The 109,902-nt window shown below is 64.1% G+C and carries 94 protein-coding genes, 4 tRNA genes, 2 pseudogenes and 1 riboswitch; of the genes and pseudogenes, 64 read left to right on the forward strand and 36 right to left on the reverse strand.

The genetic code is table 11. The features are described 5' to 3' along the window. Nucleotides 1–271 precede the first annotated feature (271 nt). The 5 genes from PPL01S_RS11355 (at nt 272) to PPL01S_RS11375 (ending at nt 4,794) form a co-directional block, all read left to right on the forward strand. Complete coding sequence (locus PPL01S_RS11355; RefSeq protein ID WP_028625989.1) at nt 272–1,330, forward strand: DUF2066 domain-containing protein; 1,059 nt, start codon at nt 272–274, stop codon at nt 1,328–1,330. A 12-nt stretch (nt 1,331–1,342) separates the two neighbouring features. Next, nucleotides 1,343–2,416: an AI-2E family transporter gene (locus PPL01S_RS11360; RefSeq protein WP_016391598.1), complete on the forward strand. Its 1,074-nt coding sequence runs from the start codon at nt 1,343–1,345 to the stop codon at nt 2,414–2,416. Nucleotides 2,417–2,653: 237 nt separating this feature from the next. Continuing rightward, nucleotides 2,654–3,361, forward strand: coding sequence for a DnaA regulatory inactivator Hda (gene hda, locus PPL01S_RS11365; RefSeq protein ID WP_008092169.1), 708 nt, complete (start codon nt 2,654–2,656; stop codon nt 3,359–3,361). A 128-nt stretch (nt 3,362–3,489) separates the two neighbouring features. Continuing rightward, entirely contained in the window at nt 3,490–4,125 is a 636-nt protein-coding gene (locus PPL01S_RS11370) for a C40 family peptidase (RefSeq protein ID WP_016391597.1), read from the forward strand. Between the two features lie 135 nt (nt 4,126–4,260). Then, a complete protein-coding gene (locus tag PPL01S_RS11375; protein ID WP_016391596.1) occupies nt 4,261–4,794 on the forward strand; it encodes a C40 family peptidase in 534 nt (177 codons plus the stop codon). A gap of 13 nt (nt 4,795–4,807) precedes the next feature. Here the strand turns inward: PPL01S_RS11375 and PPL01S_RS11380 are convergent, their stop codons facing one another. Next, on the reverse strand, nt 4,808–6,124 hold the full coding sequence (locus tag PPL01S_RS11380) for a PQQ-dependent sugar dehydrogenase (RefSeq protein WP_028625988.1): 1,317 nt from the start codon (nt 6,122–6,124) through the stop codon (nt 4,808–4,810). Between the two features lie 154 nt (nt 6,125–6,278). On the opposite strand from PPL01S_RS11380, the gene PPL01S_RS11385 reads away from it, so the two are divergent. The 16 genes from PPL01S_RS11385 to PPL01S_RS11455 all read left to right on the forward strand — a co-directional run bounded on the left by PPL01S_RS11385 (nt 6,279) and on the right by PPL01S_RS11455 (nt 21,730). Further along, nucleotides 6,279–8,837: a dermonecrotic toxin domain-containing protein gene (locus PPL01S_RS11385; protein ID WP_028625987.1), complete on the forward strand. Its 2,559-nt coding sequence runs from the start codon at nt 6,279–6,281 to the stop codon at nt 8,835–8,837. A gap of 65 nt (nt 8,838–8,902) precedes the next feature. Next, nucleotides 8,903–9,123, forward strand: a riboswitch (cobalamin riboswitch). Between the two features lie 120 nt (nt 9,124–9,243). After that, nucleotides 9,244–9,855: a cob(I)yrinic acid a,c-diamide adenosyltransferase gene (gene cobO / locus PPL01S_RS11390; protein WP_008092160.1), complete on the forward strand. Its 612-nt coding sequence runs from the start codon at nt 9,244–9,246 to the stop codon at nt 9,853–9,855. Next, complete coding sequence (locus PPL01S_RS11395; RefSeq protein ID WP_016391594.1) at nt 9,852–11,147, forward strand: cobyrinic acid a,c-diamide synthase CobB; 1,296 nt, start codon at nt 9,852–9,854, stop codon at nt 11,145–11,147. Before cobO ends, PPL01S_RS11395 begins: the two co-directional genes overlap by 4 nt. Further along, nucleotides 11,144–11,794, forward strand: a complete 651-nt coding sequence (gene bluB / locus PPL01S_RS11400; RefSeq protein WP_016391593.1) for a 5,6-dimethylbenzimidazole synthase — start codon at nt 11,144–11,146, stop codon at nt 11,792–11,794. The genes PPL01S_RS11395 and bluB overlap by 4 nt, the downstream gene beginning before the upstream one ends. Further along, on the forward strand, nt 11,791–12,699 hold the full coding sequence (cbiB, locus tag PPL01S_RS11405) for an adenosylcobinamide-phosphate synthase CbiB (protein ID WP_016391592.1): 909 nt from the start codon (nt 11,791–11,793) through the stop codon (nt 12,697–12,699). Before bluB ends, cbiB begins: the two co-directional genes overlap by 4 nt. Next, nucleotides 12,692–13,684, forward strand: a complete 993-nt coding sequence (gene cobD, locus PPL01S_RS11410) for a threonine-phosphate decarboxylase CobD (protein ID WP_016391591.1) — start codon at nt 12,692–12,694, stop codon at nt 13,682–13,684. The genes cbiB and cobD overlap by 8 nt, the downstream gene beginning before the upstream one ends. After that, nucleotides 13,681–15,135, forward strand: a complete 1,455-nt coding sequence (locus PPL01S_RS11415; RefSeq protein ID WP_016391590.1) for a cobyric acid synthase — start codon at nt 13,681–13,683, stop codon at nt 15,133–15,135. The genes cobD and PPL01S_RS11415 overlap by 4 nt, the downstream gene beginning before the upstream one ends. A gap of 1 nt (nt 15,136) precedes the next feature. Further along, complete coding sequence (gene cobU, locus PPL01S_RS11420; RefSeq protein WP_016391589.1) at nt 15,137–15,658, forward strand: bifunctional adenosylcobinamide kinase/adenosylcobinamide-phosphate guanylyltransferase; 522 nt, start codon at nt 15,137–15,139, stop codon at nt 15,656–15,658. Further along, on the forward strand, nt 15,655–16,710 hold the full coding sequence (gene cobT, locus PPL01S_RS11425; RefSeq protein ID WP_016391588.1) for a nicotinate-nucleotide--dimethylbenzimidazole phosphoribosyltransferase: 1,056 nt from the start codon (nt 15,655–15,657) through the stop codon (nt 16,708–16,710). The genes cobU and cobT overlap by 4 nt, the downstream gene beginning before the upstream one ends. Then, nucleotides 16,707–17,273: an alpha-ribazole phosphatase family protein gene (gene cobC / locus PPL01S_RS11430; protein WP_016391587.1), complete on the forward strand. Its 567-nt coding sequence runs from the start codon at nt 16,707–16,709 to the stop codon at nt 17,271–17,273. The genes cobT and cobC overlap by 4 nt, the downstream gene beginning before the upstream one ends. Nucleotide 17,274: 1 nt before the next feature. Further along, the gene (locus tag PPL01S_RS11435) at nt 17,275–18,009 is read left to right on the forward strand and encodes an adenosylcobinamide-GDP ribazoletransferase (RefSeq protein WP_028625986.1); all 735 of its coding nucleotides are present in this window, start codon (nt 17,275–17,277) and stop codon (nt 18,007–18,009) included. Nucleotides 18,010–18,121: 112 nt separating this feature from the next. After that, the gene (locus tag PPL01S_RS11440) at nt 18,122–19,300 is read left to right on the forward strand and encodes a glycoside hydrolase family 5 protein (protein WP_028625985.1); all 1,179 of its coding nucleotides are present in this window, start codon (nt 18,122–18,124) and stop codon (nt 19,298–19,300) included. Nucleotides 19,301–19,342: 42 nt separating this feature from the next. Continuing rightward, a complete protein-coding gene (locus PPL01S_RS11445; RefSeq protein WP_028625984.1) occupies nt 19,343–19,747 on the forward strand; it encodes a MarR family winged helix-turn-helix transcriptional regulator in 405 nt (134 codons plus the stop codon). A gap of 63 nt (nt 19,748–19,810) precedes the next feature. Further along, the gene (locus PPL01S_RS11450) at nt 19,811–21,013 is read left to right on the forward strand and encodes an MFS transporter (protein WP_028625983.1); all 1,203 of its coding nucleotides are present in this window, start codon (nt 19,811–19,813) and stop codon (nt 21,011–21,013) included. Further along, nucleotides 21,010–21,132 (forward strand): hypothetical protein, encoded by a 123-nt coding sequence (locus PPL01S_RS25650; RefSeq protein ID WP_016391582.1) that lies wholly within the window; start codon nt 21,010–21,012, stop codon nt 21,130–21,132. The genes PPL01S_RS11450 and PPL01S_RS25650 overlap by 4 nt, the downstream gene beginning before the upstream one ends. 46 nt (nt 21,133–21,178) lie before the next feature. Continuing rightward, nucleotides 21,179–21,730: a glutathione peroxidase gene (locus PPL01S_RS11455; protein WP_016391581.1), complete on the forward strand. Its 552-nt coding sequence runs from the start codon at nt 21,179–21,181 to the stop codon at nt 21,728–21,730. Between the two features lie 261 nt (nt 21,731–21,991). Here PPL01S_RS11455 and PPL01S_RS11460 read toward each other — a convergent pair whose 3' ends face one another. The 3 genes from PPL01S_RS11460 to PPL01S_RS11470 all read right to left on the reverse strand — a co-directional run bounded on the left by PPL01S_RS11460 (nt 21,992) and on the right by PPL01S_RS11470 (nt 24,373). Further along, nucleotides 21,992–23,272, reverse strand: a complete 1,281-nt coding sequence (locus PPL01S_RS11460) for an OmpP1/FadL family transporter (protein WP_016391580.1) — start codon at nt 23,270–23,272, stop codon at nt 21,992–21,994. A 145-nt stretch (nt 23,273–23,417) separates the two neighbouring features. After that, on the reverse strand, nt 23,418–23,900 hold the full coding sequence (locus PPL01S_RS11465) for a hypothetical protein (RefSeq protein WP_016391579.1): 483 nt from the start codon (nt 23,898–23,900) through the stop codon (nt 23,418–23,420). A gap of 248 nt (nt 23,901–24,148) precedes the next feature. Next, the gene (locus PPL01S_RS11470; RefSeq protein WP_012313162.1) at nt 24,149–24,373 is read right to left on the reverse strand and encodes a hypothetical protein; all 225 of its coding nucleotides are present in this window, start codon (nt 24,371–24,373) and stop codon (nt 24,149–24,151) included. Between the two features lie 953 nt (nt 24,374–25,326). On the opposite strand from PPL01S_RS11470, the pseudogene PPL01S_RS11475 reads away from it, so the two are divergent. After that, nucleotides 25,327–25,668: pseudogene (locus PPL01S_RS11475) on the forward strand (sel1 repeat family protein); the annotation flags it as partial. Nucleotides 25,669–25,839: 171 nt separating this feature from the next. Further along, nucleotides 25,840–27,213, forward strand: coding sequence for a DNA recombination protein RmuC (locus PPL01S_RS11480; protein WP_162176862.1), 1,374 nt, complete (start codon nt 25,840–25,842; stop codon nt 27,211–27,213). On the opposite strand, the gene PPL01S_RS11485 is transcribed toward PPL01S_RS11480, so the two are convergent. Continuing rightward, nucleotides 27,185–30,661, reverse strand: coding sequence for a hybrid sensor histidine kinase/response regulator (locus PPL01S_RS11485; protein ID WP_016391576.1), 3,477 nt, complete (start codon nt 30,659–30,661; stop codon nt 27,185–27,187). The two genes, PPL01S_RS11480 and PPL01S_RS11485, sit on opposite strands and share 29 nt — an antisense overlap. 126 nt (nt 30,662–30,787) lie before the next feature. Continuing rightward, nucleotides 30,788–31,966 carry an MFS transporter gene (locus PPL01S_RS11490; RefSeq protein ID WP_028625981.1) on the reverse strand — a complete coding sequence of 393 codons (1,179 nt, stop codon included), beginning with the start codon at nt 31,964–31,966 and terminating at the stop codon, nt 30,788–30,790. A 165-nt stretch (nt 31,967–32,131) separates the two neighbouring features. Here PPL01S_RS11490 and PPL01S_RS11495 point away from each other — a divergent pair, with 165 nt between their 5' ends. Continuing rightward, nucleotides 32,132–34,009 (forward strand): 1-acyl-sn-glycerol-3-phosphate acyltransferase, encoded by a 1,878-nt coding sequence (locus PPL01S_RS11495; RefSeq protein ID WP_016391324.1) that lies wholly within the window; start codon nt 32,132–32,134, stop codon nt 34,007–34,009. A 13-nt stretch (nt 34,010–34,022) separates the two neighbouring features. On the opposite strand, the gene sugE is transcribed toward PPL01S_RS11495, so the two are convergent. Both sugE and rdgC read right to left on the reverse strand, forming a co-directional pair. Further along, nucleotides 34,023–34,340 (reverse strand): quaternary ammonium compound efflux SMR transporter SugE, encoded by a 318-nt coding sequence (gene sugE / locus PPL01S_RS11500; protein ID WP_016391325.1) that lies wholly within the window; start codon nt 34,338–34,340, stop codon nt 34,023–34,025. 207 nt (nt 34,341–34,547) lie between these two features. Beyond that, a complete protein-coding gene (gene rdgC, locus PPL01S_RS11505; RefSeq protein WP_016391326.1) occupies nt 34,548–35,468 on the reverse strand; it encodes a recombination-associated protein RdgC in 921 nt (306 codons plus the stop codon). Between the two features lie 204 nt (nt 35,469–35,672). On the opposite strand from rdgC, the gene PPL01S_RS11510 reads away from it, so the two are divergent. The 4 genes from PPL01S_RS11510 to PPL01S_RS11525 all read left to right on the forward strand — a co-directional run bounded on the left by PPL01S_RS11510 (nt 35,673) and on the right by PPL01S_RS11525 (nt 36,172). Then, nucleotides 35,673–35,748: transfer RNA gene (locus PPL01S_RS11510), tRNA-Val, on the forward strand. Nucleotides 35,749–35,761: 13 nt separating this feature from the next. After that, nucleotides 35,762–35,838: transfer RNA gene (locus PPL01S_RS11515), tRNA-Asp, on the forward strand. Nucleotides 35,839–36,006: 168 nt separating this feature from the next. Beyond that, nucleotides 36,007–36,082: transfer RNA gene (locus PPL01S_RS11520), tRNA-Val, on the forward strand. A 13-nt stretch (nt 36,083–36,095) separates the two neighbouring features. After that, a tRNA-Asp gene (locus tag PPL01S_RS11525) sits at nt 36,096–36,172 on the forward strand. A gap of 169 nt (nt 36,173–36,341) precedes the next feature. On the opposite strand, the gene map is transcribed toward PPL01S_RS11525, so the two are convergent. Then, nucleotides 36,342–37,118, reverse strand: a complete 777-nt coding sequence (gene map, locus PPL01S_RS11530; RefSeq protein WP_016391327.1) for a type I methionyl aminopeptidase — start codon at nt 37,116–37,118, stop codon at nt 36,342–36,344. 225 nt (nt 37,119–37,343) lie between these two features. Here map and nirB point away from each other — a divergent pair. From nirB to PPL01S_RS11570, 8 genes and pseudogenes are all read left to right on the forward strand, one after another. After that, a pseudogene (gene nirB / locus PPL01S_RS11535) lies at nt 37,344–39,636 on the forward strand (nitrite reductase large subunit NirB). After that, complete coding sequence (gene nirD, locus PPL01S_RS11540; RefSeq protein ID WP_016391329.1) at nt 39,636–39,998, forward strand: nitrite reductase small subunit NirD; 363 nt, start codon at nt 39,636–39,638, stop codon at nt 39,996–39,998. The pseudogene nirB and the gene nirD overlap by 1 nt, the downstream one beginning before the upstream one ends. A gap of 449 nt (nt 39,999–40,447) precedes the next feature. Next, on the forward strand, nt 40,448–41,299 hold the full coding sequence (locus PPL01S_RS11545) for a helix-turn-helix transcriptional regulator (protein ID WP_016391330.1): 852 nt from the start codon (nt 40,448–40,450) through the stop codon (nt 41,297–41,299). Nucleotides 41,300–41,309: 10 nt separating this feature from the next. Next, nucleotides 41,310–42,242 carry a pca operon transcription factor PcaQ gene (gene pcaQ / locus PPL01S_RS11550; RefSeq protein WP_016391331.1) on the forward strand — a complete coding sequence of 311 codons (933 nt, stop codon included), beginning with the start codon at nt 41,310–41,312 and terminating at the stop codon, nt 42,240–42,242. A 231-nt stretch (nt 42,243–42,473) separates the two neighbouring features. Further along, a complete protein-coding gene (gene bamJ / locus PPL01S_RS11555; RefSeq protein WP_016391332.1) occupies nt 42,474–43,226 on the forward strand; it encodes a BamJ family beta-barrel-assembly machinery protein in 753 nt (250 codons plus the stop codon). A 269-nt stretch (nt 43,227–43,495) separates the two neighbouring features. Beyond that, nucleotides 43,496–43,936 carry a YkvA family protein gene (locus PPL01S_RS11560; RefSeq protein ID WP_016391333.1) on the forward strand — a complete coding sequence of 147 codons (441 nt, stop codon included), beginning with the start codon at nt 43,496–43,498 and terminating at the stop codon, nt 43,934–43,936. Nucleotides 43,937–44,038: 102 nt separating this feature from the next. After that, nucleotides 44,039–44,377, forward strand: a complete 339-nt coding sequence (locus PPL01S_RS11565) for a helix-turn-helix domain-containing protein (protein ID WP_016391334.1) — start codon at nt 44,039–44,041, stop codon at nt 44,375–44,377. After that, complete coding sequence (locus PPL01S_RS11570; RefSeq protein WP_008101091.1) at nt 44,374–44,742, forward strand: hypothetical protein; 369 nt, start codon at nt 44,374–44,376, stop codon at nt 44,740–44,742. The genes PPL01S_RS11565 and PPL01S_RS11570 overlap by 4 nt, the downstream gene beginning before the upstream one ends. 164 nt (nt 44,743–44,906) lie before the next feature. Here the strand turns inward: PPL01S_RS11570 and PPL01S_RS11575 are convergent, their stop codons facing one another. Further along, entirely contained in the window at nt 44,907–46,988 is a 2,082-nt protein-coding gene (locus PPL01S_RS11575) for a carboxy terminal-processing peptidase (RefSeq protein WP_016391335.1), read from the reverse strand. A gap of 140 nt (nt 46,989–47,128) precedes the next feature. Between PPL01S_RS11575 and PPL01S_RS11580 the strand changes: the two genes are divergently transcribed. Beyond that, on the forward strand, nt 47,129–48,091 hold the full coding sequence (locus PPL01S_RS11580) for an NAD(P)H-quinone oxidoreductase (protein ID WP_028626020.1): 963 nt from the start codon (nt 47,129–47,131) through the stop codon (nt 48,089–48,091). A gap of 32 nt (nt 48,092–48,123) precedes the next feature. On the opposite strand, the gene PPL01S_RS11585 is transcribed toward PPL01S_RS11580, so the two are convergent. The 6 genes from PPL01S_RS11585 to PPL01S_RS11610 form a co-directional block, all read right to left on the reverse strand. Next, on the reverse strand, nt 48,124–48,777 hold the full coding sequence (locus tag PPL01S_RS11585) for an HAD family hydrolase (protein ID WP_016391337.1): 654 nt from the start codon (nt 48,775–48,777) through the stop codon (nt 48,124–48,126). Between the two features lie 13 nt (nt 48,778–48,790). Beyond that, nucleotides 48,791–49,780: an ABC transporter ATP-binding protein gene (locus PPL01S_RS11590; protein ID WP_016391338.1), complete on the reverse strand. Its 990-nt coding sequence runs from the start codon at nt 49,778–49,780 to the stop codon at nt 48,791–48,793. A 1-nt stretch (nt 49,781) separates the two neighbouring features. After that, nucleotides 49,782–50,576, reverse strand: a complete 795-nt coding sequence (locus PPL01S_RS11595; RefSeq protein ID WP_016391339.1) for an ABC transporter permease — start codon at nt 50,574–50,576, stop codon at nt 49,782–49,784. Next, complete coding sequence (locus PPL01S_RS11600) at nt 50,566–51,408, reverse strand: ABC transporter permease (protein ID WP_415639439.1); 843 nt, start codon at nt 51,406–51,408, stop codon at nt 50,566–50,568. Before PPL01S_RS11600 ends, PPL01S_RS11595 begins: the two co-directional genes overlap by 11 nt. A 5-nt stretch (nt 51,409–51,413) precedes the next feature. Continuing rightward, nucleotides 51,414–52,220 carry an alkaline phosphatase family protein gene (locus tag PPL01S_RS11605; RefSeq protein WP_016391341.1) on the reverse strand — a complete coding sequence of 269 codons (807 nt, stop codon included), beginning with the start codon at nt 52,218–52,220 and terminating at the stop codon, nt 51,414–51,416. A 101-nt stretch (nt 52,221–52,321) separates the two neighbouring features. After that, nucleotides 52,322–53,386, reverse strand: a complete 1,065-nt coding sequence (locus PPL01S_RS11610; RefSeq protein WP_028626018.1) for an ABC transporter substrate-binding protein — start codon at nt 53,384–53,386, stop codon at nt 52,322–52,324. A 329-nt stretch (nt 53,387–53,715) separates the two neighbouring features. Here PPL01S_RS11610 and PPL01S_RS11615 point away from each other — a divergent pair, with 329 nt between their 5' ends. Next, on the forward strand, nt 53,716–54,429 hold the full coding sequence (locus tag PPL01S_RS11615) for a UTRA domain-containing protein (protein WP_016391343.1): 714 nt from the start codon (nt 53,716–53,718) through the stop codon (nt 54,427–54,429). A gap of 39 nt (nt 54,430–54,468) precedes the next feature. Here the strand turns inward: PPL01S_RS11615 and PPL01S_RS11620 are convergent, their stop codons facing one another. The 7 genes from PPL01S_RS11620 to minC all read right to left on the reverse strand — a co-directional run bounded on the left by PPL01S_RS11620 (nt 54,469) and on the right by minC (nt 61,061). Next, on the reverse strand, nt 54,469–56,622 hold the full coding sequence (locus PPL01S_RS11620; RefSeq protein WP_028626017.1) for a mechanosensitive ion channel family protein: 2,154 nt from the start codon (nt 56,620–56,622) through the stop codon (nt 54,469–54,471). Nucleotides 56,623–56,666: 44 nt separating this feature from the next. Beyond that, the gene (locus PPL01S_RS25395) at nt 56,667–56,834 is read right to left on the reverse strand and encodes a hypothetical protein (protein ID WP_016391345.1); all 168 of its coding nucleotides are present in this window, start codon (nt 56,832–56,834) and stop codon (nt 56,667–56,669) included. A 181-nt stretch (nt 56,835–57,015) separates the two neighbouring features. Further along, the gene (locus PPL01S_RS11625; RefSeq protein ID WP_016391346.1) at nt 57,016–58,305 is read right to left on the reverse strand and encodes a M18 family aminopeptidase; all 1,290 of its coding nucleotides are present in this window, start codon (nt 58,303–58,305) and stop codon (nt 57,016–57,018) included. A gap of 125 nt (nt 58,306–58,430) precedes the next feature. Beyond that, nucleotides 58,431–59,066 carry an RluA family pseudouridine synthase gene (locus PPL01S_RS11630; protein WP_016391347.1) on the reverse strand — a complete coding sequence of 212 codons (636 nt, stop codon included), beginning with the start codon at nt 59,064–59,066 and terminating at the stop codon, nt 58,431–58,433. A 59-nt stretch (nt 59,067–59,125) separates the two neighbouring features. Beyond that, nucleotides 59,126–59,380 (reverse strand): cell division topological specificity factor MinE, encoded by a 255-nt coding sequence (minE, locus tag PPL01S_RS11635; protein WP_003252572.1) that lies wholly within the window; start codon nt 59,378–59,380, stop codon nt 59,126–59,128. Between the two features lie 3 nt (nt 59,381–59,383). Then, complete coding sequence (gene minD / locus PPL01S_RS11640) at nt 59,384–60,196, reverse strand: septum site-determining protein MinD (protein ID WP_016391348.1); 813 nt, start codon at nt 60,194–60,196, stop codon at nt 59,384–59,386. Nucleotides 60,197–60,296: 100 nt separating this feature from the next. Continuing rightward, nucleotides 60,297–61,061, reverse strand: a complete 765-nt coding sequence (gene minC / locus PPL01S_RS11645) for a septum site-determining protein MinC (protein ID WP_028626016.1) — start codon at nt 61,059–61,061, stop codon at nt 60,297–60,299. A gap of 111 nt (nt 61,062–61,172) precedes the next feature. On the opposite strand from minC, the gene PPL01S_RS11650 reads away from it, so the two are divergent. Next, nucleotides 61,173–62,108, forward strand: coding sequence for a lipid A biosynthesis lauroyl acyltransferase (locus PPL01S_RS11650; RefSeq protein ID WP_028626015.1), 936 nt, complete (start codon nt 61,173–61,175; stop codon nt 62,106–62,108). Between the two features lie 120 nt (nt 62,109–62,228). Continuing rightward, on the forward strand, nt 62,229–63,371 hold the full coding sequence (locus PPL01S_RS11655; protein WP_016391351.1) for a patatin-like phospholipase family protein: 1,143 nt from the start codon (nt 62,229–62,231) through the stop codon (nt 63,369–63,371). Between the two features lie 100 nt (nt 63,372–63,471). Here PPL01S_RS11655 and PPL01S_RS11660 read toward each other — a convergent pair whose 3' ends face one another. Both PPL01S_RS11660 and PPL01S_RS11665 read right to left on the reverse strand, forming a co-directional pair. Beyond that, nucleotides 63,472–64,296, reverse strand: a complete 825-nt coding sequence (locus PPL01S_RS11660; RefSeq protein WP_016391352.1) for an MlaA family lipoprotein — start codon at nt 64,294–64,296, stop codon at nt 63,472–63,474. Further along, complete coding sequence (locus tag PPL01S_RS11665; RefSeq protein ID WP_016391353.1) at nt 64,289–65,587, reverse strand: alpha/beta fold hydrolase family protein; 1,299 nt, start codon at nt 65,585–65,587, stop codon at nt 64,289–64,291. Before PPL01S_RS11665 ends, PPL01S_RS11660 begins: the two co-directional genes overlap by 8 nt. A 189-nt stretch (nt 65,588–65,776) precedes the next feature. Between PPL01S_RS11665 and PPL01S_RS11670 the strand changes: the two genes are divergently transcribed. Continuing rightward, nucleotides 65,777–66,145: a hypothetical protein gene (locus PPL01S_RS11670; RefSeq protein ID WP_028626014.1), complete on the forward strand. Its 369-nt coding sequence runs from the start codon at nt 65,777–65,779 to the stop codon at nt 66,143–66,145. A 36-nt stretch (nt 66,146–66,181) separates the two neighbouring features. Here PPL01S_RS11670 and PPL01S_RS11675 read toward each other — a convergent pair whose 3' ends face one another. Next, entirely contained in the window at nt 66,182–67,747 is a 1,566-nt protein-coding gene (locus PPL01S_RS11675) for a glycoside hydrolase family 17 protein (RefSeq protein ID WP_028626013.1), read from the reverse strand. Between the two features lie 198 nt (nt 67,748–67,945). Here PPL01S_RS11675 and PPL01S_RS11680 point away from each other — a divergent pair, with 198 nt between their 5' ends. The 5 genes from PPL01S_RS11680 to PPL01S_RS11700 all read left to right on the forward strand — a co-directional run bounded on the left by PPL01S_RS11680 (nt 67,946) and on the right by PPL01S_RS11700 (nt 75,104). Further along, on the forward strand, nt 67,946–68,806 hold the full coding sequence (locus tag PPL01S_RS11680; protein WP_028626012.1) for a glycine betaine ABC transporter substrate-binding protein: 861 nt from the start codon (nt 67,946–67,948) through the stop codon (nt 68,804–68,806). A gap of 242 nt (nt 68,807–69,048) precedes the next feature. Beyond that, a complete protein-coding gene (locus PPL01S_RS11685; protein ID WP_008090326.1) occupies nt 69,049–69,360 on the forward strand; it encodes a DUF485 domain-containing protein in 312 nt (103 codons plus the stop codon). Then, entirely contained in the window at nt 69,357–71,021 is a 1,665-nt protein-coding gene (locus tag PPL01S_RS11690; protein ID WP_016391357.1) for a cation acetate symporter, read from the forward strand. Before PPL01S_RS11685 ends, PPL01S_RS11690 begins: the two co-directional genes overlap by 4 nt. Before the next feature lie 198 nt (nt 71,022–71,219). Beyond that, complete coding sequence (locus tag PPL01S_RS11695; RefSeq protein ID WP_028626011.1) at nt 71,220–71,846, forward strand: response regulator transcription factor; 627 nt, start codon at nt 71,220–71,222, stop codon at nt 71,844–71,846. A 3-nt stretch (nt 71,847–71,849) separates the two neighbouring features. Beyond that, the gene (locus PPL01S_RS11700; protein WP_028626010.1) at nt 71,850–75,104 is read left to right on the forward strand and encodes a response regulator; all 3,255 of its coding nucleotides are present in this window, start codon (nt 71,850–71,852) and stop codon (nt 75,102–75,104) included. Here the strand turns inward: PPL01S_RS11700 and PPL01S_RS24635 are convergent. Next, nucleotides 75,032–75,184 (reverse strand): DUF3309 family protein, encoded by a 153-nt coding sequence (locus PPL01S_RS24635; protein WP_012271016.1) that lies wholly within the window; start codon nt 75,182–75,184, stop codon nt 75,032–75,034. The genes PPL01S_RS11700 and PPL01S_RS24635 overlap by 73 nt on opposite strands. 209 nt (nt 75,185–75,393) lie before the next feature. Here PPL01S_RS24635 and PPL01S_RS11710 point away from each other — a divergent pair, with 209 nt between their 5' ends. Together PPL01S_RS11710 and PPL01S_RS11715 are read left to right on the forward strand one after the other, a co-directional pair. After that, nucleotides 75,394–76,203, forward strand: coding sequence for an SDR family oxidoreductase (locus PPL01S_RS11710; RefSeq protein WP_016391360.1), 810 nt, complete (start codon nt 75,394–75,396; stop codon nt 76,201–76,203). A gap of 126 nt (nt 76,204–76,329) precedes the next feature. Further along, complete coding sequence (locus tag PPL01S_RS11715) at nt 76,330–76,551, forward strand: carbon storage regulator (protein WP_028626009.1); 222 nt, start codon at nt 76,330–76,332, stop codon at nt 76,549–76,551. Nucleotides 76,552–76,596: 45 nt separating this feature from the next. On the opposite strand, the gene PPL01S_RS11720 is transcribed toward PPL01S_RS11715, so the two are convergent. From PPL01S_RS11720 to mnmC, 5 genes are all read right to left on the reverse strand, one after another. Continuing rightward, nucleotides 76,597–76,824, reverse strand: a complete 228-nt coding sequence (locus tag PPL01S_RS11720; RefSeq protein ID WP_016391214.1) for a YheU family protein — start codon at nt 76,822–76,824, stop codon at nt 76,597–76,599. 59 nt (nt 76,825–76,883) lie between these two features. Continuing rightward, a complete protein-coding gene (locus tag PPL01S_RS11725) occupies nt 76,884–78,068 on the reverse strand; it encodes an osmoprotectant NAGGN system M42 family peptidase (RefSeq protein WP_028626008.1) in 1,185 nt (394 codons plus the stop codon). Between the two features lie 72 nt (nt 78,069–78,140). Next, on the reverse strand, nt 78,141–79,886 hold the full coding sequence (ngg, locus tag PPL01S_RS11730) for an N-acetylglutaminylglutamine synthetase (RefSeq protein WP_028626007.1): 1,746 nt from the start codon (nt 79,884–79,886) through the stop codon (nt 78,141–78,143). 3 nt (nt 79,887–79,889) lie between these two features. Next, nucleotides 79,890–81,677, reverse strand: coding sequence for an N-acetylglutaminylglutamine amidotransferase (locus PPL01S_RS11735; protein WP_028626006.1), 1,788 nt, complete (start codon nt 81,675–81,677; stop codon nt 79,890–79,892). A gap of 176 nt (nt 81,678–81,853) precedes the next feature. Continuing rightward, on the reverse strand, nt 81,854–83,821 hold the full coding sequence (gene mnmC, locus PPL01S_RS11740; protein WP_028626005.1) for a bifunctional tRNA (5-methylaminomethyl-2-thiouridine)(34)-methyltransferase MnmC2/FAD-dependent 5-carboxymethylaminomethyl-2-thiouridine(34) oxidoreductase MnmC1: 1,968 nt from the start codon (nt 83,819–83,821) through the stop codon (nt 81,854–81,856). Nucleotides 83,822–84,019: 198 nt separating this feature from the next. Between mnmC and pap the strand changes: the two genes are divergently transcribed. Beyond that, nucleotides 84,020–85,513, forward strand: a complete 1,494-nt coding sequence (gene pap, locus PPL01S_RS11745) for a polyphosphate:AMP phosphotransferase (protein ID WP_016391209.1) — start codon at nt 84,020–84,022, stop codon at nt 85,511–85,513. 107 nt (nt 85,514–85,620) lie between these two features. Continuing rightward, on the forward strand, nt 85,621–86,577 hold the full coding sequence (locus PPL01S_RS11750) for a DMT family transporter (protein ID WP_016391208.1): 957 nt from the start codon (nt 85,621–85,623) through the stop codon (nt 86,575–86,577). A gap of 104 nt (nt 86,578–86,681) precedes the next feature. On the opposite strand, the gene PPL01S_RS11755 is transcribed toward PPL01S_RS11750, so the two are convergent. Next, nucleotides 86,682–88,076 carry a class II fumarate hydratase gene (locus PPL01S_RS11755; protein WP_016391207.1) on the reverse strand — a complete coding sequence of 465 codons (1,395 nt, stop codon included), beginning with the start codon at nt 88,074–88,076 and terminating at the stop codon, nt 86,682–86,684. A 153-nt stretch (nt 88,077–88,229) separates the two neighbouring features. Between PPL01S_RS11755 and PPL01S_RS11760 the strand changes: the two genes are divergently transcribed. The 7 genes from PPL01S_RS11760 (at nt 88,230) to PPL01S_RS11790 (ending at nt 96,179) form a co-directional block, all read left to right on the forward strand. Beyond that, on the forward strand, nt 88,230–88,751 hold the full coding sequence (locus PPL01S_RS11760) for a DUF2059 domain-containing protein (protein ID WP_016391206.1): 522 nt from the start codon (nt 88,230–88,232) through the stop codon (nt 88,749–88,751). A gap of 10 nt (nt 88,752–88,761) precedes the next feature. Next, the gene (locus PPL01S_RS11765) at nt 88,762–89,058 is read left to right on the forward strand and encodes a BolA family protein (protein WP_016391205.1); all 297 of its coding nucleotides are present in this window, start codon (nt 88,762–88,764) and stop codon (nt 89,056–89,058) included. A gap of 206 nt (nt 89,059–89,264) precedes the next feature. Beyond that, nucleotides 89,265–90,197, forward strand: a complete 933-nt coding sequence (trhO, locus tag PPL01S_RS11770) for an oxygen-dependent tRNA uridine(34) hydroxylase TrhO (RefSeq protein WP_016391204.1) — start codon at nt 89,265–89,267, stop codon at nt 90,195–90,197. A 3-nt stretch (nt 90,198–90,200) separates the two neighbouring features. After that, on the forward strand, nt 90,201–90,833 hold the full coding sequence (locus PPL01S_RS11775) for a DsbA family protein (RefSeq protein WP_016391203.1): 633 nt from the start codon (nt 90,201–90,203) through the stop codon (nt 90,831–90,833). Next, nucleotides 90,826–92,658 carry an ABC transporter ATP-binding protein gene (locus tag PPL01S_RS11780; RefSeq protein WP_028626004.1) on the forward strand — a complete coding sequence of 611 codons (1,833 nt, stop codon included), beginning with the start codon at nt 90,826–90,828 and terminating at the stop codon, nt 92,656–92,658. The genes PPL01S_RS11775 and PPL01S_RS11780 overlap by 8 nt, the downstream gene beginning before the upstream one ends. Nucleotides 92,659–92,898: 240 nt before the next feature. Further along, on the forward strand, nt 92,899–95,355 hold the full coding sequence (locus PPL01S_RS11785) for an EAL domain-containing protein (RefSeq protein WP_016391201.1): 2,457 nt from the start codon (nt 92,899–92,901) through the stop codon (nt 95,353–95,355). Between the two features lie 38 nt (nt 95,356–95,393). Further along, complete coding sequence (locus PPL01S_RS11790) at nt 95,394–96,179, forward strand: iron-containing redox enzyme family protein (RefSeq protein WP_016391200.1); 786 nt, start codon at nt 95,394–95,396, stop codon at nt 96,177–96,179. Between the two features lie 104 nt (nt 96,180–96,283). Here the strand turns inward: PPL01S_RS11790 and PPL01S_RS11795 are convergent, their stop codons facing one another. Genes PPL01S_RS11795 through ubiG form a run of 3 tightly spaced genes read right to left on the reverse strand, consistent with a single transcriptional unit; the run spans nt 96,284 to nt 98,440 of the window. Then, nucleotides 96,284–97,024, reverse strand: coding sequence for a YciK family oxidoreductase (locus tag PPL01S_RS11795; protein ID WP_016391199.1), 741 nt, complete (start codon nt 97,022–97,024; stop codon nt 96,284–96,286). 43 nt (nt 97,025–97,067) lie between these two features. Continuing rightward, nucleotides 97,068–97,739, reverse strand: coding sequence for an N-acetylmuramic acid 6-phosphate phosphatase MupP (gene mupP / locus PPL01S_RS11800; protein WP_016391198.1), 672 nt, complete (start codon nt 97,737–97,739; stop codon nt 97,068–97,070). A gap of 2 nt (nt 97,740–97,741) precedes the next feature. After that, nucleotides 97,742–98,440: a bifunctional 2-polyprenyl-6-hydroxyphenol methylase/3-demethylubiquinol 3-O-methyltransferase UbiG gene (gene ubiG / locus PPL01S_RS11805; RefSeq protein ID WP_016391197.1), complete on the reverse strand. Its 699-nt coding sequence runs from the start codon at nt 98,438–98,440 to the stop codon at nt 97,742–97,744. 110 nt (nt 98,441–98,550) lie between these two features. Here ubiG and mtnA point away from each other — a divergent pair, with 110 nt between their 5' ends. The 7 genes from mtnA (at nt 98,551) to rpsA (ending at nt 109,796) form a co-directional block, all read left to right on the forward strand. Beyond that, nucleotides 98,551–99,627 (forward strand): S-methyl-5-thioribose-1-phosphate isomerase, encoded by a 1,077-nt coding sequence (mtnA, locus tag PPL01S_RS11810; protein ID WP_016391196.1) that lies wholly within the window; start codon nt 98,551–98,553, stop codon nt 99,625–99,627. Nucleotides 99,628–99,886: 259 nt separating this feature from the next. Continuing rightward, nucleotides 99,887–102,649: a DNA gyrase subunit A gene (gene gyrA / locus PPL01S_RS11815; RefSeq protein ID WP_016391195.1), complete on the forward strand. Its 2,763-nt coding sequence runs from the start codon at nt 99,887–99,889 to the stop codon at nt 102,647–102,649. Between the two features lie 137 nt (nt 102,650–102,786). After that, the gene (gene serC, locus PPL01S_RS11820; protein WP_016391194.1) at nt 102,787–103,872 is read left to right on the forward strand and encodes a 3-phosphoserine/phosphohydroxythreonine transaminase; all 1,086 of its coding nucleotides are present in this window, start codon (nt 102,787–102,789) and stop codon (nt 103,870–103,872) included. Continuing rightward, nucleotides 103,872–104,966 carry a prephenate dehydratase gene (pheA, locus tag PPL01S_RS11825; RefSeq protein WP_016391193.1) on the forward strand — a complete coding sequence of 365 codons (1,095 nt, stop codon included), beginning with the start codon at nt 103,872–103,874 and terminating at the stop codon, nt 104,964–104,966. The genes serC and pheA overlap by 1 nt, the downstream gene beginning before the upstream one ends. A 106-nt stretch (nt 104,967–105,072) precedes the next feature. Then, nucleotides 105,073–107,313, forward strand: coding sequence for a bifunctional prephenate dehydrogenase/3-phosphoshikimate 1-carboxyvinyltransferase (locus PPL01S_RS11830; protein ID WP_028626003.1), 2,241 nt, complete (start codon nt 105,073–105,075; stop codon nt 107,311–107,313). Continuing rightward, nucleotides 107,310–107,996 (forward strand): (d)CMP kinase, encoded by a 687-nt coding sequence (cmk, locus tag PPL01S_RS11835; RefSeq protein WP_016391191.1) that lies wholly within the window; start codon nt 107,310–107,312, stop codon nt 107,994–107,996. The genes PPL01S_RS11830 and cmk overlap by 4 nt, the downstream gene beginning before the upstream one ends. A 123-nt stretch (nt 107,997–108,119) precedes the next feature. Then, on the forward strand, nt 108,120–109,796 hold the full coding sequence (rpsA, locus tag PPL01S_RS11840) for a 30S ribosomal protein S1 (protein WP_008095150.1): 1,677 nt from the start codon (nt 108,120–108,122) through the stop codon (nt 109,794–109,796). The last annotated feature ends 106 nt before the right edge of the window (nt 109,797–109,902 follow it).

The following is a 109,902-nucleotide window of genomic DNA, read 5'->3' on the forward strand; positions in this document are numbered from 1 at the left end:
TGTGACAGGCGCGCAACCGCCTGGTTTGTACGACGCGATGTCGAGCCGTGCCCAAAGGCGTTCGCGCGCCAATCCAACAGGCAGAATTGGTCCGAAACAAACGTAGGAGCGAGCGCAGCTCGCGATGCGCCGCGTGGGCGGCGCTCGGCCTAACCGGCACCGCAGGGTTTGTGACAGGCTATATAACGTAAAGGGAGCACTTTGTCTTCAGCAACGGTCCCACCCTGCGCTACGCTCACGTTGCTCCGTGTTATCTGGACAGGAATCCTGCATGCGACTTCTCAACTATCTGGCAGCGGGTTGCCTCGTCATTGCCAGCTTTGCCGCCCAGGCCGAAAACGTCTCCGGCCTCTACCAGGTGCGTGAGCCGGTGGAGGGGCAGGGCGCCGAAGCCCGCGCCGCCGCCACCGTCAAAGCCCTCGATACCCTGGTGCTGCGCCTGACCGGCGACCCCAAGGCGGCGCAGAGCCCGGCGTTGGCCGAGCTGCGCAAGGACCCGCAGCAAATCATCAACCAGGTCGGCAGCGAAGCGGGGCCGCCCGAAACGGTGATGGTCGAGTTCGACCCGGGCAGCACCGAGCGGGCCTTGCGCAAGGCCGGGCTGGCGTTATGGGGGAGCAACCGGCCGTCGATCCTTGGCTGGTGGCTGAACGACAATGCCGAGGGCAGCAGCCTGGTGGGCGATGGGCAGGCCAGCGCCCAGCCCCTGCGCCGTGCCGCCCAGCACCGTGGCCTGCCACTGCGCCTGCCGCTGGCGGACCTCCAGGAACAGCTGGTGGCCAACGCCAAGCAGCTGGAGGGCAGCGATCCTGCACCGCTGCGTCAAGCCGCCGAGCGTTACGGCGCCGACGCCCTGCTGGCCGTGCACGCCCAGGAAGCCGACGGCAAGTGGCAAGGCAAGTGGCAGCTGTGGTTGGGCAAGCAGCACGAGCAAGGCGATGCCGAGGGTGCAGACCAGGCCGCCTTGGCCGATGCCGTGATGCTGGCCGTCAGCAGCCGCCTGGCACCGCGCTACGTGACCCGCCCTGGCGCCAGCAGTCAGTTGCAGTTGCAGGTACAGGGCATGAACCTGCAGCGTTACGCCGAACTGGGCCGTGTGCTCGAGCCTTATGGCCCGCGCCTGCAGTTGGCGGATGGCAAGACCCTGACCTATGGCGTCACCGCCGACCGCGAGCAGTTGCGCGCGCAGTTGGGGCTTGCCAAGTTGCAGGAAGTCCCAGCCGATCAAGCGCCTGTCGCTCCTGTCGCTCCGGCGACGCCCGCGACGGGGCAGCCTGCCACCGCCCAACCTGTAGCCAAGCCGTTCGACGGCTTGCGCTTCCGCTGGTAAGGAGTGGCGAACATGCTCGATACCCGTCGTTGGATCTGGCTGGGCGCGGCCCTGCTGATTGCCGTGCTGCTTTATAGCCTGCACAACATTCTTTCACCGTTTCTCATAGGCATCCTGCTTGCGTACCTTGCCGACCCACTGGTCGATCGCCTGGAGCGCCTGGGGCTGTCACGCACCTGGGGCGTGGTGGTGGTATTCAGCCTGTTCACCCTGATCCTGTTGGCCTTGCTGCTGGTGTTGGTACCCATGCTGGCCAAACAGCTGATTCGCCTCTACGAGCTGGCGCCGCAGATGCTCGACTGGCTGCAGCATGAGGCGCTGCCCTGGGTGCAGCACCGCCTGGGCCTGGCTGACGGGTTCTGGAAGTTCGACAAGATCAAGGCCGCCATCGGCGAACACATGGGCCAGACCACCGACATCGTCGGTGTGGTGCTGTCCCAGGCCACCGCATCGAGTCTGGCGCTGATGGCCTGGCTGGCCAACCTGGTACTGATCCCGGTAGTGGGCTTCTACCTGCTGCGCGACTGGGATCTGATGATGGCCAAGTTGCGCAGTTTGCTCCCGCGTCAGCGTGAGTCGCAGGTGGTCGGGCTCGCCGGCGAGTGCCATGAAGTGCTGGGGGCGTTCGTGCGTGGCCAGTTGATGGTGATGGTCGGCCTTGGCGTCATCTATTCCGCGGGCCTGATGCTGGTGGGGCTGGAGCTGGGGCTGCTGATCGGCATGCTGGCGGGTCTTGCAGCCATTGTGCCTTACATGGGCTTCATCATCGGTATCGGTGCGGCGCTGGTTGCCGGGCTGTTCCAGTTTGGCGGCGACCTGTATCCGATGCTGGGTATCGTCGCCGTGTTCATGGTCGGACAGGCACTGGAAGGCATGGTCCTGACCCCGCTGCTGGTCGGCGACCGGATCGGCCTGCATCCGGTGGCGGTGATCTTTGCCATTCTCGCCGGCGGGGAACTGTTCGGGTTCACCGGTGTGTTGCTGGCATTGCCGGTGGCGGCGGTGATCATGGTGCTGTTGCGGCATGTGCATGACCTGTACAAGGAGTCGGACATGTATGCCGGCGACGTCGATCCGGAGCTGTGACGGCGGGGGCCGCGTCGCGGCCCAATCGCCGGCAAGCCGGCTGCCACAGGTACAGCGGAGAGCTCCTTGTGGGAGCCGGCTTGCCGGCGATTGGCTTGCAAACCCGCACCATCCACCGCAACCCTTTGATTTTGCTTGTGCTATTTGCCTGGGCGATTGTGCCCCCCGCGCTGCGGGTATAGACTTTGCACACCGTTCATTTAAGGCCCCCTGTGGTCCTCGCGACCGCCCGCCAGCATGAAACCACCGATCCAGTTGCCCCTGGGTGTGCGTCTGCGCGATGACGCCACCTTCATCAACTACTATCCGGGCGCCAATGCCGCGGCATTGGGCTATGTCGAGCGGCTATGCGAGGCCGACGCCGGCTGGACCGAAAGCCTCATCTACCTGTGGGGCAAGCAAGGGGTCGGCCGCAGCCACCTGTTGCAGGCCGCCACCCACCGTTTCCAGCAGCGCGGTGAACCGGCCGTGTACCTGCCGTTGGCGCAATTGCTCGACCGCGGCGTGGAGCTGCTCGACTACCTGGCGCAATACGAACTGGTGTGCATCGATGACCTGCACGTGATCGCCGGCAAGGCGGACTGGGAAGAGGCCATGTTCCACCTGTTCAATCGCCTGCGTGACAGCGGCCGGCGCCTGCTGCTGGCGGCATCGGCGTCGCCCCGCGAACTGCCGATCAAGCTGCCGGACCTCAAGTCGCGACTGACCCTGGCGCTGGTGTTCCAGATGCGCGGATTGTCCGACGAAGACAAGCTGCGTGCCCTGCAATTGCGGGCTTCACGCCGTGGCCTGCACCTCACCGATGAGGTCGGCCACTTCATCCTCACCCGCGGCACGCGCAGCATGAGCGCGCTGTTCGACCTGCTCGAGCGTCTCGATCAGGCCTCGCTGCAAGCTCAACGCAAGCTGACGATCCCGTTCCTGAAGGAAACCCTCGGCTGGTAAGCCGCGTGGTTGCTGGGCTGCGGACCGAAAACAAAAAAGTCACATGTTTGTCGATAAAATTTGCAAATGGGCCCGATAGAAGGCATAGTTTCCCCCCCTTCTAAAGGATTACAGACACGGTCGTGCCCATGCTCAAGCGCTTTGCACCCCTCGTGCCACTCGCACTCGTGACCCTGCTTTTTGGCTGCGCGGCCCAAGACCCGGTTTCCCAGCCCCAGGATCACACCCCGATCGCCAGCCAGGCTGCGATCAATGCCAAGGCTTCACCTTCGTCGGTGTTCGGTGAGGAGATCCAGGCAACCGAAGATGACCTGGAGGCCTTCTCCAGCAGCAAGCCATACCAGTTGCCGGCCCTGGCTGACAGCATCCTCGAACGCGGCATGTCGCTGATCGGTACCCGCTACCGCTTCGGTGGCACCACCGAGGCTGGCTTTGACTGCAGCGGTTTCATCGGCTACCTGTTCCGCGAAGAAGCCGGCATGAACCTCCCGCGTTCGACCCGCGAAATGATCAATGTCGATGCACCGAAGGTGGCCCGCAACAAGCTCAAGCCAGGTGACCTGCTGTTCTTCAGCACCAATGGTCGCGGCCGCGTCAGCCACGCCGGCATCTACCTGGGTGACAACCAGTTCATCCACTCCAGCAGCCGCCGCAGCGGTGGCGTGCGCATCGACAGCCTCGGTGACCGCTACTGGAGCAAGACCTTCATCGAAGCCAAGCGTGCCTTGGCCATGGCGCCGACCAGCAATATCGCGCGCAACTGATATCAAAATGCTATATCCTGCCACGGCGGCGATGCTTAAAAGCTCGCCGCCGTGTGCGGTTACAAAAAGCGTCTAATCTAAATTCTCAACTCTTTTCGGCTGCGGCCCTGCGGTCTCAGACAGGATGTTCTGGCCATGGCGATAATGGCGCGCTTCGCATTCTTTTCCCTGGTGGCATTGCTCGCTGCCTGCTCCAGCCGTACCCCGGCACCGGCTCCCGTGGCCAAGCCACAGGTCACCTACGCCCCTGCCGCCGCCTCGCCGATAGCCGATGACGTGCTCATCCGCGCCATTGGCCTGGTGGGCACCCCTTATCGCTGGGGCGGCAATACGCCCGATTCAGGTTTCGATTGCAGTGGTCTGATCGGCTATGTCTACCGCGATGCCGCTGCCATCAGCCTGCCGCGCACCACCCGCGAGATGATCGTCATGCGCGCGCCCACCGTTGCTTCCAATGCGCTGCAATCGGGCGATCTGGTGTTTTTCGCTACCGGTGGCGGTTCGCAGGTCAGCCATGCGGGCATCTACGTGGGTGAGGGGCGCTTCGTGCATGCGCCTTCCGCAGGTGGCACGGTGCGTCTGGACTACCTGTCCAACAGCTACTGGGCCAAGGCCTACCTGCAAGCCAAGCGGGTGATTCCACCGGGGCACTTGGCACAGAACCCTTGAGCGCAGCGGGTGGCTATCTCACTTTGCTCACCCGCCAGACCACATTGCCCACATCATCAGCCACCAGCACGCCACCGTGCTGATCGCTGGCCACCCCGACCGGCCGCCCCATCGCCTTGCCCTGGTCGTCGAGGAATCCGCTCAGCAGATCCTGCGGTTTGCCTGCCGGCTTCCCGGCGCTGTCGAACGGCACGAAGATCACCTTGTAGCCACTGTGCGGCTTGCGATTCCACGACCCATGCTGGCCAATGATCGCGCCTTGCGCAAAGGGCGATGGCAGCACCCCCGGCTCGATGAACATCAGCCCCAGTGACGCGGTGTGCGGACCCACGGCATAGTCCGGCGCCAGGGCCTGCGCGACCTTTTGCGGATCCTGAGGTTTTACCCGCTCGTCCACGTGCTGCCCGTAGTAGCTGTACGGCCAGCCATAGAAACCACCGTCCTTGACCGATGTGATGTAGTCAGGCACCAGGTCGCTGCCGATCTCGTCGCGTTCGTTGACTGCCGTCCACAAGGCGCCGCTGCGGGGCTCCCAGGCCAAACCATTGGGGTTGCGCAGCCCTGAGGCATAGATCCGGTGCTGGCCGCTGGCCGGGTCCACTTCCCAGATCGCTGCACGTCCTTGCTCCTGATCCATGCCGTTCTCACCGACGTTGCTGTTCGACCCGACGGTGACGTACAGCTTGGTGCCGGCAGGGTTGGCGATCACATTCTTGGTCCAGTGGTGGTTGAGCGGGCCACCCGGCAGATCGATGACCTTCAGGCCTTGCTCGCGGATCTGCATGGCGCCCGGTTCGTAGTGAAAGCGCAGCAACCGATCGGTATCGGCAACATAGAAATCCTTGCCCACCAGCGCCATGCCAAAGGGGGAATTGAGGCCTTCGATGAAGGTACTGCGCATTTCCGCGACACCGTCGTGGTCGGCATCGCGCAGCAGGGTTATGCGGTTGGGGCTGGGCACGGCCGCGCCTGCACGCTTCATCGCCTTGCCCATGACCCAGCCACGGATGCCCTTGCCGTCTTCCGGCTTGGGCGGGGCGTTGGTTTCGGCCACCAGCACGTCGCCATTGGGCAATACGTACAGCCAGCGAGGATGATCGAGCCCGTCGGCGAAAGCGGTGACCTGGGTGCCTGTTGCCGCCATGGGTTTGCGCCCCTTCGGCCAGCCGATGGCGGGGGCGATGTTGACGGTCGGGATCAGCGTCTTGTCAGGGGCGGGCAACTGCGGCGCAGGGCCTGTGCCGTCGATTACCTCCAGGTGGGCGGTGTCGCCACAACCTGTCAGGCATGCGCCCAGTATCAAAGGTAAGACAAACCTTGTGCGGCTCATGTGCGCTGACCTCCGACGATGGTGCTTGAGTATTCAGAACCCTGCGGGCGAAGGAGGTTCAGGTCAAGGCGTATCCCTATGCCTATCCTTGCACCACCAGCCAACCGATGTCTGGCCGAGCATGGCCGTTCCTTGAAAACAGTCAGGAACGACCATGAACGACTACAACGTGCTCATGCAGCGCACGCTGCAAATGCTCCAGGCCGGGCGACCGCTCGCCCGGCTGGTGGATCAGGTGCTGGACGAGTACCCAGATCCCCAAGCCTTGGCACTCGACCAGGCCCGGCAGATTCTGTTCAAGCATACTCGGCGGCGTTGGGATCCTCGGCAGGTCTGGTGGCATCAGTTCAATGACGCCTCTTCCAGCAGCCGCAGTTTCACCGGCTGGCAGCACAGTGGCCCATCGGGCAAGTCGATGCGCTTCCCTGAGCTGATGCTGAGTCGTTTCGACCTGGGCTTTCAGGACGCCAGCGATGAACTGGATGTCTACGGTGGCTTCTATCGACAGGGCCCGCAGGTAGCCTTCTATGACGAGCGCAATGAAGTGCCGATGCTGGCTCGCGACGTACAGAAGGATTTCTGGGCTTTGGATTTCGCCGAGTTGTACCGGCGCAAGGTCAGTGCTTTTTGGGATGTTCGCGGCGATGATTTTTGCGTCGTCGCCAAGGTCAACTGGCTGGGGCAATGCGCCAGGGCCCTGGAGGCCGGGCATATCACCCAGGCCGATGCTGTTGGCCTGCGCGGTATGGTCTGCGCCGAACTGCGATCACTTGAATGCCCTCCAACGCTTGAGCTGCTGCGCCAGGGCAGCGCTGCCGGCACGCTGCAAGTGGGGCGGCTAGCGTGGAGAGAGGATCAGGCACCGTTCCTGTACGTGCTCGGCGCCAGTGAGGGCCCGGTCGTGCTGTTCAGGCCCTGGGCCAGCGAGGCGATGCGTGGGTTTGCCTCGGCCGAGGCAATGGGGCTGTGGTTGCGCGATGAGATGCGTCAGCCGCAGGCATTGGCCCTTTATGTCAACGCGGCCAGTGTAGATAACCGCGACCCGGAGCACGTGCAGGAAGTGCGTGGTTTGTTCCAGAGGGTCGCAGGCAGTGCGACGGGACTGGATGCCCTGCAACGGCTTGCGCCGCTGCGCGTACGTGTTCGCGGCGATCTGTTCAGTCATTTCGGCGAAGTCGCCAAGCGCCAGATGCAGCGCGATGCCGCCCGCATGATGGACAACAAGCAGCTGCGCGAAGCCATGCTCAAAGGGTATCTGGGCGCTTTTCTCAAGGTGTTCGGCGTCATGGCGCCCCTGGGGTGGCCCCTATCGTTGCTGCTGCTCGGTGCGAGTCTGATCCGGGTTGGCCTGGACATCGACCAGGCCGTGCATGCCTCCCGCGCGAGCCAACGCAAGGCAGCCTTGCGCGAGGCAGTGATGGATACCCTGTTTGCCGCGCTGAACCTTGTGGACCTGAGTTTTCGCTCAAGTTTCGCCTTGTTGGCCTATCGCGCGCCTTTTCACGAACTGGAAGCCTCGTTGCAGCAGTGGCAGGTTGCGGGGAATGCTTCGGTCGAACTGCAGGCGGTCGAGGCCAACGCCGAGCTCGAGGGCATGCAGCCTGGGACCGGCTCGCTACAAGGCATCCGTATCGACGCCGAGGGTGCCTGCTGGGTGGAGCTGGGCGGCATGCCGTACCGCGTGCGCTACAGCACCGAGTTGTCGAGCTGGTTGATCGTGCCGCCAGACAACCCCTTCGCATTCGCACCGCTGCGCCCCATCCGCCAAAACGCCGGAGGGGACTGGGAATTGCTGTCCACGCCGGGGCTCAAAGGGGGCAATCCTCCGCAGCCCAGCCTTTCGATGAGCAGCGAGCGCTCGGCATTCTGGGACGAGTACATGTCTACGGATGCAGCACGCAAGGAGCAGACCTCGGAGCTGGCCTTGGAGCGCCAGCGTCGGTTGCTGGATGACTGGGACATTCCTGCAGTGGCGGAAGGGGAGGATCTGCTCATGGACGAGCATGACATCGGCTATGTCGATGACAACGGCAGTCGAGCCTATGTCTATCAGGAGGACGGCGGCTATGCCAGCGATGTCTTGCGGCTTTACACCGATGAAGGTACACAAGCCAACACCCTGCTGCGCGAGGGGCGTCATGTCATTCGATTCATGGACGACGACGCATACCTGGAGTTGCTCTGCGAGACCCTGGATGGCCTGCCCAGCAGCGATGAAGTGCCGCTCTATCGAGGTGGGTTTGGTGGGCGCGGCACCAGCGGCGCGCATTTTCGCAATCAGGCATTGAAGGTGGGTGACGTGCTGGTCAACACCGATATGACTTCCTTCACGGAAAACCCCTACATCATTCGTGAGTTCGCTGCCGACAAGGACCAGCTGTCAACCCTGGGCAGGGAGGGGCTGTTCGATGATACCTCGGTAGTGTTCGAGTTGCCGGCAAAGCAGTACAGCGGGGGCACGCCGATCGCTGCACTCTCGATAACCTCGGATGAAGCCGAGACGTTGTTCCAGCCCGGGCACTACTGGCGCATAAACAAGCTCGTGCAGGTCAAGGGTGATGACTTCCAGTTCGTCCATGTCACCTTGAGCGAGGTCAGCAAGCCGACCAGCGGCCCAGTCTACGACCTGCGTACCGGTGAGGTGTTCGACAGGGCGCAGTACCTGGCCCGTATAAAGAGCGAAGCGCTGGCGGGGCGGTTCTTCCCGCTCTGATTCACCCCCTGAGGAGGCCGGGCTTTTCGGCCTTCTTCATTGACGCTCCCGGTGCAACCCTCTAACCTTCGCGGCGTGTTTCAGGTGCCCTGCCAGCCCCGACTGGGCAGGGTGAAACTGGGAAGCCGGTGGGCGCCAACAAGGCGCGATTCCGGCGCTGCCCCCGCAACGGTAGGTGAGTAGCAAGCCGCGCAGGGCCACTGGATGCCAGCATCCGGGAAGGCGCGCAGGCTTGGGCCAAGGCCCGCTCACGAGCCCGGAGACCGGCCTGTCACTGCCAACGGCATCACGGAGGGTGATGCGCGGTGCACTGTGGCGTCCGGCCACGGCTCCTGCGCGTTCTCCGTCTGCCTGTCTATCGACCTGTCGCCGCCGCTTGCGTGGCGCCAGCCTGCGGAGAAACCTGATGAGCGAACCCACCGACCGCGACGAACGCCACCTGGCGCGCATGCAGCGCAAGAAGGCGATCATCGACGAGCGCATTGCCAATTCCCCTAACGAATGCGGCCTGCTGCTGGTGCTGACCGGCAACGGCAAGGGCAAGAGCAGCTCGGCTTTCGGCATGCTCGCCCGTGCCCTGGGCCATGGCATGCAGTGCGGCGTGGTGCAGTTCATCAAGGGCCGCAACAGCACCGGTGAAGAACTGTTCTTCCGGCGCTTTCCCGAGCAGGTGCGCTACCACGTGATGGGCGAAGGCTTCACCTGGGAAACCCAGGACCGCCAACGCGACATCGCCGCCGCCGAAGCGGCCTGGGCCGTCTCGCGCCAGTTGCTGCAGGACCCGTCCGTGCAATTCGTGGTGCTCGACGAACTGAACATCGCCCTCAAGCACGGCTACCTCGACCTCGACCAGGTGCTCGGCGACATCCAGGCCCGGCCACCGATGCAGCACGTGATCGTCACCGGCCGCGCCGCCAAGCCCGAGATGATCGAGCTGGCCGATACCGTCACCGAGATGGGCATGCTCAAGCACGCCTTCCAGGCCGGTATCCGTGCGCAGAAGGGCGTGGAACTGTGAGCCAAGCCCGCCATTGCCCGGCCGTATTGATCGCGGCGCCAGCCTCCGGGCAGGGCAAGACTACTGTCACCGCCGCCTTGGCGCGCCTGCACCGCAACCTTGGACGCAAGGTGCGGGTGTTCAAGTGCGGGCCGGACTTTCTCGACCCGATGATCCTCGAACGGGCCAGCGGTGCGCCGGTGTACCAGCTGGACCTGTGGATGATCGGCGCCCGGGAAAGCCGTCGCCTGCTGTGGGAGGCGGCCGGCGAGGCCGACCTGATTCTCATCGAAGGGGTGATGGGGCTGTTCGACGGAACGCCGTCGAGCGCCGACCTGGCCCGTCATTTCGGCGTGCCGGTGCTGGCCGTGATCGATGGCACGGCCATGGCCCAGACCTTTGGCGCCCTGGCCCTGGGCCTGGCGCGTTACCAGGCCGACCTGCCATTCGCCGGGGTGCTGGCCAACCGGGTCGGCAGTCTGCGCCACGCGCAGCTCCTCGAAGGCAGCCTGACCGAGGGCCTGCGCTGGTATGGCGGCCTTTCCCGCGAGCGCGGCATCGAGTTGCCCAGCCGCCACCTGGGCCTGGTTCAGGCCAGCGAACTCAACGACCTGGATGCACGCCTGGATGCCGCCGCCGAAGCCTTGGGTGCGAGCTGCGACGCCACCTTGCCACCGCCGGTGACGTTCGCCGAGCCTGAGCCGCAAGCGTGCGCTGCAGCGTTGGCCGGTGTACGCGTCGGTGTAGCCCGCGACGAGGCCTTCGCCTTTACCTATGGCGCCAACCTTGACTTGCTGCGCCAGCTTGGTGCGCAACTGACGTTCTTCTCGCCGCTGCACGACCGGGAACTGCCCGAGGTCGACAGCCTTTACCTGCCGGGTGGCTACCCTGAACTGCATCACCACGCGCTGGCTGCCAACACGCCGATGTGCGAGGCGATCCGCGCCCACCATGGCGCAGGCAAACCGCTGCTGGCCGAGTGCGGCGGCATGCTTTACCTGCTCGATGCCTTGACCGATGTGGCGGGCGAACGCGCCGAACTGCTCGGCCTGCTGGCGGGCGAAGCGACCATGCAGAAGCGCCTGGCAGCCTTGGCGTTGCAAGCGGTGGAGTTACCGGAGGGTACCCTGCGCGGGCACACCTACCATCACTCGCTGACCAGCACCGAACTGCAGCCGATCGCCCGCGGCCTGAGCCCCAATGGTGGGCGCGGCAACGAAGCGGTCTATCGCCTGGGCCGCTTGACGGCCTCTTACGTGCACTTCTATTTCCCCTCCAACCCCGAGGCGACGGCGGCGCTGCTGCAACCATGAGCGAACACGCTTTCAGCGACGCCGAGCGCGCCGCGATCTACCGGGCCATCGGCGAGCGCCGCGACATGCGTCACTTCGCTGGCGGCACGGTGGCCCCCGAGCTGCTGGGGCGCCTGCTGGCTGCCGCGCACCAGGCGCCCAGCGTCGGCCTGATGCAGCCCTGGCGCTTCATCCGCATCAGCCAGCGCGAGCTGCGCCAGCGCATCCAGGCATTGGTCGAGCAGGAGCGGGTGCGCACGGCCGAGGCCCTGGGTGAGCGTTCCGACGATTTCATGAAGCTCAAGGTCGAAGGCATCGACGACTGCGCCGAAGTGTTGGTGGCAGCCCTGATGGACAATCGCGAACCCCATGTATTCGGCCGCCGCACCCTGCCCGAGATGGACCTGGCCTCGCTGGCCTGCGCCATCCAGAACCTGTGGCTGGCAGCGCGGGCCGAGGGGCTGGGCATGGGCTGGGTATCGCTGTTCGACCCGCAGGCGCTGGCCGAGCTGCTGGGCATGCCCGCCGGGGCCAAGCCGGTCGCGGTGCTGTGCCTGGGGCCGGTGACCGCGTTCTACCCGGCCCCGATGCTGGCCCTGGAGCATTGGGCCGAGGAACGGCCCTTGAGTGAAATGCTGTACGAAAACCAATGGGGAGAGCGCCCATGAGCGTGGCCTTGCTGACCGTGGCCGGCGTGGCCCTGGATGCCTTGCTGGGCGAGCCCCGGCGACGCCACCCGCTGGTGGGCTTTGGCAACCTGGCATCGCACCTGGAGCGGCGCCTGAACGCCGGTGGCCGTGGCTGGCGCAGCCATGGCGTGAGTGCCTGGTTCCTGGCCGTGGTGCCCTTGACCCTGATCGCGCTGATTCTGTCCTGGCTGCCCTATGTCGGCTGGCTGGTGGAGGTGCTGGCGCTGTACTGCGCACTGGGCCTGCGCAGCCTCGGCGAGCACGTGCTGCCGGTGGCCAGTGCCTTGCGCCAGGGCGACCTGGAAGAGGCAAGGCGGCGTGTCGGCTACCTGGTCAGCCGCGAGACCCGCGAGCTGGATGAGCCCGCCGTGGCCCGGGCGGCTACCGAGTCGGTGCTGGAGAACGGCAGCGATGCGGTGTTCGCTGCGTTGTTCTGGTTCATCGTCGCCGGCGCACCCGGGGTCGTGCTGTATCGCCTGAGCAATACCCTGGATGCCATGTGGGGCTATCGCAACGAGCGCTTCGAGCGTTTCGGCTGGTGCGCGGCACGCATCGACGACGGGCTCAACTATATTCCCGCCAGGCTGGTGGCGCTGACCTATGCGCTGCTCGGCAAGACCCGCCTGGCGCTGGCCTGCTGGCGCAACCAGGCGCCCCTTTGGGACAGCCCCAATGCCGGCCCGGTCATGGCTGCCGGGGCCGGTGCCCTCGGGGTCGAACTCGGTGGCCCGGCGGTGTATCACGGCGAGCTGCACGAGCGCCCGCGCCTGGGCGAGGGGCCGATGGCCGATGCCGATGCCATCGAACGTGGCTGCAGTCTGGTGCAGCGCGGCGTGTGGTTGTGGCTGTTGTTGATCTGCCTTGGAGCGTACCTCGATGCTTGAACACGGTGGCCGCCTGTTGCGGGCGATACGGCAGTACGGCATTGCTCGCGAACATTGGCTCGACCTGTCCAGCGGCATTGCCCCCTGGCCATACCCGATCCCGGAGATTCCCGTGGATGCCTGGGCGCGCCTGCCGGAAACGGACGACGGCCTGGAAGCCGCAGCATGCCTTTACTACGGCGCCCGCCAAGTGATGGCGGTGGCCGGCTCCCAGGCGGCCATCCAGGCCCTGCCGCACCTGCGCGCGCGCGGTCGCGTCGGCGTGCTGTCGCCGTGTTATGCCGAGCATCCGCACGCTTGGCTACGCGCCGGACACACGCTGGTCGAGCTGCAGGAGGCCCAGGTCGAGGCGGCCCTCGACAGCCTCGATGTGCTGGTGCTGGTCAACCCCAACAACCCGACCGGCCACCGTGTGCCCCGCGAACGCCTGCTGCACTGGCATGCCCGCCTGGCCGCGCGCCGTGGCTGGTTGCTGGTCGACGAAGCGTTCATGGATAACACACCGGAGCACAGCGTGGTCGACTGCGCCGAACGCCCCGGCCTGATCGTGCTGCGCTCGTTCGGCAAGTTCTTTGGCCTGGCGGGTGTACGGCTGGGCTGCGTGGCTGCCGAATGGCCGTTGCTGCAGCGCCTGGCCGAGAACCTCGGCCCGTGGACAGTCAGTGGCCCGACCCGGGTCCTGGCCCAGGCGTGCTTCGCCGATCAAGCCGCCCATCAGGCACAGATCCGGCGCTGCACCCAGGCCAGCCAACGGTTGGCGGCGCTGCTGCAGAACAACGGCCTGCTCCCCAGCGGCGGCTGTGACCTGTTCCAGTACGTGCGCAGCGATCGCGCTGCGCTCCTTCACGATTTTCTCGCCCGCCGCGGCATCCTGGTCCGCCTGTTCGAGCAGCCCGCTGCCGTGCGCCTGGGCCTGCCTGCCTGCGAAGCGGACGAACAGCGCCTGGCCCAGGCGTTGGCGGCTTATCACAAGGAAACGGCATGACCACTCTCATGGTGCAAGGCACCACCTCCGATGCCGGCAAGAGCACGCTGGTCACTGCCCTGTGCCGTTGGGTGCTGCGCCAGGGCATCGGCGTGGTGCCGTTCAAGCCCCAGAACATGGCGCTCAACAGCGCGGTGACTGCCGACGGTGGCGAGATCGGCCGCGCCCAGGCGGTACAGGCCCAGGCCTGCCGGTTGGCGCCGCATACCGACATGAACCCGGTGCTGCTCAAGCCCAACAGCGACACTGGCGCCCAGGTGATCATCCATGGGCGCGCGGTCACCAGCATGAATGCCGTGGCTTACCACGACTACAAGGTCGTCGCCATGCAGGCGGTGCTGGCTTCGCATCGACGCCTGGAAGCGGCCTATCCGGTGGTGATGGTCGAAGGCGCGGGCTCGCCGGCCGAGATCAACCTGCGCGCGGGCGACATCGCCAACATGGGCTTCGCCGAAGCAGTCGACTGCCCGGTGATACTGGTCGCCGACATCGACCGCGGCGGCGTCTTCGCCCACCTGGTCGGTACCTTGGACTTGCTGTCGCCCAGCGAACAGGCGCGGGTCAAGGGGTTCGTCATCAACCGCTTTCGCGGTGACATAGCCCTGCTGCAGCCTGGCCTTGACTGGCTGGAAGCGCGCACGGGCAAACCGGTGCTGGGCGTGCTGCCCTATGTCATTGACCTGCACCTGGAGGCCGAGGACGGCATCGACGTGCGCCAGGGCAGCAAGCATGATCGCGTGCTCAAGGTCATCGTCCCGGTGCTGCCGCGTATCAGCAACCACACCGATTTCGACCCTCTGCGCCTGCACCCGCAGGTGGACTTGCAGTTCATCGGCCCTGGCCAGCCGATCCCGGTGGCCGACCTGATCATCCTGCCAGGCTCCAAGAGCGTGCGTGGCGACCTGGCGCAACTGCGCGAGCGCGGCTGGGACACGGCGATCTCCCGCCACCTGCGCTACGGCGGCAAGCTGATCGGCATTTGCGGCGGCCTGCAGATGCTAGGCCACGAGGTGCACGACCCACTGGGCCTGGAAGGGCCGGCAGGCTCCAGCCCGGGGCTGGGGCTGCTCGATTACGCCACGATACTCGAAGCCGACAAGCAGCTGCGCAACGTGGCCGGCACCTTGAGCCTGGAGGGTTCGCCCGTGGCGGGTTATGAAATACATGCCGGCGTGACCACTGGCGCTGCGCTGGAACGACCCGCCGTACAGCTCGCCGACGGCCGCCTCGACGGTGCCGTCAGCGCCGACGGCCAGATCCTCGCCACCTATCTGCATGGCCTGTTCGAAGGCAGCCAGTCGTGCGCTTCGCTGTTGCGCTGGGCGGGGCTGGAAGCGGTGCAGACCATCGATTACGAGGCTCTGCGCGAACGCGATATCGAGCGCCTGGCCGACCTGGTCGAGCAGCACCTGGATACCGACCGCCTGCGCCAATTGTGTGGAGTGGCCTGACATGCTCAACCTGATCCTCGGCGGCGCCCGCTCGGGCAAGAGCCGCCTGGCCGAACAACTGGCGAGCGACAGCGGCCTGCCGGTGACCTACATCGCCACCAGCCAGCCGCTGGACGGCGAAATGAGCGAACGGGTGCGCCTGCATCGGCAACGCCGACCCGCCGACTGGGCGCTGGTCGAAGAGCCGCTGGCACTGGCCGCCGTGCTGCGCGCCGAAGCCGCCGAAGGGCGCTGCCTGCTGGTGGACTGCCTGACCCTGTGGCTGACCAACCTGCTGATGCTCGATGACGAGCCACGCCTGGCGCAAGAACGCGATGCGCTGCTCGACTGCCTGGCGCAGCTGCCAGGCACGCTTATCCTGGTCAGCAACGAAACCGGCCTGGGCGTGGTGCCCATGGGCGAACTCACCCGGCGCTACGTCGATCAGGCCGGCTGGCTGCACCAGGACGTCGCCGAACGCTGCCAGCGCGTGGTGCTGACTGTCGCTGGCCTGCCTCTCATGCTCAAAGGACCTTCACTATGAACCAACCCTGGTGGCGCGATGCCTGCCAACCGCTCGACCACGCCGCCATGCAGCAGGCTCGCGCCCGCCAGCAGCAACTGACCAAGCCTGCCGGTTCGCTCGGCCAGCTGGAAGGCCTGGCGGTGACGCTGGCCGGGTTGCAAGGATGTGAGCGGCCGACCCTGGAGCAGGTCGCCATCACGATCTTCGCCGGCGACCACGGCGTGGTCGAGGAGGGCATCTCGGCCTACCCGCAGGCAGTCACCGGGCAGATGCTGCGCAACTTCGTGGGCGGTGGGGCGGCGATCAGCGTATTGGCTCGCCAGCTGCAGGCCAGTCTCGAGGTAATCGACCTCGGTACGGTCGACCCGCACCTGGAACTGGCGGGCGTTCGCCATTTGCGCCTGGGCGCCGGCACGCGCAACTTCGCCCGTCAGCCAGCGATGACGGATGAGCAGCTGCAGGCGGCCCTGCAGGCGGGCCGCGACAGCGCCCGCCGCACCGCCGAAAAGGGTGCGCAGCTGTTCATCGGCGGTGAAATGGGCATCGGCAACACCACGGCCGCCGCAGCCCTGGCCAGCATTCTGCTGGGTTGCCCGGCGCGTGACCTCTGCGGCCCAGGCACCGGTCTGGACAGCGCTGGCGTATTGCACAAGGCCCAGGTGATCGAACGTGCCCTGGCGTTGCACGGTTTGCGCGCCGACCAGCCCCAACAGGCCCTGGCCTGCGTCGGTGGCTTCGAGATCGCGGCGTTGGCCGGCGCCTACCTGGCCTGCGCGCAACAGGGCATCGCGGTGCTGGTGGACGGTTTCATCTGCAGTGTCGCCGCGCTGGTGGCGGTGCGCCTCAATCCGCAATGCCGTGACTGGCTGCTGTTCGCACACCAGGGCGCCGAACCTGGGCACAAGGCCTTGCTCGCTGCGTTGCGCGCCGAGCCGCTGCTGGCGTTGGGCTTGCGCCTGGGCGAGGGTAGCGGTGCGGCCCTCGCCGTGCCGCTGTTGCGGCTGGCCTGTGCCCTGCACGGGCAGATGGCGACTTTCGCCGAAGCGGCGGTGGCGGATCGCCCGGCATGATCCTCGACCTGCTGCGCCATGGTGAAACCGAGCACGGCGGCGGCCTGCGCGGCAGCCTCGACGACGCCCTGACCGAAAAAGGCTGGGCGCAGATGCGCCAGGCCGTGATCGCCGGAGGGCCTTGGCACGTGCTGGTCAGCTCGCCCTTGCAACGATGCGCACGCTTTGCCGACGAACTGGGAGCGCGCCTGGGCTTGCCGGTGCACTATGAACCTGCCCTGCAAGAGCTGCATTTCGGCGAGTGGGAAGGGCGCAGCGCCCTGCAGATCATGGAAACCCAAGCCGACCAACTGGGGCGCTTCTGGGCTGACCCGTATGCCTGTACGCCGCCCGCTGGCGAGCCGGTCAGTGCCTTCGCCGAGCGTGTCCTGGCGGGTATCGAACGGTTGCGACTGCAGCACGCTGGCAAGCGTGTATTGCTCGTCACCCATGGCGGTGTCATGCGTTTGCTGTTGGCACGAGCACGCGGTTTGCCCAGGGAGCAGTTGCTGCAGGTAGAGGTTGGCCATGGGGCGCTGGTGCAGCTGGAGTTATCGGGCGACCTGCTGCGGGAGGTCAGCTGAGATGCTGCCCTTGTGGATCGCCCTGCAATTTCTCAGCAGCCTGCCGGTAAGTCTGCCAGGCATGCCCGCGCCACAGGAAATGGGGCGCTCGTTGCTGTACTACCCCGTCGTGGGACTGTTGTTCGGCCTGCTGCTGTGGCTGGCCAGTCACCTGCTGCAAGGCACGCCTGCGCCGCTGCAGGCAGCCTTGCTGCTGACGCTGTGGGTACTGCTCAGCGGGGCCTTGCACCTGGACGGGCTGGCCGACAGCGCCGACGCCTGGCTCGGCGGGTTCGGCGACCGGGAGCGCACGCTGCAGATCATGAAGGACCCGCGCAGCGGGCCGATTGCCGTGGTGACTCTGGTGCTGGTGTTGCTGCTGAAGTTCTGCGCCTTGTGGGTGCTGCTCGAGCGCGGCGCTGGTGCGTTGCTGGTGCTGGCACCTGTGGTAGGGCGGACGGCGATGCTCGGTTTGTTCCTCAGTACGCCCTACGTCCGAAAGAATGGCCTGGGGCAGGCCTTGGCTGAGCACCTGCCCAGGCGTACCGCCGGCTGGGTGCTGCTGGCCAGCTTGCTGGCGTGCCTGCTGGTTGGCGGCTGGGGATCAGTCTGGCCGATGCTGCTGGCCCTGGGGGTGTTCTGCTGGTTGCGACGGCTGATGTGTCAACGCCTGGGCGGAATGACCGGAGATACCGCCGGGGCGTTGCTGGAACTGCTTGAACTGACGGTTCTGCTGGGGTTGGCGCTCACCCATTGAGCCGGTGTTGTTGCATCACGCTCTGTCATCTTCGGTAATGCATCCGTTTCACTTCCGGCATCCATGCACGGTTATCCTCGGCCTTCCGTTCAACTGGCCAGGGAGGCCTTGCATGCGTCATCGGATCCTTGCCAGTTTGCTGGCGTTACTTGCTCCACTGGCCACCGCCGCCGACCTCATCGATTTCTGGAATGTCCCCCGTCACGGCGGCAACAGCTTCAATCGCCTGCCGCCCGATCAGGCTTACTTCGAGGCCTTGCGTGGTTATGGTGCGACCTGGGTACGGCTTTCCTACGACAAGTGGCAGCCGGCACGGCGCGACTTTCTCCTCGGCGATGCCGACCATTACCAAGGCCTGCCTGAAACAGATCTGAAACGACTGCGCGACACCCTTGACCGTGCCCATCAGGCCGGCCTGAAGGTGGTCGTGGCGCCGCTGTCCTTGCCAGGCATGCGCTGGTCGCAGAACAACCAAGGCCAGTTCGATGACCGATTGTGGCAGGACAAACGCTACTGGTCACAGGCTGCCGCATTCTGGCGCGACCTGGCCCGTGAGTTGAAAGACCCCCCGGCCATTGCTGCCTACAACCTGATCAACGAGCCGGCCCCCGAGAAACAGGGCGGCCTCGCCGAACACGCGCCTGCCCGGGACATGCAGCAGTGGTATGCACACGCGATAGGCAGCGCGCGTGACTTGCCTGCGTTCTACCGGCAATTGCTGGCGGCTATTCGTGAAGTGGACGAGCATACCCCGGTCATGGTCGACGCCGGTTGGTATGCGAGCGCCGATGCGTACAGCTACTGGCCGGCGGCGCTTCAGGACGAGCGCGTGCTCTACAGCGTGCACATGTACGAACCCTATGCCGCCACGAGTGCACCCAACATGACGCGCAAGCAGCCTTATGCCTATCCCGGACCGGTGCAGTTCGCCGGGGAGCGCCAGCAATGGGACGGCGAGCGCGTTGCACACTACCTTGCCCAGCCACTGGCATGGGCGGATGCGATGAAGGTGCCGCGCTCACGGCTGGTGATTGGCGAATTTGGCTGCATGCGCCGCTTGTCAGGCTGTCGGCAATACCTGGAGGATGTGCTTTCGGTGCTGCAACGTCACCGGCTGCACTGGGCGTTCTACAGTTTTCGAGAAGACAATTGGGACGGGATGGACTACGAACTGGGCTCGGCGAAGGTGCCGTGGCGCTACTGGCAGGCCATCGAGGAGGGGGCCCCAGACCTGTTGCCACGGCGCGCCACGCCCGAGTTCGAGCCTATTCGACAGGCCTTACATCCATGAAATTTCTTGCAACATCCATCATGCGGGTATATACACGTATCCATGCTGACCAGTGAATGCATCTGCACCCATCTGCGTCGTGCCGCCCGCAGGGTGAGCCGACATTACGACGAGGCCCTTGCCGGCTTCGACATCAACGTTGCCCAGTTTTCCCTTCTGCGCCATCTGCAGCGGCTCGACCGCCCCAGCATCACCAGCCTTGCCGAGGCCATGGGCCTGGAGCGCAGCACCTTGGGCCGCAACCTGCGGGTGCTCGAGGCTGAAGGGCTGGTGGCGTTGATCGACGGTGACGACCAGCGCAACCGCGTGGTGCTGCTGACCGAGGCGGGTGCGGCGCGCTTGCGGCTTGCCCATCCGGCCTGGGAGCAGGCCCAGCAGTCGTTGGTGGAGCATTTGGGCGAAGGGCAGCGTGACGAGTTGGTGCGCTTGCTGGAACGGCTGGCCTGACCGACTCCGATTGAGCGCGGGTATATACCCGTACAACCTTGCGATGTGCTGGAGATAACGACAATGACTTCGGTGTGGCGAACCAGCGGGTGGGTTCTGGTGGGGGCAGCATTGATCCTGGCGCTGTCACTGGGTGTGCGGCACGGCTTTGGCCTGTTCCTGGCGCCGATGAGCGCCGACTTTGGTTGGGGGCGCGAGGTATTCGCCTTCGCCATCGCCCTGCAGAACCTCATCTGGGGCCTGGCCCAACCCTTTGCCGGGGCGCTGGCCGATCGTCTTGGCGCGGCTCGGGTGGTGATCATCGGCGGCATCCTCTATGCCGCTGGCCTGCTGTTGATGAGTACGGCCGATTCGGCCTGGTCGCTGTCGCTCAGTGCCGGCCTGCTGATTGGCATTGGCCTGTCCGGTACCTCGTTTTCGGTCATCCTGGGTGTGGTGGGCCGGGCTGTGCCGGCAGAAAAGCGCAGCATGGCCATGGGTATTGCCAGTGCTGCCGGCTCGTTTGGCCAGTTCGCCATGCTGCCGGGCACGCTCGGGCTGATCGAATGGCTGGGCTGGTCGGCTGCCTTGCTGGTGCTGGGGCTGCTGATCGCGTTGATCGTGCCGTTCGTAAGCCTGCTGCGTGATCGTCCGCTGCCGAGCCATGGTGGCGAGCAGACGCTTGGCCAGGCCTTGCGCGAGGCGTGCTCGCATTCCGGTTTCTGGCTGCTGGCCCTGGGCTTTTTCGTCTGTGGTTTCCAGGTGGTGTTCATCGGTGTGCACCTGCCGGCTTACCTGGTCGACCAGCATCTGCCGGCGACCACCGGCACCACGGTGCTGGCGCTGGTCGGGCTGTTCAACATCGTCGGCACCTACACTGCCGGCTGGCTGGGTGGGCGGATGTCCAAGCCGCGCCTGCTGACCGCGTTGTACCTGCTGCGGGCGGTGGTGATCGGCTTGTTCTTGTGGGCGCCGGTGACTGAGGTCAGTGCGTATCTGTTCGGCATTGCCATGGGGCTGCTGTGGCTGTCGACCGTGCCGTTGACCAATGGCACAGTGGCCACGGTGTTTGGTGTACGCAACCTGTCCATGTTGGGTGGCATCGTGTTTCTGTTCCACCAGTTGGGCGCCTTCCTTGGCGGCTGGCTTGGGGGGGTGGTGTATGACCAGACTGGCAATTACGACCTGGTCTGGCAGATTTCGATCCTGCTCAGCCTGCTGGCTGCCGCGCTCAACTGGCCGGTGCGCGAACGGCCGGTGGCCCGTCTGCAGGCGCAAGCCGCATGAACCGTTACCTGGCCCGCGGTCTGCTGCTGGCGGCTGCGCTACTGGCCCTGGGGTTGGTGTGGTGGGGTTGGCATCGGGGTGGGTTGGCGTTGATGCAACTGGGCATGGGTGTTTGTTAAGCGCTACCCTGCAAGTTCAAGGACTGTCTTGCTGGAGAAACCATCGATGCGTACACACTGGTTGACGATGCCTTTGCTGGCTTTGCTTGCGGCGACTTCGAGCTGGGCTGCCGATTGCCCGGCGTTGTTGCAGGGCAGCTTGCCTGAGTTGCGTGGGAAGGGGCAGGTCGATCTGTGCCAGCGCTTTGCCGGTAAGCCGCTGGTAGTGATCAACACGGCCAGCTATTGCGGTTTTGCGCCGCAGTTCGAGGGGCTTGAGGCGACCTACAAGGAATATCATGAGCAGGGCCTGGAAATGCTGGGTGTGCCTTCGAATGATTTCAAGCAGGAAGATGCCGATGCCGAGAAGACTGCCAAGGTCTGTTATGCCAATTATGGTGTGACCTTCACCATGACCAAGATGCAGTCGGTCAGGGGCAATGATGCGATTCCGTTGTTCGCGGAGCTGGCGAAGCAAAGCAGTGCGCCGAAGTGGAATTTCTACAAGTACGTGGTGGATCGCAAGGGCAAGGTGATCGGCAACTTCTCCAGCCTGACCAAGCCTGATGATCCTGCGTTCAAGGCGGCAATCGAGAAGGCGATTGCATCGCAGCCTTGATGGGGGCAGCGCTTAACTGCTGCTCTTGCTTCGGCTTTTGCTTCTAAGCGCGCGATAGTCAAGGCGCCGCAGATTGCGACTTCAGGAGACCTCCACTCGGCCTCCTGAAGTCGCAATTTACTGCGCCTGAACTTGCGCGCTTAGAAGCAAAGGCAAAGGCAAAGGCAAAGGCAAAGGCACCAAGGCTGCCTGCGAGATGCTTGCCAGCACAGACATGAAAAAACCGCCACGAGGGCGGTTTTTTCATGCGGCAGGTACGAATCAGAAACGGTAGGTCAGGGAAGCACCGATACCGTGAGCACTGTTCTCGTACTTGGCCTGGTAGTTGCCCTTCAAGGCAGCTTCCGTCAGCGAGCCCGGTTGGTTGTTGACCTTGGTGTCTTCTTCCCACAGGTAGGAATAGGCAACATCAATGGTCATGTCATCGTTCGGGCTCCAACCAGCACCAAAGCTGACCGCTTTGCGATCACCGGTAGGAATGCGAGGCGAACGGTCGTGGTTGTTGGTAGGCGACTGGTCGACCGAGAAGCCAGCACGCAGGGTCCACTCCTTGTTCACCTTGTAAGCGGCACCAATGGCGTGAGCCCAGGTATCATGCCAGTTCTGCTCTTCGGTGATGGTTTGCAGCGGATAGCCTGCCGGTGCTTCGTTCTCAACGGTGATGTTTTCCAGGCGGCTCCAGCGAGTCCAGGTGCTACCCGCATACAGCGTCCAGTTGTCATCGAGCTCGTGGGTGACCGAGAAGTCCACGGACTCAGGGGTCTTGATCTTCAGGCTGGCGTCGAATTTACCACTCAGACCGAGCTGCGGAATGGGGTACGAAACACGCGTATCGCCTTCGAGCTCGTAGTCGACCATCGAATGATAAGTCAGGCCCAGACGGGTACGGTCAGTGGCTTGAACGAGAACACCGATGTTGTAACCGATAGCGGTGTCGTCGCCTTTGATCTTGACCTCGCCATCAGGACCGGTGGGGCCCAGGAAGGCCTTGCTGGCCAGGTTCGAGCCGAGCTCGCCCTTGATGTGGTTGATGGTGGGACCGAAACCGATCGACACCTTGTCGTTGAAGGCATAGCTGACGGTCGGCTGGAAGGTAATCACCTCGACCTTGCTCTTCTTGCCCCAGTAGCGGGCTGCGTCATCGCTGCCGTAATCGGTGATCAAGCCGTATGGCACGTAAACGCCGAAACCTACACTCCAGTGGTCGTCGATCGGCTTCACGTAGTAGCCCATCGGCACGCCAACGTTAGGCACCATGTCTCCGTCGGTTTCCCCCCCGAAATTGCTCCCGGGCCCCGAGATATCGGATTTCGCGATGACGGCTGCGCCACCCACGGTGACCTGTTCGCGCTTCAGGCGCGACATGCCGGCAGGGTTGCCATACACGGTGCTGGCGTCTTCGGCAGAAGATGAGCGACCCGCAAAACCGGTGCCCATGCCGCTGATGCTCTGTTCGTTGAGGGCGAAGCCGGCAGCGAACAGTTGGCTGGAAGCGAGGGCAACGGCTACGCCGAGGGAGGTTTTGAGCATTGCTTTTTTCATTATTAGAAACTCCTTGGGATCTCCGGGGCGAAAAGCTACCAACAAATCACGCGCCGCGCTATAGGCTGAATCACAGGAGATAGAGCGGTTTTGTAGGACAATCCGACCAAAATTCCTTTTTTCCGGTAATGCTGTGAGCTATTTCTCAAGATGCCTGTGGAATTTTCTGAGCAATACACAAATCCCACGCTTGGGTGAAATCGCGCAGGCGGCCTTGCGGGTGAAAGATCTGACGCCAGATTCGCGCTTGGCCCAGCAAGTCGTCAACGGCAGGCAGGGGCAAAGCCTGAGCCTCGATGAGCATCCAGGCGATGGCGGTGGAGTAGCGCAGGTTCACCGTGAGCTCCAGGTGCGGGCCGCCAAGGAACGCGTGCTGGCTCGCCAGGCCGCGCACCAGGCTGGCCAGTTCGGGGTCACGGGCGAGGAAGTCGTCCCACACCGCCTGATGGCGGCTTTCGCCGATGCGGTAGAGGCCATGGCCGCGTCGGTCGTGCAAGGCCGAGCCGAGTGCCGACTGGCTGGCCGCAATACCCAGAAGCAGGGCTTCGGCACTTTCGCAATGACGATTCAGGTAGACCAGGGTTGGTCGGATCACATACTGACACAATTCATTCGCCGCGATACCCATGATGCCCTCGAGCAGTAAAGGGCCGACGGGCACTGGAGCTTGGCAGCTGGTGAATGATCAGGCCCGCCGGAAGCGGTCAAGGCCGCTCGAGTTGAAGTGTAGTGTGATAAGCGTGGTGTAAAGAGCTGTTTTTAAATCGATTGCTGCCTGACGTCGGGTGCCATATGCCCTGCGGCAATTAGGGCAAGAACGTTCAGGCAGCATCCCAACGGTGACATTCGCCTGGCGAATGCCCCGGGATTCGCCGCTCACGCGGTGAGCGACTGGCGGGTCCGGGCGATCACGGCCTGCAGCGGTTCCGAGCGGCTGTACTGCTCGGGGTACAGGCGTTCGGTATGGCAGGCGACGCCGTGTTCGTCCACCAGGGTGAAGCTGAAGTTGCCCTTGCGTGGGGCAGTGATAAGGCACTTCAACGGCGAGAAGGCCTGGGAGAGGGTGCCAATGGCAGCCTGAATCTGATGATGAGTTTGCATGTTGTTGGAGGTTCCTGCTTTAAACACGGGGGTTATGATCCGTGCATGATAGAAACGTTCCAGTGACGCCTTTATTAAGGGACGAACGAACCTGACTGGAACAGGGCAGCCAGAGAGAGCGCAATCAAAAGGTGGGCGCTTGGGCTGACTGGTAGGTACTTCAGAGGGCAGGCAGCATGCCGGGGCCGAGGTTCTGGGCCGGTCGGAATGGAATCCTGATCAATCGGTCATGTGATTCGTGTTGAACAGCGCGAGGCTGGCGTGGGAATCATCGAAAGGGCCGGTCCTGGTTTCAGCAGTGGTGCTCTTGGGGGGAGCAGGCCTGCAAGGACGCTTGTGGCCAGAATTGACTTTCAGCTTGGTACTAACGGAGCGCACCTTACCGCAATGCAACAGGCTTTGCAAGCATTGTACGTTTCCTGAGCCGAGCCGAGCAGTATGGCGTTTCCCGAGCGTGTTGGGAAGAGGGGCAAAAGGCTGGCAACGTGCCGGATGTATCGATTTCATGCATCCGTCTGCTGAGTTTTGGTGCACTTGTGCACATTTGACGCAGGGCCTGTAACAGCACGGCAACAGCCCGAAGACGACTCGCCAATGCCTTGACTGGCACCTTAAGTCAATGAAAAAAAACACTAATTTTTACTGGTGAAAAAATCGTCAGTTTGACTCAAAGCCCCATTTCATAGGGGTTTGAAGGGTGCTTGAGGGGGTTGTCCACCGAGTTATCCACAGGAACTGTGGATTGTCCCGAGCGCTTGCTCTAGAACGGGCGTGCCAGCTAATCAGCGAACTGTCCGACAATCGACAGGCACCTGCCGACCGTTCGGTCAGCTCGTTGAAAACGTCAAGAAAAGATCAATGAATTTTTTTTCCAAACCTTGGGAAATGGACAGGCCATGCCGTGAAAAAAAGAGTAGAGTGGCGCGCCTTTCGAGTTGCCTTCTCTGTTTCTCATGAAGTTTCGCGGTAAACATCTCGCCAGCCCTGCCGTTGCGTCACCTGCGCCCACCCCCAAACGCTTTTCACTGAAAGTGGCCCTTTGGCTGCTCGATAGCCCGCGCCTGGGCGACAAGCCACAGGTCAAGCATCTGGCCGGGCGCCTGCTCAAGCAACCGGCGCGCCAGGGTGTTGTGGAGGCCCAGAGCCGGCTGGGGCAGATGCTCTGCCGCGATTGCGGCAATGCCCGCGATCGGCGTATCGGCCATGACCTGCTGCGCCAGGCGGCGCGGGCGGGCGATCGCCTGGCACAGCTGGAATATACGCGGTTGTGCCAGGCCAGCGAGCCGGAGCAGGCGCCGGATCAGGCGGGCTGATAAGCTGCACTCTATTCGCTAAGGATGATCGGGGTAAGCATGGCAGTGGATCTGACCAGCATTCTGCTGGGCTTGTTGGCAGGCGCCTTGCCGTGCCTGGGGTGGGTCATGCATGTGCAGCGCCGCCAGGGCGCCCGGCAAGGCGAACAGGCCTTGCTCGAAGAGCGTCTGAACGGCGCCCTGCTGGCCCAGGCGGGCATGCAGGCGCAACTGGAGGCCAGTCGCGACGAGATCAGCGACCTCAGCGAAGCCAACACCGTCAAGCAGGCCCAGCTGGCCGCCCAAGGCCGCGAGCTGGAGCTGCTGCAGATCGACCGTGACAATGCCCGCGACGCTGCCCATGCCTGGCACCTGGAGCGCGCCAATCGCGAGGCCGAGCTGCGCCGCCTGGAAGCCCAGACTGCGCGCCTTGAGGCCGAGTTGCGCGAGCAGCAGGACAGCCACCAGCAGCGTCTGGAAGACCTGCAGGAAGCACGCGATACGCTGCGTGCGCAGTTCGCCGACCTGGCCACGAAAATCTTCGACGAGCGCGAGCAGCGCTTCGCCCAGACCAGCCAGCAACACCTGGGGCAACTGCTCGACCCGCTCAAGGAGCGCATCCAGGCCTTCGAGAAGCGCGTCGAGGAAAGCTACCAGCAAGAAGCCCGCGAGCGTTTCTCGCTGGGCAAGGAACTGGAGCGCTTGCAGCAGCTCAACCTGCGCCTGTCCGACGAAGCCACCAACCTCACCCAGGCGCTCAAGGGCCAGAAGACCCAAGGCAACTGGGGCGAGCTGATCCTCGAGCGGGTGCTTGAGCACGCCGGCCTGGAGAAGGGCCGCGAATACCAGACCCAGGTCAGCCTGAAAAGCGCCGACGGCGAGCGTTTCCAGCCCGACGTCCTGATCATGCTGCCCGGCGACAAGCAGGTAGTGGTCGATGCCAAGGTCAGCCTGACGGCCTACCAGCAGTTCGTCAGCAGCAACGACGAGAACGCGCTGAAACAGCACGTGCAGTCACTGCGTAACCATGTCAAAGGCTTGTCGAGCAAGGACTACAACCGTCTCGAAGGCCTGCACAGCCTGGACTTCGTGCTGCTGTTCGTGCCCATCGAAGCAGCCTTCTCAGCGGCCCTGCAGGCCGAGCCCAACCTGTTCCAGGAGGCCTTCGACCGGCAGATCGTGATCGTCAGCCCGACCACCTTGCTCGCCACCCTGCGGGTCATCGACAGCCTGTGGAAGCAGGAGCGGCAAGGCCAGAACGCACGCGAGATCGCCGAGCGCGCCGGTTGGCTGTATGACAAGTTCGTGCTGTTCATCCAGGACCTGGACGAGCTCGGCGCCCGCCTGCAGCAGGTCGACAAGGCCTACGCCGCGGCGCGCAACAAGCTGTGCGAAGGGCGCGGAAACCTGGTCAGTCGCAGCGAACAGCTCAAGCTGCTCGGTGCCCGGGCCAGCAAGAGCCTGCCGGCCGATCTGCTGGAGCGGGCGTTGTCCGACGAGGCGCTGGCGGACGCAGCGCTTACTGCACCAGGCTCAGATGGCGATTGAGCAGGGCGCGCAAGGCCGCCGGCTTGACCGGCTTGGCCAGGTAATCCAGGCCGGCGGCATGTACCGTGGCCAGGGTTTCCTTGCTGCCATCGGCACTGATCACCACCCCCGGTACCGGTTCGCCCAGTCGGGCCCGTAGCCAGCCCATCACCCCGGTGCCGGTTTCGCCGTCATCCAGGTGGTAATCCACCAGCGCCAGGTGCGGGCGCATGCCCTTGGCCAGCAGCGCTTCACATTCGGCGCGGTTGCGCGCGGTCCATACCTGGCAGCCCCAGCGGCTGAGCAGGCTGTTCATGCCTATCAGGATGCTGTCTTCGTTGTCGATGCACAGCACTTGCAGGCCGGCCAGGGGCTGGCTGGCCTGTTCCTGCGGCGCGCTGGGCGCAGCGACTGCCTGGCGCGCGATCGGCGCATTGACCCGGAACACCGTGCCCTTGCCCGGCCACGAGCGCACCTCGAGGCGGTGGCCAAGTACCCGGCACAAGCCGTCGGCAATCGCCAGGCCCAGCCCCAGGCCTTTTTCGGCGCGGGTCTGGTGACTGTCCAGGCGCTTGAACTCCTGGAAAATCACTTGCAGCTTGTCGTCGGCGATGCCCGGGCCACGGTCCCAGACCTCCAGCCACAAGTGCTCGCCCTGGCGGCGAACGCCCAGCAGGATCGGGCTCTTGCCGTAGCGCAGGGCATTGGTGAGGAAGTTCTGCAGCACCCGGCGCAGCAGTTTCATGTCGCTGTCGATGCGCAGGCGGCTGCCGTGCAGGCGGAACTCCAGACCTTTCTCGGCTGCCAGCACCTTGAACTCGGCGCCCAGTGTGTCGAACAGTTCGTTGAGGGCGAACGGCTTGGCGTCCGGGGTGATCTTGCCGTTCTCCAGGCGCGAGATGTCCAGCAGGTCGCTGATCAACTCTTCGGCCGAGCGCAGCGAACTGTCCATGTGCTGGACCAGTTGCTGGGCTTCTTCGTTCAGGCCTTCGGCCTGCTGCGAGAGGGCAGCGGAGAACAGTCGCGCGGCATTGAGCGGTTGCATCAGGTCGTGGCTGACCGCCGCGAGGAAGCGGGTCTTGGACTTGCTGACCGCTTCGGCCTGGCTCTTGGCTTCCGACAGCGCCTGGTTCAGTTGCGACAGCTCATGGGTGCGCTCGGCCACGCGCTGCTCCAGCCCCTCGTTGGCATCGCGCAGGGCCTGCTCGGCCTCGCGGAACGGGGTGATGTCGGTGAAGCTCATGACGAAGCCGCCGCCGGGCATGGGGTTGCCGATCAGTTCGATGACTCGGCCGTTGGGGAACAGTCGCTCGGAGGAGTGTGCCCGGCCCTGGCGCATCCAGTGCAGGCGCCGCGCCACATGCACCTGCGCCTCGCCCGGGCCGCACAGGCCGCGCTCGGCGTTGTAGCGGATGATGTCGGCGATCGGCCGGCCGACGCTGATCAGCCCGTCAGGGTAGTTGAACAGCTCCAGGTAACGGCGGTTCCAGGCCACCAGGTGCAGGTTCTGGTCGACCACACTGATGCCCTGGTTGATGTTCTCGATGGCCCCTTGCAGCAGCGCACGGTTGAACTGCAGCACCTCGCTGGCTTCGTCGGCGATGCGCACCACGTCTTCGAGCTGCATGTCGCGGCCTTCGATGGCCGCCTTGACCACGGCTCGGGTCGAGGACGTGCCGAGTACGCCCGCGAGCAGTCGCTCGGTGTGCTCGATCCAGTCGCCGTCGGCATTCTGGTTGGGGTTGAAGCCTTTGCCCTGGCGATAGGCGAAGCGGATGAAGCTTTGACGTGCACGTTCTTCGCCGACGAAGCGCGAGGCCAATGTCAGCAAGTCGTCGATCTGCACCGCCAGCAGCGGTTTGCTGTTGGGGCGGGCGCTGGTCTGCTGGCCAATGAAACGTCCGGCCTGCCAGTGCTCCGACACGCGGGTGCGCGACAGCATCGAGACCCAGGCGAACAACGTGAAGTTGCCGGCCAGCGACAGCACCACGCCCTGGGTGAGGGGCGTGATCGGCAGGTTCAGCGGGTTGCCGTGCAACCAGGCAAGGCCCGGGAACAGTTCCAGCGACCAGCCAAGGCTGTGCGCAGTGATGGGCAGCACCAGGGTGTAGAACCAAAGGAAGATGCCTGCCGCAAGGCCTGCGAACACGCCACGCCGGTTGGCCTGTTTCCAGTACAGCGCGCCGAGCATGGCAGGGGTGAGCTGGGTCACGGCGGCGAAGGCGATCTGGCCGATGGTCGCCAGGCTGGCAGTGGAACCGAGCAGGCGATAGCTGACGTAGGCCAGCAGCAGGATGACCACGATGGTCACCCGGCGCACCGACAGCATCCAGTGACGGAAGGCCTCGAACGGCCGTTCGGCATTGTTGCGGCGCAGCAGCCACGGCAGCAGCATATCGTTGGAGACCATGGTCGACAGCGCCACGGCCTCGACGATGACCATGCCGGTGGCGGCCGAGGCGCCGCCGATGAAGGCCAGCAGTGCCAGGCTTGGGTGTGCTTCGGCCAGCGGCAGGCTGATGACGAAGGAGTCGGAAATCACCGTGCCGGGCAACAGCATCTGGCCGGCCAGGGCAATCGGCACCACGAACAGCGCGGCCAGCGCCAGGTACATCGGAAACACCCAGCGTGCCAGGCGCATGTCCTGCGGTTCGATGTTCTCCACCACGGTCACGTGAAACTGCCGCGGCAGGCAGATGATCGCCATCATCGCCACGCCGGTCTGCACCACCATCGACGGCCAGTTGATGGTCTCCTGCCAGTAGCTGTCCAGCTGCACCGACTGACGGGCCTGGGTCAGCAGGTCGTCGAAGCCGTCGTACAGGTTGAACACCACGAACACGCCGACGGCGAGGAAGGCCAGCAGCTTGATCATCGATTCGAAGGCAATCGCCAGGACCATGCCCCGGTGGTGTTCGGTCACATCCAGGCTGCGTGTGCCGAAGACGATGGCGAACAGTGCCAGCACCAGCGACACCACCAGCGCGGTGTCCTGTACCCGGGTGCCGGTGGCATCGGCATTGGCGCCGATCAGCAGGTTGACGCCCAGCACGATGCCCTTGAGCTGCAAGGCGATGTAGGGCAACACGCCGACCAGGCAGATCAGCGCCACCACCACGGCCAAGGTCTGCGACTTGCCGTAGCGCGCGGCGATGAAGTCGGCGATGGAGGTAATGTTCTGCTGCTTGCTGATCAGCACCATCTTCTGCAGCACCCAGGGCGCGAAGATCAGCAGCAGGATCGGGCCCAGGTAGATCGGCAGGAACGCCCAGAGCTGTTCGGCGGCCTGGCCGACCGCGCCGAAGAAGGTCCAGCTGGTGCAGTACACTGCCAACGACAGGCTGTACACCCAGGCACGCAGCCGCGGCGGCAACGGTGTGCTGCGGCGGTCGCCGTAGAAGGCGATGGCGAACATGATGGCCATATAGGCCAGGGCGACCACGGCGATCAGCCCGCTGGACAACGACATGAAGACTCCGGAGCAAATAAGGTAACGCGTTCCCGATCAGTCAGTCTGGCACGCGGACCGTGGTTCGTCAGCGCCGACGATGGTCGCTATGGCGGATTGTCGCAGTCTGTACGGGCCCTATCGACATCAGTCCTTGCGGATACCCAGCCAATAAAACACCCCCGCCAGTATCACCGACATCACCAGCAGGTAGAAGATCGCCCCCGGCCACCACTGCCCCAGGGCAAACCCCACCATCACCGGCCCCAGCGCCGCCCCCAGGTTGGACAGGTTCTGCGCCCCGTAATACACCCCGCGCAAATGCTCCGGTGCAATCAGGTCGATGAACATGTACTCGGCCGGAATCACGATGATCTCGCCCAGGGTGAACACCAGCATGGCCAGGCACCAGGCCAGAACCGACCCGGCCAGGGCAAAGCCCAGCAGCCCGGCGATGAACAAGGCCATGCCGGCCAGCAGCCAGGGCATCAACCGTTGGCGGCTGATGCGCCTGCCGATCAGGTACTGCAGGGCGATCACCGTCACGGCGTTGGTGGTGACCAGGTAGCCCACCAGGCGCGCCGCCTCGCTGGCGTTGCTGGTCACCACCAGGTACTGCGACAGGTAGGCGGTGAACTGGCCGAACACCACGGCACTGAGCACGCCGCCCAGGGTAAAGCACACCAGTCGCCGGTCGCCTGCAAGGCCCAGCGCCACCTGGGCGAAGCCGGCGCTGGGCGGCGCCTGCAGGCTCGTCTTCAGCCCGCGATCGCCCAGGCGCCAGTAGGCCACGCACATGCCCAGGCCGATCAGCGCCGAGGCGACGAAGGGCAGGTGATCGTTCAGCTCCAGCATGGCAACGCCCAGCAGCGGGCCGAGGGCATAACCGACATTACTCAAGGTGTATTTGATAGCGAACACCTCGGCACGTCGCTCCACCGGCAGCAGCGTGCAGAAGCCGGCCTTGGCGGCAATGTCGACCACTGCCAGCGTCAGGTTGATCAGCACCAGGCACAGGAAGAACAGCCCGGCCGAGCGGCTGGCGATGGCGGTGACGAAGGCCAGTGCGAACAGCAGTGTGCTGCTGGTGATCAGCCTGTGGTTGGGCAGGATATCGACCAGATGCCCGCCATACAGGCTCAACAGCGACGCGACGATCAGAGCGCCGCCGATCAGCAGGCCGATGTGGCCGACCGAAAGTTGAAAGTTGTCGGCCAGGTAGACCACCAGGTAGGGCAGGGTCAGCGCGCGGGCCACGGTCAAGGTGAAGGTGGTGACCAACAGCAGGCGGACCGCTGCGGGGTAGTGCTTCAGGGCGGCGAGCATTGCCACGTCCTTGTTGTGGGAGATTGCCGATTCATGAGCATAAGTGAGGCTGGATACGCTGCAACCCCCGATCTGTCGGTTGACTACAGCGATGTAACTCCGAAAGCTTTGCGTGCAGTCTAAACAGGCAACTGCCATTCACGGTTCAACTCAGGTACATGGACGATGAGTCACCCCTCGCAATTCACCTTGCTCGGCACGCGGCGATTCCTGCCGTTCTTCATTACCCAGTTACTGGGCGCCTTCAACGACAACCTGTTCAAGCAGTCGCTGATCCTGGCGATCCTGTTCAAGCTGAGCCTGGGCGAGGGCGACCGCTCGATCTGGGTCAACCTCTGCGCACTGCTGTTCATCCTGCCGTTCTTCCTGTTCTCGGCCCTGGGCGGGCAGTTCGGGGAAAAGTTCGCCAAGGACGCGCTGATACGCGCCATCAAGCTGGCCGAAATCGCCATCATGGCCGTCGGCGCCCTCGGCTTCGTCACCGATCACCTGGCGCTGATGCTGCTGGCACTGTTCGGCATGGGCACCCACTCGGCACTGTTCGGCCCGGTGAAGTACTCGATCCTGCCCCAGGCCTTGCGTGAGGAAGAGTTGGTCGGTGGCAACGGCCTGGTGGAGATGGGCACCTTCCTCGCGATTCTGGCCGGCACCATTGGCGCCGGGGTGATGATGGCAAGCAGCAGCTACGCCACGGTGGTGGCCGGCGGCGTGGTCGGCACCGCCGTGCTGGGCTACCTGGCGAGCCGCTGGATCCCCCGCGCGGCGGCGGTGTCACCGCAGATGCGGCTGGACTGGAACATCTTCACGCAATCCTGGGCGATCCTGCGCATGGGCCTGGGGCAGACACCTGCCGTGTCACGTTCGATCGTCGGCAACTCGTGGTTCTGGTTCGTCGGCGCCATCTACCTGACCCAGATCCCGGCCTATGCCAAGGACTGGCTGCATGGCGACAGCAGCGTGGTGACACTGGTGCTGACCCTGTTCTCGGTGGGCATCGCGCTCGGTTCGCTGCTGTGCGAACGCCTGAGCGGGCGCAAGGTGGAGATCGGCCTGGTGCCGTTCGGCTCGTTCGGGCTGACCCTGTTCGGCCTGCTCTGGTGGTGGCATTCCGGCGACGTACCGGCTGGTGCGGCCCCTCACGACTGGCTGGCGCTGCTGGGCATGAGCCAGGCTTGGTGGATCTTGGTGTCGATCGTAGGCCTCGGCGTGTTCGGCGGCTTCTACATCGTGCCGCTGTATGCCCTGATCCAGGCGCGCACTGCCGAAGACCAGCGGGCCCGGGTGATTGCTGCCAACAATATCCTCAATGCCTTGTTCATGGTGGTGTCGGCGATCCTCACCATTGTCCTGCTGGGTGTGGCCGACCTGAGCATCCCCCAGCTGTTCCTGGTGGTGTCGCTGCTCAACGTGCTGGTCAATGCCTACATCTTCAGGATCGTGCCCGAGTTCACCATGCGCTTCCTGATCTGGCTGCTCAGCCATTCGATGTACCGCGTGGAGCACCGCGATCTCGAGCGCATCCCTGACGAAGGCGCGGCGCTGCTGGTGTGCAACCATGTGTCGTTCGTCGATGCGTTGCTGCTCGGCGGGGCGATTCGCCGACCGATCCGGTTCGTCATGTACTACAAGATCTACAACCTGCCGGTGCTCAACTTCGTGTTCCGCACCGCCGGTGCCATCCCGATCGCTGGGCGCAGTGAAGACCTGGCCACCTACGAGCGCGCGTTCGCCCGCATCGCCGAGTACCTGGCGGCGGGGGAGGTGGTGTGCATTTTCCCGGAAGGCAAGCTGACGGGTGACGGCGAGATCGATGTGTTCAAGGGTGGCGTCAACCGCATCCTCGAAGAAACCCCAGTGCCGGTGATACCGCTGGCGCTGCAGGGGCTGTGGGGCAGCTTCTTCAGTCGTGACCCGGGCAAGGGCTTTTTCAAGCGACTGTGGTCGCGGGTGACCATCGTGGCAGGGGCCGCCATCCCGGTGGAGGCGGCGCAGCCTGAGCTGTTGCGCGAGCAGGTCAGCCGCTTGCGTGGTGACCTGCGTTAGGCGGGGGTGAAGGTCAGCTGGCGCTGACTTTCAGGCCGATCAGGCCGGTGATGATCAGCGCCACACTGACCAGCCGTACCAGGGCCATGGATTCGCCGAACAGGATGATCCCGGCGATCACCGTGCCGACTGCGCCGACACCGGTCCAGATGGCGTAGGCGGTGCCCAGCGGCAGCTCTTTCATGGCAAGGCCCAGCAGGCCCAGGCTGATGACCATGGCGCCGACGGTAAGAATGGTCGGGAGCGGGCGAGTGAAGCCGTCGGTGTACTTGAGGCCGACCGCCCAGCCAACTTCGAACAGGCCGGCGAAGAACAGGATGATCCAGGACATGTGAGAGTCTCCATCGTTTGAAAGATGGGGCCGTCCCCGGAAATGGTCACGCGTTGCGTCGTGAGGCCGTCCTCACAGTGGGCAATATAGTGCACATTTCTTGGGGGCTGGGCAAGCTTTCACCGGCCCTATCGCCGGCTTGCCGGCGATAGGGCCAGTACTGACCGAAGATAGCTTCCAGGCCAGCACCGGCAGTTCAGCTTTTCTTCAGACCCCTTGCGGAATCTCCTCGCCACCCAGTGCCTCGAACAGCACCGGCAGGAACTCGCTGAAGGTCATCATCATCAGCAGGAAGCTGGCATCGAACTGCTGCGCAGCCTCATCGCCGCCATCCTGTTCGGCCTGCTCCTGCAGCAGCTCTTCGAACTTCAGGCGCTTGATCACCATCTTGTCGTCGAGCACGAACGACAGCTTGTCCTGCCAGGCCAGGGCCAGTTGGGTGACCACCTTGCCGGTGCTCAGGTGCAGCTGGATTTCCTCGCTGGTCAGGTCCTGGCGCTTGCAGCGCACGATGCCGCCGTCTTCGGCGGTGTCGCGCAGTTCGCATTCGTCCAGTACATAGAAGCCTTCGGCGGCCTGTTGCGACTTGACCCAGTCGGTCATGGTCGCGGTCGGGGCGATCTTCACCGTGGCCGGGCGCACCGGCAGCGAGCCCATGACCTCACGCAGGGTCGACAGCAGGTCTTCGGCGCGCTTGGCGCTGGCCGAGTTGACCAGGATCATCCCCAGGCGCGGGGCGATGGCGGCGAAGATCATCGAGCGGCGGATGAACGCACGCGGCAGGAAGGCCTGGATGATCTCGTCCTTGATCTGGTCGCGTTCCTTCTTGTAGACCTTGCGCATCTGCTCGGTCTCGATCTCTTCGACCTTCTCCTTCACCGCATCGTTGACCACGCTGCTGGGCAGGATGCGCTCTTCCTTGCGCGCGGCAATCAGCAGGAACTCGCCGCTGACGTGCACCAGGGGAGCATCCTCGCCCTTGCCGAACGGCGCGATGAAACCGTAGGTGGTCAGCTCCTGGCTGGCACACGGGCGTGCCGGCTTGCTGGCCAGTGCAGCTTCCAGTGCTTCAGCCTCGAAAGGAACATCCTGGGTCAGGCGGTAGGGCAGCAGGTTCTTGAACCACATGGGGGGTATCTCTCCTTAATGCATAAGGCGGGCATTATTCTCCGAGCAGCGGTTCCAGGCCAGCCCTGTCACAGGGCCAGTAGTAGAAGAAACGGGCATCGGCGCTAGGTCTTTGAAAGGCCTGAGATTTTTTTTGAAAAAGTTGCAAATAACGCTTGCCAGGGTGGCAGGCCCTCCGTAGAATGCGCGCCACACCGAGACGAAGGGTGATTAGCTCAGCCGGGAGAGCATCTGCCTTACAAGCAGAGGGTCGGCGGTTCGATCCCGTCATCACCCACCACTCGATGTATAGCGCAGCGGTAGTTCAGTCGGTTAGAATACCGGCCTGTCACGCCGGGGGTCGCGGGTTCGAGTCCCGTCCGCTGCGCCATATTCCACTTCCAGGGCCCACTGAACACCCGGAAGTAACAAAAAAAGCGACCTTAGGGTCGCTTTTTTTGTTTGTGCATTTCGAATGCGCTCGAGCTTGAAAAAAGACGCTCAGACCGCTTGCGGGAATGCCAATTCCTCCGTAGAATGCGCGCCTCACCGAGACGAAGGGTGATTAGCTCAGCCGGGAGAGCATCTGCCTTACAAGCAGAGGGTCGGCGGTTCGATCCCGTCATCACCCACCACTCGTTGATTAGCGCAGCGGTAGTTCAGTCGGTTAGAATACCGGCCTGTCACGCCGGGGGTCGCGGGTTCGAGTCCCGTCCGCTGCGCCATATTTCGCTTCCAGGGCCCACTGAACACCCGGAAGCAACAGAGAAAGCGACCTTAGGGTCGCTTTTTTTGTTTCTGCGCAGGCCTCATCGCCGGCAAGCCGGCTCCCACAAGCAACCCATCGACTTCAAAGGTGGTGCTGTTCCTGTGGGAACCGGCTTGCCGGCGATTTCAGCGGTGACGCTCTTCTTCGCGCAGCGTCAGCACCTCGACCCCATCCTCGGTTACCGCCACGGTATGTTCCCACTGTGCCGAGAGGCTGTGGTCACGGGTGATCACCGTCCAGCCATCGCGCAACTCTCGTGTCCCTCGACCACCCTGGTTGATCATCGGCTCGATGGTGAACACCATCCCGGGCTTGAGCTTCATGCCCAGGCCGCGCTGGCCGAAATGCAGCACCTCAGGGCCTTCGTGCATCTGCTGGCCAATGCCATGTCCGCAATACTCGCGTACCACGCTGTAGCCCGCCGCTTCGGCATGGGCCTGGATGGCATGGCCAATGTCGCCCAGCGTGGCGCCGGGACGCACTTGGGCGATGCCTTTCCAGAGTGCGTCGTAGGTGGTGTCGACCAGCCGCCGGGCTTCGTCGCTGATCTGCCCGATGCTGTACATCTTCGATGAGTCGGCAATGTAGCCACCCTGCTCCAGGGTGATGTCGACATTGATGATCGAGCCTTCCTTGAGCACTTCATCGACCTTGGGCATGCCGTGGCAGACCACATGGTCCACCGAGGTATTGAGCGAGTAGGGGAAGCCGTACTGGCCCTTGCTGGCCGGGCGGGCCTTGAGCGTGCCGACGATGAATGCCTCGGCGCGGTCGTTGATCTGCATCGTGGTCACGCCGGGGCGGATGAAGCTGTCGAGGTCGGCGAACACCTGGGCCAGCAGCTGGCCAGCGTTACGCATCAGGTCGAGTTGGGCGGGGGTCTTGAGGATCACCTGGGACATGGGGTGTGGCAGTAGCTCGTGCTGGAAATTGCTCCAGCATAGCGCCATGGGCCCGCAGCCTGCCACCGCATGGTGCGCTGATCCTTGGCACAGTCCCTGCTACATCCACCCTACAACAAGCCCCCTGGTCAATGGCGATCAACCTGGGCACACCGTGATGAATACAGGCAAAGGCGCCTGGAGCTTCGGCTCCAGGCGCTTTTTTTTTTGATCGAGGATCGGCATATGAAGGCAACAGCGAGCAGCGGGCAACGAGAGCGACTGATCATCGTCGGCAACGGCATGGTCGGCCACCATTGCGTCGAGCAACTGGTCGAACGCGGTGCGCTGGCGCGCTTCGAAGTGCGGGTGTTCGGCGAAGAGCGCCAGCGCGCCTACGACCGCGTGCACCTGTCCGAATACTTCGGCGGCAGCTGTGCCGAAACCCTGGCCCTGTGCAGGCCGGACTTCTACGGCGACAGCGGCGTGCACCTGCACCTGGGTGAAGCCGTGCTGGAAATCGACCGCGAGCGTTGCCAGGTGATCACCGCCGAAGGCCGGTGGCGAAGGCGGGGCTGCGCTCAAGGCGCAGATCGAAGCCCTTGGCGTAGGCGTGCACCTGTCGCGGGCGACCCAGTCGATCAGCACCGGCGAACAGCACCGCTACCGCATGAACTTCGACGGTGGCGAACACCTGGAAACCGACCTGATCGTGTTCTCTGCCGGCATTCGCCCGCAGGACGCACTGGGCCGTGGCTGTGGCCTGGAAATCGCCGCGCGCGGTGGTGTGGTGATCGACAACCAATGCCGCACCAGCGACCCGCGGATCTTCGCCATCGGCGAGTGCGCCTCGTGGAACGGCAGTGTGTTTGGCCTGGTTGCCCCCGGCTACAGCATGGCGCGCAACCTGGCGGCGCTGCTGCTGGGCGAGGCCGCCGGGACATTCAACGGCGCCGACATGTCGACCAAGCTCAAGCTGCTGGGCGTGGACGTCGGCTCCATCGGCGACGCCCACGGCGCCACGCCGGGCGCGCGCAGCTATCGCTTCATCGACGAGGCCAACAGCGCCTACCGCCGGCTGGTGGTGGACGCCAGCGGCAAGCGCGTGCTCGGCGCGGTGCTGGTCGGCGACAACAGCTACTACGACACCTTGCTGCAATACGCCCAGAACGGCATCGCCCTGCCGGCCGACCCGGCCGCGTTGATCCTCCCGCAAGGTGGCGGTGCGCCGGCCCTGGGCGCCGATGCGCTGCCCGACAGTGCGACCATCTGCTCATGCCACAACGTCAGCAAAGGGGCGGTTTGCGCCGCCATCGACGGGGGCTGCGGCGACCTCGCCGCAGTCAAGGGCTGCACCAAGGCGGCCACCGGCTGCGGAGGCTGCGCGGCGTTGCTCAAGCAGGTCTTCGAGCATGAACTGACGGCCCGCGGCGTGACCGTGGACAAAAGCCTGTGCGAGCACTTCGCCTACACCCGCCAGGAGCTCTACGGCTTGGTACGGGTCGAGGGCATTCGCGCCTTCAACGACTTGCTCGAACGCCACGGCAAAGGGCACGTCGGCTGCGACATCTGCAAGCCGGCCGTGGGCTCGATCCTCGCCTCGTGCTGGAACCAACCGATCATGGACCCGGCGCTGGTGCCGCTGCAGGACACCAACGACACCTTCATGGCCAACATGCAGAAGAACGGCACCTACTCGGTGGTGCCGCGCATCCCCGGTGGCGAAATCACCCCCGACAAGCTGATCGTGATCGGCCAGGTGGCGAAGAAGTACGACCTCTACACCAAGATCACCGGCGGCCAGCGCATCGACCTGTTCGGCGCCCAGCTGCACGAGCTGCCACTGATCTGGGGCGAGCTGATCGAAGCCGGCTTCGAGACCGGCCACGCCTACGGCAAGTCGACGCGCACGGTGAAATCCTGCGTGGGCAGCACCTGGTGTCGCTACGGCGTGCAGGACAGTGTCGGCATGGCCCTGCGCCTGGAGGACCGCTACAAGGGCCTGCGCAGCCCGCACAAGCTCAAGTTCGCAGTGTCCGGCTGCACCCGCGAATGCGCCGAGGCGCAGAGCAAGGACATCGGCGTGATCGCCACCGACAGGGGCTGGAACCTGTACGTCTGCGGCAATGGCGGCATGCGCCCGCGCCACGCTGAGCTGTTCGCCACCGACCTGGATGACGAGACCCTGGTGCGCCTGATCGACCGCGTGCTGATGTTCTACATCCGTACCGCCGACAAGCTGCAGCGCACCTCGGTGTGGCGCGAAAGCCTGGAAGGTGGCCTGGATTACCTCAAGCAGGTGATCCTCGAAGACAGCTTGGGCCTGGCCGCCGAACTGGAGGCGCAGATGCAGCATGTGGTCGACCAGTACGAATGCGAGTGGGCCAACGCCCTCAACGACCCCGAGAAGCTCAAGCGCTTCCGTACCTTCGTCAACGACCGGCGTGCCGACCCGGATGTGCACTTCGTGCGCGAACGCGAACAGCGCCGCCCTGCTGCGCCGCTGCACTTGATTCCAACCACCGAGGAGGCTGTGTGATGAACCTGTCCAATGCTGCAATGCACACTCAGGAAAACTGGCAAACGGTGTGCCTGGCCGATGACCTGGTAGCCGACTCCGGCGTGGTGGTTTGGCTCGCCGGTACCCAGGTGGCGGTGTTCTATCTGCCGGGTCTGGAGCAGAGCCTGTACGCGGTGGACAACCGCGACCCGCGGTCGGGGGCCAACATCATTGGCCGCGGCCTGGTGGGGAGCTTGCAGGGTGAACTGGTGGTGGCGGCGCCGCTGTACAAGCAGCATTTCAGTCTGCACAGCGGGGCGTGCCTGGAAGATGCCGGGCAGCAGCTGCGGGTGTGGCCGGTGCGGATGAATGGGGAGGCAGTGGAAGTCGCGCTGGCCTGATGCGACTGCGCTGGCCCCATCGCCGCGGCTTGTCGTGGCGACGAACCGCGGCGATGAACCAACGGCGGCGGGTAGGCAGGCGTTGCGATGCGGCCGCGTCCAGCGCGAACGCAGGCGCCGCGGTGCGGGAGGTAGGGGTGCTCGACATGAGTCGACCTCGTTTGTTGTTGTTGGTAGAGGTAGGGCTGCAGTCCCTTTTTTAAGGTGGTCGTACAACATCTAAAAAGCAACGGCGGTTTTAGACCGTTTTTCTTGCGGCGCAGGGAACTGGCCTGAGTTGTCCAAGAAATCATACAGGCAGGGTAGTGTCGGGTTTGGTGCTAGATAGGCGGGATTTGAAGGCTTGCAGCTGAATGCTGGAGAAGCGGTTTTTGCAACTGGGGTTGATTTCAAGAGGTTGGTCATCGTACAACTTTCGACCTGAAATCAATCAAAGTGGAGACAGCCCGATGCCCCCCAAGCGCGAGGTCCCGACCTACGTCATGCAGCAGCGCAGCGAGCTGATGGACTTCTACATCCGCGACCAGCGCGGCCGACCCGCCGAGACGGCGCCCCATCGGCACGAATACTTCCAGATCCAGGTCAACTTCGGTGGCGACACCGAGCAGCACATTGGCAACGTGCAACGGCCATTCCGACGCAATACCCTGGCCTTCATCCTGCCGCACCTGGCCTGTGACCCGATGGATCTGGAAGAAGTGTCGATCCTGCAGGCGCCGGAGCTTTCGCCGTTTCGCTTTCAGGAGCACCTGGACTTCTGCCTCGACGACGCCGATTTCGCTGAGGTGCGGCGCCTGCTGGCGCAGATGCGCGAGCTCGACGCCAAGCGCCGCTTCGGCACCCGCGAAGTGCTCAAGGGCCTCTTGCTGCAACTGATCGGGCTGGTCTGCGGGCTGTATGCCGACCCCTTGCGCGAACTGGCCGAAAGCAATGCTGCGCAGCTCAGCCGACGTGCTGCGTTGGGCCGCATGAGCGAGTACCTGCGCCGGCACATCGACGACCCTGACCGCAACCTGCAGAAAGTCGCCGCAGCCACCTACCTGTCACCGACCTATCTGACCCACTGGCTGCGCAAGGAAATCGGCAAGACGTTCAGCGAGCTGGTGCTGGAGCGGCGCATGCATGCAGCGCGCAACTACCTGCTCAATGGCAGCCGGCCGGTGGGGGAGGTGGCGCGGCTGTGCGGTTTCGCCGATGAAGCGTATTTCTCCCGGCGCTTCCGACAGATCCACGGCCTGCCGCCGGGCCAGTTCCGTCGCCAGCAGCGCGACCCGGATACGCCGCAGGTGGCGATGCGTTAAGCTTGCCGGCATGAACCTCGACACCCGCATCAAGTACCGCCATTTGCTGTGTTTCCTGGAGATTGCCCGGCAGGGCAGCCTGGCCAGGGCTGCCGACGTTCTGGCGATCAGTCAGCCGGCGATATCCAAGACCCTCAAGGAGCTCGAAGACCTGCTCGAGGCGCGCCTGTTCGAGCGTGGCCGCCAGGGTGTGCTGCTGACGCCTGCCGGTACCCGCTTCATGCGCTATGCCGGGCCCAGCGTGCAGGCCTTGCGCGATGGCGTGAACAGCCTGCGTGGCGAGGCCCGGGAACCGTCGCAGGTGCGAATTGGCGTGCTGTCGACGGTCGAAGGGCTGCTGATGCCGGAAGTTCTGTGTCGCCTGCATCAACGCCATGAGGCGCTGGTGATCAGCGTGGTCACCGGGGTCAGTGCACAGCTGCTTGGTCAGCTGCACCTGGGGGAGCTGGAGCTGGTGGTCGGGCGCATGACCGACAGCCCGCAGATCCAGGGTTTGTCGTTCGAGCACCTGTACAGCGAATCAATGGCGCTGGTGGTGCGCCCTGGGCATCCTCTGCTGTCGAAGGTGCCGGTGGAGCGGGCGCAGGTGAGTCGCTTTCCCCTGGTGCTTCCTCCTTCCGGCACCACCATCCGCCAGCACGCCGACAGCCTGTTCGTGCAGTGCGGCATCCAGATGCCTGCGCAGCGCCTGGAAACCCTGTCGCTGGCATTGAGCAGGCGCTATCTGCTGGGCAGCGATGGTGTCTGGGTAGCGCCACGCGATGCCGTGCTGCTTGATCTGCGCCGCGGCGAATTGGCGGAGCTTGACCTGGGCGTGCGCGAACCGGGCGGTTCGGTCGGTATCTGCCGCAATGCCGCGTTGCCGCTGAGCCTGCCGGGGCAATGGGTTTGCGAGGTGCTGCGTGAGGTGGCGCAGGCGTATCGCAATGCGCGCTATCCCTGAGGGCTGCGAGACGCTCAGAACTGCCAGATATGAATCGCCATAAATTTCGGGCAAAAGCGTGATTGACGGTCAATAATGGCCAGTGGCTGTACTTGGCGGATGAATATCCTTTTAAGTACTGAACTTCCTTATCAGAACCCGCTCTTATGCCGGTAGCCATTGGTAATGGCCGCCTGATAAGCTCGCGGCTTTACCCTGATTGCCCACATGGCGCATGAACAAGGAAATAGCATGAAACAGCATCGTCTGGCGGCTGCGGTTGCCCTGGTAGGCCTGGTACTGGCTGGCTGTGACCAACAAGCCAGCAGCCCCGAGCTGAAGACTCCGGCACAGAAAGCCTCCTACGGTATCGGCCTTAACATGGGCAAGAGCCTGGCTCAGGAAGGCATGGAAGACCTTGATTCCAAAGCCGTCGCCCTCGGCATCGAAGATGCGGTCGGCAAGAAAGAGCAACGCATCAAGGACGAAGAGCTGGTAGAAGCCTTCACCTCGCTGCAGAAGCGTGCCGAAGAACGTCTGGCCAAGGCCAGCGAAGAAGCGGCTTCCGCCGGCAAGAAATTCCTCGAAGAGAACGCCAAGAAGCCAGGCGTGGTCACTACCGCCTCGGGCCTGCAGTACGAAGTGGTCAAGAAGGCCGACGGCGCACAGCCCAAGCCGACCGACGTGGTCACTGTCCACTACGAAGGCAAGCTGATCGACGGCAAGGTGTTCGACAGCTCGGTCGAGCGCGGCAGCCCGATCGACCTGCCGGTCAGCGGCGTGATCCCGGGTTGGGTAGAAGGCCTGCAACTGATGCACGTCGGCGAGAAGTACAAGCTGTTCATCCCAGCTGAACTGGCCTACGGCGCACAGAGCCCGAGCCCGCTGATCCCGGCCAACTCGGTACTGGTGTTCGACCTGGAACTGATCGCGATCAAGGACCAGAACCAGCTGCAAGGCGAGGCTCCTGAAGCCGAGGCCCCAGCTGAAGCACCTGCCAAGTAATCACGGCAGCGATGCGAACAACGCCCCGTTTCGACGGGGCGTTTTCGTTAGTGCGGCAAGGTCGAGAGAACCGATGTGCAGCGCGATTGTCGGAGCAAGGTAGGCAGGATGCTGTCTGACGCAAATCGTTTGCGAACCTGACACGACTGTGTAAAAAACGCCCGATCTGACCGCGGCCCTTGCCTTGTGGGCGCCTGCCGTCACAAACTTCGCCCTGTTCACAAGGTTATCCACAATAAATGTGGATAACCTCTGCCGCTGGAGGCCCCATGAGCGCACCCTGGAATTTCGCCCGCTTCCTGCCGTTGGCCGAGCGTCTTCTCAGCCGTGGCCGGCTGCCGGCCCTGCTGTTTGCCGTGGCCCGCAAGGGCCCGCGCCTTGGCCAGCTGCGCGAGGACGTCAAGTTGCTGCAGGCGTTGTGCCTGGCCTGGTGGCGCGGCGATTACCGGGCAATCAGCCCCAAGGCACTGGTGACCATCGTCGCCGGCCTGCTCTATTTCGTAAGCCCCATCGACGCCATTCCCGACTGGTTGCTGGGGGTGGGGTTTCTCGATGACATCGCCGTGCTCGGTTGGGTGTTGAAGACCGTGGCCGATGAGCTTGCGCGCTTCAAGGCGTGGCGCGACCACCAGACGCCTGAGCGCCTGCGTGTGGTCGAGCGCTTGCCAGACAGCCCTGAAGCGCTGCGCCTGGAACGCAAGACGCACTGAAAACGTGCCGATCCCCCACAGACTCTCGCACTTGGTAATATAATTGGCATAACGGTTATGCCTACGGATTACATGCTGTAATCCTGAGTGAGGGAGTTTGTAATGGGTATTCAGGTCATTAGCCGGGACGGTCAACCCGAGTACGCTGTCGTTCCCTGGGAGCAGTACCAGGCGCTGCTCAAGGCAGCCGGTCAGGCCCCTGCCGAGGTAGTTGCCGCAGTAGACGAGCCGAGTGCGCCAAGTGTGGCACTGCCGGCCTTCAGCGAAGTGGCGAAGTTGCGTGAGGCTAAGGGTATTGCTCCCGAACAGCTGGCGCGAAATGTCGGTGTCAGCCCGGCCTACCTGGCCATGATCGAGTCCGGCGAGCGCCAGCCGGACGCAGCGATCCGACGGGCCCTGGCCTGGCACCTGGGCGTCAGCGGCTGGAGCGAGCCGTCATGAGCCAGGTCAGGATCAGCCGTCAGCATTGGCAAAGCCTGCTGGACGAGCTTGACCTGGCCCGCCGCCAACGGCATTTGCTGACCTACCGTGCGCTGATCGAGCGCCTGCAATTGCCCAGCCCTGCCATGCAGACGCTGACTGCCGCGCTGGAGTACCTGGCGGTGCTCGATGCCCGTGCCGAGCAGCCGCTGCGCAGTTCGCTGGTGATCAGCCAGGGCGCCAGCCGCCTGCCGCGAACCGGCTTCTTCGAATGCGTTGAACGCCTGGGGCGCTTTTCCGGGCCGGTCGATGGCATGGAAGCGGCGTCGTGGCATGCCTCCGAAGTGGTCAGGGTGTTCGAGTACAGTTATCCCGAGATTGCCTGAGGCTCTTGGGTCCCCGCTTTAGTTTTCCAGCGGTCATGAGATCGAGCGCCGCCCGCGCGGCGCTCGATATCCGCGGCGCCACAAAATCCAAGGCATGCACTGCCGATCCCCGCACAAAAAAAAGCCAGGCATCGCATGCCTGGCTTTTTCATTACGATCAACCCTTACTTCTTGGCCACCTTGGTGCTGGCGCTCAGGTAGTCGATCAGGATGCGACCGGTCTCCGACAGGTAGGCGTCGTCTTCCGGCTTGGTGTTTTCATCCTCGGTCGGCAAGGCGTCTTCGTCCTCTTTCTTCAACTCCTTGAGCGGCTCCTCACCCTTGGCCTTGCGGCGGATGTTTTCCAGCGCCAGCTGCTTGGCCTCGATGTCGTCGTGGCGGGCGCGGCGATCCTGCTCGTTGAGGCTGACGGTCTTTTCGTTCATCAGCTTCTGGGTCAGCGCCAGGCGGTCACGGATGTAGGTGAACTCTGCATCCTTGTCGCTGCGCGCCTCATGCTGCGCCTTGAGCTGGGTCAGGAACGGCTTGAACGGGTCGGCCGCAGGCTTGACCACCGGGCGGATGGTGTCCCATGGCATGGCTTCTGGCAGGGCGCTTTCGCCGATTTCCTTGGTGTCGATGATCGACGGGTAGTCGATGTCCGGCAGCACGCCCTGGTGCTGGGTGCTCTGGCCGGAAACCCGGTAGAACTTGGCCAGGGTCAGCTTCAGTTCGCCATGGTTGAGCGGCTGGATGGTCTGCACGGTGCCCTTGCCGAAGGTCTGGCCGCCGATGATCAGGGCGCGGTGGTAGTCCTGCATGGCACCGGCGAAGATCTCCGAAGCCGAGGCCGACAGGCGGTTGACCAGCAACGCCAGTGGGCCCTTGTAGAAGGCGCCAGGGTTTTCGTCTTCGAGCACGTCGACACGGCCGTCGCTGTTGCGCACCAGCACGGTAGGGCCTTTCTCGATGAACAGGCTGGTCAGCTCGGTCGCTTCCTGCAGGGAGCCGCCGCCGTTGTTGCGCAGGTCGATGACCACGCCGTCGACTTTTTCCTTCTTCAGCTCGGTGAGCAACTTCTTCACGTCGCGTGTGGTGCTCTTGTACTCGGGGTCGCCGGCACGGTAGGCCTTGAAGTCCAGGTAGAAGGCCGGGATCTCGATGATGCCCAGCTTGTAGTCGCGGCCATCCTGCTTGAGCTTGAGCACCGACTTCTTCGCTGCCTGCTCTTCGAGCTTGACCGCTTCGCGAGTGATGGACACGATCTTGCTGGTCTGGTCGCTTGGCGCATTGCTTGCCGGGATGATCTCCAGGCGCACCACCGAGCCTTTCGGACCACGGATCAGCTTGACCACTTCGTCCAGGCGCCAGCCGACCACGTCGACCATTTCCTTGTTGCCCTGGGCGACGCCGATGATCTTGTCGGCCGGTGCCACCTGCTTGGTCTTCGCGGCAGGGCCTGCCGGCACCAGGCGCACGATCTTGACCTGGTCGTTGTCGCTCTGCAGCACCGCGCCGATGCCTTCGAGCGACAGGCTCATGTTGATGTCGAAGTTCTCGGCGTTATCCGGCGACAGGTAGTTGGTGTGCGGGTCGTAGGACTGGGCGAAGGTATTGATGTAGGCCTGGAAGATGTCCTCGGCACGGGTCTGGTCCAGGCGCGCCAGCTGGTTCTTGTAGCGCTTGGTCAGGGTTTCCTGGATCTGCTTGGGCTCTTTGCCGGCGATCTTCTGGCGCAGCACTTCGTCTTTCACGCGCTTGCGCCACAGGTCGTCGAGTTCGGCCTGGTTCTTCAACCACGGCGCGTCCTTGCGGTCGATCAGCAAGGTTTCCTTGACGGTGAAGTCCATCTTGTCGACGCCCTTGTTCAGCTCGGCCAGGGCAAAGTCCAGGCGCTGCTTCACGCGGTCCAGGTAGCGCTTGTAGATGGTGAAGCCGGGGTCGAGGTTGCCGCTCTTGAGGAAGTCGTCGAACTGCGACTTCCACTTGTCGAACTCGGCGATGTCGGCCGCGGTGAAGTAGCTGCGCGCAGGGTCGAGCAGCTTGATGTAGCTGTCGTAGATGATCGCCGAGCGGGCGTCATCGAGCGGTGGCTTACTGTAGTGGTGGCGCTTGAGCAGCTCCACCACGTTGAGGCTGGCGACGATTTCGTCACGGTCCGGCTGCAGGCTGTCCCACTTGTTGGCGGCCGCCGCATTGCCGCCGAGCGTGAGGCTGCCCAGGCCCATCATCAGGGCCAGGGCGGTGCTTGGGAGGAAATGCTTCATGCTGATTCGACGTGGAGGCAATTGATCACGCATAGTAGGCCGTCTTTTCCGTTGCCGGTTCCATGGAGCCGGACAAATACTGCAAAAAGCCTGGGGCAAGCGCTCCCCAGGCTCAGTCATGATTCAACTATGGAGGCACTGTGAGAGCATTGCAAGGCGAAGACGGACAAGTAGCCTGGGTCGAGGCAGAACGCCCGGTTTGTGACGCTGGCCAGGTACGCATTCGGGTGGCCGCCGCGGGCCTGAACCGCGCCGACCTGCTGCAAATGAAGGGCCTCTATCCGCCACCGCCAGGCGCCAGCCCGTACATGGGCCTGGAGTGCGCCGGCATTATCGAGGAAGTGGGGGCGGGCGCCGACTGGCGCGTGGGCGACCGGGTGTGCGCACTGCTGGCCAGCGGCGCGATGGCCGAGGAAGTGGTGGTGGACGCCCGCCATGTGCTGCCGGTACCCGAGGGCCTGAGCCTGCAGGAAGCGGCGGCGCTGCCCGAGGTGTATGCCACGGCCTGGTTGAACATCTTCCAGCTGGGTGCGGTGAAGGCGGGCGAGAAGGTGCTGGTGCACGCGGGTGCCAGTGGCGTGGGTTCGGCCGCGATCCAGCTGTGCAAGGCGTTTGGCAACCCGGTGTATGTCAGCGTCGGCTCGCAGGATCGACTGGCCTACTGCCAGGCCCTGGGTGCAGCCGGTGGCGTGGTGCGTAACGAGAACCTCGAGGCGCTCGAAGGTCTCGGGCCGTTCGATGTGATTCTCGACCCGGTGGGTGCCAGCTATGGCCAGCTGAACCTCAAGCTGCTGGCCCGAGATGGGCGCTGGGTCATCATCGGCCTGATGGGCGGGCGCAAGTTCGAACTGGACCTGGCGCAGGTGCTGGGCAAGCGCCTGGAAATCACCGGCTCCACGTTGCGCAACCGTGACGATGGGTTCAAGGCCGAGTTGCTGCGCGAGCTGCAGCAGCAGGTGTGGCCGCTGTTCGCCGAAGGGCGCCTGTCGCCGCAGCTGGTGGATACCTATCCGATAGAGTTCGCCCAGGCGGCATATGCCGAGCTTGAGAGCAATCAGGTGTCGGGCAAGCTGGTGATGGTCATCGACCCGACCCTGGCTTGAGATTGCCGGGGCTGCTTTGCAGCCCATGGCCCTCAAGCCCAGCTCAAGATCGGCCACCCATTGATCTCGGCATGCTCGCGCAGCACCGCATCCGGGTTCACCACATGCGGAAAATCCACCTTCAGCAACAGCGGCAGGTCATTGCGCGAATCGGAATAGAAACTCGCCCCCTCAAGGTTCTCCTGCTCCTGGTCCAGCCACTCCAGCAAGCGGGTGATCTTGCCTTCACGGTAGGTCAGCACCCCGTGGGTCTTGCCGGTATACACCCCGTTCACCGCCTCCAGCTCGATCGCCAGGTACTCATCCACCCCCAGGCGCGCCGCTATCGGCCCGACCAGGTGCGTGCCCGAAGCGGAAATGATCAGGATGCGGTCGCCCCGCTTGCGGTGCTCGGCGATACAGCGGCAGGCGTCGCCGTAGATGATCGGTTCGATCACCTCCTCGACCCACGGCTCGACCAGGTGTTCCACCTCTTCCAGCGTGCGCCCGGCAATCGGTTCGAGGCTGAAGGCCATGTAGTCTTCCATCTGCAGGTGGCCCTTGCCGTAGGCCTCCATCAGCGCATGGTCACGGCGCAAGAACTCCTTGCCATCTACCCAGCCCAGGCGGGCCATCTGTTCGCTCCACAACGACGCGCAGTCGCCATGGATCAAGGTTTCGTCGAGATCGAAAATTGCCAGTGCCATGTATTGAATCTCCTTAGGCCACTTCCCGTAGCGCCGTGGGGTCGATCGACAAGGATACCCGCTGGCCGTCGGCGTGCAGGTCGGCCGGCGAGCGATTGAGCACATCGACCACCAGCTCCACCTCGCGCACCCGTACGCGGTAACGGATCACGTTGCCGAGCAGGCTGTGACTGTGCACCTGGGCGTCCAGTTCACCGTTCAGGCCCAGGGTGATCGACTCCGGGCGGATCGCCAGGCGGCTGGCCACCGGGCGCTGCAGGAGTCGGCTGGCACTGTCGGCGTCGAGCAGGTTGTAGTTGCCGATGAAGCCCGCGGCGAACAGGTCGACGGGGGCGGTATACAGGGTTTCGGCATCGCCGCTCTGGACGATGCGCCCCTGGTTCATCAGGAAGATGCGGTCCGACATCGTCAGCGCCTCTTCCTGGTCGTGAGTGACGAATATGGTGGTCAGCCCCAGCTCGCGCTGGATCGCGCGGATCTGTTCGCGCAGGTGCTTGCGGATCCTTGCATCCAGCGCCGAAAGCGGCTCGTCGAGCAGCAGCAGGCGCGGCCTTGTGACCAGCGAGCGGGCCAGGGCCACGCGCTGGCACTGGCCGCCCGACAGCTGGTGCGGATAGCGCCCGGCGAAACTGCCCAGCTCGACCAGCTCCAGCACCTCGCGCACGCGCGCCCGGCTCTCGTCGGCCTTGACCTTCTGCATGCGCAGGCCGAAGGCGACGTTCTGCTCCACGGTCATGTTGGGGAACAGCGCATAGCTCTGGAACACCATGCCGATGCCACGCTTCTGCGGGCTCAGCGGCACGATGTCCTGGCCATCGAGGAGGATCTGTCCGCCGTCCACCGAGGTCAGCCCGGCGATGCAGCGCAGCAGCGTGGACTTGCCGCAGCCGGAAGGGCCGAGCAGGGTGACGAACTCGCCGCGTTCGATCTGGCAGTCGATGTTCTCGAACACCGGGGTGCTGGCATAGCTTTTGTGCAGTTTCTGTACGCTGACGAAGCTCATGTCAGGTCTTGTCCTTGTTCAAACGGTTGGCGATCCACGTCATGACCAGCACGAAGGCGAAGTACGAGATCACCAGCGCGCTGTTGAAATGGCCGCTGCTGTTGCGCATGTTGTTCAGGTACACCTGCAGGGTCTCGTAGCGGGTACCCACCAGCAGGTTGGCGAACACGAACTCGCCGAACAGGAAGGAGAACGACAACAGCAGGGCGATCATCAGGCCCTTGCGCAGGTTCGGCAGCACCACCAGCAACGCTGCCTGCCAGGTACTGGCGCCGAGCAGCTGGGCGGCGTCCATCAGATCGCGCAGGTTGATCGCCTGCAGGTTGTTGGTGATCGCTCGGTACATGAACGGCAGGGCGATGGTGAAGTAGCAGCCGATCAGGATCCACGGCGTGCCGACCATGGCCATCGGCCCGCTGCCATACAGCTGCAGCAAGCCGACCGACGACACCACCGGCGGCACCGCGAACGGCAGCAGGATGAGGATGTTCATCAGTGCGTCGAGCTTGGGGAAGTGGTAGTGCACCACGAACAACAGCGGCAGGATCAGCACCACCGACAGCACCAGGGCGCCGACGCACACCAGCAGCGACTGGCCGAAGGCGGCGAGAAAGCGCGGCTCGCTCCACAGCGCCAGGTACCATTTCAGGGTCAGCCCGCTGGGCAGCAGGGTGGCCGACCAGCTGGTGGCCAGCGAGTAGAGCAGGGTGCCGGCCAGCGGCAGCAGCAGGATCAGGAACAGCAGGTAGACCACCACGCGGTGGTAGAGCCCGGCAGCAGTCTTTTCAGCGCGCATGGTAGCTCCTCTTGAGCAGCCATTGATGGACCACCGTGACCAGCGTCATCAACCCCACCAGTACCATGGCCAGCGCGCTGGCCAGGTTCGGGTCGAGGCTGATGTCGCCGGCCACCAGGCTGGCGATGCGGATGGGCAGCACGTTGAAATTGCCGGTGGTCAACGCATACACCGTGGCATAGGCACCCAGTGCATTGGCCAGCAGGATGACGAAGGTGCCGAGCAGTGCCGGGGTCAGTACCGGCAGGCCGATATGCCGCCAGTACTGCCAGTGGCTGGCGCCGAGCAGCGCGGCGGATTCGCGCCAGTCTTCGCGCAGAGCGTCGAAGGCTGGGTAGAGCAGCAGCACGCCGAGCGGGATCTGGAAATAGGTGTACACCAGGATCAGCCCGCTCTTGGAATAGATGCTGAAGTCTTCCAGCAGGCCTGCCTGCTTGAGCAACAGGGTCAGCGCGCCGTTGAAGCCGAGCAGGATGATGAAGGCGAAGGCCAGCGGTACGCCGGCGAAGTTGCTGGTCATGTTGGCGAAGGCGCTGACGAAGTCGCGCAGTCGTGAATCCACCTGGCGCAGCGAGTAGGCACCGAGGGTGGCGATGACGATGCCGAACAGGCTTGACCAGAAGCTGATCTCCAGGCTGCGCTGCAGCGCCTGCAGGTAGAACTTGGAGGCGAACACCTTGCTGAAGTTGTCCAGCCCCCAGCCGGCCTCCGACTGCACGCTGTTGATCGCCACCCAGGCCAGCGGGGCGATCTGGAAGATGACGAAGAACACGGCGAACGGCAGCAGACAGAGCAGGGCGAGGAAGCGGGCGCGGCTGCTGCTGCTCTTGATCACCGTCACTTGAGCAGCTCCCGGCACACGGTCTTGTCGTGGGGCGCGCCGAGCAGTTCGCAGATGGTCCCGCACAACTCGGTCTGCAGCGGCTTGGCCGCAGGGTCGAGGCTGAAGGCATCGCCGAACACGAACAGCGGCACTTCGCGCTCCTCGGCCAGCAGGCCGTTGTGCGAGCGGTCGTTGTTCATGCCATGGTCGGCGGTGACCAGTACCTGGTAGCCCTCTTCCAGCCAGCGCGGCAGGTAGTCGGCCAGGAGAATGTCTGCGGAGCGCGCGGCGTTGCGGTACTGACTGCTGTCCAGGCCGTGACGGTGGCCAGCGTCGTCGATGTTCATCGGGTGCACCAGCAGGAAGTTCGGTGCGTGGCGGCGGCGCAGGTACTCGGCGTCGGCCAGCAGGTGCGAATCGGGATAGTGGTCGGCCCAGTAGAACGAGCCATGCTGGATCGGCAGCTTGGGCGCATGGGTATGGCGATCGCGCAGCGGGTCGAAGGGCGAGCGGTTGTACAGTTCGCTCATCCAGTGATAGGCCGCCGCCGCCGTGCCCAGGCCCGCCTCGCGGGCGTAGTGGAACACGCTGCGCTGGTTGGACAGGCGGTTGACGTTGTTGTGCACGATGCCGCTGTCGATGGGTGGAACGCCGGTGAGGATGCACTCGTACAGCGGGCGCGACAGCGAAGGGAGCTCGCATTCGACGCGGTACAGCGCGGCGCGGTCGGCTTCGACGTAGGCATGCAGGTGGCCCATGGCGTGGTGGGCTACCTGATGGTTGAGGCCGTCGAGCAGGACCAGGATGACGTTGTGTTGCATGGTGGCTCCAATGAGGAGAGCGACAAGCTGCAAGCCACAAGCTGCAAGTAGAGGCGGTTCGGCTTCTTCTTGCAGCTTGGCGCTTACAGCTTGCGGCTGCTTTATTCCATCTCGATGATCACTTGTTCCTGCCACATCTGCGGAAGCTTCTTGGAGGTCGCTTCCCACGCCTCGGCATTCTTGATCGGCTGCGCGGCCTTGTACTGCTCGTTGGGCAGCAGCTTGGCCTGCACATCCTCCGGCAGCTTCAGGTGCTCGGCGCGAATCGGCCGGGCGTGTCCCTTGGCCAGGTTGATCTGCCCGGCATCGCTGAAGATGTATTCACGCGCAAGCTTGGCCGCATTCGGATGCTTGGCGTACTTGTTGATGATGGTGGTATAGCCGGAAATCACCGAGCCGTCGGAGGGGATCAGCACCTCGAAGCGCTTGGGGTCGATCTGTTGACGGTAGCTCAGGCCGTTGAAGTCCCACACCACGCCGACTTCCACTTCGCCCTTCTCCAGGGTCTGGATGGTCGGGTTGGCCAGCGACAGGCGTTTCTGCTGGGCCAGTTTGGTGAACAGCTGCAGGCCGGGGTCGATATTCTTTTCGTCGCCCTTGTAGGCGATGGCGGCGGCCAGCACACCATTGGCGGCCTGGGCGGCTGTGCTGACGTCACCGATGGCGACCTTGTACTTGCCCTTCTCCAGGTCGTGCCAGCTGGTAGGGCGGTCACTTTCCTTCACCAGGTCCTTGTTGATGATGAAGGCGATGGTGCCGGTATAGGCCAGCGCCCAGTGGCCGTCCTTGTCCTTGGCCCACGCGGGCACCTGGTCCCAGGTACTTGGCATGTACGGCTGGCTCACACCTTTGGTCACCGCGATCGGGCCGAACGCCGCACCGACGTCGCCGATATCGGCACTGGCGTTGTCTTTCTCCGCATCGAACTTGGCGATTTCCTGGGCCGAACTCATGTCGGTGTCGCTGTGCTTGAGGCCATATTTGTTGGCCAGGTCGTCCCAGGTGTCTTTCCAGTTGGCCCAGGCATCGGGCATGCCCACGCTGTTGACGGCGCCTTCTTTACGGGCGGCGTCTTCCAGGGCCTTGAGGTCGGGGCCGGCGGCCATGGCCGAGGTACACAGGGCGATAGCCGAACCGAGCAGTGACGCCATGAAGAACTTTTTCATCCGAAGCTCCTTGGGTGGGTGCCTTTAGCGATCGTTGCGAATCATGAAAGCGTTGCTTGGGAACCGTTGGTCTAGGTCAGCAAACCTTGCGCCAAGGTAGGCCGCTTGCGTGACAGTTTGATGTAGGAGAAGGCCGCAAGCGCTGGCTGCAGTTGCCTGAAAGTACAGCGTAGACCAGTTCGTACCCTTGATTCCGCGGGCTTTGTGCGCCTCTGGCGGTGACTGTGCCCAGAGCTCTGTCACAGGATGTTCATCAGCCCTGCCTAGGCTTGCACTATCCTCCAGAGGCCCTGTCGTGGGGCTGGACTAGTCCAGATAGGTAACCCTTGATGCAGTCGACGCCACCGCGTGCGGTAACAGCCATCTGCCATGCCTTGCAGGAGCAGATCGAGCACGGCCTGTTGGCGCCGGGCGGCAAGCTGCCGTCCGAGCGCAGGCTGAGCGAGGTGTTCGACACCACCCGCATCACCCTGCGCGAGGCCTTGGTGCAGCTCGAGGCCCAGGGGTTGATCTACCGCGAGGAGCGGCGCGGCTGGTTCGTCGCGCCGCAACGGCTGACCTACGACCTGATCGAGCGCAGTCATTTCCATGCGATGGTCCGGGACCAGGGGCGACAACCCTCTACCGAGCTGTTGTCGGCACGGCTGCAACCGGCCTCGGCGAGCATCTGTGAGCGCCTGTGCCTGCCGGCATTGTCCAGCGTGGTGCGGATCTGCCGGTTGCGACGGATCGATGGGCGGGCGGTGCTGTATGCCGAGCATTACCTCAATCCGGCGTACTTCCCGGGCATTCTCGAACAGGACCTGGCGCAATCGCTGACCGAGCTCTACGGGCGGGTGTATGGCATCCAGTATGGAAAGGTGCGCTTCGAGATATTGCCCACCGCTTTGCCTGTGGAAGCGGCGGCGGCGCTGAAGGTGTCGGCGGGCAGTCCCGGGCTGCATATCACCCGGGTCAACAGCGACCAGCACGGACACCTGATCGACTGTGACCTGGAGTATTGGCGGCATGATGCGATCTGCATTCGCGCCCAGGCTGGATAGGGTGTTATCCCTCATCGCCGGCAGGCCGGCGATGAGGCCCTAGCTGGAGGAACCGGCTTCGCTCATCCCCCCACCCCCAGCCGTCACTACCTGCACCGACAACCGCGGCGTGGCCAGATCGAGCCCGGCCTCGTCGAGCTGACGCTTCAACGCCAGGTTGAACGCCCGCGACACTTCCCATTGCTTGATCGGCGCCGTCTTGAACCGCGCCCGCAAGATTGCCGACCCCGACTCGAAGCTCTCGACCCCCTGCAACTCCAGCGGCGACCAGATGTTGCGGCGCATCAGCGGGTCGTTGCGCAGTTTCTGCCCCACCTCGCGAATCAAGGTGATGGCCTGGTCGATGTTCATGCTGTGGGGGATCGCCACGCGGAAGATCGCATAGCCGAACTCGCGGGAGTAGTTCTTGATGCTCTTGATCTCGCTGAACGGGATGGTGTGCACGATGCCATCGATGTCGCGCAGGCGCACGGTGCGGATGGTCAGGCCTTCGACCGTGCCCAGGTGGCCGCCGACATCGACGTAGTCGTCGATGGCCAGCGAGTCCTCGATGATGATGAACAACCCGGTGATCAGGTCGGCCACCAGCGACTGCGCGCCAAAACCGATGGCCAGGCCGATCACACCGGCACCGGCCAGCAACGGCGTGACGTTCATGCCCATGTTGGCCAGGGCGACGATCACCGCGATGATGAAGATGGCCACGAACATCACGTTGCGGATCAGCGGCATCATGGTTTGTGCGCGGGCGTTGGCCATGCCCCGGCGCGAACGCACCAGGGCATGGTGCACCGCCGTGTCGGCCAGGATCCACACCAGCCAGGCGGCGATCAGCGTCCCGGCAAGCCCCGCCAGGCGCATGCTGACCTCATGCCCGTCGCCCTCGGCAAAGCCGATCATCGACAGGCCCCATACGCGCAGGCCCAGCTCGATGAACACCAGCCAGATGCCCAGGTGCAGCAGGGCATAGGCGAAGTTGCGCAGGCGTTCGGTGTACACCGCCTGGCGCTTGTTGGCGCGCTTGGGGTTGGCGGCGTGGCGGCGGACCAGGCCGTTGAGCACCATGCACACCACCACCAGTACCGTGCACATCAGCGATTGACGCAGGGCGGTGCTGGTATCGCCGGCGGAAATGAAGGTGGCGATCAGCGAGATCGCCACCAGGATCAGCGGTGGCACGAACCAGAAACTGCCGAGCAACTCGATGGTGTCGCTCAGGGTGCGGCGGGTCAGGCGGCGGTCCAGGGGCTGGTTGCGGATCAGGTGTGCGATCGGGCGGCGAAAGCGCAGGATGAACAGGCCCGTGCACAGCGCGGCGATGACGTTGGCCAGGGTGGCCAGGGTGTGCGCCAGGTGCGTGCCCAGGGCGACGGTCATGCGCGGGTCGCTCATCGCCTCGCCAAAGGCGGCGAAGCTGCCGATCAGCCACAGCGGGCGGAAAGCCTGGTGGCGCAGGATATACAGGGCGCGGTGGCGATGCGGGCCATCGAGCAACGAGAAGGCGATCACGCAGATGGCCGAGAAGCAGGTACCCACCACCAGCGCATAGGCCAGCACCATGGCCATCGACTTGCCCAGCGAGGAGGGCAGGGCGATGCTCAGGTACACCGTGAACACCAGCGCCACCAGCCACGGCCCGAGCTTGCGCAGGGCGAAGCGCACCAGATCCCAGGTGCGCGGGTGCTGGGGCAGTTCCTCGGTCAGGCCGAAGCGCACCCGTACACGGTGGCCGATCCAGTTGAAGGCATAGGCCAGCAGGCTCCAGACGGCGATGACCGCCGCGAACCCGAACAGGATCGCCGGCCATTGGTGCACCGGGACCACCAGTTCGGTCAGTTCCGCCTGGGCCTGCTCGATTTCCAGTGCCCAGCGGTTGAACGGGCTGGCCTCGCCGCTGAACTGCTTTTCCAGGTCGTGCAAGGCGCCGCCGATCAGGCCCAGTACGCCCTGTTCGGCAGCAGGTTGCGATTGCTTGGTGGCATCGCGCAGCTTTTTCAGGTCGGCCAGCAGCTTGGCGCGTTGCTGGTCGTTCTCCAGGTTCTTGATCACCTCGTCCAGCGACTTGCCCAGCGGCTCGGTCGCCTGTGGCTGGGCTGGCGCACTGGAGCCGAGCAGGCTGGGCAGGCCCGCCGCCTGGACCGGGGAAACCAACAGGAACAGCAGCAGGGCAAGGTAACGCAGGAGGGCAGGCACCGGGAAATCAACCTCAGGTCAAACGATTGACCGAGTGTAGAGGTTTATGTGGGGAGTTTCTCCAGGATCTTCCAGCAGGTGAGGCCGAAGATGCCCAGCGTGCCGATCCACATCATGAATACGCCGATGTTGCGCTCACGCATGCTGAAGCCGATGGTCAGCAGCATCAGGAACAGGAATACCGGGACGAACAGGGACAAGAACGGGGACATGGACAGCAAACCTTATGGCATGGGGGCATGCATTCAGCATAGCGGGGTTGAGCGGGACGGGGGTTGATCCGGAGCAGGTGTTTTGACATTACCGGCCCTCATCGCCGGCAAGCCGGCTCCCACAGGAGGGCAGTGGAGTCCCTGTGAGAGCCGGCTTGCCGGCGATGAGGGCGCTACAGGCTCAGGGCAGTTCGCGACTGCGGTAGAACGCGGTCAGCACCTTGACCAGGTGCGCCAGGTCCTGGCTGCCACACAGCTCGCGAATCGAGTGCATGGCAAAGGTCGGCAGGCCGATATCCACGGTGCGCACGCCAAGATGACTGGCGGCGATCGGGCCGATGGTCGAGCCGCAGCCCATGTCGCTGCGCACCACGAAACTCTGTACCGGCACTTCTTCGGCCATGCACAGGTGGCGGAAGAAGCCTGCCGTTTCGCTGTTGGTGGCGTAGCGCTGGTTGTTGTTGACCTTGATCACCGGCCCGGCATTGAGCTTGGGCCCATGGTTGCCATCGTGCTTGTCGGCATAGTTGGGGTGAACGCCATGGGCGTTGTCGGCCGAGACCATCAGCGAGCGCTGGATGGTGCGCACGTAGGCGTCGCCGTCCGGCAGCAGGCGCTGCAGGGTCTGCTCCAGCATCGGGCCGTCGGCACCGCAGGCCGAGCTGCTGCCCACTTCTTCGTGGTCGTTGCACACCAGTACGCAGGTTTCATCGCTGTCGGCCGCCAGCAGCGCTTGCAGGCCGGCATAGCACGACAGCAGGTTGTCCAGGCGGGCGCCGGCGATGAAGTCGCCGTTCAGGCCGATCACCGCGGCATCCTGGGTGTCGTAGAAGCTCAGTTCGTAGTCCAGCACCACATCGGCATTGAGGTCGTGCTCGCGGGCCAGCTGCTCGGTGAGCACGGCGCGAAAATCGATGCGCTCGTCGCCGGCCACCTGGGCAACGATTGGCGGCAGTTCGTTCTGCGGGTTGATCTGCCAGCCTTCGTTGGCGGTGCGGTTGAGGTGGATGGCCAGGTTGGGGACGACCGCGATCGGCAGCTTGAAGTCGATCAGCTGGCTTTCGACCTTGCCGTCACGGCGGAAGGTGACGCGTCCGGCCAGCGACAGGTCGCGGTCGAACCACGGTGCCAGCAGGGCGCCGCCGTACACTTCCACACCCAGTTGCAGGAAGCCCTGGCGCTGCAGCTCAGGCTGCGGCTTGACCCGCAGGCACGGGCTGTCGGTGTGTGCACCGACCATGCGGATACCGTTCAGCAGGGGCGCTTGCTTGCCCAGCTTGATGGCGATGATCGAGGAGTCGTTGCGGGTAACGTAGTAGCGACCGCCAGGCACCGTGGCCCAGCTGTCGCGCTCGTCCAGGCGCTGGTAGCCGGCAGCCTCGAGGCGCTGGGCCAGGCTGGCGGTGGCGTGGAAGGGCGTCGGGGAGGCCTTGAGGAAATCGATCAGGCCGGTATTCAGTGCTTCGCGCATAACTCACTCCAATTCGAGCTTCAAGCCGCAAGCTACAAGCTTCAAGCAAGAGCAGCCTGTGGAGCAAGCTCCAACGCGATCTGCTCTGGTCTTTGCTTGCAGCTTGCCGCTCGACGCTTGCAACTTTAAAAAGGCGCCGGGCACTCGAACTTCACCCGCTCCCCGGATACCGGGTGGGTGAAGCTCAACATCGAAGCATGCAGGCACAACCGCTCATGTGCCGCCAGCGCCTCAGGATTGGCATACAACCGGTCACCCAGCAGCGGATGCCCGATCGACAGCATGTGTACGCGCAGCTGGTGCGAGCGCCCGGTGATGGGCGTCAGTTCGACACGGCAGTAGTCGCCACAGCGTTCGACGATGCGCCAGAAGGTCAAGGCATGCTTGCCCAGTTCATGGTCCACCACATGGCGCGGCTTGGTGGGCGGGTCGTAGCGCAGCGGCAGGTCGATGCTGCCGCTGTCCAGCGCCGGTTGCCCCCAGCACAGGGCGGTGTAGGCCTTTTCGGTCTCGCGATCGTGGAACTGGCGCGACAGCTCGCGGTGGCTGTCGGCGTCGCGGGCCAGGAGGATGATGCCGGAGGTTTCCCAGTCCAGGCGATGAACGATCAGCGCATCCGGATAGCCGTTTTCCTGCAGGCGGGTGATCAGGCAGTCCTTGTTGTCGTCGGCACGGCCTGGTACCGACAGCAGCAGGGTCGGCTTGTTGACCACCAGGATGGCGGCGTCTTCATGGAGGATCTGCACGTGCGACAGCGGCATTGCATGGTCTCTGTGTAAAACATTGGGGCTGCAACGCAGCCCCAATGATCAAGACCGGATCAGCGATCCGGCAAGGTGATGTTCAGTTCCAGGATCGAGCAGCTGCCCTGGTTTTCCAGCTCGATATGCACGTCATCGTTGCCGATGTTCACATACTTGCGGATCACTTCGAGCAGTTCTTTCTGCAGCGCCGGCAGGTAATCCGGTTCGCTGCGCTGGCCGCGCTCATGCGCCACGATGATCTGTAGACGCTCTTTCGCCACCGACGCGCTGGTCTGTTTCTGTCTGCCACGAAAGAAGTCAAAAAGGTTCATGGTTTACTTGCCTCCAAACAGGCGCGCGAAGAATCCTTGCTTCGGCACTTCGATGAAACGCAGGGGTTTCTCTTTACCCAACAGGCGATCGACAGTGTCGCTGTACGCCTGGCCTGCATCGCTCTGATCATCGAGGATGACCGGGATACCCTGGTTGGAAGCCTTGAGCACGGCCTGGGACTCGGGGATCACGCCCTTGAGCTTGATCGCCAGGATTTCTTCTACGTCGGCGATGCTGAGCATCTCGCCCTTTTCCACGCGCTCCGGGTGGTAGCGGGTGATCAGCAGGTGTTCCTTGATCGGCTCTTCGCCGTTCTCGGAGCGGCGCGACTTGCTCGACAGGATGCCCAGCATGCGGTCGGAGTCACGCACCGACGACACTTCAGGGTTGGTCACGACGATGGCTTCGTCGGCGAAGTACATGGCCAGGTGCGCGCCTTTCTCGATACCCGCCGGCGAGTCGCAGATGACGTAGTCGAAGGTTTCCTTCAGCTCCATCAGCACCTTCTCGACGCCTTCCTGGGTCAGCGCGTCCTTGTCGCGGGTCTGGCTGGCGGCCAGCACGAACAGGTTCTCGAGGCGCTTGTCCTTGATCAGGGCCTGCTGCAGGTTGGCTTCGCCGTTGACCACGTTGACGAAGTCGTACACCACGCGGCGCTCGCAGCCCATGATCAGGTCGAGGTTACGCAGGCCCACGTCGAAGTCGACGATGACAGTCTTGTGGCCGCGCAGCGCGAGGCCGGTACCGATGGCGGCGCTGGTGGTGGTCTTGCCCACCCCCCCCTTGCCGGATGTAACGACGAGAATCTTGGCCAAGGTGCTTCACCCCTAAATAAGTCGGGACGCGTGTCCCAGCAAAATGCAAAAAAACGGCAACGAGCAAAAAAGTTGCGCTAAAAATGTCGGCAAGTATCCGTTAAAGACGGGTGATGTTCAACACGTCACCGGACAGGCTGACTTGCACGCCGGCTCCCCACAGCGGGTCGCGGCGCAGGTCTTCGCAGACCTTGTACTGGCCCGCGATCGAGACCATTTCGGCGGTCATCTGCTGGCAGAAGATCCGCGCCTTGGTATTGCCCTTGATACCGGCCAGGGCACGGCCGCGCATGGCGCCGTACACATGGATGTTGCCGTCGGCGAGAAGTTCCGCGCCCGGGCTGACGGAGCCGGTGACCACCAGGTCGCCGCCCTGGGCATAGATCTGCTGGCCACCGCGTACCGGAGAAGTGATGATCCGGGTCGGGCGGATTTCCGGTTCTGCAACGGCGGGCGCTGGCGGCGCCGGGGCAGGTTCGGACTTCTTGACCTCGGGTTCGGGCTCCAGCGGCCGCTCGCGGGCGCCGGAAGGCGGCAGCACAGGCAGGTCGATGGCGATCGCCGCGGCGATGTCCTCGATGCGGTTGGCGCGGATCGCCAGGGTGCGCAGGCCGTGGTGGCGGCAGATGCGCATCAGCCCGGGCAGGTCGATGGCGCCTTCGTCGGCCGGCAACTTGTCCAGGGCCAGCACCAGCGGCGTGTTGCTGAAGAAGTTCGGCGCCTGCGCCACTTTCGCCGCCAGTTGGCGGTCGAGGGCTTGCAGGTCGTTGCGCCCCAGTTCCAGCACAGTGATGGCGAGCATGCTGCCCTTGAGCTGGAACACGGAGGCGGTGTCGGGTGTGTGGTTTGGGCTCATGGTCTGCATAGACGGCAAGTTGCGAAAAAAGTGCCCTGACTTATAACGATAAGACCGATTGGCCGCAACCGGCGCGGAACCGATGTAGAATGCTCGGCCTTTGACCTACCGGAAGCTTCAATGGAACGCCCGCGTTTTCGTCCCTATTTCCTGCACCCACGGTTCTGGGGCCTGTGGCTTGGCCTTGGCCTGCTGTGGCTGGTGGTGCAGTTGCCTTACCGGGCCCTGTTGTGGCTCGGCGCAGCACTGGGCGCGCTGATGTACCACCTGGCCGGCGAGCGCCGGCGCATTGCCGCGCGCAACCTGGAGCTGTGCTTCCCGGAACTGTCCGTCGACGAACGGCGCCGCTTGCTGAAAGCGAACTTCGCCTCCACCGGCATAGCCTTCTTCGAAATGGCCATGAGCTGGTGGTGGCCCAAGGCCAGACTGGCACGCCTGGCGCACATCGAAGGCCTTGAGCACCTGCAGGCGGCGCAACAGGCCGGGCAGGGCGCAATCCTCATGGCGGTGCACTTCACCACCCTGGAGATCGGCGCGGCGCTGCTGGGCCAGGCCCATACCATCGACGGCATGTACCGCGAGCACGGCAACCCGCTGTTCGACTTCATCCAGCGCAGCGGCCGCGAGCGGCACAACCTCGATTCGCTGGCGGTGGAGCGCGAGGACGTGCGTGGCATGCTCAAGCTGCTGCGCTCGGGCCGAGCCATCTGGTACGCACCGGACCAGGACTACGGCGCCAAGCAGAGCCTGTTCGTGCCGCTGTTCGGCATCCCGGCGGCGACGGTCACTGCCACCACCAAGTTCGCCCGCCTGGGCAAGGCACAGGTCATTCCCTTCACCCAGAAGCGCCTGGAAGATGGCAGCGGCTATCGTCTGGTGATTCATCCGCCGCTGGAGGACTTCCCCGGTGAAAGCGAAGAGGCCGACTGCCTGCGTATCAATCAGTGGGTCGAAGGTGTGTTGCGCGAATGCCCCGAGCAGTACCTGTGGGCGCACCGGCGCTTCAAGTCGCGGCCTGAGGGTGAGCCGCGGCTGTATGACAAGAAAAAGCGCTGACTCAGGCCTGACCCTATCGCCGGCAAGCCGGCTCCCACAGGGATCTCCACCGCTTCATTGTGGGAGCCGGCTTGCCGGCGATGAGGCCGGTGCTGGCATCCTGACTCCAGGAAGGATTCGATGACCCCGACCACCGGCCTGATCCTCTCCGGCGGCGGCGCCCGTGCCGCCTACCAGGTCGGTGTGCTGGCCGGCATCGCCGAGCTGCTTCCGCCCGGCGCTAGCAACCCGTTCCCGGTCATCGTCGGCACTTCGGCCGGCGCCATCAATGCCGTGGCCCTGGCCAGCGGCGCCATGCGCTTCAACGAAGCGGTGCAAGCGCTGACCGCATTCTGGCAGAACTTTCGCAGCCACCTGGTGCTGCGCAGCGACTGGCCAGGCGTGATCCGCCAGGCCAGCCGCTTCGTCAGCCAAAGCCTGCTGGGCCTGGGCGGGCAGGCGCCGGTGGCCTTGCTCGACAGCAGCCCGTTGCGCCAGCTGCTGCAATCTCACCTCGACCTGGGCGGCATCGACCATGCCCTGGCTGCCGAGCACCTGCGCGCGGTGGCGGTGACGGCGTTCGGCTACGAGTCCGGCCAGGCGGTGACGTTCTACCAGGGCCGCGGCACCATCGACGCCTGGCTGCGCCACCGCCGCATCGGCGTGCCCACGGCGCTGACCATCGACCATCTGCTGGCCAGCGCGGCGATTCCGCTGCTGTTCGCGCCGGTACGGCTGGGCGACGAGTTCTACGGTGACGGCGCGGTGCGCCAGTCGGCGCCGATCAGCCCGGCCTTGCACCTGGGCGCCAGCCGCGTGCTGGTGGTCGGGGTCAGCGGCAACCCGCAACGGCCGGCGCCGCCTTTGCCGACACAGCGCGTGTTCACCGGCCAGCAACCGAGCCTGGCGCAGATTGGCGGGCATATGCTCAACAGCACCTTCATCGACAGCCTTGAGGATGACATCGAGCTGTTGCAGCGGCTCAACCACCTCAGCCACCTGCTGCCTGCACACCTGGACGCCCGGCGTCTGGGCCTGGCGCCGATCGAGGTGCTGGTGGTGGCGCCCAGTCAGCCGCTGGACGAGATCGCCGCGCGGCACCGGCGAGAGCTGCCGGCGGCGTTGCGGCTGTTCCTGCGCGGGCCGGGGGCGACCCGCACCAGTGGCGCGGGGGTGTTGAGCTACCTGTTGTTCGAGGCCAGCTATTGCAGCGAGTTGATCGAGCTGGGGCGGCGGGATGCGCTGGCCAAGCGGCGGGAGCTGGAGCAGTTTCTGGGGATATGAGGGGGTTGGTGCTGGCCCTGTCGCCGGCAAGCCAGCTCCCACAGGTATTTCACTGGGGTACCCGTGGGAGCCGGCTTGCCGGCGATAGGGCCATCAGCCATCACTCGGCAATCTGCAACTTGCGCGCCTGGGTATACACATACCGCACTTTCTCGTACTCGAACGGCGAATTGAGCTGGCCATAGCGGAAACGCGTGGTGTAACGCTTGTCCACCGCCTGCAACAGCAAGATCTCCGGATGATCGCTGCTGGTTTCCGGCACATCGAGGAAGTTCACCGCCTGCTCCCCTGCATAGTCCACCACCACCCCGGTGGTATCGCGCAGGTTCGACGGCCCCAGCACCGGCAGCATGATGTACGGGCCTTCCGGCACGCCATAGAAGCCCAGGGTCTGGCCGAAGTCCTCGTTCTGGCGCGGCAGGCCCATCTTGGTCGCCGGGTCCCAAAGCCCGCCAACGCCGATGATGGTGTTGAACATCAGGCGGGCGGTGATTTCCGCCGAGCGCTTGGCCTTGAGCTGCAGCACACTGTTGAACAGGTTGGGCACATCCCCCAGGTTGTTGAAGAAGTTGCTCACTCCGGTGCGCACGAAGCTTGGGGTGACGTACTGGTAGCCACTCACCAGCGGCAGCAGCACCCATTGGTCCAGGCGGTAGTTGAAGTGGTAGATGCGCCGGTTCATCGATTCCAGCGGGTCGTACACGTTCAACGCGGCCAGGGTCGAGCGCTCGAATTCGCGCTGGTCCAGCCCGGGGTTGAATTTCAGTTCGCGCAGCGGGTCGATGAAGCCATCGGGCTCAGGTTCCAGGGGTTGCGCCGTCACTTGCGGGTCGGCTTCGATCACGCTGGCACGTGGCGCGGTTTCCGCGGCCAAGGCATTGCCGGCAATCAGCAGGGCGGTGGCGAGGAGGCATTTGTTAACCACGGAAGAACTCCAGCATGGCGTCGCTGTTGACGCGGTAGTTGAGGTTGCCGCAATGGCCGCCATGGGGATAAAGGGTCAGGCGATCGCCGAACACCTTGCGCAGGAAACCGATGTCGCCGGGGCCGAGGATGACGTCGTCGGCGTTGTGCATCACGGCGATCTTCGGGCTGTCGCGCAGGTAATCCTCCAGCGCGTACAGGCTGGCCTCGTTGATCAGTTGCAGGATGCTGCCGCCATCGGTGCGGGCACGCCACATCGGAATCACCTGTTCGGTGATGTAGCAGTCGAAATCGCACTGCAGGGCGCGTTTGAAGAACGGCGTCAGGCTGCTGCCCTCGGTGATCGGAAACTTCGGCGGAATGATCAGGCCGCGGCGGTTGATCAGGTCGGAGGTGAAGGCGATATCGGCTGCCGAGAAGCGGAACGAGGTGCCGATGAGCATGGCCATCTGCTCGTTGGACAGGTGCTGGCGCGACTGCTGGAAGTCGTACAGCAAGGCGTCGTTGAGGTCGATGTAGCCCTTGTCCTGGAAGTAGCGGGTGAGCTTTTCCAGCATCAGCTCATAGAACGTGGTGCTGCGGTCGATGCCCTTGACCTGGGTCTGTACCAGCTTGTCCAGGTTGTTGATCGAGGTGTACAGGTTGACCGGCGGGTTGAGCAGCAGCACGCGCTTGAAGTTGAAACTGCGCCGGGTTTCGTCCAGGTGGCTGACGAACGCCGCGTCCAGCGCCCCCAGGCTGTAGCCGGTGAGGTAGAACTCGCTGATCGGCAGGCGCGGGTGCTGGGCACGCACGGCTTGCATCACCCGGTACATGTCCTCGGCGTCTTCCTTGCTCACCCCAGGGGTGGCGAAGCGCGAGGCGGCGCTCATGAAGTCCCAGCTGGTCGGAGACGAGAGTTGCACCACGTGGAAACCGGCCTGGTAGAAGAGTTTTTTCAGGTATTCGTTGATGCTGCTCGAGTAGGGCGCGCCGGTGCCGGCGATGAGGAAGATCAGCGGGGCTTCATGGTCTTGCTTGGCCAGGCGGTACTTGAGTTTTTTCACCGACCAGAAATTGTCGGGCAGGGTGAATTCGCGCTCAGGACGCAGGTTGAGGCTGTAGTCGGCCTGGTCGATTTCATCGTCGCTGGGCAGGGTCGGGCGCTGCTCGGGCGGTGTGGTGGCGATGGTCGCCTCGAACGGGTTGGTCAAGGGGAAGCCGTAGCTGGCGGCGTCGATATCCCGAGCCGACGCGGCAGCAGCCATCAACAGGCCGCCAAGAAGGGCGACAAGGCGCCATGATCGAAGCATGTGATCCCCCAGAAGGTACAAGGTCGTGCAATACGCAGGCTAGGACCACGTCCATGCCCGCAAAGTTGCCAAGTGCAGGGTTCTTTGGTGTGCCTGCTAACTGCAACATAGCTGCAAGGCGTAGATTTTGCCTTGCGACAGGCCTTGGGCGATCATGGCGCGTCTCGATGACCGCTATGGGAGAACTGGATGTCTCGTTCGTTGCCGGCCGCTTTGTTGTTGCTGTTCCTGGCGCTGTGGCTCGCTGCCAGCTATGGCGTGCGTTATGGGCTGATGGAAGATGCGCGCTGGGTCGGGTTGTGTACCGTGCCGGGTGAGTACTGGCAGTGCCAGGTGCGTTCGCTGCTGGGGCTGGGGATTCACTTGCAGGTGCTGGCCTGGGTCGGATTGGGGCTGGCGCTGCTGGCGCAGGTGGTCGCGGGCCGCGTGGGATGGTGGCTTGCGGTACTGGCGCTGGTGTTCGGGGTGCCTGCTTTGATCTTGTATACCGCCAGCATCGCGGTTTTCGCAGTAGTGCTGGCGGGGTTGCGCCTGGTTCGGCAGGCACGGCGGGGCTGACAGGGGCTGCCTTGCAGCCCATTCGCCTGCACGGGCTCAAGCCTTGCGCAGCCGCAAGCTGCGCCACAACGCAGCAGTCATCAGCACACTGACCACCGCCCAACCCCAAGCCTGCTGGTTCCCCAGCCCTTCACGGTAAAGCTGAGGCAGTACGCCAGCCCCGACGACGAAAGCCAGCAACGCCACCTCCGCCCGCGCCGCCGCCACCGGCCGCAGCAGGTACACCACCGCCGGCAAGGCCAGTGCCGCTGTCGGGAAGCTGCGATACCGCGGGTCGAACACCATCGCCAGCATGCTCACCGCGGCCGCGAACCCTGCCGCCAGCAACAGCCACCCGGCTCGCGCTTCGAGCCAGGCGAACAGTCGCTCACGCCATCCCTCACGTCGCGCCAGGGCCAGGGCGGCGTGCATCAGCACCAGCAGATTCAGCCCCGCCAGCAACACAGCCCACAGCCATTCCCCGGCAAACCGCGCGTGGCTGCGCATCAGCTCGCCCCACAACCCCAGGCAGCCCGCGCCAAACGCTGCCAGCAGCGGCAAGAGCAGGGCGCCGACGGCGCAGGCCGGTCGCCCGGCGAGCACCAGCATCACCGCCATCAACACTACGCTGGCCAGCAGCCACTGCGGCCAGTAGTGCAAGTTGCTCACCGGCCCTTCGAGCACACCCTTGTCTTGCCGGTCGGCATCGTAGAGCCCCCAATAGCCGCCCACCGCCCCTTCATTGGCGCGCTTCCACGGCTGATCGAAGGCCTCGATCAGGTTGTAGTGCCAGCCATTGGCCTCGGCCATGGCGACGAAGCCGCGCACGAAGCGCGCCTCGTTGGCCCGGCTGGGCACGGCCGTCTCGCGCTGGCGGCCTTCACTGGGCCAGCCGGTTTCGCCGATGAAGATGTCCTTGGGCGCGAAGCGCTTGGCGAACACCTGGCGCACCTCGGCGACATGGGCCAGGGCATCATCGATGCCGCGTGGGTCGTCTTCCCAGTAAGGCAGCAGGTGGATGGTCAGGAAGTCCACCGCTGGCGCCACCTGCGGATGCTGCAACCAGAACTCCCAGACATCGGCGTAGGTCACCGGTACCTTGACCTGGCGCTTGACCTCGCCGATCAGCGCCGCCAGGCGCTCGCCGGTGACTTCCTTGCGCAACAGCGTCTCGTTGCCGACGATCACTGCACTGACCACGTCCGGGTTGGCGTTGGCGGAGGCGATCAGCAACTTCACTTCCTTGTCGGTATCGACCGGGTTGGCATTCACCCAGGCGCCGAGCATCACCTTCAGCCCGTGCTTGCGTGCCAGCGCCGGGATTGCCTCGAGACCGGTCATGGAATAGGTGCGGATGCACTGGAATCGCTCGGCCAGCAGCGCCAGGTCGGCGTCCATGCGGGCCGGGCGCAGGCGGAAGGGCTGATCAAAGGGCGACTGGTCCTTGTCGAACGGGGTGTAGGACGCGCACTGCAACTTGTGCGTCGGGCTGGCGGCATCTGGCAGCTGCAGCGGCTTGCCCAGCCCGTACCAGAGCGCCCCCAGCCCAAGCAGGGCCAGCAGGCAGGCGAGCAGGTAGAGCGGTAACAGCAGGCGGGCAGGGCTGGGCATCGGGCGGTCCATCGTCAGGTGCAAAACGGTAGATAGTAGCCCGGCGCCAATCCTTTGGCATGCAAGGATCGCGCAGGACCGTGTAGGCCGATGCCGCTAATGGCACAGTGCTGTCGCAATGGGATCGTGCACAGGTCGCAGCTGGAGCAGGTCGACTATGGTTGCAGGCACATGATGCAATTTCCAAGACCTGACGAGGGGATGCTTTTGATGGCAACTTTGAAGAAAATGCGACGTGTCCTGGGGGTAGGTACTGCCCTGGTACTGGCCATGAGCGCTGCACAGGCAATGGCCAAAGAGGTAAGCATCGGTTACGTGGATGGGTGGGCCGACAGCGTGGCGACCACCAACGTGGCCGCCGAAGTGATCAAGCAGAAGCTCGGATACGACGTGAAGCTGCAGGCGGTGGCCGCAGGAATCATGTGGCAGGGCGTGGCCACCGGCAAGCTGGACGCCATGCTCTCGGCCTGGCTGCCGGTCACCCACGGTGAATACTGGGCCAAGAACAAGGACAAGGTGGTCGACTACGGCGCCAACTTCAAGGATGCCAAGATCGGCCTGATCGTCCCCGAGTACGTCAAGGCAACCAGCATCGAGGACCTCAAGACCGACGACAGCTTCAAGCAGAAGATCGTTGGTATCGACGCAGGGTCCGGCGTGATGATCAAGACCGAGCAGGCTATCAAGGATTACGGCCTGACCGGCTACAAGTTGCAGGCAAGTTCCGGGGCGGGCATGACCGCGGAACTGGGGCGTGCGTACCCCAAGCAGCAGTCGATTGCCGTGACCGGCTGGGTGCCGCACTGGATGTTCGCCAAGTGGAAGCTCAAGTTCCTGGATGACCCGAAAGGAGTTTATGGCGCGGCGGAAACGGTCAACAACATCGGCAGCAAGGAACTGGACACGAAGGCGCCGGAAGTGGCCGCGTTCCTGAAGAAGTTCCAGTGGCAGTCCAAGGATGAGATCGGCGAGGTGATGCTGGCGATCCAGGATGGGGCCAAGCCTGAGGCGGCGGCGAAAGACTGGGTGGCCAAGCACCCAGAGCGCGTCGAGGAGTGGACTGGTAAGTAATGGACTAATGCTGGGGCTGCTTTGCAGCCCTTTCGCGACACAAGGCCGCTCCTACAAAGGGATCGCGGTCCCTGTAGGAGCGGCCTTGTGTCGCGAAAGGGGCGCAAAGCGCCCCTAGTTTTGTTACGCATCCTGCAAAAGACTATTGCTTCTAAGACTAAGGTCGTCTGGTTGGCGTCCAACGGCAGCATAAAGTGACGGTGTGGGTTTCATCCCCTACCTGTGCTGCTAGGACAAAAACAATGAACGACAGCATTTACCTCTCGATACAAAACAGCCCCCGCTTCAAGGAGCTGGTCAGCAAACGCGAGCGCTTCGCCTGGATTCTCTCGGCGATCATGCTCGGCCTCTACTGCGCATTCATCCTCCTGATCGCCTACGGTCCTCACCTGCTGGGCGCCAAGCTCAGCCCCGAGTCGTCGATTACCTGGGGCATTCCCCTGGGCGTCGGCCTGATCGTTTCGGCATTCGTCCTGACCGCCATCTACGTGCGCCGCGCCAACGGCGAATTCGATGAGCTGAACAAGGCCATCCTCAAGGAGGCGCAACAATGATTCGCCACGCCAAAGCCCTGGCCGTCCTGGCCTGCGGCGCTTTCGCACCCGCCGTGTGGGCAGCCGATGCCATCACCGGCGAGGTGCAGAAGCAGCCACTGAACGTCTCGGCGATCGCCATGTTCGTGGCCTTCGTCGCCTTCACCCTCGGCATCACTTACTGGGCCTCCAAGCGCAACAAGTCGGCGGCGGACTACTACGCGGCCGGCGGCAAGATCACCGGTTTCCAGAACGGCCTGGCGATTGCCGGCGACTACATGTCGGCGGCCTCGTTCCTGGGGATTTCCGCGCTGGTGTTCACCTCGGGCTACGATGGCCTGATCTACTCCATCGGCTTCCTGGTCGGCTGGCCGATCATCCTCTTCCTGATCGCCGAACGCCTGCGCAACCTGGGCAAGTACACCTTTGCCGACGTTGCCTCGTACCGCCTCGGGCAAAAGGAAATCCGCACCCTGTCGGCCTCCGGCTCGCTGGTGGTGGTGGCGTTCTACCTGATTGCGCAGATGGTCGGCGCCGGCAAGCTGATCGAGCTGCTGTTCGGCCTGGACTACCACGTAGCGGTGATCCTGGTGGGCATCCTGATGTGCCTGTACGTGCTGTTCGGCGGCATGCTGGCGACCACCTGGGTACAGATCATCAAGGCCGTGCTGTTGCTGTCCGGCGCCAGCTTCATGGCACTGATGGTGATGAAGCACGTGGGCTTCGACTTCAACACCCTGTTCTCCGAAGCGATCAAGGTACACAGCAAGGGCGAGGCGATCATGAGCCCGGGCGGCCTGGTCAAGGACCCGATCTCGGCCTTCTCGCTGGGGCTGGCGCTGATGTTCGGTACCGCTGGCCTGCCACACATCCTGATGCGCTTCTTCACCGTCAGTGACGCAAAAGAAGCGCGCAAGAGCGTGCTGTACGCCACGGGTTTCATCGGCTACTTCTACATCCTGACCTTCATCATCGGCTTCGGCGCGATCCTGCTGGTCAGCACCAACCCGGACTTCAAGGATGCCGCTGGCGCCTTGCTGGGCGGCAACAACATGGCGGCGGTGCACCTGGCCGATGCCGTGGGTGGCAGCATCTTCCTCGGCTTCATCTCGGCAGTGGCCTTCGCCACCATCCTGGCGGTGGTCGCCGGCCTGACCCTGGCCGGTGCCTCGGCGGTGTCCCATGACCTGTACGCCAGCGTCTGGCGCAAGGGCAAGGCCAACGACAAGGACGAGATCCGTGTGTCGAAGATCACCACCATCGCCCTGGGCGTGCTGGCGATCGGCCTGGGCATCCTGTTCGAGAAGCAGAACATCGCCTTCATGGTCGGCCTGGCGTTCTCCATTGCCGCCAGCTGCAACTTCCCGGTGCTGCTGCTTTCGATGTACTGGAAGAAGCTGACCACCCGCGGCGCCATGATCGGCGGCTGGCTGGGCCTGATCAGCGCAGTGACGCTGATGATCCTCGGCCCGACCATCTGGGTGCAGATCCTGGGTCATGAGAAAGCCATCTACCCGTACGAGTACCCGGCGCTGTTCTCGATGATCATTGCCTTCGCCGGTATCTGGTTCTTCTCGGTCACCGACAAGTCCAAGGCGGCCGATGACGAGCGTGCGCTGTTCTACCCGCAGTTCGTCCGTTCGCAGACTGGCCTGGGTGCCAGCGGGGCGGTGTCGCACTAAGCCTGCACCTGTAGCTTGAACACAACGCCCCGCCTGTCGGGGCGTTTTCGTTTCTACTGGCCCTATCGCCGGCAGTAATCACAAAAAATTGTCTTTAGGAAATTTCCTCAGGTCATGGGGAAATTTCCTGCTTTTTGTGTGCGCGCAAAAGACCATCATCAAGCGGATGATATTGGTTGGCTATCAGCGAGGTGGATCATGCACAGGGCACTGGTGGTCGACGACCACCCTTTCATCCGTTCCACGGTGTGCATGCTGCTGCGCCGGGAGCGTCTGCAGATCGTCGGCGAGACCGACAACGGCATCGAAGCGGTGCGCATGGCGCGTGAACTGGCGCCTGACATCATCATCCTCGACATCAGCCTGCCCGGGCTCGATGGCATGGAGGTAATCGACCGGGTCAAGCGCCATGAGCATCCGCCCAAGACCCTGGTGCTGACGTCGCACCTGGCCGAAGCCTATTCCCTGCGCTGCATGCAGGCAGGGGCGGCCGGCTTCGTGTCCAAGACAAACGACCTGGGCGAGCTGAACAAGGCGGTGCGCGCGGTGCTGTCGGGGTTCACCTACTTCCCCGAGGTGGCGCTGAGCTCGGTGTACAGCCAGGAGCTGCATGCCCCCGACGCACAGCGCATTGCCAGCCTGAGCCACCGTGAGCTGATGATCCTGCAACAGCTGTCCCGAGGCTTGAGCAACAAGGCCATCGGCGAGGCCATGTTGCTGAGCAACAAGACCGTCAGCACCTACAAAGGGCGCCTGCTGGAGAAACTGCGACTCAATTCGCTCATCGACATGGCGGATTTCGCTCGTCGCAACCAACTGATCTGACCCGTGCGTGCACTCTGGCTGATGTTGCTGTGCTGTCTGTTTCCCTTGCCTGGCGTGGCGACACCCGCGTTCCACGGTCGTGCGGCGTTCGAGGGGCCGCGTGCCGAGCCTGACAACGTCGATCTGCGCTGGCTGTGGCGCCATCGCGTGCTGCGCATGGGAGTGCTCGGTACTGACCAGCCGCCGCTCGATATCCTCGGCACCGGCCGCGCCTACGAAGGCATTACCGCCGACTATGCGGGCCTGGTGGCCGAATACCTGAATCTGGACATGCAGGTTCAGGTGTTCGACGGCTTCGAAACGGCGGTCGCGGCATTGCGTGAAGGGACGGTCGACCTGCTCGGCTCGGTGACCACCCAGCAAGCGTTGCAAGCAGGCTTGCGCTTGTCGCCGGCGTACGCCGAGGACCACCCGCTGCTGCTCGCCCAGGACCTGAAAAGCAGCATTCAGCGTGGCACATCGTTGCGCCTGGTGATGGTGGACGGCTATCGCCCTGTGGATCAGGTCGACCATTTCTACCCGCAGGCCCAGGTCCGGGTGCACCCGACGGCCTTCAGCGCCCTGGCCGCCCTGACCCTGGGCCAGGCCGACCTGTACTTGGGCAACGCGCTGATCGCGCGCTATCTACAAGGGCGCAGCCAGCTGAGCGGGGTGCAGGAGATCGGCCACGCGGCCTTGCCGCGCCAGGGCATCGGTTTTGCCATGCTCGACAACGGCTCGCCACTGTCGCGTCTGGTAGACGCTGCCCTCGATGGTATCAGCGACGTCGAGCGTACTCGCATCAGCGAGCGCTGGCGCCCACTGGCAGAAAGCGCGCGAGCGACCCAGGTGGTGCAGTTGAGCGATGCCCAGCAGCGCTGGTTGAACGACAACCCCCGCGTGCGAGTGCTGGTGGATGACCAGTTGCTGCCCTTGAGCTACCGAGACAGCAAGGGCGAGTTACGTGGCCTGACGCTGGATGTGCTGCAACTGATCACCCGGCGCACCGGGCTGGAATTCGACGTGCAGGCCGGCGCGGGCGTCGAGCAGATGATCGAGCAGGTCACTCATGGCAAGGCGCAGTTGATCGCAGGCTTGCCCTACAACGCCCGCCTGGAGCAGCGCCTGGGCTTCAGTCGGGCCTACCTGAGCGCCTCGCGTGTGCTGGTCAGCCGCCAGGGTGCAAAGGCGCCGGAGAATCTTGAACAACTGGACGGACGGCGTGTGGCACTGGTCTGGGGCAGCGCCATGGTCGAGGTGTTGCAACATCGTTATCCGCAGGTGCGCCAACGTCTGGTGACCGGCCCGGTGCAAGCCTTGCATGCGGTCGCCGATGGCAAGGTGGATGCTGCCCTGCTGACCCTCGACGATGCCCGCCCCTTGGTCGCGCGCTGGTATCCCGGGACATTGCAGATCAGCGCCAGCCTGGCATTGCCACCGGTGCACTTCGCTCTGGCCGGTGCCCGCGGCGCCAGCGAGCTCCTGGGCATCATCGATAGCGCGCTGCTGAGCCTGACCCCGCGTGAGACCGACGCCCTGGTGCGCCGCTGGCGAAACCCGATGATCGTCCCCGACGGCGTCTGGTCGCGGCACCGCGGCAAGATTCTGCTCGGCTTCGGCATCGCGTTCGCGCTGTTGCTGCTCGCCCTGCTGTGGATCCGCTACCTGCGCCGCCTGCAGGTGCGGTTGCGACGGGCCAAACGTGCGGCCGATGCGGCCAACCAGGCCAAGACCGAGTTCCTCGCCACCATCAGCCACGAAATCCGCACGCCACTGCATGCAGTGCTGGGCATGCTGGAACTGGCCCAGCGCAAGGCCGCCCAGGGCATTCTCGACCGGCTGGCCCTGGAGGTGGCCACCGATGCTGCACTCGGGCTGAAAGAACTGATCGGGGACATCCTCGACATTACCCGCATCGAGACCGGCCACCTGCAGTTGGCGCCGCAGCGCGTGCGCTTGCGCGAACTGGTGGAGCGGGTGGTCCAGCTGTTCGAGCAACAGGCTCGTGGCAAGGGGCTCGACCTGCAGATGCAGATGAGTGGCGCAGTGGATATCGAGGTGATGCTCGACCCGCTGCGCTTCAAGCAGGTGCTGGCCAACCTGCTGAGCAACGCCATCAAGTTCACCGAGCGCGGGCGGATCGTGGTCAGCCTGCAGGCCATGCCCGACGGCGGGCTGCTGGACGTGACGCTGCAGGTCAAGGACAGCGGCGTGGGTATTGCCGCCAGTGAACTGGCCAGTCTCGGTCAAAGATTTCGCCAGGCCAGCAACCACAGGCAATCACCCCGTGCCAGTGCCGGGCTGGGCTTGAGCATCAGCCGCAGCCTGTGCCAGCTGATGGGCGGCGAGCTGTGTCTGCGCAGTACCCTTGGGCAGGGCACTGAAGCGCATGTGCAGCTCACCTTGCCGTTGTTGCCGGCCGCGGCACCTGCGCCTGAAACGCCCTTGTTGCCAGTTCAAGGCGGGCCGCGGTTGCGGGTGCTGGTAGTCGATGATTATCCGGCCAACCGGCTCTTGCTGGCGCAGCAGCTGGACTACCTGGGGCATCAGGCGCGGGTGGCGGAGGACGGCGCCCAGGCCTTGCGCCTTTGGCTCAAGGAACACTTCGATGTAGTCATCAGCGATTGCAATATGCCGCGCCTCGACGGCCACGGCCTGGCCCGCGCCATCCGTCAGCACGAACGCCGCAGCGGACGCCCTCGCTGCCGACTGATCGGGCTTACCGCCAGTGCCCAGGAAAGCGAGCGCCGGCGCAGTTGCGAGGCAGGCATGGATGACTGCCTGTTCAAGCCGTTGGACCTCGAAAGTCTGATCCGGGCGCTGATGAGTGCCCAGCCCACTCAGGCGCAGGAAGAAGAAGGAGCGATGCTTTGCCTGTCACACCTCAGGCACCTGGTGGGCAACGACGAGGCGGCGCTCAAGGCATTGCTGGCGGACTTGCGCACCAGCAACCGGGAAGACCTGCAGCGTCTGGAAGGGCTGGGTGATGACCCCGCTGCCATCGGCGAGCTGGCGCACCGGGTAAAAGGCGGCGCACGCATCGCCCGCGCCGAGGCGCTGGTAGCCTTGTGCGAGCAGGTTGAACGTTGCTGCCAGGCCGTACCGCCGGAGCGGTTGGCGCTCAGCCTGGCGCTGCGTGCCATGGGCGACGGCATGCTTCGCCTGGAACGGCAGCTGGAGCGCCAGGCCGGGCAGAACGCGTTGGGTCATATCATGCCGAGCAACAACAGTACCAACAGAATCACCAGCACCACGCCGACGATACCGGAAGGGCCGTAGCCCCAGCTGCGCGAGTGAGGGAAGACCGGTAAGCCACCAATCAACAGCAGGATCAGGATGATGATGAGGATCGTGGTCATGACGGAGTCCTTGCGTGGTTGAGGGTCAAGGGCCTCGGACTGCTGGCCTCTTGTAGATTGGGACCGGTGCCGCTTGTGAAAAATTCCATTCGAGTGTGGCCTGTTTCGGCCCAATCATGCCCTCCCATTCACTAACCTGATCGACCCTGCCAGCCACCGTGGCCTTGATTAGACTCGCCTGATCTTCAGTCAACACAAGGCCTGCCACCATGCACAACCGCATCATGATCACCGGCGCAGGATCGGGGCTCGGCCGCGAGATCGCCCTGCGCTGGGCGCGCGAGGGCTGGCGCCTGGCGCTGGCCGATGTCAACGAGCCCGGCCTGCGGGAAACCCTCGATCAAGTGCGTGCAGCAGGCGGCGAAGGCTTCGTGCAGCGTTGCGACGTGCGCGACTACAGCCAACTCACCGCCCTGGCCCAGGCCTGCGAGGAAAAGCTCGGCGGCATCGATGTGATCGTCAACAACGCCGGGGTGGCCTCGGGCGGGTTCTTCGCCGAGTTGTCACTGGAAGACTGGGACTGGCAGATCGCGATCAACCTGATGGGCGTGGTCAAGGGCTGCAAGGCGTTCCTGCCGCTGCTCGAACGCAGCAAGGGGCGCATCGTCAACGTGGCCTCCATGGCCGCGCTGATGCAGGGGCCCGGGATGAGCAACTACAACGTTGCCAAGGCCGGGGTGCTGGCGCTGTCGGAAAGCCTGCTGGTCGAGCTGCGCCAGGTGGAGGTGGCGGTGCATGTGGTCTGTCCGTCGTTCTTCCAGACCAACCTGCTCGATTCGTTCCGGGGGCCCAATCCTGCAATGAAGGCTCAGGTCGGAAAATTGCTGGAAGGTTCGCCGATCAGCGCGTCGGATATCGCCGATTACATCTACCGGCAAGTCGCCGCCGGCGAATTCCTGATCCTCCCGCACGAGGCCGGTCGTCAGGCCTGGAAGCTCAAGCGGCAGGCGCCGGAGCGGCTGTATGACGAGATGGCGGACATGGCCGTGAAGATGCGCGCCAAAGCGCAAACGCGGTGATTGTAGGAAGCGTCTGTAGGGATTTTTACCTGAATATGTAGGGTAATTCTGCTTTTCAGTGGAAGCGTTGAGTTGTTGAAAAACCCCATGCACTCTCCGGGTTTTCCTGTTGTCGGAGAGCGAAACATGTTGGTTATCGGGCGCGAAGTCGGGGAGGTCATCGTCATTGATGACCATATCCAGATCAAGGTCGTGGAAACACGGGATGGCTCGGTGCGTTTTGGCGTGAGTGCGCCCAGGGATGTGCCGGTGCATCGGGCCGAGGTGTACAAGCGGATCAAGGCGGGGGAGGTCAGTAGGGCCCCTATCGCCGGCAAGCCGGCCCCCACAGGTACATCACAGGCCTGAAGTGCTGTGGAATACCTGTGGGAGCCGGCGATCAGGCCATGAATATCAGTCGAGCAACTCGCGCGGCACATCATGCCTGGCCAGCAATTGGCACTGCTGGCTCTCCAGGTCGAACAGGATGAACGCCTGGCCCTTGGCCAACGCCTGGCGCACCCGCAAGACACGGGTTTCCAGGGGGGTGTCGTCACCATTGTCGGTGCCGTCGCGGGTCACGAAGTCCTCGATCAGGCGGGTCAGGGTCTCGGCTTGCAGTTGGTCGTAGGGAATCAGCATGGCAGCGTTCGGCTTGGCAGAAGAATCAGCCAATGCTACGCCAAACATGGCCCCCTGGCTCACCCCTTGTTCCCCACCAGGCTGTCCACTGCCGGCACCCGCGTGTCGCTCTCCATCTGCGCATCGTGCTCCAGCTGGTGGCTGAAGCGTTCGAGCGATGCATTGGCCGGGTTCGAATCGCTGGCGAACACCGGCGGGCTCAGCAGGTAGCCCGACAGCAGCCGGCTGAGTGCGGCCAGGCTGTCGATGTGGGTGCGCTCGTAGCCGTGGGTGGCATCGCAGCCGAACGCCACCAGCGCGGTACGGATGTCGTGCCCGGCAGTGACGGCGGAATGGGCATCGCTGAAGTAGTAGCGGAACACATCGCGGCGCACCGGCAGGTCCTGGTCGCCGGCAAGCTTCAGCAGGTGGCGCGACAGGTGATAGTCGTAGGGGCCGGAGGAATCCTGCATGGCCACGCTGACCGCATGTTCGCTGGAGGTCTGGCCCGGAGCTACCGGGGCAATGTCGATGCCGACGAACTCGCTGACGTCCCAAGGCAGGGCTGCCGCGGCGCCGGAGCCGGTTTCCTCGGTGATGGTGAACAGCGGATGGCAATCGATCAGCGGCTGGCGACCGCTCTCGACCACGGCCTTGAGCGCGGCGAGCAGTGCGGCGACCCCAGCCTTGTCGTCCAGGTGACGGGCGCTGATGTGGCCGCTTTCGGTGAACTCCGGCAGCGGGTCGAAAGCGACGAAGTCGCCGACGGCTATCCCCAAGGCTTCGCAGTCGGCGCGGGTGGTGCAGTAGGCATCCAGGCGCACTTCCACGTGTTCCCAGCTGATCGGCATCTGGTCGATGGCGGTATTGAAGGCATGCCCGCTGGCCATCAGCGGCAGCACGCTGCCGCGGTACACGCCGGTGTCGGTGAACACGCTGACCCGGCTGCCTTCGGCAAAGCGGCTCGACCAGCAGCCGACGGCGGCCAGGGCCAGGCGGCCATTGTCCTGGACCTGGCGCACGCAGGCGCCGATGGTGTCGAGGTGGGCCGAGACGGCGCGGTCGGGTGAGCTTTGCCGGCCCTTGAGGGTGGCGCGGACGGTGCCGCGGCGGGTCAATTCGAAGGGAATGCCCAACTCGTCCAGGCGTTCGGCCACGTAGCGCACGATGGTGTCGGTGAAGCCGGTCGGGCTGGGGATCGCGAGCATTTCCAGGAGCACGCGCTTGAGGTAGTCGAGGTCGGGTTCGGGGTGTCGTTCGGACATGGGGTACTCCTTGGTTCTGGCTGTGTCCTCGATGGCCCTATCGCCGGCTTGCCGGTGATAGGGCCATCGATGTCACGGCAAAGGCCGGCTATGCGGAAACAGCAGGTCGACAAAACGCTCGGCGGTCGGCTGCGGTTCATGGTTGGCCAGCCCGGCCCGTTCGTTGGCTTCGATGATCACGTATTCCGGGCTTTCGGCATCGCGCACCATCAGGTCCAGCCCTACCACCGGAATATCCAGCGCCCGTGCCGCACGCACGGCAGCGTCGGCCAGCACCGGATGCAAGCGCTCGGTGACGTCTTCCAGGGTGCCGCCGGTATGCAGATTGGCGGTACGGCGCACGGCCAGGCGCTGGCCGGCAGGCAGTACGCTGGCATAGTCGAGGCCGGCATCGCGCAGGGTGCGCTCGGTCTCCTCGTCCAGTGGAATGCGGCTTTCGCCGCCGGTGGCGGCCTGTCGGCGGCGGCTCTGGGCTTCGATCAGCGCCTTCACGCAGTGCTTGCCGTCGCCCACCACCTGGGCCGGGTGACGAATGGCGGCAGCCACCACCTCGTAGCCGATCACCAGAATGCGCAGGTCCTGGCCGGGGTGGAAACTTTCCAGCAGCACCCGGCTGTCGAAGCGCCGCGCCTGGTCGACGGCCTGGCTGACGGCTTCGTAGGTGGTCAGGTTGACCGCCACGCCCTGGCCTTGTTCGCCGTCCACCGGCTTGACCACCACCGCGCCGTGGTCGTCGAGAAACGCCAGGTTGTCGTCGGCATTACCGGCCAGTTGCTGCACCGGCACCTGCAGGCCGGCGTTGTGCAGGGCCTGTTGGGTCAGGCGCTTGTCCTGGCAGAGGGTCATGCTGATGGCGCTGGTCAGGTCGCTGAGCGATTCGCGGCAACGCACCCGGCGCCCACCGAGGCTGAGGGTGAACAGCCCGCCAGCGGCGGCGTCCACCTGCACCTCGATGCCGCGCCGGTAGGCTTCATCGACGATGATCCGCGCATAAGGGTTCAGCCCGGCTTCGGGGCCCGGGCCGAGGAACAGTTGCTGGTTGATGCCGTTCTTGCGCTTGACGGCGAAGGTCGGCAGGTTGCGAAAGCCGAGCTTCTTGTACAGCCGCTTGGCCTGGCGGTTGTCATGCAGCACCGACAGGTCGAGGTACGCGAGCCCCCGGCTCATGAAATGCTCGATCAGGTGGCGCACCAGCACTTCGCCGACACCGGGGCGGGTGCACTGCGGGTCCACGGCCAGGCACCACAGGCTGCTGCCGTGTTCCGGGTCGTCGAAGGCCTTGCTGTGGTTCAGGCCCATGACGCTGCCGATCACCGCACCGCTGTCTTCGTCCTCGGCCAGCCAGTACACCGGGCCGCCGAGGTGGCGCGGGGTGAGCCGCTCGGGCTGCACCGGCAACATGCCGCGGGCCTGGTACAGGCCGTTGATCGCCTGCCAGTCGGCGTCGGTCTGCGCGCGGCGGATGCGAAAGCCGCGGAACACCCGTTGCGCCTGGCGGTAATCGGTGAACCACAGGCGCAGGGTGTCGGACGGGTCGAGGAACAGTTGGTGCGGCGCCTGGGCGAGCAATTGCTGGGGAGCCGCCACGTACAGGGCGATGTCGCGCTCGCCGGGTTGTTCTTGCTGCAGCGCCTCGGCCAGGCTTTCTGCGTCTGGGTAGGTATGGCCGATGAGCAGGCGGCCCCACCCGCAGTGCAGGGCGCGCGGCTGGTCGTGGGGCTCGCTGCCGTCGCCGGCCAGACGCGCCTGCAGGCGCTCGTAGGAAGGCGCCTGGCCCCGCAGCAGGCGCTGGCCGTAGGCGATTTCGTGGGCTTTCATCGGTCAGATTCCTTGTTCGCTGAGCCACAGGTTCAGCGCCGCCAGCTGCCACAGCTTGGAGCCGCGCAGCGGGGTGAGCTGGCCGTGCGGGTTGCTCAGCAGGCGGTCGAGCATCGCCGGGTTGAACAGGCCGCGGTCCTGGCTGGGGTCGGTCAGCAGCTCGCGCACCCAGTCCAGCGTGGCGCCTTGCAGGTGCTTGAGGCCGGGGACCGGGAAATAGCCCTTCTTGCGGTCGATCACCTCGTGGGGGATCACCCGCCGTGCCGCTTGCTTGAGCACCTGCTTGCCGCCGTCGGGCAGCTTGAAGCGTGCCGGAATGCGCGCCGACAGCTCGACCAGGCGGTAGTCGAGGAACGGCGTGCGCGCCTCCAGGCCCCAGGCCATGGTCATGTTGTCGACTCGCTTGACCGGGTCGTCGACCAGCATCACCGTGCTGTCCAGGCGCAGCGCCTTGTCCACCGCCTCTGGTGCACCGGGGCGGGCGAAGTGCTCGCGGACGAAATCGCCGGCTGCGTCGGTTTCCAGCAGCCACGGCGCCTGCACCGTGTCGCGGTACTCGTCGTGGCTGCGGTCGAAGAACGCCTCGCGGTAGGCGCCGAAGGCATCCTCGGCGCCGTTTACCTGCGGGTACCAGTGGTAGCCGGCGAACAGCTCGTCGGCGCCCTGGCCGCTCTGCACGCCCTTGCAGTGCTTGGCCACTTCCCGCGAGAGCAGGTAGAAGGCAATGCAGTCGTGGCTGACCATCGGCTCGCTCATGGCGCGGAAGGCGGCCGGCAGCTGTTCGATGATCTCGTTCTCGGCGATGCGCAGCTTGTGGTGGCGGGTGCCGTAGTGGTGGGCGATCAGGTCGGAGTACTGGAACTCGTCGCCGCGCTCGCCGCCGGCATCTTCGAAGCCGATGGAGAAGGTCGACAGGTCATCCACGCCCACCTCACGCAGCAGGCCGACCAGCAGGCTGGAGTCGACACCGCCGGACAGCAGCACGCCGACGTCCACCGCTGCGCGCTGGCGGATCGCCACGGCATCGCGGGTGGCATCGAGCACACGGGTGGTCCAGCCTTCCAGGTCGAGGTCGCGCTCGTCCGGGTCGGGCCCGTAGTGCAGCTGCCACCAGGTCTGGCGCTCGACTTCACCGTGGCGGTCGATGCGCATCCAGGTGCCGGGTTCGAGCTTCTGCACGTTGGCCAGCAGGGTGCGTGGGGCGGGTACCACGGCGTGGAAGTTGAGGTAGTGATTGAGTGCCACCGGGTCGATCATCGGGTCGATGTCGCCGCCCTTGAGCAACGCCGGCAGGGTCGAGGCAAAGCGCAGCCGCTCACCGTTGCGCGACAGGTACAGGGGCTTGACGCCCAGGCGGTCGCGGGCCAGGAACAGGCGCTGGTTGTCGCGCTCCCAGATGGCCAGGGCGAACATGCCGTTGAGCTTGGGCAGCAATGCCGCGCCCCAGGCGTGGTAGCCCTTGAGCAGCACCTCGGTGTCGCCGTCGGAGCAGAAGGTGTAGCCCAGGTCCTGCAGCTCCTGGCGCAGTTCGGGGAAATTGTAGATGGCACCGTTGAAGGCCAGCGCCAGGCCCAAGGGGTTGTCGACCATCGGCTGGGCCGAGCCGTCGGACAAGTCCATGATCTTCAGGCGCCGATGACCGAGGGCGATCGGGCCCTGGCTATGGAAGCCCCAGGCGTCCGGGCCGCGGGGCGCCAGGTGATGGGTGATGCGCTCTACCGCGGCGAGGTCCGCCGGGCGAGGGGCTTGGTCGATGGGGGTGAAACGCAACTCTCCTGCTAATCCGCACATAGGTCCTTACCGGTTTTTCCGTTGGGGAATCAGTGCCCCGGATTAGGGCACCTGTAAGGAACTGACCTGGGTGAATTGCGAGAGTTTTAGATCGATCTGTTATAAGGGCCGAGGCCGCGCTGCAAGGCCCTTTTGGGAGCCGGCTTGCCGGCGATCGGGCTGCAAAGCAGCCCTGCTCATTTCCCGCGAATCAGCTTGCGCAAGCCAAAGCGGTTCGGATGACTGGCCTCGGCCACCGCCCGCGGCAACGGCAATGGCTCACCACTGGCCCACGCCGCAATCAGCTCGCCTGAAAGCGGTGCGGTGATCAATCCCCGCGAGCCATGCCCACTGTTCACATACAAGCCCTCCAGCCAAGGGCAGGGCACTTCCGGCACCTGCCGCGCATCCTTGCCCAGCACGGCATAGGCCTCGGCGAAGGCCTCAGGGTCGGCAACCGGTCCGACGATCGGCAGGTAATCCGGGCTGGTGCAGCGGAACGCCGCACGCCCCTGGAGTTGTTCAGGGTCGAGTGCCGCTGTGCCCAGGCGCTCGGCCAGATCAGGGGAGATCTCTTCCAGCAGCGCCAGGTTGCCTTGATGCTCGGCGACGGTGGGCGCCAGGTCATCGTTGTGGAAATCGAAGCTGGCCCCCAAGGTATGCTCGTCGCCCCGTGGCGGTACCACATAGCCCTCGGCGCACACCACGGTTTGCAGTTCACGGCTGGTTTCGGTGGCCGGCAGGCGGGTGATCTGCCCGCGGATCCGCTTGAGCGGCAACTGCGCACAGGGCTCGAAACGGCGCACATCGGCGGCGCCGGCCAGTACCACCAGCGCTGCACTGGCCAGCAACTGTTCGCCCTCCCAGGCCTGCCACAGCCCGTCGGACTTGCGCAGTTCGATCACGTGGCGATGGACCTGCACCTGGATGTTCGGGTGCTGCAGTTGCGCCTGGCACAACGCGGGCGGGTGCACCCAGCCACCTTCGGGATAGAACAGGCCGCCTGCAGGCAGTGCCACGCCGGCGATCGCCTCGGCCTCGGCCTGCCCCAGCGTGCGCAGCAGGCTGCTGTCGAAGGCCTCGGCGAGCTTGGCCTGACGCTCGGCCTCCTTGCTGTCGAAAGCCAGTTGCAACACACCGCAGGCGTCCCAGTCCTGACCTTTCTGCAACCGTTCGAGCTGGCGGCGGGTGTAGCCGAAACCGGACAGGATCATTTGCGACAGGGCTGTGCCATGGGCGGACAGCTTCAGGTACAGCACACCCTGCGGGTTGCCCGAGGCTTCCCGTGCCGGTGCATCGTGACGCTCCAGTACCGTCACCTGCCAGCCGCGCGCGGCCAGGCTGGCCGCGCTGGCACTGCCGGCCAGCCCGGCGCCGATCACCAGTGCCTGACGTGGGCCTTGGACCGGGGCAGGGCGGGCGTACCAGGGCGCGGCCATGTCCGGTGATGGCTGGCCGGTGTATTCACCGCTCATCACTTCCCATTTCTTGCCGATGCCGGGAATCTTTTTCATGGTGAAGCCGGCCTCGATCAGCCCGCGCCTTACCCAGCCTGTGGTGGTGAAGGTGGCCAGAACGGTGCCGGCATGGGCGAGCCGCGCCAGTTGCGCGAACAGCGCAGGCGTCCACATGTCGGGGTTCTTGGCCGGGGCGAAACCATCGAGGAACCACACGTCGATGCGGGCGTCCAGTTGCGGCAACTGGTCCAGCACATCGCCAATCAGCAAGGTCAGGGTGACCCGGCCGTGGTCGAAGGTGAACTGCTGGAAGCCCGGGTGCACCGCCACGTACTGGGCGAGGAAAGGTTCGGTGAACGCCGCCATCTCCGGCCAGAGGCGCACCGCGCGGGCCATGTCATCGGCAGCCAGCGGGTACTTCTCGACGCTGACGAAATGCAGGCGGGCGTCGCCAGGGGCGTGTTCGGCGAACAGCTGCCAGGCACAGAAGAAGTTCATGCCGGTGCCAAATCCGGTTTCGCCGATCACCAGGCAGTCGTGCGCTGGCAGTTCAGCGATGCGCTGGCGCAGGCGGGTCTGCTCGAGGAACACGTAACGGGTTTCGTCGGTGCCTTCGTTTTTCGAGAAGTAGACGTCGTCGTATTGCCGCGAATGGGGGCGGCCCTGGTCGTCCCAGTCGATCTGGGCGTGCTGGAGGAGGGTGGACATGGTTGGCTCGGTTGCAGCGGATGGGCGGATTTTATGCCATCCGCCGGATTTGCGCTGGTTGCAAAGGCCCTATCGCCGGCAAGCCGGCTCCCACAGATACCCTGCCGAACCCTGTGGGAGCCGGCTTGCCGGCGATTAGGCCATTACAGGCCTGCACAAAAATCCGCTAGTCTTTCTTATCCAATGAAGGAGCCAAGCATGTTCGAATCTGCGGAAATCGGTCACAGCATCGACAAGGAAACCTACGACGCCGAAGTGCCCGCGCTGCGCGAGGCGCTGCTCGAAGCCCAGTACGAGCTGAAGCAGAAGGCGCGCTTCCCGGTGATCGTGCTGATCAACGGCATCGAAGGCGCCGGCAAGGGCGAGACGGTCAAGCTGCTGAACGAGTGGATGGATCCGCGCATGATCGATGTGCTCACCTTCGACCAACAGACCGACGAGGAACTGGCCCGGCCACCGGCCTGGCGCTACTGGCGGGCCTTGCCACCGAAGGGGCGAATGGGCGTGTTCTTCGGCAACTGGTACAGCCAGATGCTCCAGGGCCGAGTGCACGGGGTGTTCAAGGATGCCGTGCTCGACCAGGCCATCGCCGGTGCCGAGCGCCTGGAGCAGATGCTCTGCGACGAAGGCGCGTTGATCATCAAGTTCTGGTTCCACTTGTCCAAGAAGCAGATGAAAGCCCGCCTCAAGTCGCTCAAGGACGACCCGCTGCACAGCTGGCGGATCAGCCCGTTGGACTGGCAGCAATCGCAGACCTACGACCGTATCGTGCGGTTCGGCGAGCGCGTGCTGCGCCGTACCAGCCGCGACTATGCGCCCTGGCACATCGTCGAAGGCGTCGACCCGAACTACCGCAGCCTGGCGGTCGGGCGCATCCTGCTGGAGAGCCTGCAGGCCGCGCTGGCCGTCAACCCCAAGGGCAAGCACCAGGGCAATATCGCACCGCTGGGCCGCAGCATCGACCAGCGCAACCTGCTTGGCGCACTGGACATGACCTTGCGCCTGGACAAGCAGGACTACCAGGAGCAACTGATGACCGAGCAGGCCCGCCTGGCCGGCCTGCTGCGGCACAAGCACATGCGCCGGCATGCCCTGGTGGCTGCCTTCGAAGGTAACGATGCCGCCGGCAAGGGCGGTGCGATCCGCCGCGTGGCAGCGGCGCTCGACCCGCGCCAGTACCGTATCGTGCCGATCGCCGCACCTACCGAGGAAGAGCGCGCACAGCCGTATCTGTGGCGCTTCTGGCGGCATATCCCGGCGCGCGGCAAGTTCACCATCTTCGACCGGTCATGGTACGGGCGGGTGCTGGTGGAACGGGTCGAAGGTTTCTGCACGCCCAGCGACTGGATGCGCGCTTACAGCGAGATCAACGATTTCGAGGAGCAGTTGGTCAATGCCGGGGTGGTGCTGGTCAAGTTCTGGCTGGCGATCGACCAGCAGACCCAGCTGGAGCGTTTCGAGGAGCGTGAGCAGATCCCGTTCAAGCGCTACAAGATCACCGAGGACGACTGGCGCAATCGCGACAAGTGGGACGAGTACACCCAGGCTGTCGGCGACATGGTCGACCGCACCAGCAGCGAGATTGCCCCGTGGACGCTGGTGGAGGCCAATGACAAGCGCTGGGCGCGGGTGAAGGTGTTGCGCACCATCAACGACGCACTGGAGGCGGCGTTCGCCAGGCACAAGAAATAGTGCGGCCATGCCTTGCGGGAATGAACAGATGAATTCTTTTCCCGGCATTTTTCCATGAAGACCTTCAGAATCAAGCTACCCCCACTACGGGCTTGATCGAGGACTTTATGCACAAAACTTCCGGCCGCTGGGTCTATGGCCTGTTCCTGGCGCTGCTTACTGCACTGCTGTGGGGCATTCTGCCCATCAAGCTCAAGCAGGTATTGCAGGTGATGGACCCGGTGACCGTGACCTGGTACCGCTTGACGGTATCGGGCGGCCTGCTGTTCTGCTGGCTGGCGCTGAAGCGGCAACTGCCTGCGGTGGGCAAGCTGCCAGTCAAGGGCAAAGGCCTGGTGGTAGTTGCCGTGTTCGGCCTGCTGGGCAACTACGTGCTTTACCTGATCGGCCTGAAACTGCTCAGCCCGGGCACCACGCAGCTGGTGGTGCAGATGGGCCCGGTGCTGCTGCTGGTGGCCAGTGTGCTGGTGTTCAAGGAACGCTTCAGCCTGGGGCAGGGCATGGGGCTGCTGGTTCTGTTGTGCGGTTTCGGCCTGTTCTTCAACCAGCGCCTGGAAGAGCTGCTGACCTCGCTGGGCACCTACACCACCGGGGTGCTGACCGTTCTGCTGGCCACCAGCATCTGGGTGTTCTACGCGTTGAGCCAGAAACAGCTGCTGACGGTGTGGCATTCGCAGCAGGTGATGGTGGTGATCTACCTGGGCTGCGCCGCACTGCTGACGCCTTGGGCGCACCCGCTGCAGGCGCTGCAGTTGTCGCCGGTTCAGGGTTGGCTGCTGCTCGCCTGCTGCCTCAATACCCTGGTGGCCTATGGTGCGTTTGCCGAGGCATTGGCCCACTGGGAGGCTTCGCGGGTGAGTGCCACGCTGGCCATGACGCCGCTGGTGACCTTCGTTGCGGTGGCGCTGGCGGCCTGGGTATGGCCTGACTATGTGCATGCCGAAGACATCAATGCCCTGGGGTATGTGGGGGCAGTGACGGTAGTGCTGGGGTCGACGCTGGTGGCGGTGGGGCCTTCGCTGGTGGCCGGGTGGCGCACGCGCATGGCCAAGAACGCCGGTTGACCGCGTGGGCCCCATCGCCGGCAAGCCGGCTCCCACAGGTACCCCACCGAACCCTGTGGGAGCCGGCTTGCCGGCGATAGGGCCGTTACAGTCAAAAGCAAAACTCAGCCCTTGCCACCGGGCGCCAGCATGTTCTCCGGCCGCACCCACTGATCGAACTGCTCATTGGTCAGGTACTTCAATTCAAGCGCCGCCTCGCGCAAGGTCTTGCCTTCGCCATAAGCCTTCTTGGCAATCTCCGCCGCCTTGTCATAACCGATATGCGGGTTCAGCGCCGTCACCAGCATCAACCCCCGCTCCAGATGCGCCGCCATCTGTTCGGCATCCGGCTCGATCCCGGCCACGCAATGCAGCTGGAAGTTGCGACAGCCATCGCTCAGCAGCTCGATCGACTGCAGCAGGTTGTGGATGATCACCGGCTTGAACACGTTCAGCTGCAGGTGCCCCTGGCTTGCGGCAAAGCCGATCGCCGCGTCGTTGCCCAGCACCTGGCAGGCCAGCATCGACAGGGCTTCGCACTGGGTCGGGTTGACCTTGCCGGGCATGATCGAACTGCCCGGCTCGTTGGCCGGCAGGCGCACTTCGGCCAGCCCCGCGCGCGGGCCGGAGCCGAGCAGGCGCAGGTCGTTGGCAATCTTCATCAAGGCCACCGCCAGGGTCTTCAGGGCACCGGCCAGGCTGGTCAGCGGCTCGTGGCCGGCGAGAGCGGCGAACTTGTTCGGCGCGGTGACGAACGGCAAACCGGACAGGGCAGCCAGCTCGGCGGCGATGGCTTCGGCGAAACCGTGCGGTGCATTCAGCCCGGTCCCCACCGCCGTCCCCCCCTGGGCCAGCTCGCACACCGCCGGCAAGGTGGCGCGGATGGCGCGCTGGGCATAGTCGAGCTGGGCGACGAAGGCGGACACCTCCTGGCCGAAGGTGATTGGCGTGGCGTCCATCATGTGCGTGCGGCCGGTCTTGACCAGCTTGTGGTGGCGTGCCGACAGTTCGGCCAGGCCTGAAGACAGCTCGGCAATCGCCGGCAGCAGTTTGTTTTGCACCGCCTGTACCGCGGCTATGTGCATGGCGGTGGGGAAGCAGTCGTTGGAACTCTGCGAACGGTTGACGTGGTCGTTCGGGTGCACCGGCGCCTTGCCGCCGCGGCCCTTGCCGGCCAGCTCGTTGGCGCGCCCGGCGATCACCTCGTTGACGTTCATGTTGCTCTGGGTGCCGCTGCCGGTCTGCCATACCACCAGCGGGAACTGGTCGTCGTGCTCGCCGTCGAGCACTTCGTCGGCCGCCTGTTCGATCAACCGGGCGATGTCCGCCGGCAGGTCGCCGTTGCGGTCGTTGACCCGCGCCGCGGCTTTCTTGATCAATGCCAGGGCGTGCAGCACCGCGAGCGGCATGCGTTCCTTGCCAATGGCGAAGTTGATCAGCGAGCGCTGGGTCTGAGCGCCCCAGTAGGCGTCCTCCGGAACTTCGACCGGGCCCAGGCTGTCTGTCTCGATACGGCTCATGCTGCGTTCACTCCTTGTCAGTCAGAATCAGCAGTTTAGGCCCTCATGCGAACGAGCGGTTCATTCGCTCGTCGTGCTACTTGAGCGCTGCGCCCTCGCGGGAGCAGAATGCTCTACTCTGAGGTTTCGCCTCCCCTCCCTGAAGGAAATGCAATGACCCGTCTCCGTGTCCTCTGTGCCGCCGTCGCGCTGGCCTGTGCCAGCGGCCAGGTACTCGCTGCCACCCCAAGCCACAACGCTGCCGCCGAGAAGTTCCTGACCCTGGCCAATGCCGACAAGCTGGGCACTCCGGTGTACATGCAGGTCCAGCAGATGTTCGCCCAGCGCTTTGCCCAGACCAAGGCCCCGGCGTCCAAGCAGCCCGTGCTGCAGAGCTACCAGGCCAAGGCCAACGCTGCGCTGGACAGCGCCATCGGCTGGAACAAGCTGAAGCCGAAGATGGTCGACCTGTACACCCAGACCTTCACCGAGCAGGAGCTCAAGGATCTGGTCAAGTTCTACGAGTCGCCGCTGGGCAAGAAAGTCCTGACCCAGATGCCCAAGGTCACCCAGCAGTCGGCCCAGCTGACCCAGCAGAGCCTCGAGCCTGCGGTACCGGTGGTCAACAAGCTGCTCGACGACATGACCAAGGAACTCGACCCCAACGCTGGCAAGGCCGCTCCGGCCAAGAAGTGAGTGACGAGCGATGAGCATGCAGCAACGCATCGAGCAGCAGCTGGCCGCGCTGGCGCCGCAGCACCTTGAAGTGCTCGACGAAAGCCACATGCACAGCCGTGGCCAGGAGACCCACTACAAGGCGGTGATCGTCAGCGAGCAGTTCGCCGGGCTCAACAGCGTCAAGCGTCACCAGAAGGTCTACGCCACCATGGGCGAGCTGATGCAGCAGATCCATGCCCTGGCGATCCACACCTACACCGCCGAGGAGTGGGCCCAGGTCGGCGCCGCACCGGCCTCGCCGGTGTGTGCTGGCGGCGGGCACTGAATCCTTTCCGTCGTTCTGGTACAATCCGCGACATCCCAAGGGGGCCGCTGCGCGGCCCATCGCTGGCAAGCCAGCTCCCACAGGTACAGCGCACGCCGCACCTTGTGGGAGCCGGCTTGCCAGCGATGGGCTACGCAGCAGCTCCCTGTTTCATGTCAAACCCGGTCCGCCCCTTACGAGGGCACCTACCTGGAGATACACCGCAAATGTCCCAACCGATCGTCGTGGCGGCGCTGTACAAGTTCGTCACCCTGGAAGACTACGTCGAACTGCGCGAGCCGCTGCTCAAGGCCATGCTCGACAACGGCGTCAAAGGTACCCTGCTGATCGCCCACGAGGGCATCAACGGCACCGTCTCGGCCACCCGTGAAGGCATCGACGGCCTGCTCGCCTGGCTGCGCAGCGATGCGCGCCTGGTGGATGTCGACCACAAGGAATCCTACTGCGACGAACAGCCGTTCTACCGCACCAAGGTCAAGCTAAAGAAAGAGATCGTCACCCTCGGCGTGGCCGGCGTCGACCCGAACCAGGCGGTCGGCACCTATGTCGAGCCCAAGGACTGGAACGCCCTGATCAGCGACCCTGAAGTGCTGCTGATCGACACCCGCAACGACTACGAAGTGGCCATCGGTACCTTCAAGGGCGCCATCGACCCGAAGACCGAGACCTTCCGCGAGTTCCCCGAGTACATCAAGGCCAACTTCGACCCCAGCAAGCACAAGAAGGTTGCGATGTTCTGCACCGGTGGCATCCGGTGCGAAAAAGCTTCCAGCTACATGCTCGGTGAGGGCTTCGAGGCGGTCTATCATCTTAAGGGCGGCATCCTGAAATACTTCGAGGAAGTGCCTCAGGAAGAAAGCCTCTGGGACGGCGACTGCTTCGTCTTCGACAACCGCGTCACGGTGCGCCATGACCTGAGCGAAGGCGAGTACGACCAGTGCCATGCCTGCCGCCACCCGATCAACGTGGAGGACCGCGCGTCCGAGCACTATTCGCCAGGGGTGAGCTGCCCGCACTGCTGGGACAGCCTGAGCGAAAAGACCCGGCGCAGCGCCATCGACCGGCAGAAGCAGATCGAGCTGGCCAAGGCGCGCAACCTGCCGCACCCGATCGGCTACAACTACAAAGCCGAGGCCTGATGCATGACTGCACGCCTGCTCTATGTGATGGACCCGATGTGCTCCTGGTGCTGGGGATTCGCGCCGGTGGCCGCGGCCCTGATCGCCCAGGCGCAGGAGGCAGGCGTGCCGACCCGGCTGGTGCTGGGCGGCCTGCGCAGCGGTGGCAGCGCGCTGGATGCCTCGACCCGCAAGTACATCTTCGAGCATTGGCAGGCGGTGGCCGAGGCCACCGGCCAGCCGTTCCGCTTTGACGGCGCCATGCCCGATGGCTTCGTCTACGACACCGAGCCTGCCTGTCGTGCACTGGTCACCGCTCGCGAGCTGGATGCCGAGCGCGTGTGGCCACTGTTGAAACTGATCCAGCGTTCGTTCTACGAGCAGGGCGTGGATGTCACCACGGCGCCGCAACTGGTCGAGCTGGCCGAGCAGGCCGGTTTCGATCGCGCCAGCTTCGCCGAAGCACTCACCCGTGCCGATACCCGTGCCGCTACCGCCGCGGATTTCAGCTGGGTACAGGACCTGGGCATCGCCGGATTCCCGACCCTGCTGGCCGAGCGCAATGGCCAACTGGCGCTGCTGACCAACGGCTACCAGCCGCTGGAGCGCCTGCAACCCTTGCTCGGTCGTTGGCTACAGCAGGCCGCCTGTGCTTGATCTGCCAGGGTCGCCCGACCCTGTGCCGGGGAAACCGGCAGCTGTGCCCGATCGTCTGAGCTGGGCGGAAATTCGCCGCCTGGCACTGCATCACAAGAAAAACCTGTGGACCGCCAACCTGATCGCCGTGCTTGCAGCCTGCTGCAGCGTGCCGATTCCGTTGCTGCTGCCGTTGCTGGTCGACGAAGTGCTGCTGGGGCACGGTGATGCCGCCCTGAAATGGATGAACCAGCTGCTGCCCAGCGGCTGGCAAGTGGCGGCCGGCTATATCGGCCTGATGCTGGTGCTCACCCTGGCCTTGCGCCTGGCGGCGCTGGCGTTCAACGTGGTCCAGGCCAAGCTGTTCGCCGGCCTGGCCAAGGACATCGTCTACCGCTTGCGTATCCGCCTGATCGAGCGGCTCAAGCGTATCTCGCTCAAGGAATACGAAAGCCTGGGCAGCGGCACGGTGACCACGCACCTGGTCACCGACCTGGACACCCTCGACAAGTTCGTCGGCGAAACCCTCAGCCGCTTCCTCGTGGCCATGCTGACGCTGACCGGTACGGCGGCGATCCTGATCTGGATGCACTGGAAGCTGGCGCTGCTGATCCTGCTGTTCAACCCGCTGGTGATCTATTTCACCGTGCAGCTGGGCAAGCGCGTCAAGCACCTGAAAAAGCTCGAGAACGACAGCACTTCGCGGTTTACCCAGGCGCTGTCGGAAACCCTCGATGCGATCCAGGAGATCCGCGCCAGCAACCGCCAGGGCTACTTCCTCGGCCGTCTCGGCCTGCGTGCCCGCGAGGTGCGCGACTACGCCGTGGATTCGCAGTGGAAGAGCGACGCCAGTGGCCGCGCCAGTGGCCTGCTGTTCCAGTTCGGCATCGATATCTTCCGTGCGGCGGCCATGCTCACGGTGCTGTTCTCCGACCTGTCGATCGGGCAGATGCTGGCGGTGTTCAGTTACCTGTGGTTCATGATCGGCCCGGTCGAGCAACTGCTGAACCTGCAGTACGCCTACTATGCAGCCGGTGGCGCGCTGAGCCGCCTCAACGAGTTGCTGGCGCGGGATGACGAGCCGCAGTATCCGGCGGCCAGCGACCCGTTCGCCGGCCGTGAAACGGTGGGTATCGACGTGCGCGACCTGCGCTTTGCCTATGCCGAGGAACCGGTGCTCGATCACCTTGACCTGAGCATCGCGCCGGGCGAGAAGGTGGCCATCGTCGGCGCCAGCGGCGGAGGCAAGAGCACATTGGTGCAGTTGCTGCTGGGCCTGTACAGCGCCCAGGCCGGGACTATCCGCTTCGGTGGCGCCAGCCTGCAGGAAATCGGCCTGGAGACGCTGCGCGAGAATGTCGCGGTGGTGCTGCAGCACCCGTCGCTGTTCAACGATACGGTGCGCGCCAACCTGACCATGGGCCGCGAGTGCAGCGATGAGGCCTGCTGGCAGGCACTGCGCATCGCCCAGCTGGATGCCACCATCGCGGCCCTGCCGCAGGGGTTGGACAGTGTCGTCGGGCGTTCCGGGGTGCGCTTGTCCGGCGGCCAGCGCCAGCGCCTGGCGATCGCCCGCATGGTCTTGGCCGAGCCCAAGGTGGTGATTCTCGATGAGGCCACCTCGGCGCTGGACGCGGCCACCGAGTACAACCTGCACCTGGCCTTGGCGCGCTTCCTCAGCGGGCGCACCACGCTGATCATCGCCCACCGCCTGTCGGCGGTGAAGCAGGCCGACCGCGTGCTGGTGTTCGATGGCGGGCATGTGGCCGAAGATGGCGGCCACCAGCAGCTGATTGCCGAAGGTGGCTTGTATGCCAAGTTGTATGGGCATTTGCAGCAGACCTGATCGAGTCACAAGCTGCAAGCCACAAGCCACAAGCCACAAGCCACAAGCTACAAGCTACAAGCCACAAGCTGCAAGCTTAGTGCGCGAAAGTCTGCCTGTTCTTGTAGCTTGTAGCTTGTAGCTTGTAGCTTGTAGCTTGTAGCTCGCAGCTCAAAATTCCCCTCCACACAGATGGCAAATGGCCTACGCTGAGCTTGTCTGGGTTGAATCGAGCCTTATCTGCTCTGTGACAGGGACTACATGAAGGGAAATCGCACGCTAGAGGCGCCAAGGTTGCTGGGTATCATCTGGCCCTTTATCGCCGTTGTAGTCTTCCAGGTCTTGCTGGGCAGCCTCAGTCTGTACGCGCTGTCGGCCGTGCGTGCCTATGTCGCGGGCGAGAGCTTGTGGTCCAAGGCCCAGAAAGACGCCATCTACTACCTGAACCTGTATGCCGACAGCGGCGACTCGCGCATCTACGAGCGCTATCGCCAGGTCGTTAGCGTGCCACAGGGCGATCACCTGCTGCGCGAGGTGCTCGACCAGTCCAGCCCGGACCTCGAGGCGGCACGCCAGGCTGTCTTGCAGGGCGGCAACCACCCGGACGACGTCGAGCGGATCATCTGGTTCTACCGCAACTTCCGCCAGGTCAGCTACATGCAGACGGCCATCGCTTACTGGAACATCGGCGACAAGTACCTGAACGAACTGGACGTGCTGGCCAACGAGATGCGCGATGGCTTCGCCAAGGGGCAGGCCACGCCTGCTCGGGTCAGCGCATGGCGAGCTCGCATCGTCGCCGTCAACGAGGGCGTGACGCCTGCGGCCAAGGCTTTCAGCGATGCCCTGGGCGAAGGTTCGCGCATGCTGTTGCGGGTGCTGCTGATCACCAACCTGGCGACCGCCTTGTTCCTCATTACCATTGCGTGGCGCCGCTCGAGCAAGTTGCTGGCTCAGCGCCAGGCATTCGCCAGTGCTCTGCAGGAAGAAAAGGAGCGGGCACAAATCACGCTTCAGGCGATCGGCGATGCGGTGATCACCACCGATGTCGATGGCTGCATCGTCTACATGAACCCGGCCGCCGAACAGCTGACCCATTGGCAGGCCGGACAGGCCCAGGGCGTGCCCTTGACGGCGCTGTTCAGCCTGGTCGAGGAGCAGGCTGAAGACGATGGCGCTACGCTGCTCGAGCAGGTGCTCAGCGGCAGCCTGAAGGGTGGGTCCGAGCATGCCAAGCTGATTCAGCGCCTGGATGGCAGCACGGTTTCGATCAACCTGGTTGGCTCGCCGATCATCAACGACGGGCAACTGGCCGGCATCGTGCTGGTGCTGCACGACATGACCCAGGAACGCCAGTACATCGCCAACCTGTCGTGGCAGGCCACCCACGACGCCCTGACCGGCCTGGCCAACCGCCGCGAGTTCGAATACCGCCTGGAGCAGGCGCTCAATGGCCTGGCGCGTCAAGCCGGGCGGCACGCGTTGATGTTCCTGGACCTCGACCAGTTCAAGCTGGTCAACGATACCTGTGGCCATGCCGCCGGCGATGAACTGCTGCGGCACATCTGCGCCGTGCTGCAGTCGGGGCTGCGCGAGGGTGACACCTTGGCCCGGCTGGGCGGGGACGAATTCGGCGTGCTGCTGGAAAACTGCCCGTCCGATCAGGCCGAGCGGATTGCCGAAAGCCTGCGCCAGGCGGTGCAAACCTTGCACTTCGTGTGGAAGGGCAGGCCATTCGTGACCACCGTCAGTATTGGCCTGGTCGGCCTGGCGCAGGCGCCCACCACCTTGGAAGCTTCCCTGCGCGCAGCCGACATGGCGTGCTACATGGCCAAGGAAAAGGGGCGCAACCGGGTGCAGGTGTATCACGCCGATGACAGCGAGCTGTCCATGCGTTTCGGCGAAATGGCCTGGATCCAGCGCCTGCATGTGGCCCTGGAGGAAAACCGCTTCTGCCTGTATGCCCAGGAGATTGCTCCGCTCACCTCCATCGAAGGGCCGGGCCATATCGAAATCCTGCTGCGCCTGCATGACGAAAGCGGCCGTACCATCCTGCCCGACAGTTTCATCCCGGCAGCCGAACGCTATGGCCTGATGACCGCCCTCGACCGCTGGGTGGTGCGCAACGTGTTCCAGGTCATCCGCCAGAGCCTGGACGAGGGCCGGGATGGGCCCTTGGCGATGTGTGCGATCAACCTGTCGGGGTCGAGCATCGGTGATGACATGTTCCTCGAGTACCTGCAGCGGTTGTTTGTCGAATATGCCATTCCGCCGCGGATGATCTGTTTCGAGATCACCGAAACCAGCGCTATCGCCAATCTGGGCAGCGCCATCCGGTTCATCAACGAATTGAAAAAGCTGGGTTGCAGGTTCTCGCTCGACGACTTCTGTGCCGGGATGTCGTCATTCGCCTATTTGAAACATCTTCCCGTGGACTTCTTGAAGATCGACGGAAGTTTTGTCAAAGATATGCTGGATGATCCGGTCAATCGGGCCATGGTCGAGGTGATCAACCACATTGGCCACGTCATGGGCAAGCGGACCATCGCCGAGTTCGTGGAAACACCGTTGATCGAGCAGGCCTTGCAGGAGATCGGCGTCGATTACGCCCAGGGCTATCTGATCGAAAGACCGCAGGTGTTCACCGGCGACAGTCTGCAGCGCCAACGGATCGCTGCACGGCCCCTGCTGCATCGGGCGCCTGGAACCTTTCGCTGAACCTCAATCGGCAAATCACAGGGATCAAGGAGCTGAAAGTGATTGATGCATTCGTTCGTATCGGGCCTTTGATGGACCCGGCCAGTTACCCCCAATGGGCTCAACAATTGATCGAGGACTGCCGGGAGAGCAAGCGCCGGGTGGTCGAGCATGAGTTCTATCAGCGCTTGCGCGACGGCAAGCTGCGCCAGTCGACCATTCGCCAGTACCTGATCGGTGGCTGGCCGGTGGTCGAGCAGTTCTCGCTGTACATGGCCCACAACCTGACCAAGACCCGCTACGCCCGCCACCCCGGTGAAGACATGGCGCGGCGCTGGCTGATGCGCAACATCCGCGTCGAGCTCAACCATGCCGACTACTGGCTGCACTGGTGTCAGGCCCATGGCATCCACCTGCACGAACTGCAGGGCCAGGACGTGCCGGCGGAGCTCAACGGGCTCAACGACTGGTGCTGGCGGGTGTGCAGCACCGAGTCGCTGGCGATCGCCATGGCAGCGACCAACTACGCCATCGAAGGGGCGACCGGGGAATGGTCGGCGGTGGTCTGCGCCGAGGACACCTACGCCATGGGGTTCCCTGAAGACCAGCGCAAGCGCGCCATGAAGTGGCTGAAGATGCATGCCCAGTATGACGATGCGCATCCGTGGGAGGCATTGGAGATCATCTGTACGCTGGCCGGCGAAAATCCGACCCAGGGCCTGCGCAACGAGCTGCGCAAGGCGATCTGCAAGAGCTATGACTGCATGTTCCTGTTCCTGGAACGCTGCATGCAGCTGGAGGGGCGTCAGCAGGAGCGCATGCGTCCGGCGCTGGCGGCTGGCTGAGACTGTAGAGGCCTCATCGCCGGCAAGCCGGCTCCCACAGGTACACCGCAATCCCTGTGGGAGCCGGCTTGCCGGCGATGAGGCCAATAAAGGCGATACAAGGCTTACTGGGCGTTGAAGGCCTGCCCGTTCACCCCGGTGCTGTCCGGTCCCATCAGGTACAGATACACCGGCATGATCTCTTCCGGCAGCGGGTTGTTCTGCGGGTTCTCGCTCGGATAGGCCTGGGCCCGCATCGCCGTGCGCGTGGCGCCCGGGTTGATGCTGTTGGAGCGCACCGGCGCCACGTTTTCAAGTTCGTCGGCCAGGGTCTGCATCAGCCCCTCGGTGGCAAACTTCGACACCCCGTAGGCACCCCAGTAGGCCCGGCCCTTGCGCCCGACGCTGCTGGAGGTGAACACCACCGAGGCATCCTCCGACAGCTTGAGCAGCGGCAGCAAAGTGCTGGTGAGCATGAAGGTGGCGTCGACGTTGATGTGCATCACGCGCATGAAGTTGTCGCCGGAGAGCTGCTCCAGCGGCGTGCGCGGGCCGATGATCGAAGCATTGTTGAGCAGGCCGTCGAGGCGGCCGAACTGGTCTTCGATCATGACCGCCAGTTCGTCGTACTGGTGGGGCAGGGCGGTTTCCAGGTTGAACGGGATCACCACGGGTTGCGGGTGGCCGGCAGCCTCGATCTGGTCGTAGACCTCGTTGAGGTTGGCTTCGGTCTTGCCCAGCAGCAGCACGGTGGCGCCCAGGGCGGCATAGGCCTTGGCGGCGGCGGCACCGATGCCGCGGCCGGCGCCGGTGACCAGGATGATTCGGCCCTTGAGCAGGTCAGGGCGGGCGGTGTAGTCGAACATGTTCAGGTCCTTCACATGGGTGGGTGCGCGATCGGTGCAGGTATCAGCAGCCGCACAGGGCGCTGTCGATCACCTTGCGCAACTCCAGCGGGTGGTCCACCACCACATCGGCGCCCCAGTTGTTCGGGTTGTCTTCCGGGTGAATATAGCCATAGCGCACCGCCGCCGTGCGGGTGCCGGCATCGCGGCCGGACTCGATGTCGCGCAGGTCGTCGCCGACGAACAGGACGCTGGCCGGGTCCAGGTCCAGGGTCTTGCACGCCAGGATCAGGGGCTCGGGGTCAGGCTTGCTGTTCTTCACGTGATCCGGGCAGATCAGCAGCGCCGAGCGCTCGGCCAGGCCCAGGCGTTGCATGATCGGCTCGGCGAAGCGGACCGGCTTGTTGGTGACCACGCCCCACAGCAGGTTGCCTTTCTCGATGTCGGCCAGCAGTTCGTCCATGCCGTCGAACAGCTTGCTGTGCACCGCGCAGTCGCGCTGGTAGCGCTCCAGGAACTCCAGGCGCAGCGCCTCGAAGCCGTCGGCCTCGGGGCTCATGGCGAAGGTCGCGGCGACCATCGCGCGGGCACCGCCGGAGATCACATCACGGATCAGCTTGTCGTCGATGGCCGGCAGGCCGCGCTCGGCCAGCATGGCCTGGCAGATGGCGATGAAGTCCGGCGCCGTGTCGAGCAGGGTGCCGTCCATGTCGAAGAGTACTGCTCGCAAGCGCATGCTCATTCCTCGCGCAGGGTCTGGATCATGTAGTTGACGTCGACGTCGCCGCTCAGCTTGTAGTGCTTGGTCAGCGGGTTGTAGGTCAGGCCGATGATGTCCTTGACTTCAAGGCCGGCGACGCGACTCCAGGCGCCCAGTTCGGACGGGCGGATGAACTTCTTGAAGTCGTGGGTACCGCGCGGCAGCATCTTGAGGATGTACTCGGCGCCGACGATGGCCAGCAGGTAGGCCTTGGGGTTGCGGTTGATGGTCGAGAAGAACACCTGGCCGCCTGGCTTGACCATGCGGTAGCAGGCGCGGATCACCGAGGACGGATCGGGTACGTGCTCGAGCATCTCCAGGCAGGTGACCACGTCGAACTGCTCGGGCATTTCCTCGGCCAGGGCCTCGGCGGTGATCTGCCGGTATTCCACCTGCACGCCCGATTCCAGCTGGTGAAGTTGCGCCACTGCCAGCGGCGCCTCGCCCATGTCGATGCCGGTGACGGTGGCGCCACGCAGGGCCATGGCTTCGCTGAGGATGCCGCCACCGCAGCCCACGTCCAGTACCTTCTTGCCGGCCAGGCTGACGCGCTCGTCGATCCAGTTGACCCGCAGCGGGTTGATGTCGTGCAGCGGCTTGAACTCGCTTTCGCGGTCCCACCAGCGGTGCGCCAAGGCTTCGAACTTGGCGATTTCGGCGTGGTCGACGTTGCTCATTGAACAATCCTCTGAAACTTGTACGAATTGCGGCGGAGTATACCCGAGCGCCCAATGCCCAGGGTCGCTATAATCGCTCGCTTTTGATATCCGAACGACGGGGAGAGGCGATGCGCGAGCGACTTTTGGCGGCGGAGAAGGTGACCGGGATTCGCTGGCAGCACGGCGTCCTGCACCTGCTCGACCAGCGCCTGCTGCCGTCGCAGGAGCGCTGGCTGGCCTGCGACAATGTCGCGCAGGTGATCACGGCGATCCGTGACATGGCCGTGCGCGGCGCCGCAGCCATTGGCATCGCCGCGGCCTATGGCCTGGTGCTGGCCCTGGAAGAGCGCCTGGCCGAAGGCGGCGACTGGGAGCTGGACCTGGAGGAAGACTTCCTGGGCCTGGCCGAGGCGCGGCCCACCGCAGCCAACCTGTTCTGGGCGCTCAACCGCATGCGCGAGCGCCTGCAGCGCTTGCGCCCCAATGAAGATGTGCTGGCAGTCCTCGAGGCCGAGGCGGTCGCCATCCATGAAAGCGACCGCGAGGCCAACCTGACCATGGCCCAGTTCGGTATCGAGCTGATCCGCCGCCACCAGGGCAACGAGCAGACCCTGCTGACCTACGGCAACGCCGGTGCGCTGGCCAGTGGCGGCTTCGGCACGGCGTTGGGGGTGATTCGCGCGGGTTTTCTCGAAGGCATGGTCGAGCGTGTCTATGCCGGGGAGACCCGGCCTTGGCTGCAGGGCTCGCGCCTGACCGCCTGGGAGCTGGCCAACGAGGGTATTCCGGTGACCTTGTGCGCCGACTCGGCCCTGGCTCACCTGATGAAAAGCAAGGGCATCACCTGGGTGGTGGTCGGCGCCGACTGCATCGCTGCCAACGGTGACATGGCCGGCAAGATCGGCACCTACCAGCTGGCAGTCAGTGCCATGCACCACGGTGTGCGCTTCATGGTGGTGGCGCCGAGCACCAGCATCGACCTGAACCTGGCTACCGGTGACGACATTCCACTGGAAGAGCGCGATGCTGACGAATTGCTGGATTATGCCGGCACGCGTGTGGCGCCCGATGTCGAGGTGTTCAACCCGGTCTTCGACGTGACTCCGGCGGATCTGATCGATGTGATCGTGACCGAGCGTGGCATCGTCGAGCGGCCGGATGCCGTCAAGCTGGCCCAGCTGGTGTGCCGCAAGCGGCTTCATTGATGGGGCGCAAGGCAAGGCATTTCTGCCGTTCTTGAAATCGAGCGCTGGAGATACCAAGGCGTACACTTGCAGCCCCCATTTGTGATAACATCCGGCAGTTTCCAAGACCGCCCATCACAGCGGCCAATTTTGCGCAGATCCATGGCACAACTCATTGATTTGTCGTAAGTCGTCGCACCCCTAAGCGCTGCGGCGGCGAGCTTCGTTCGGCCCTTGATGGAGCTGCGAAGTTTCACCAGAAAAAGGAATCAGGCTTCTCATGGGCGAACTGGCCAAAGAAATCCTCCCGGTCAATATCGAAGACGAACTGAGACAGTCTTACCTCGACTACGCGATGAGCGTGATTGTCGGGCGAGCGCTGCCCGATGCGCGTGACGGCTTGAAGCCCGTGCATCGTCGCGTTCTCTATGCGATGAGCGAACTGGGCAACGACTGGAACAAGCCGTACAAGAAATCCGCCCGTGTGGTCGGTGACGTGATCGGTAAGTACCACCCGCACGGCGACACTGCGGTCTACGACACGATCGTGCGTATGGCCCAGCCGTTCTCGCTGCGCTACCTGCTGGTCGACGGCCAGGGCAACTTCGGTTCGGTCGACGGCGACAACGCCGCGGCCATGCGATACACCGAAGTGCGCATGGCCAAGCTGGCCCACGAGCTGCTGGCCGACCTGCACAAGGAAACCGTCGACTGGGTGCCCAACTACGATGGCACCGAGCAGATTCCGGCGGTCATGCCGACCCGTATCCCCAACCTGCTGGTCAACGGCTCCAGCGGTATCGCCGTGGGCATGGCGACCAACATCCCGCCGCACAACCTCGGCGAGGTCATCGACGGCTGCCTGGCGCTGATCGACAACCCGGAAGTCACCATCGATGAACTGATGCAGTTCATCCCCGGCCCTGACTTCCCGACTGCCGGCATCATCAATGGCCGCCAGGGCATCATCGAGGCGTATCGCACCGGTCGTGGCCGCATCTACATGCGTGCGCGTTCCGAGGTCGAGGACATCGACAAGGTCGGTGGTCGCCAGCAGATCGTCGTCACCGAGCTGCCGTACCAGCTGAACAAGGCGCGCCTGATCGAGAAGATCGCCGAGCTGGTCAAAGAGAAGAAGATCGAAGGCATCACCGAGCTGCGCGACGAGTCCGACAAGGACGGCATGCGCATCGTCATCGAGCTGCGTCGCGGCGAGGTGCCGGAGGTGGTGCTCAACAACCTCTACCAGCAGACCCAGCTGCAGAGCGTGTTCGGCATCAACGTCGTGGCACTGATCGATGGTCGCCCGCGCCTGCTCAACCTCAAGGACCTGCTCGAAGCGTTCGTCCGTCACCGTCGCGAAGTGGTGACCCGCCGTACCGTGTTCGAGCTGCGCAAGGCCCGCGAGCGCGGCCACATCCTTGAAGGCCAGGCGGTTGCGCTGTCCAACATCGACCCGGTCATCGCCCTGATCAAGGCCTCGCCGACGCCGTCGGAAGCCAAGGAAGCGCTGATTTCCACTGCCTGGGAGTCCAGTGCCGTGCAGGTCATGGTCGAGCGCGCCGGCGCCGATTCCTGCCGCCCTGAAGACCTGCCCGAGCAATTCGGCCTGCGCGATGGCAAGTATTACCTGTCGCCGGAACAGGCCCAAGCGATCCTCGACCTGCGCCTGCACCGCCTGACCGGCCTGGAGCACGAAAAGCTGCTGGCCGAGTACCAGGAGATTCTCGAGCAGATCGGCGAACTGATCCGCATCCTCAGCAGCGCCGAGCGCCTGATGGAAGTGATCCGCGAAGAGCTCGAAGCGATCCGTGCCGAATACGGCGATGCCCGCCGCACCGAGATTCTCAACGCCAGCCACGACCTCAACTACGGCGACATGATCCCGGAAGAAGAGCGTGTGGTGACCATCTCCCACGGTGGCTATGCCAAGACCCAGCCTTTGTCCGCCTACCAGGCCCAGCGCCGTGGCGGTAAAGGCAAGTCGGCGACCGGCGTGAAGGACGAGGACTACATCGAACACCTGCTGGTCGCCAACAGCCACGCCACCCTGTTGCTGTTCTCCAGCAAGGGCAAGGTGTACTGGAAGAAGACCTACGAGATTCCCGAGGCTTCCCGCGCCGCGCGTGGCCGCCCGCTGGTCAACCTGCTGCCGCTGGAGGAGGGTGAGCGCATCACCGCCATGCTGCAGATCGACCTCGAGGCCCTGCAGCAGAGCGCCGATCCGGATGAAGAGCTGGAAGACGGCGACGAGGGCGTGATCGAAGGTGAAGTGGTAGAGGTCGAAGAAGTCGACGAAGAAGACGGCGACACCCTCGAGTGGGTGGCCGAGCCGACCGGCGCGTACATCTTCATGGCCACCGCTTCCGGTACCGTCAAGAAGACGCCGCTGGTGCAGTTCGCCCGTCCGCGTTCCAACGGCCTGATCGCCCTGAAGCTCAAGGAAGGCGACACCCTGATTGCCGCGGCCATCACCGATGGTGCCAAGGAAGTCATGATGTTCTCCGACGCCGGCAAGGTGATCCGTTTCGCCGAAAGCGTGGTCCGCGAAATGGGCCGTACCGCCCGTGGCGTGCGTGGCATGAAGCTGGGCAAGGGTCAGCGCATCATCTCCATGCTGATTCCCGAGTCTGGCGCGCAGATCCTCACCGCTTCCGAGCGTGGCTTCGGCAAACGCACGCCGCTCTCCAAGTTCCCGCGTCGCGGGCGTGGTGGCCAGGGCGTCATCGCCATGGGCACCAAGGGTCGCAACGGGTTGCTGATCGGCGCCATCCAGGTGCAGGAAGGGGAAGAGATCATGCTCATCTCCGACCAGGGCACCCTGGTGCGCACGCGGGTTGGCGAGGTCTCCAGCCTGGGTCGCAATACTCAGGGCGTGACGCTGATCAAGCTGGCCAACGACGAAACACTGGTGGGCCTTGAGCGTATCCAGGAACCGTCCGAGGACGAACTCGATGAACTGGTCGAGGGGGACGCGGAAGGCGTCGAGGCCGATGCGGCGAGCGATGAGAACGCCGGCGCCGAAGAGGCACCGCAAGAGTAAGCAAGCGCAACAACCCGAGCGGGGCGACCAAGGTCGCCCCGTTTGACTGATAAAGCCAGGCCCCTGGCAGGCGCCCCGGTTTTAGCTGGTCGACATCGAATTACGATTTTGTTCTATTTGGCAGAGCGAGAGTGGATGTGAGCAAACGAGCCTTTAACTTCTGCGCAGGCCCTGCCGCGCTTCCGGAAGCTGTCCTGCAGCGTGCCCAGGCCGAAATGCTGGACTGGCGTGGCAAGGGCTTGTCGGTGATGGAAATGAGCCATCGCAGCGACGACTACGTGGCCATCGCCGAAAAGGCCGAGCAGGACCTGCGTGACCTGCTGTCCGTCCCCTCCAACTACAAGGTGCTGTTCCTGCAGGGCGGCGCGAGCCAGCAGTTCGCCGAGATCCCGCTGAACCTGCTGCCGGAAGACGGCACCGCCGACTATATCGAAACCGGTATCTGGTCGAAGAAGGCCATCGAGGAAGCTCGCCGCTTCGGCAACGTCAACGTAGCCGCCAGCGCCAAGCCCTACGATTACCTGGCCATTCCGGGCCAGAACGAGTGGAAGCTGACCCAGAACGCCGCTTACGTTCACTATGCGTCCAACGAGACCATCGGTGGCCTGCAGTTCGACTGGGTGCCCGAGACCGGTGACGTTCCGCTGGTGGTCGACATGTCGTCCGACATCCTTTCCCGTCCGATCGATGTGTCCCAATACGGCATGATCTATGCTGGCGCGCAAAAGAACATCGGCCCGAGCGGCCTGGTGGTGGTGATCGTCCGCGAAGACCTGCTGGGCCGTGCCCGCAGCAGCTGCCCGACCATGCTCGACTACAAGGTCGCGGCCGACAACGGCTCGATGTACAACACCCCGGCGACCTATTCCTGGTACCTCTCCGGCCTGGTCTTCGAGTGGCTCAAGGAGCAGGGTGGTGTCGAGGCCATGGAACAGCGCAACCGCGCCAAGAAAGACCGCCTGTATGGCTTCATCGACGCCAGCGAGTTCTACACCAACCCGATCAGCCACAACGCCCGTTCGTGGATGAACGTGCCGTTCCGCCTGGCTGACGAGCGTCTGGACAAGGCATTCCTGGCCGGCGCCGATGCCCGTGGCCTGCTCAACCTCAAGGGCCACCGTTCGGTGGGCGGCATGCGCGCTTCCATCTACAACGCCCTGGGCCTCGAGGCGGTGGACGCCCTGGTGGCCTACATGGCCGAATTCGAGAAGGAGCACGGCTGATGTCCGATCAGGAACTCAAGGCGCTGCGTGTACGCATCGACAGTCTCGACGAAAAGATCCTCGAGCTGATCAGCGAGCGTGCCCGCTGCGCCCAGGAAGTGGCCAAGGTCAAGACCGCCACGCTGGCCGAAGGCGAGAAGCCGGTGTTCTATCGCCCCGAGCGTGAAGCGGCGGTGCTCAAGCGCGTCATGGAGGGCAACAAGGGGCCGCTGGACAACGAAGAGATGGCGCGGTTGTTCCGCGAAATCATGTCGTCCTGCCTGGCCCTGGAAGAGCCGCTGAAGATCGCCTACCTCGGCCCCGAAGGCACCTTCACCCAGGCCGCGGCGATGAAGCACTTCGGCCATGCCGTGGTCAGCCGCCCGATGGCGGCCATCGACGAAGTGTTCCGCGAAGTGGCGGCCGGTGCCGTCAACTTCGGCGTGGTGCCGGTGGAAAACTCCACCGAGGGCGCGGTCAGCCACACCCTGGACAGCTTCCTCGAGCACGACATGGTGATCTGCGGTGAAGTGGAGCTTCGCATCCACCACCACCTGCTGGTGGGCGAGAACACCAAGACCGACAGCATCACCCGCATCTACTCCCACGCACAGTCCTTGGCCCAGTGCCGCAAGTGGCTGGATGCGCATTACCCGAATGTCGAGCGGGTGGCGGTGTCGAGCAATGCCGAGGCCGCCAAGCGGGTCAAGGGCGAATGGAACTCGGCGGCGATCGCCGGTGACATGGCCGCCAACCTGTATGGCCTGACCCGCCTGGCCGAGAAGATCGAAGACCGTCCGGACAACTCCACGCGCTTCCTGATGATTGGCAGCCAGGAGGTGCCGCCGACCGGCGACGACAAGACCTCGATCATCGTTTCGATGAGCAACAAGCCGGGCGCCTTGCATGAACTGCTGGTGCCGTTCCATGAGAACGGTATCGACCTGACTCGCATCGAGACGCGCCCGTCGCGCAGTGGCAAATGGACCTACGTGTTCTTCATCGACTTCGTCGGCCACCACCGCGACCCGCTGATCAAGGCCGTGCTGGAGCAGATCAGCCAGGAGGCCGTGGCGCTGAAGGTGCTGGGGTCGTATCCGAAGGCGGTGCTTTGATTCAAGGCTGTCGGGGTCGCCGTGCGGCCCATCGCCGGCAATGGGCTGCGACGCAGCCCCATGCGGTCTCACAGTCCGTGAAGATTTCTGAACAGGGTTCGCACCAGTGGTAAATGCAGCAAACACCAAACCCGCACCAATCATCGGTCGCCTGGTGGTGGTCGGCCTCGGCCTGATCGGCGGCTCCTTCGCCAAGGGCCTTCGCGAAAGCGGTCTGTGCCGAGAAGTGGTCGGCGTCGACCTGGACGCGCCTTCGCGCAAGCAGGCGGTGGCCCTGGGCGTGGTCGATCGCTGCGAAGAAGACCTGGCTGCTGCCTGCGTCGGTGCCGATGTCATCCAGCTTGCCGTGCCGATCCTGGCCATGGAGAAAGTCCTGGACCACCTGGCCCGGCTCGACCTGGGCAACGCGGTGATCACCGACGTCGGCAGCGCCAAGGGCAACGTCGTGCGCGAGGCGCGTGCCGTCTTCGGCGAGCGCTTGGCGCGCTTCGTTCCCGGCCACCCGATTGCCGGCTCCGAGCAGAGCGGGGTAGAAGCCTCCAATGCCACCCTGTTCCGCCGCCACAAGGTCATCCTCACGCCGCTGACGGAAACCGACCCGGCTGCCCTGGCCCTGGTCGACCGCCTGTGGCGCGCCTTGGGCGCCGACGTCGAGCACATGCTGGTGGAGCGCCACGACGAAGTGCTGGCCGCCACCAGCCACCTGCCGCACCTGCTGGCCTTCGGCCTGGTCGACTCGCTGGCCAAACGCAATGAAAACCTCGAAATCTTCCGGTACGCTGCGGGAGGTTTCCGCGATTTCACGAGAATCGCCGGTAGCGATCCGATCATGTGGCACGACATCTTCCTCGCCAACCGCGAGGCAGTCCTGCGCACCCTTGATACATTTCGCAGCGACCTCGACGCCCTGCGCGACGCGGTCGATGCTGGGGACGGGCATCAGCTGCTGGGGGTATTCACCCGCGCACGCGTTGCCCGCGAGCATTTCAGTAAAATCCTGGCCCGCCGGGCCTATGTGGACGCTATGAACGCCAACGATCTGATTTTCCTGGCCCAACCGGGTGGCCGCCTGTCCGGGCGAATCCGCGTACCGGGCGACAAGTCGATTTCCCACCGTTCGATCATGCTCGGCTCGCTGGCCGAAGGCACGACCGAAGTCGAAGGCTTCCTCGAGGGTGAGGACGCCCTGGCGACCCTGCAGGCGTTTCGTGACATGGGGGTGGTCATCGAGGGCCCGAACCATGGCCGTGTGACCATTCATGGCGTCGGCCTGCACGGCCTCAAGCCGCCACCCGGTCCGATCTACGTGGGTAACTCCGGTACCTCCATGCGTCTGCTGTCGGGCCTGCTGGCCGGCCAGCCGTTCGACGTGACCATGACCGGTGACGCCTCGCTGTCCAAGCGCCCGATGAACCGTGTGGCCAACCCGCTGCGCGAAATGGGTGCGGTGGTCGAGACCGGCCCTGAAGGGCGTCCACCGCTGACCATTCGTGGTGGCCACAAGCTCAAGGCATTGACCTACACGCTGCCGATGGCCAGTGCCCAGGTCAAATCCTGCCTGCTGCTGGCCGGCCTGTACGCCGAAGGCAAGACCACCGTCACCGAGCCTGCGCCAACCCGGGATCACACCGAGCGCATGCTGCGTGGCTTCGGCTACTCGGTCGAAACCAATGGCCCGGTCGCTTCCCTGCAGGCCGGTGGCAAACTGACCGCGACCCGCATCGAAGTGCCGGCGGACATTTCCTCCGCAGCGTTCTTCCTGGTGGCCGCCTCGATCGCCGAAGGCTCGGAGCTTGTGCTCGAGCACGTCGGCATCAACCCGACCCGCACCGGTGTGATCGACATTCTGCGGCTGATGGGCGGCGACATCACCCTGGAGAACCAGCGTGAAGTCGGCGGCGAGCCGGTGGCCGACCTGCGCGTGCGCGGTGCACGACTCAAGGGTATCGACATTCCTGAAGAGCTGGTGCCGCTGGCCATCGACGAATTCCCGGTGCTGTTCGTGGCCGCTGCCTGCGCCGAAGGGCGTACCGTGCTGCGCGGTGCCGAAGAGCTGCGGGTGAAGGAGTCGGACCGCATCCAGGTCATGGCCGATGGCCTGATCACCCTGGGCGTGAAGTGCGAGCCGACCCCGGATGGCATCATCATCGACGGCGGTCAGCTGGGTGGCGGCGAAGTGCATGGTCATGGTGACCATCGCATCGCCATGGCCTTCAGCGTGGCCTCGCTGCGTGCCAGTGCGCCGATTCGCATCCATGACTGCGCCAATGTCGCCACCTCGTTCCCGAACTTCCTCAAGCTGTGCGCCGAAGTCGGCATCCGCGTCGCCGAAGAGGGCAAGTCGTGAATTCGCAAGCACCGGTCATCACCATCGACGGGCCGAGCGGCTCGGGCAAGGGCACGGTCGCAGGTCTGCTGGCCCGCGAGCTGGGCTGGAGGCTGCTGGACTCCGGCGCGCTGTACCGGCTGCTGGCGTTCAACGCCAGCAACCACGGTGTCGACCTGACCAACGAAGAGCTGCTCAAGGCCTTGGCCGCCCATCTGGATGTGCAGTTCATCGCTGCCGAGCCGGGTAAGCTTCAACAGATCATTCTTGAAGGTGAGGATGTCAGCAATGTCATCCGCACCGAGACGGTCGGTGCCGGTGCATCGATGGTCGCGTCCTTGCCGGCGGTTCGCGAAGCGCTTTTGCAGCGCCAACGCGCCTTCCGCGAGGCGCCAGGGCTGATCGCCGACGGTCGCGACATGGGCACCGTGGTGTTCCCGGATGCGCCGTTGAAGGTCTTCCTCACCGCCAGTGCCGAGGAGCGGGCTCGTCGCCGCTACCTGCAGTTGAAGGGCAAGGGTGAAGATGTTAGTCTGTCGAGTCTGCTAGATGAGATTCGTGCACGCGATGAGCGTGACACCCAGCGTTCAGTGGCCCCGCTCAAACCAGCGGCCGATGCCATTCAGCTGGACTCTACCGAGTTGTCCATCGATCAGGTGTTGCAACGTATCAGAAGCGAGCTCGCCCAGCGCGACTTGGTCTGATCGCCAGGAGAGCCGGCAGGGGCACCAGTCAACGTCCTGCCTGCTTTCCTTTACTTAACGAAACCCACATTGTCTGGAATGTGGCTATGGGCGTCTGTTTCGCCCGAATCTACAGGAATTAAAATGAGCGAAAGCTTTGCAGAACTCTTTGAAGAAAGCCTGAAAACCCTCAATCTTCAGCCGGGTGCGATCATCTCCGGTATCGTTGTCGACATCGACGGCGACTGGGTTACCGTACACGCTGGCCTGAAGTCCGAGGGCGTCATCCCGCTCGAGCAGTTCTACAACGAAGCTGGCGAGCTGACCATCAAGGTCGGTGACGAAGTTCACGTTGCGCTGGACGCGGTCGAAGACGGCTTTGGCGAAACCAAACTGTCCCGTGAAAAAGCCAAGCGCGCCGAGTGCTGGATTGTTCTGGAAGCAGCTTTCGCCGCCGAAGAAGTGGTCAAGGGCGTTATCAACGGTAAGGTTAAGGGCGGCTTCACTGTCGACGTTAACGGCATCCGTGCGTTCCTGCCGGGCTCCCTGGTTGATGTCCGCCCTGTGCGCGACACCACCCACCTGGAAGGCAAAGAGCTGGAATTCAAGGTCATCAAGCTGGACCAGAAGCGCAACAACGTTGTCGTTTCCCGTCGCAGCGTGCTGGAAGCCGAGAACAGCGCCGAGCGCGAAGCCCTGCTGGAAACCCTGCAGGAAGGCCAACAGGTCAAAGGTATCGTCAAGAACCTCACCGACTACGGCGCCTTCGTGGACCTGGGCGGCATCGACGGCCTGCTGCACATCACCGACATGGCCTGGAAACGCATCAAGCACCCGTCGGAAATCGTCAACGTTGGTGACGAAGTCGACGTTCGCGTTCTGAAGTTCGACCGTGAGCGCAACCGCGTTTCGCTGGGTCTGAAGCAGATGGGCGAAGATCCGTGGGTAGCTATCACTTCGCGTTACCCAGAAGGTACTCGCGTACAGGCTCGCGTTACCAACCTGACCGACTACGGCTGCTTCGCTGAGCTGGAAGAAGGCGTTGAAGGTCTGGTACACGTTTCCGAAATGGACTGGACCAACAAGAACATCCACCCGTCGAAAGTCGTTCAGGTTGGCGACGAAGTGGAAGTCATGGTTCTGGACATCGACGAAGAGCGTCGTCGTATCTCCCTGGGCATCAAGCAGTGCAAGTCCAACCCATGGGAAGACTTCTCCGGCCAGTTCAACAAGGGTGACAAGATCACCGGTACCATCAAGTCGATCACCGACTTCGGTATCTTCATCGGTCTGGACGGCGGCATCGACGGTCTGGTTCACCTGTCCGACATCTCCTGGAACGAAACCGGCGAAGAAGCCGTGCGTCGCTTCAAGAAGGGCGACGAGCTGGAAACCGTCATCCTGTCGGTTGATCCAGAGCGCGAGCGCATCTCCCTGGGCATCAAGCAGCTGGAAGACGATCCGTTCTCCAACTTCGTTGCTGTCAACGACAAGGGCGCTATTGTCAAGGGCATCGTGAAAGAAGTTGACGCCAAAGGCGCCATCGTCACCCTGGCCGACGACATCGAAGCTACTCTGAAAGCTTCCGAAATCAGCCGTGACCGCGTTGAAGACGCGCGTAACGTCCTGAAGGAAGGCGAAGAGATCGAAGCCAAGATCATCAGCGTTGACCGCAAGTCCCGCGTTATCAGCCTGTCGATCAAATCGAAAGACGACGCTGAAGAGCGCGAAGCCATCCAGAGCCTGAAAAACGCTCCGGAAGCGGCTGCCGACACCACCATGGCTGCGCTGCTGCGCGAAGCAATGGCCAAGCAGAACTGAGTTCTGTTTGATCGGTAAAAAAGGGTGGCCTTCGGGCCACCCTTTTTTTTGGCGGTGTGATGGCAGGGTGTTCGCTGTAAGGTTTTGTCGTTGGTGAGATCGAGCG

This window comes from Pseudomonas plecoglossicida NBRC 103162 = DSM 15088, from assembly GCF_000730665.1.
GTDB lineage: Bacteria > Pseudomonadota > Gammaproteobacteria > Pseudomonadales > Pseudomonadaceae > Aquipseudomonas > Aquipseudomonas plecoglossicida.

Bases quoted from the DNA above. Each gene is read 5' to 3' on its own strand.
- rpsA (WP_008095150.1), top strand. From the start codon at position 108,120: ATGAGCGAAAGCTTTGCAGAACTCTTTGAAGAAAGCCTGAAAACCCTC.
- bluB (WP_016391593.1), top strand. From the start codon at position 11,144: ATGAGCGAACACGCTTTCAGCGACGCCGAGCGCGCCGCGATCTACCGG.
- PPL01S_RS11720 (WP_016391214.1), bottom strand. From the start codon at position 76,824: ATGCTGATTCCCTACGACCAACTGCAAGCCGAGACCCTGACCCGCCTG.
- PPL01S_RS11440 (WP_028625985.1), top strand. From the start codon at position 18,122: ATGCGTCATCGGATCCTTGCCAGTTTGCTGGCGTTACTTGCTCCACTG.
- PPL01S_RS11755 (WP_016391207.1), bottom strand. From the start codon at position 88,076: ATGAGCCGTATCGAGACAGACAGCCTGGGCCCGGTCGAAGTTCCGGAG.
- PPL01S_RS11570 (WP_008101091.1), top strand. From the start codon at position 44,374: ATGAGCCAGGTCAGGATCAGCCGTCAGCATTGGCAAAGCCTGCTGGAC.
- PPL01S_RS11715 (WP_028626009.1), top strand. From the start codon at position 76,330: ATGTTGGTTATCGGGCGCGAAGTCGGGGAGGTCATCGTCATTGATGAC.
- PPL01S_RS11370 (WP_016391597.1), top strand. From the start codon at position 3,490: ATGCTCAAGCGCTTTGCACCCCTCGTGCCACTCGCACTCGTGACCCTG.
- mnmC (WP_028626005.1), bottom strand. From the start codon at position 83,821: ATGTCCACCCTCCTCCAGCACGCCCAGATCGACTGGGACGACCAGGGC.
- PPL01S_RS11775 (WP_016391203.1), top strand. From the start codon at position 90,201: ATGACTGCACGCCTGCTCTATGTGATGGACCCGATGTGCTCCTGGTGC.
- PPL01S_RS11785 (WP_016391201.1), top strand. From the start codon at position 92,899: ATGAAGGGAAATCGCACGCTAGAGGCGCCAAGGTTGCTGGGTATCATC.
- ngg (WP_028626007.1), bottom strand. From the start codon at position 79,886: ATGAAAGCCCACGAAATCGCCTACGGCCAGCGCCTGCTGCGGGGCCAG.
- bamJ (WP_016391332.1), top strand. From the start codon at position 42,474: ATGAAACAGCATCGTCTGGCGGCTGCGGTTGCCCTGGTAGGCCTGGTA.
- PPL01S_RS11735 (WP_028626006.1), bottom strand. From the start codon at position 81,677: ATGTGCGGATTAGCAGGAGAGTTGCGTTTCACCCCCATCGACCAAGCC.
- PPL01S_RS11560 (WP_016391333.1), top strand. From the start codon at position 43,496: ATGAGCGCACCCTGGAATTTCGCCCGCTTCCTGCCGTTGGCCGAGCGT.
- rdgC (WP_016391326.1), bottom strand. From the start codon at position 35,468: ATGTGGTTCAAGAACCTGCTGCCCTACCGCCTGACCCAGGATGTTCCT.
- PPL01S_RS11685 (WP_008090326.1), top strand. From the start codon at position 69,049: ATGAACGACAGCATTTACCTCTCGATACAAAACAGCCCCCGCTTCAAG.
- PPL01S_RS24635 (WP_012271016.1), bottom strand. From the start codon at position 75,184: ATGACCACGATCCTCATCATCATCCTGATCCTGCTGTTGATTGGTGGC.
- nirD (WP_016391329.1), top strand. From the start codon at position 39,636: ATGAACCTGTCCAATGCTGCAATGCACACTCAGGAAAACTGGCAAACG.
- PPL01S_RS11650 (WP_028626015.1), top strand. From the start codon at position 61,173: ATGGAACGCCCGCGTTTTCGTCCCTATTTCCTGCACCCACGGTTCTGG.
- mupP (WP_016391198.1), bottom strand. From the start codon at position 97,739: ATGCGCTTGCGAGCAGTACTCTTCGACATGGACGGCACCCTGCTCGAC.
- PPL01S_RS11545 (WP_016391330.1), top strand. From the start codon at position 40,448: ATGCCCCCCAAGCGCGAGGTCCCGACCTACGTCATGCAGCAGCGCAGC.
- PPL01S_RS11355 (WP_028625989.1), top strand. From the start codon at position 272: ATGCGACTTCTCAACTATCTGGCAGCGGGTTGCCTCGTCATTGCCAGC.
- PPL01S_RS11630 (WP_016391347.1), bottom strand. From the start codon at position 59,066: ATGCCGCTGTCGCACGTGCAGATCCTCCATGAAGACGCCGCCATCCTG.
- PPL01S_RS11625 (WP_016391346.1), bottom strand. From the start codon at position 58,305: ATGCGCGAAGCACTGAATACCGGCCTGATCGATTTCCTCAAGGCCTCC.
- minE (WP_003252572.1), bottom strand. From the start codon at position 59,380: ATGAACCTTTTTGACTTCTTTCGTGGCAGACAGAAACAGACCAGCGCG.
- PPL01S_RS11680 (WP_028626012.1), top strand. From the start codon at position 67,946: ATGGCAACTTTGAAGAAAATGCGACGTGTCCTGGGGGTAGGTACTGCC.
- PPL01S_RS11470 (WP_012313162.1), bottom strand. From the start codon at position 24,373: ATGCAAACTCATCATCAGATTCAGGCTGCCATTGGCACCCTCTCCCAG.
- cobD (WP_016391591.1), top strand. From the start codon at position 12,692: ATGCTTGAACACGGTGGCCGCCTGTTGCGGGCGATACGGCAGTACGGC.
- ubiG (WP_016391197.1), bottom strand. From the start codon at position 98,440: ATGAGCAACGTCGACCACGCCGAAATCGCCAAGTTCGAAGCCTTGGCG.
- PPL01S_RS11595 (WP_016391339.1), bottom strand. From the start codon at position 50,576: ATGCGCGCTGAAAAGACTGCTGCCGGGCTCTACCACCGCGTGGTGGTC.
- PPL01S_RS11375 (WP_016391596.1), top strand. From the start codon at position 4,261: ATGGCGATAATGGCGCGCTTCGCATTCTTTTCCCTGGTGGCATTGCTC.
- PPL01S_RS11605 (WP_016391341.1), bottom strand. From the start codon at position 52,220: ATGCAACACAACGTCATCCTGGTCCTGCTCGACGGCCTCAACCATCAG.
- PPL01S_RS11655 (WP_016391351.1), top strand. From the start codon at position 62,229: ATGACCCCGACCACCGGCCTGATCCTCTCCGGCGGCGGCGCCCGTGCC.
- PPL01S_RS11485 (WP_016391576.1), bottom strand. From the start codon at position 30,661: ATGTCGTTGTCCAGCGGGCTGATCGCCGTGGTCGCCCTGGCCTATATG.
- gyrA (WP_016391195.1), top strand. From the start codon at position 99,887: ATGGGCGAACTGGCCAAAGAAATCCTCCCGGTCAATATCGAAGACGAA.
- PPL01S_RS11615 (WP_016391343.1), top strand. From the start codon at position 53,716: ATGCAGTCGACGCCACCGCGTGCGGTAACAGCCATCTGCCATGCCTTG.
- PPL01S_RS11450 (WP_028625983.1), top strand. From the start codon at position 19,811: ATGACTTCGGTGTGGCGAACCAGCGGGTGGGTTCTGGTGGGGGCAGCA.
- minC (WP_028626016.1), bottom strand. From the start codon at position 61,061: ATGCAGACCATGAGCCCAAACCACACACCCGACACCGCCTCCGTGTTC.
- PPL01S_RS11750 (WP_016391208.1), top strand. From the start codon at position 85,621: ATGCACAAAACTTCCGGCCGCTGGGTCTATGGCCTGTTCCTGGCGCTG.
- PPL01S_RS11760 (WP_016391206.1), top strand. From the start codon at position 88,230: ATGACCCGTCTCCGTGTCCTCTGTGCCGCCGTCGCGCTGGCCTGTGCC.
- PPL01S_RS11675 (WP_028626013.1), bottom strand. From the start codon at position 67,747: ATGGACCGCCCGATGCCCAGCCCTGCCCGCCTGCTGTTACCGCTCTAC.
- PPL01S_RS11670 (WP_028626014.1), top strand. From the start codon at position 65,777: ATGTCTCGTTCGTTGCCGGCCGCTTTGTTGTTGCTGTTCCTGGCGCTG.
- PPL01S_RS11695 (WP_028626011.1), top strand. From the start codon at position 71,220: ATGCACAGGGCACTGGTGGTCGACGACCACCCTTTCATCCGTTCCACG.
- pap (WP_016391209.1), top strand. From the start codon at position 84,020: ATGTTCGAATCTGCGGAAATCGGTCACAGCATCGACAAGGAAACCTAC.
- PPL01S_RS11665 (WP_016391353.1), bottom strand. From the start codon at position 65,587: ATGCTTCGATCATGGCGCCTTGTCGCCCTTCTTGGCGGCCTGTTGATG.
- PPL01S_RS11445 (WP_028625984.1), top strand. From the start codon at position 19,343: ATGCTGACCAGTGAATGCATCTGCACCCATCTGCGTCGTGCCGCCCGC.
- mtnA (WP_016391196.1), top strand. From the start codon at position 98,551: ATGCGCGAGCGACTTTTGGCGGCGGAGAAGGTGACCGGGATTCGCTGG.
- PPL01S_RS11590 (WP_016391338.1), bottom strand. From the start codon at position 49,780: ATGAGCTTCGTCAGCGTACAGAAACTGCACAAAAGCTATGCCAGCACC.
- PPL01S_RS11765 (WP_016391205.1), top strand. From the start codon at position 88,762: ATGAGCATGCAGCAACGCATCGAGCAGCAGCTGGCCGCGCTGGCGCCG.
- PPL01S_RS11585 (WP_016391337.1), bottom strand. From the start codon at position 48,777: ATGGCACTGGCAATTTTCGATCTCGACGAAACCTTGATCCATGGCGAC.
- sugE (WP_016391325.1), bottom strand. From the start codon at position 34,340: ATGTCCTGGATCATCCTGTTCTTCGCCGGCCTGTTCGAAGTTGGCTGG.
- PPL01S_RS11415 (WP_016391590.1), top strand. From the start codon at position 13,681: ATGACCACTCTCATGGTGCAAGGCACCACCTCCGATGCCGGCAAGAGC.
- pheA (WP_016391193.1), top strand. From the start codon at position 103,872: ATGTCCGATCAGGAACTCAAGGCGCTGCGTGTACGCATCGACAGTCTC.
- PPL01S_RS11460 (WP_016391580.1), bottom strand. From the start codon at position 23,272: ATGAAAAAAGCAATGCTCAAAACCTCCCTCGGCGTAGCCGTTGCCCTC.
- PPL01S_RS11435 (WP_028625986.1), top strand. From the start codon at position 17,275: ATGCTGCCCTTGTGGATCGCCCTGCAATTTCTCAGCAGCCTGCCGGTA.
- pcaQ (WP_016391331.1), top strand. From the start codon at position 41,310: ATGAACCTCGACACCCGCATCAAGTACCGCCATTTGCTGTGTTTCCTG.
- PPL01S_RS11385 (WP_028625987.1), top strand. From the start codon at position 6,279: ATGAACGACTACAACGTGCTCATGCAGCGCACGCTGCAAATGCTCCAG.
- PPL01S_RS25650 (WP_016391582.1), top strand. From the start codon at position 21,010: ATGAACCGTTACCTGGCCCGCGGTCTGCTGCTGGCGGCTGCGCTACTG.
- PPL01S_RS11465 (WP_016391579.1), bottom strand. From the start codon at position 23,900: ATGGGTATCGCGGCGAATGAATTGTGTCAGTATGTGATCCGACCAACC.
- hda (WP_008092169.1), top strand. From the start codon at position 2,654: ATGAAACCACCGATCCAGTTGCCCCTGGGTGTGCGTCTGCGCGATGAC.
- PPL01S_RS11610 (WP_028626018.1), bottom strand. From the start codon at position 53,386: ATGAAAAAGTTCTTCATGGCGTCACTGCTCGGTTCGGCTATCGCCCTG.
- PPL01S_RS11575 (WP_016391335.1), bottom strand. From the start codon at position 46,988: ATGAAGCATTTCCTCCCAAGCACCGCCCTGGCCCTGATGATGGGCCTG.
- cbiB (WP_016391592.1), top strand. From the start codon at position 11,791: ATGAGCGTGGCCTTGCTGACCGTGGCCGGCGTGGCCCTGGATGCCTTG.
- PPL01S_RS11690 (WP_016391357.1), top strand. From the start codon at position 69,357: ATGATTCGCCACGCCAAAGCCCTGGCCGTCCTGGCCTGCGGCGCTTTC.
- cobT (WP_016391588.1), top strand. From the start codon at position 15,655: ATGAACCAACCCTGGTGGCGCGATGCCTGCCAACCGCTCGACCACGCC.
- map (WP_016391327.1), bottom strand. From the start codon at position 37,118: ATGTCCCAGGTGATCCTCAAGACCCCCGCCCAACTCGACCTGATGCGT.
- PPL01S_RS11495 (WP_016391324.1), top strand. From the start codon at position 32,132: ATGAGTCACCCCTCGCAATTCACCTTGCTCGGCACGCGGCGATTCCTG.
- PPL01S_RS11360 (WP_016391598.1), top strand. From the start codon at position 1,343: ATGCTCGATACCCGTCGTTGGATCTGGCTGGGCGCGGCCCTGCTGATT.
- PPL01S_RS11795 (WP_016391199.1), bottom strand. From the start codon at position 97,024: ATGTTCGACTACACCGCCCGCCCTGACCTGCTCAAGGGCCGAATCATC.
- trhO (WP_016391204.1), top strand. From the start codon at position 89,265: ATGTCCCAACCGATCGTCGTGGCGGCGCTGTACAAGTTCGTCACCCTG.
- cobO (WP_008092160.1), top strand. From the start codon at position 9,244: ATGAGCGAACCCACCGACCGCGACGAACGCCACCTGGCGCGCATGCAG.
- cobC (WP_016391587.1), top strand. From the start codon at position 16,707: ATGATCCTCGACCTGCTGCGCCATGGTGAAACCGAGCACGGCGGCGGC.
- PPL01S_RS11380 (WP_028625988.1), bottom strand. From the start codon at position 6,124: ATGAGCCGCACAAGGTTTGTCTTACCTTTGATACTGGGCGCATGCCTG.
- PPL01S_RS11490 (WP_028625981.1), bottom strand. From the start codon at position 31,966: ATGCTCGCCGCCCTGAAGCACTACCCCGCAGCGGTCCGCCTGCTGTTG.
- PPL01S_RS11455 (WP_016391581.1), top strand. From the start codon at position 21,179: ATGCGTACACACTGGTTGACGATGCCTTTGCTGGCTTTGCTTGCGGCG.
- PPL01S_RS11565 (WP_016391334.1), top strand. From the start codon at position 44,039: ATGGGTATTCAGGTCATTAGCCGGGACGGTCAACCCGAGTACGCTGTC.
- PPL01S_RS11710 (WP_016391360.1), top strand. From the start codon at position 75,394: ATGCACAACCGCATCATGATCACCGGCGCAGGATCGGGGCTCGGCCGC.
- cobU (WP_016391589.1), top strand. From the start codon at position 15,137: ATGCTCAACCTGATCCTCGGCGGCGCCCGCTCGGGCAAGAGCCGCCTG.
- PPL01S_RS25395 (WP_016391345.1), bottom strand. From the start codon at position 56,834: ATGTCCCCGTTCTTGTCCCTGTTCGTCCCGGTATTCCTGTTCCTGATG.
- PPL01S_RS11725 (WP_028626008.1), bottom strand. From the start codon at position 78,068: ATGTCCGAACGACACCCCGAACCCGACCTCGACTACCTCAAGCGCGTG.